Source organism: Paenibacillus yanchengensis, from assembly GCF_042684845.1.
In the GTDB taxonomy this organism is placed as follows: domain Bacteria; phylum Bacillota; class Bacilli; order Paenibacillales; family Paenibacillaceae; genus Pristimantibacillus; species Pristimantibacillus yanchengensis.
The window spans coordinates 57,672-161,004 of sequence record NZ_JBHUMH010000007.1; the positions used below are offsets into that span (position 1 = coordinate 57,672).

The following is a 103,333-nucleotide window of genomic DNA, read 5'->3' on the forward strand; positions in this document are numbered from 1 at the left end:
GTTAGGTCACCAGCTGTGCCTGGATCCCACGTGTTAATGCCATCAAGCCCAATACCAGTAGCTCCAGTCGGTCCCGTCACGCCACTCAGTACTTCTTCATAATCAGGTGAAGTCCCAGGCGTTCCGCTAGGCGGTGAATTAACGACCATATACAGTTTTCCATTGTAGGAAATAACTTGCCCATCGGTTAGGTCACCAGCTGAGCCCGGATCCCACGTGTTAATGCCATCAAGCCCAATACCAGTAGCTCCAGTCGGTCCCGTCACGCCACTCAGTACTTCTTCATAATCAGGTGAAGTCCCAGGCGTTCCGCTAGGCGGTGAATTAATCACCACATATAGTTTTCCATTATAGGAAATAACTTGCCCATCGGTTAGCTCACCAGCTGTGCCCGGATCCCACGTATTAATGCCGTCTAAACCAATACCTGTCGCTCCAGTTGGTCCTGCTGGTCCTGTCACTCCACCTAATAGTTCATCATAGTCCGGTGATGTTCCCGGCGTTCCGCTAGGCGGTGCGTTGACAACGATATAAACTTTACCGTTGTAGGAAACGACTGTCCCTTTGGATAAGCTACCTGCTGTACTGGGATCCCACGTAACAATATCATCTAAGCCGACACCAGTAGCACCCATTGCACCAGTACTTCCAGTAGCACCAGTTGCTCCTGCCGGTCCCGTCACTCCACCTAATAATTCATCATAATCTGGCGAACTACCCGGTGTACCGCTAGGTGGAGAATTGACAACGATATAAACTTTACCATTGTAAGAAATAACTTGCCCTTTGGATAGGTCACCTGCCGTACCGGGGTCCCACGTCGATATGCCATCTAGACCAACGCCAGTAGCTCCAGTCGGCCCCGTCACGCCACTTAATACTTCTTCATAATCCGATGAAGTTCCAGGCATTCCGCTAGGAGGCGAATTGACAACAACATATAGCTTGCCATTATAGGAAACGACTTGCCCATCGGCTAGGTCGCCTGCCGTCCCCGGATCCCACGTATTAATGCCATCAAGTCCAATACCAGTCGCTCCAGTAGCGCCAGCAGTTCCAGTACTTCCAGTTGCTCCAGTAGCGCCAGCAGTTCCAGTACTTCCAGTTGCTCCAGTAGCGCCAGCAGTTCCAGTACTTCCAGTCGCTCCAGTAGCGCCAGCAGCTCCAGTACTTCCAGTACTTCCAGTCGCTCCAGTAGCACCAGCAGCTCCAGTACTTCCAGTAGCTCCAGTCGCACCAGCAGCTCCAGTCGGTCCTGTAATTCCACTCAGTACTTGCTGATAATCTGGCGAAGTTCCTGGTGTTCCGCTAGGCGGAGCATTCACAACGACATAAATATTACCGTCATGGGAGATAACTTGCCCCGGCGCAAGAGAGCCTGCGTTTCCTGGATCCCATGTCGATATGCCGTCTAATCCAACTCCCGTAGCCCCTGTAGCTCCCGTAGCTCCTGTAGCCCCGCTACCTGAAGGGGTTGGGTTCTCGATTGAAATGATAGCTGATCCTTGTGAAACATTTATATCTAAAGTGTTAGATTCGAATATAATTTTCTCGCCCATTCCAAGTACAGCAGAACCCGATGTGCCATCTATTGTGACAAGTGGTGTTCCCGGAGGGATCGTGCCTCCGCCTGCAGGTCCTGTCGGTCCAGTTGGACCAGCCGGTCCTGTCATCGTAGAAGCATTCAATGCAGCCTCCATTTTTGATTGTAGAAACATTTGGTTTCTAGTAGCACTATCAATTGTACCTTTAACACTTTGATTTACAGCTAACAAATCTTGAATGGTTGCAGCTGGTCCTGTTAGACCCGGAAGTGTACCCAGAACATATTGTAGTTTTTCTCCTTCAGCATTTAAAATGTGACTTAATCCTAATTCCTCCATCGCAATAGAAGAGAGTATTAAATTAATCGCGTCTTCTCTATCCAAAGTAATATTGGGGTTAATATCTGGGATATTAGGTTGAGACATTCTTCAATCTCCTTTCAAACAGTTACTTGATTTTTTGGTCAGGTAGTATTGCCGGACATTACACACTATGCCGAAATTTAAAAAGAGTGAAAATATCATTTGGATAATAAACAATAATATTGCTAAAAACATAATTAATAATTTAAATTATTTAGCTGTAAATTCATAAATGTCGTTAGAAGTATTGTTTCTTGTCAATAAGATGTTGTCCACAAAGTGTATCATTGCTTTTTACTCTATTCCGTTATTACAATAGAAGGTAATGAGAGAGAGTGATAATTGTATCGTTGGAGAAATGGAGATGGAATAAGTGACATTGTACGGGATACTAGTATTAGTGCATGTGTTGTCTGCCATTCTTGGGATGGGACCGGGATTTGTTATGACGTATATTGCGATGAAAGCAACTACGATGACGGAATTAAAGCATGCTTATTATCTTCGACATCGACTACATATTTTTGTGATGATAGGTGGAACATTGCTATTAATTACCGGGCTTGCGATGGGATTTATAAACCGTTACTTGTTCTCTGCCGGCTGGTATGTGACTAGTTTACTTCTTTTTTTGGTGGCACTTGCCTTTGGACCGTTTGTTTTGTCCCCTCGATCACGCCCGATCAAACAACTATTGCATGAACATAACGGAGAACAAATACCTCAGCAATATTTTCCTTTGTCGCAGCGATTGTTTTTCTACGAGCACATAATTAATATTATTTTTCTAATCATTATCGTTTTGATGGTGATGAAGCCATTCTAGCTGTTGGACACAATTAGAGTCTTTAATTATTTGTATACAAAAAGTCGTATAAGTCGTATAGCGCTGAGAGCGCCATGCGACTTTTTTTCGTTGAGATAGTTTAGCTTTACTTATGTAGATACAAGATATTTTGAATTTAAAGGTTCTGTGGATGACAGAGAAATGGATTGCTTGAAATAAGAATTTTGGATATATATAACCGATCCAATACTTGTTATACTGACGATTCATTCAAGCATATCGTCCGTTGATCGTTCATTAGCGAGGAGGAGTTAGTGATGAAATTACACTGATGGAATGGAAAGGCAAGGAATGGAATGATAGAAGAGAAGGAGAAAATGAAATGACGAAAAAAACAACTTCATTACAAGCTAGAGATTTTATAACTCCTAGTGTTGCAGCGCTAATATCCGTCATTGTTAACTATGGAGGTACTTTTATTTTAGTTTTTCAAGCTGCCAAAGTCGCTGGATTAACACCGGAGATGACAGCTTCTTGGATTTGGTCCATATCTATTGGTGTAGGAATTACAGGAATTTGGTTAAGTTATCGCTACAAGGAACCGATTATAACAGCATGGTCTACGCCGGGTGTAGCATTTCTTGTGACAACACTTGCAACAACTCCTTACTCAGAAGCAATTGGTGCGTATATGATATCAGCGCTAGCTTTTATTATTTTAGGTTTATCCGGTATGTTTGAACGACTAGTAAAACTCATTCCCGCCGGTATTGCCTCTGGTTTGCTAGCAGGTATTTTACTACAGTTTGGTATATCTGCTTTTGGTGGGGCTGAAGTTGATCCAATGCTGGTTATTATATTATTTATTAGTTATGTTGTATTAAGAAGGATAACATCTCGTTATGCTATTGTTGGTATATTGATTATTGGAATTCTGTATTTAATTATGACAGGTATAACAGACTTCAGTACTATGCGATTAGCAGTTGCAACGCCAGTATTTGTTTTTCCGGAATTTACCTTGCAAGCTATACTAGGTGTCGCTTTACCTCTTTTTATTATTACGTTGACAGGTCAATATATGCCAGGAATGCTCGTTTTGCGTAATGATGGATTTCAGACAAGTGCTAACCCAATATTAGTGATCACAGGTTTGGGATCTTTGCTGGCAGCACCTTTTGGATCACATGCTTTTAATATAGCAGCTATTACAGCAGCGATTTGTACAGGAAAAGATGCACATGAAGATAAATCGAAACGTTATATCGCTGGTATTGCTTGTGGTGTTTTTTATATAATCGTTGGTATATTTGGAGTTACACTAGCAGCTCTATTTCTAATACTTCCTGCTACTTTCATCGCAACATTAGCCGGATTAGCGTTGTTGGGAACGATAGGAGGTAGTTTAGCTAATGCATTAAGTGAACCAAAGGGACGCGAAACGGCGCTGATAACATTTCTAGCAACTGCTGCAAATGTAACGTTACTCGGTATTGGCGGTGCTTTTTGGGGATTGGTTGCTGGGTTAATTGCTCATCTAGTTATATATGGAAATTTTCGTAAAAAGAAAAGTGCTTTACTAGTTAATATTCGAGGGGAATGAAGCAGCTGTTTGCTAGGAAAAGTAGTCGTTCAAACGATAGGCGGATACAGCAAATCTCTTTTGGATGTAGAAATTAGGCTCATACGTTGTTATACTAACACTATACTTTTTATACAGGAAACTAGAAGGAGAATTGTCCATGTTTAAGATTTTAGTATCGGATCCGATTAGTGATAATGGTTTACAGCAATTTTCTGCTGCTAATGATGTGGAAGTAACGAAATTGACTGGTTTAAACGAAGAGGAATTAATCGCTATTATTCATGAGTATGATGCATTACTCGTTCGCTCCCAAACAAAAGTGACACCGCGCATTATGGAAGCGGGCGTTCGATTAAAGGTGATTGGACGAGCAGGTGTAGGCGTTGATAATATCGATTTGGAGGCAGCGACAAGTTATGGCATTATTGTCATTAATGCTCCAGATGGTAATACGATTACGACGAGTGAGCATACATTTGCGATGATGTTGTCGTTAGCTAGAAATATTCCACAAGCCTATCGCAAAACGATAGCTGGATTATGGGATCGTAAGACGTTTATCGGCGTAGAGCTGAATAATAAAACACTGGCTGTACTTGGACTTGGTCGCATTGGGCTAGAAGTAGCTAAACGTGCGACAGCTTTTGGTATGAAAATAATGGGATATGATCCTTACTTTTCAGAAGAACAAGCAAAGGCAGCAGGAATTCAGTTAGCAACAATTGATGAAATTGTGCAGCAGGCTGATTTTATAACTGTTCATACTCCACTTACGAATGATACTCGTCACCTCATATCGGAACAACAATTTGCCATAATGAAAAAAGGTATGCGTATGATTAACTGTGCCCGTGGCGGGATTATAGATGAGCAGGCGCTGTTAGTTGCATTAGATGAGGGGATTGTAGCTGGAGCTGCATTTGATGTTTTTGAACATGAGCCACCTGAAGCAGATCATCCGTTTTTAAAGCATCCGAACATTATAGTTACACCACATTTGGGAGCGTCCACGTTGGAAGCACAAGAGAATGTTGCCATCGATGTAGCGGAACAAATAATTCATATATTACACAACCAACCATTTAAAAATGCTGTAAATATGCCACCAGTACCAAATGAACTATTAAGCAAAATACAGCCTTATTTTACATTGTCTGAACAACTAGGAAAAGCACTCGCTCAAATGACGGATGGGGCAGTGGAAGAAGTAATCATTGATTGTTCTGGAGAGTTAGCAACGATTAATATTACGCCACTTATTCCTTATGTGTTAAAGGGAGTACTTACTCATCATCTTGGTGCTAATCAAGTGAATATTGTTAATAGTGTTCATTTGGCGAAATTGCGTGATATTACGGTTACCGAGCGTAAAACGTTGCTAACAGAAAAGATTACGAACGAAATTACGATTCATATTAAGACAACAGTGGAAGAAAGATGGGTTACTGGTTCTATTCTACCTAGCGTGGGTGAACGTCTTGTAAAAATAGGACCTTATCCAGTGGAAATTCCATTAGAAGGAGATATTTTGAATATATCTCACCAAGATAAACCAGGCATCATTGGTAGCGTTGGAATGTTACTTGGAGATAATGGCATAAACATTGCTTCGATGCAAGTTGGTCGAAACGAAGTTGGTGGTTCAGCGGTAATGATTGTGAAAATTGATAAAAAAGTAACTGCTCAGGTCATAAAAGATTTAACAACAATTGAAGGAATTAAACGTGTTCGATTAATTTCTTTTGATCAATAAATAGACTATCATGTGCAGAGATGTTCTTCTACAGCAACATCTCTGCAAAACGAAAAAACCCCTCTGCAATCGCTTGTTCTTCTACTTTAGCAAATTCTAATATAATACAGATCCTACTCGACTATTCAATTATACTTTTTTCATTTCGATAATTTAATGGAATAAATAAGAAATTTAAAAAAAATTACACTACATATAGTTAGGAAAACTAGGTATTATAGTTAATAAATGATAAAATATGTATAACTATTACTTATATTGAGTAAATAGTTTTTTTGTTGTTATTTTATGGAAGTTTATAGCTGAATTAAAAGAAAGTTGTAAGTCAAACGTTTGTCCGTATTATAGAAAATTATGTTATGATAAAATTTAATTATAGCTATATATAGTGAAAAAAGGAAAAAAGGTAGATTACTTGTTATGGAGTCTTAGACTTAGAGTTAGGGGCTGTTCTTTATGGTGGAAGATAGTAAAAAACTACGTATTGAAAGAAGCATGCGCAGTGTAAAGATCAGTTTTATTATGTGTATGGTAATGATGTTTTTTTTGTCACATGTAAATGCTCTATCCTATTCAGATAATTATTCTCCAGGGAAAATTTATTATGTGTCTGTGACAGGAAATGATAATAGTAAAGGTACGAAAGAAGATCCGTGGAGATCTATTCAAAAAGCTGCTGATAGCTTAATGCCTGGAGAAACAGTATTAGTTAGAGAAGGAATTTATGAAGAGTTTATTTTGATGCGTAATTCTGGTAATGAAAAGCATGGATCTATTGTATTTCAAGCTTATCCAGGTGAAGAAGTTATTATAGATGGAAGTAAATTAAAGGTTTCTAGTGGAAAAGGTGCTTTATTTCATTTTCGTGGTGCAAATCATGTTATCGTTGATGGTTTTGAAATTAGAGGTTTAACTAGTAATAGTTCAAATGAGTATCCTGCAGGAATTAAGATACAAGGCGGCGGGTCTCACATTCAAATATTAAATAATAATGTACATCATATACAAAACGTATCGTCTAGAGGAAATGCACATGGGATTTTAGTTTATGGAGATAATTTTAAAGCGATTACAGATATTGTGATAAGTGGAAACGATGTACATGATTTAGTCACTGGTTCTAGTGAATCCGTAACAGTAGTAGGAAATGTAGATGGTTTTATTATCGATAATAATAGAATACATGATAATAATAATATAGGCATCGACATTGCTGGATTTTATAATACGTGCTCTAAACCTTGTGAAGATCAAGCACGCAATGGAGTTGTGTCTAGTAATATTGTTTATAATATCGATACCAGAAACAATCCTGTTTATGGGAAAAACAATGGAATTGCAGCAGGGATATACGTAGATGGTGGAAGAAATGTAATTATTGAAAATAATGAAGTTTACAATAATAATTTTGGAATTGAACTTGCAAGTGAAAAATACTCCAAATCGACAAGTGATGTTATAGTCCAAAATAACTATATACATCATAATAAGGGTGCCGGTTTAATTATGGGAGGCTCCGGAACTAATAATGGTGGAGCTTACAATAATAATGTAATTAATAATACTTTCTATATGAATGATAATCTGCAACTAGGTTATGGTGAAGTTACGATTCAGAATCATAATGAGAACAATACTATTGCTAATAATATATTTTATACTTTTCCTAAGAAATCATTTATTAGAAAATCTAACACTACTGGTAAAAATAATGTTATTGATTACAATTTATATTATAGAGTAGATGATGTTAACTCAATAAGTTGGAGATATGATGGAGTTACTTATAAAACTTGGGCTGAATTTCAACGGAGTACTGGCTTCGATCGTAACTCGATATATAATGATCCTCAAATCGAAAAGATTGAAAGCAATGATATTAATGTAGCCAAATTTTCGCCAGCTATTGATCGTGGAACATCTAAAATAGGGATGCTTCCAGAGCATGACTATTATGGTCAACAAAGAATGATAGGTAAACAAGTTGATATAGGAGCTGTTGAGTTTAGTAATCAAAAGCCAATACCAGAACCTATAGCAACGCCAGAACCAACTGCAACACCAGAACCAACACGCGTACCTGAAGTAACGCCAGAACCTACAGTAAAACTGGGGAGTGGCGATGAACAACAAATTACAATTGATGGGCTTATTGATGACTGGCATAACTATGGAACGCTAGCAAGTAGTGAATCGAATGTACGTACTTTGAAAGCTACAATAGAAAAGGATGTATTATATGTCGCTGTGACAGGAAATTTACTACACAAAAAAAGTCAGTTGTATATTCAAGTAGACAATAAAGATACTAAGTTTGCTGTACCATATTGGTCTGAAAAAGGTGCGAATTATTTAATAGAAGACGGTGTACTATATAAATTTAACGGAAAAAAAGCAGATCAGTGGAAGTGGTCTACTATTTCGTCATATAAGAAATTAGGTCAATTTGCTCAAACTACTAACGTAATAGAATATGCTATACCACTTAAAGATATAGGTACAACGAATGAAGAACAAATTAAGATTGGTTATCTGTGGAATGATTCATCCAAGCACAAGCTTCCACTTCACAATAAAATGGTGGAGGTTGATTTGCAACAAGTTATACACCCAACTCCTCCCAGTGAAAATGGTAACCCGGAAAATTCAGGAAATGAAAAAGGGCAGAAAACCATGATAGATGGCAATAAAGCTGACTGGTCAGAAGTGAAAAAAATAGTTGAAGGTCCAGGTAATATAGCTTCGTTTAAAGTGAAAAATGATAATCAATACTTGTATTTATTAATTGAAGGTAGACTATTGAATGAAAAAATGCAAGTATTTATAAATGCTGATCTAGATTCAAATACGGGATTTCAGACAAGTCGTTGGAAAGAAACGGGAATAGATTACTTGGTTGAATATGGGTATTTATACCGATATATTGGTGATGGTAAAACGTGGTCTTATCGTGAGGTGAGTGATTTAAATGCTAATAAGGAAATTGTTCAAATGAGCGAAATTACCGAAATAGCAGTACCATTAAACTTGCTGAATTTACGTAAAGGCGATGAAATAACTATTGGATTAATGTTGAATGATGAAAGAGTTGATAAGGTGCCGCAAGACAGTATGCTCGATTATATTTTAGAATAACGATAAGTAATATATTTCCTATGTAGAAAATGATAAATACCTTGCCGTCAAAACTTAGTTTGCTACTTCTCGATAATGAGAAAAGCTATTATTATACTAAGTTTTGAAGGTGAGGTTTTTTTGTTTATAACTATAAAAATAGATTTATATACAAATGATTATATAAATGTAAAATGATGAATTACTATGGATAAAAATGTCGAAAGATGTTATTATGGAAAAGTTATGTAGAAATTGTACTATTATATCCTATTTTAGAAAGTGGGTAGAAAAATGAAAATACTAGTTACAGGTGGCTATGGTTTTATAGGCTCCTATGTTGCTGAGAGATTTGCTAAAGAAAATCATGAAATATTTATTATAGATAACTTACGTACAGGGAAGAAAAGCAACGTTTTATTTGCTCATACTGGTTATGTAGTGGATGTTGAAGATGAAGCTTGCGAACAAATATTTCAAACGCATCAGTTTGATATTGTAGTTCATTTAGCGGCTCAAGTAAGTGTAGCAGCTTCCATAGTATCTCCAATAGAAGATGCAAATATTAATATTATTGGTTTATTGAATATGCTACAACTGTCTACAAAATATAACGTCAAAAAATTCATCTTTGCATCTTCAGCAGCAGTGTATGGAGAACAGACTACATTACCTATTGTTGAACAGTTCAGTTGTATACCACAATCACCATATGGATTAAGCAAATATACTGGAGAACAATATTGTACTATTTGGAACGATTTTACTTCTGTTTCAACTTTATCGTTTAGATTTTCTAATGTGTATGGACCTAGACAAAATAGTGATGGTGAGGGAGGCGTGGTATCTATTTTTATGGATTGCCTTCAGTCAAATAAACCATTATTAGTGTATGGGGATGGCAATCAAACAAGGGATTTTGTTTTTGTTGAGGATGTTGCATCAGCTATATATGAAGGTGCTATGAGTTCATTGATTGGCATATATAATTTGTCTACGAATAAACAGACAAGTGTAAATGATATTATTGCTGTATTAGATAAACTCAATCCAGTAGATGATGTACGCTATTTGGAAGCACGGGTCGGGGATATAAAAGAGTCTGTACTTGATAATAGAAAATTAGTTTCTGCTTTGAATTGGACACCGGAATATACTATTGACGAAGGTCTCACTAAAACAGCGGAATATTTTCTAACAAGAGTATGAAAGTATTGATATGGAGTGAAGTTCGCTGATGAAAGTATTAATAACAGGTGGTTATGGATTTATTGGATCTCATGTGGCAGAAAGGTTTTATAAAGAAGGTAATGAAGTTTTTATTATAGATAATTTAAGTGCTTCACGTAAAGAGAATGTTGATTTTAAACACAAAAGTTATATGTTATCAATTGAGGATGAAAAGTGTTCCGAAATTTTTCGTTTTAATAAATTTGATATTGTAGTGCATGCAGCAGCTCTAACCAATACACCTTCTGATTTCCCGCATAAATCCATCAAAGAAGTACAATCCAACATTTCCGGTTTAGTTAATATGTTAACATTATCAAAAAAACATCATGTGAAAAAATTTATCTACTTATCTTCTGCTTCTGTATATGGGAATCAGGAGCATATAAGTTTACATGAGCAATTAGATTGCTCACCTGATACATCATATGGGATTAGTAAGTTGTCAGGAGAGATGTACTGTAAAGAGTGGTCAGATATACATGAATTATCAACATTAACGTTACGATTGTCTAATGTTTATGGTCCAAAACAATCTAGTAAACGAGGAGTTATTGGACGGTACTTCCATCAAGCTTTGCGCAATCAAGAGTTAGTCATATACGGTGATGGGGAACAGACTCGTGATTTTATTTATGTGGAAGATGTAGCCTATGCTGTCTATCGTGCTTCTAATAGTAATGAAGAAGGGATATACAACGTATCGACCAATGTAGCAACAAGCATTAACGAACTCGCTGCAATGTTTCAAAGATTAATGCCCGTTTCTTCTTCTATTCAAAATAAACCTAGCAAAGAAGAAGATATAAATCATATAGTACTAGATAACGCAAAGTTCATGAAAGATTTTGACTGGTCACCATTATATTCATTGGAAGAAGGTTTACAAAGAACATTTGTATATTATACGCATCAATTAGCAAAGGAGCAAATTGCTGCTTCGTCATCTGTAGCACCTGTTCGAAGTGCAGAAACAAAAGAAAATTGGCGCATAATACTAAAGAAATCTATGCCTACGCTAGAAAACATACTAGCATTTGTTTTAACGGCATGGTTAACAATAACGTATTTTAACAGCACTTACGGTACTATCGATGTGAAAATTTTCTACATAGTAATCATTGGTCTTATTTATGGGAATAAACAGTCTATCCTTGCGGTAGTACTATCTTCTGGACTGTTAATATACCAAAAAATTCAAGATGGAAGAGAATATGTATCACTAACTTATGATACAGATTTTATATTTCAGGTTGCTATTTATTTATTTATTGGTTTAGTTATTGGCTATTCTGTAGAACGAAGGAATATAATCATTCAACAACATGAAAAAACTATTAATGATTTAACTATTAAATATCACTTTTTGGAAGATGTATATCATGAGATACGTGAAGTAAAAGAGGAGCTACAAGAACGTATTCTTAATTCGAGCGATAGTTATGGAAAGGTCTACGGAGCAACAAAAGAGCTAGAGAGTTTGGAGCCCGAGCAAGTATTAACAGCAGCAGTTAATGTCATCAAAAACATATTAGATGTACCTAAAGTAGCTATCTATACGACTGATAAATCACAAGCTTACTTGCGATTATTAACAAACTATGGCTACCAACCGGATGAAATTATTCGTTCATTAAAGGTTGCTGAATATAGACAATTACAAAATATGCTACAGACAAAAGAACTTTTTATAAATAAAAAGTTTGATCCTATATATCCGCTAATGGCATCAGTTATTGAGAATAATGGGCAAGTCGTAGCGATTATAATGATCGATGGATTACAATTTGAGCAATTATCATTGTATCATCAAAATTTATTCAAAGTAACAACAGATTTGATTTCGACCGAATTAAATAAAGCTTTTCTATACAATAATGCTATGGAAGAAAAAAGATATTGGAATAATACGGAACTACTTAAATACGAGTATTTTGATTCCATTGTTAATTCTAAGAAGCAAGCATTAGAACAGCATGATGTACCATATATGATAGTTAATGCTAAATTGAATGGGATATCTGCTGAAGATGCCTCTTACTTTATTGTGCAAAAACTGAGATTAACTGATTATATGTCGCTGTTCGAAGAGAATGTGATTAGAATATTATTAGCAAACACGGACGAAAAGGCTGCTTTTCGAGTTATTGAACGACTAGTTCATGAAGAAATAACTTATTCCTTGTATAAGGAGGAGTAATATTATGCTTTGGTTATGGATTGTTCTGTACATTTTGGTCTCGTACGCTATTATTATTTTGTGTTTTAAACAGACGTGGCCAGAAAAACTATTAAAAATGGTAGTAGTAACTGCTTTACCAGTAGTCGGATGGCTAATGCCTATATTTTTTCCTCGCCGGCTAATCAATCAATCAGATGAGAAGTTTGCAGACTATGTAGAACGACAACAAGAAGCACATTCCATTCGCAATATGGGAATTCATCAAATTGTTGGAAAAGAAGAAGAGTTAAATGTCGTCTCTATTGAAGAAGCATTAATTGTCAGTGAGCATAAAGCTCGTAGACGAGTGATGATAGATGTACTTAAAAAAGATTCTATGCAGTATTTAGATGTACTACAACAAGCAGTAAGTAATGAGGATACAGAAACTTCGCATTATGCAGTAAGTGCGATTATGGAAGCAAAACGAAAGTTAGTATTATCCTTGCAGCAATTATCTGTTGAGTACGAAGAGAACCCATATAATGAAGAAGTTGTAAAAACGTATGCTGAAATTATTGATGGATATATGCGAAGTGGTTTTCTAGATGATAGAACAATGTTGCAATATAGATATACCTACTTGCAAGTATTGGATCAATATCTATTAATTTCAAACGACTTAGAATGGGCATTTCAAGAAAAAATAAAGATCGAATTAAAATTAGGAAATTATAATGGTGCGGAGAAGAGTGGACAAGCTTATTTACAATCATATCCATATAGTGAAAATGCTTATTTGCATCTTTTAAAAATCTATTATGAAATGAAATCATGGACGAAATTACAACAAACTCTAAATCTGTTGAAACAATCATCGGTAAGTTTATCTAATCAAGCACTCACAGTTGTTAGGTTTTGGTCAGAAGGAGCATAGAATGAAAAATGATGTGAAATTTAGTCGTAGTATTATTATTATTTTGATTGCAGTACTTTTGTTAGCAATAGTTACTCAAATTGCACGATCTCAGTTTGTTTTGAAATTTATGGATAATTCAACAGTGTATGAGCAAAGTGAAAATGTGAAGTTATTAAAACATGAAATGAAAAATAATTTATCGGTGAATATGACTGTCTCTGACAAAACAGCCGACAACACTTATTGTCTAGTATATGATGGTGTGGATGAGTTAAGTGTTGCGATCAAAGATAATACTATGCAAGTTTTGGAGTATATGAAGCAGCCCTATCGAGTAGTCAATATGGATAAAGAAACATTTGTGTTTGAAGAGTGTTCCGCTGTTTTATTGACGGTGTCATTAGAAGAGTTGGAATATGACATCGATAATATGGATGAGTACGTAAGTGAAGGTGGGAGCCTATTTGTTATGCGTTCAAGCCATCCAAGTGATGTAATGGCTCAAATGTATCGCAAACTAGGTTTTGTTCATTTTACACATATGATTGGTGAATTTGGAATTGAGTTAACTTCTAATGTACTAATTGGACTTAACGGATCGAGTTTTACTGATAATTTTATCTACAATGATATTGTAGCTGGTGAATTGGATGATAGTATTCAATTGTTAGCCCAAACGAGTGGTGAGTTACCGTTAATGTGGAAAAAAGAATATGGATTGGGTAGCTTCGTTATATTTAATGGAAGTGCTTTAGATCAAAAAGACTTTAGAGGAATAATATCTGGTGGGATTAGTTTGTTAACTCCAGATTATATGTATCCTATATTTAACACGAAAATATTTTATATTGATGATTTCCCAGCTCCGTTTCGTATGGGAAGGGACGAAGAGATCTATAAGCTATACGGAAAAGATATTCCTTCATTTTTTAGAGATATTTGGTGGCCACAGATGTTAAGTGCTGCTAATAAGTATGATCTTAAATACACTGCGGTTACTATTCAAACGTATCAAGATAATGTAAAGTCACCATTTCCTCGACTTGATGATGAAGAAAAACATAATTTAATATCATTTGGACGAGAAGTTATTAAAAATGAGGGAGAAGTTGGAATACATGGTTATAATCATCAGTCGATGCAAACAAATGCTAGTATAGCTAAACATTTCGACTACAAAGCATGGCCGGGAGCAGATGATATGAAGGCTTCGATAACTGCAATTTTAGAATATTTAGGGGAAGCACTACCTAACTATAAGCCTATGTCATATGTACCTCCTTCTAACGTGCTTGGACCTGAGGGAAGAAAAGCGCTAACGGAAGCATGGCCAGAAATGTCAGTAATCGCATCGTTGTATGGTATTGATCCTGATAATCGAGCATATGTACAAGAGTTTGAAGTTGCAGAAGATGGTGTTGTTGAGATGCCGAGAATTACTTCGGGATATTTCGATACACCTTATAATGTTTGGTTTGAAGCGAATACAGTTAATTCTATCGGTGTATTTTCACATTTCTTGCATCCTGATGATTTATTAGATAAAGATCGAAATCGTGATCGAGTATGGACGGATCTATACAAAGATTTTGAGCAGTTACTGAATCGGGTGGAGACAAATTATCCTTGGCTTAGAAGTATTACTTCTGCAGAGGCGGCTATAGATGTTGCACATTTATTGCAAAGTGAATTGGAGATTCAGTATGAAGGAAATCGTATTAGTGCAAAATCAACTACATTAGCAAAAGAACAGTATTTCATTTTACGAACGGATAAAAAAATTGCCGAAATGAATAATTGTGATGTGCAGCAGATTGATCAGAACACATATTTGGTTACTGCATACGAGCAGAATTTTTCATTTGAGCTAAGTAGGTGAAAATATGAAAATCTGCATTATTGCAGAAGGATCGTACCCCTATGTTACAGGTGGTGTGTCGAGCTGGATTCAAAATATTGCAATACAGATGCCTGAGCACGAGTTTATTATCTATGCAATTGCAGCTCAGAGGAAACAAAAAGGGATATTTAAATATACCTTACCCAGTAATGTAGTTGAAGTAAAAGAAGTTTTTTTGGATGCCTACATGGAAGATTCAAATAAGTGGGGACAACGTTTCAATTTAACTAAAGAGCAAAAAGATAATGTAAAGGCGTTACTGGGCGCTTCTAGTCAAATGGACTGGTTAGCTTTTATACGAATGATACGAAGTAGTCAATTTAATCAAGTTTCTGACTTTTTAACAAGTCGTGATTTTTTTGATATTTTAGAGGAAGTATGTCATGAACGCTATCCATTAGTACCATTTACGGAAATGTTTTGGGCTGTTCGATCGATGATACTTCCATTATTTTTGACGATTAGAGAAGGTATCCCAGAAGCAGATGTGTATCATAGTGTATCTACAGGATATGCTGGTGTAATCGGAGTAGTAGCGAAAGAAATTTATAATAAGCCGTTTTTACTAACTGAGCATGGGATCTATTCTCGTGAACGTGAAGAAGAAATTATTAAAGCAGACTGGGTTAAAGGTTATTTTAAAGATTTGTGGATACAGTATTTTTATCGTATTTCATCATGTGCTTACGAACATTCAAATCAAGTAGTTACATTGTTTAGTCGTAATAAAGAAATTGAAATGGAACTCGGTTGTCCTGCAGAAAAAATTTCCATTATCCCCAATGGAGTTAATATTTCAGACTATGAAAATCTTCCTGAAGATAAGCCAGTAGACGAGTTTTGGATAGGAGCAATAGTAAGAGTTGTCCCGATTAAAGACATAAAAACGATGATTCAAAGTTTCTCTTTAATTAAGGAAATGATTCCTTCAGCAAAATTTTATGTCATGGGCCCCTATGAAGAAGACTTGGATTATTATGAAGAGTGTTTACAGTTAGTAGAGATACTTCATGTGCAAGATGTAATATTTACTGGATCAATACCAATCAAAGATTACATTGGAAGAATGGATGTTCTTATGCTTACTAGTATTAGCGAAGGTCAACCTTTAGCTATATTAGAAGGAATGGCAGCTGGTAAACCGTTTGTGGCGACGAATGTAGGTAGTTGTCGAGAACTCCTAGAAGGATTGGATGATAGAATTGGGAAAGCTGGCATAATTGTTCCAGTTATGCACTATGAGATGTTAGCAAATGCAGTAATTAGTTTGTATAAAAACAGAAAAATGTGTGTTGAGATGGGCAAAAATGCTTATGAACGAGTAAAAACATACTATCGACAAAGGGATGTTATTACCAATTACAGAAAAATATATAGCAAATTAGGAGGTGAGTGAATTGGCGGGAATAGGGTTTGAATTAAGAAAATTATTTCGTGAGCAAGGCTTAGTAAATAATATAAAGGCCTATGCCTATTCGTCTTTAACAACGATAGGACCGATGATTATTAGTATGTTTTTGATCATACTGTTGCAACGAATGATGTCGACAGAAGGAACTACTTATTTGGATTGGGAGTTGTATACAGCTACTGTTTCTTATTCTTTCATCTTTTCTATTATCATTACTAGTGGTTTTACAATGGTATTAACACGATATGTTGCAGATATGATTTATCAAAAGTATTATGATAGATTAATGTCATCTTACTATGGTTCTTTGATTATTTTACTTCCACTATCATCAGTAACAGCTCTATTATTTCTGATCAATGTTTCTGCTGGTATTCATTATAAAGCTGTTGCTTTTTTGTTCTTTGTTCTCTTAACTATTGTATGGGTCCAAGGTGTATATTTGTCTGCATTAAAAGATTATGTGCGGATAGTACGCGGATTTGTTATTGGAACAATTGCAGCTATCGGAATGGGATGGTTTACGTTCTACATTATGGATATGGATATTACAACAGCCGCATTGCTTTCACTGGATGTCGGGTTTTTCCTAATTGTGATATTATCCGCCATTCACTTTGAACAGAGATTTCCACGAGCAAACGTAAAGTATTTTTTTGAGTTTCTCAAGTATTACAGAAAACATACAACTATGTTTTTTACTGGCGTTTTTGTTTATTCAGGAGTTTATTTACATAACTTTGTATATTGGTTAAGTGATAGTTCATCAGTCGTTGCTGATCAGTTTAAAATGATGCCTTTTTATGATTTACCTGTGTTCTTTGCATTTATATCTGTAATGCCAACACTAGTAACCTTTGTTATTTCTGTTGAGACAGCATTTTATACAAAGTTTAAAGTCTATTATATGCAAGTGCTAGAAGGGGGCACTATCGCAGATATAAATGAAGCGAAGTTACAAATGCAACAAACACTAATTAAACAGATTAGTAAACTGATGGAAATTCAAATATTGTGTACTATTTTGGCTGTTGCTTTAGGAATAAAATTTTTGCCGAATATAGGTTTTTCAATGAGGCAATTAGATTTATTTATCATATTAGCTTTAGCATACTTTTTGTTTATCGTCTATTTTGTTATCACTCATATTCTAATGTACTTTGATGATCAAAAAGGTGTGTTTGGCATCGGTCTAACTTATTTTATTTTGAACATTGTGTTTACCTTTATTATGATGCGATTGGAGTTTGATGGAGTGGGTATGTTTATTGCATCTTTTATAACATTATTACTTGCGTTATATCGATTAAAGTATGTACTAAAAAATATTGATTACTTTACTTTTTGTTCACAGCCAATTAACAGTATAAGCATTGACTCGAAAATAAAGGTTAAAAAGACTAGTAAAAAAATAGTTGGTTTAACTTCATTAATAATTTTAGTATTTTTGTTAAGTGCTTGTAGCAATTTGAATGATGAACAGGCTAATGAAGAAGGGGCAACGGTAAAAAATAGAGCAACTATGCCCGAAACTTTTGATACTCGTTTGGTAGAAGATAAACGAATATATGAAAGAGATGATGATAGTGAATTAAAAACACTATACATCACGGTTCTACCTCCAGAAGATGCGGCTGATAAAACGGATTGGTATACATTGAACCGACAAACTGATCCGCTTAATGCTGTAACTCTACCAGCAATTGTTCAGGAAGGTTTGAGTGATGGTAAGGGACCTAAATCTGGAATGTTTGGTTATGACGATGATTTAGCCAATGCTACTATTGAAATACGTGGTAATTCTACTTGGTTTGAATCTCAGAAGTCATATGGTATTAGATTAAAACCAGATGCGGGCACATATTTAGATCAACGTAAACTTAATTTAAACAAGCATGTGGCTGATTTGTCTCGGATGCGAAATAAACTAAGCTTTGATCTAATGGAAACAATTCCTAATATGTCTAGTTTGCGCACCCAGTATATACATGTATACGTGAAAGATTTATCAAATAATAACAGTGATACTAGTTATCAGGATCTAGGGTTATTTACTCACATTGAGCAACCGAATAAGAAGTTTTTGAAAGCTCACTTGTTAGATCCCAATGGTCATGTTTATAAAGCTATTAACTTTGAATATTTTTTAAGTGATGAAATAAAAAACTATAACGATCCAGCATATGATGAAGCAATGTTTGAACAGATTTTAGAGATTAAAGGAAATAAAGATCACAGTAAATTGATTCGTATGCTAGAAGATGTAAATAATCTTGGTATACCTATTGAAGAAACAATTGCGAAACATTTTGATGAAGAAAATTTTTTAACTTGGACAGCCTTAAATATTTTAATAGATAACGTTGATACAATGTCACAGAACTTTTATCTGTATTCTCCACTTAACTCTGAAATATGGTATCTACTTCCGTGGGATTATGATTATTCTTTCCATAGAGCACGAAATCGGCATCCATTTCAACATGGGATTAGTACTTACTGGGGAAATGTTATACACTCTCGTTACTTTAGAAGTGAGAAGAATGTGGAAAAACTTCTGAAAAAAGTCGAAGAGTTGGAGGATTATGTGAATCAAGAAACCATAGCAAAACAAATTGATAAATACCGTGATATTGTTGAGCCATTTTTACACCGTATGCCGGATAAAAACTATTTGCCTAAACATGTATCCGAATTTGATGCGGAACTAAATAAGATGATTGAAACACCAAAGCTAAGTAAGGAACTATTAATGAAAGATATAGAGAGACCGAAGCCTTTTTATGTTAATGATGTTGAAGTAGAAGATGGAAAGCTCAAATTTTCGTGGGGGATTTCATTTGATATTCAAGATGATAAACTTCGTTATCAATTAACTATTGCAAAGGATGCTGCAATGAATAATGTCCTTTTTAGTGAGAATGATTTAGCAAAGGCATACCATACTTCCGAAATGTTGCCCAAAGGTATTTATTATATGAAAGTAACTGTGAAAGATGAAAAAGGGAACGAGCAATATGCATTTGATTATATCGAAGATAAAGAAAATACATTGTACTATTTCGGTACTAAGCAATTTGAGGTGAAGTAAAATGGAATTTCGAGGTCGTAAACTACGGACGGAACAAAAATTTTACTTGCATTTACATGATTATCTGACCTTGAAAAATAAAGTTACAATGGCATTAGCGATGGATCGTCATTCGATTAATTCTGATGGCTACAATATTCGAAGTCTTTATTTTGATGACCCTAAACGAAGTGCATTGGATGAAAAAAACGATGGAGTATTTAAACGAGATAAGTATCGAATTCGGATATATAACGGTGAAGATAAAACGATTAAATTGGAAAGAAAAAGTAAGTTTGGTGATTTTGTATGTAAAGAGTCGGCACCACTAACTAGACAACAATATGAGTGGATTAGGTTAGGGGAATACGGCTTTCTATATAATAGTAAAGAAAATTTATTACGCGAGTTTCATGTAGCGTTAGTGAGTTATATGTTCAGACCAATAGTCATAGTTGATTACTGGAGGGAAGCATATATCTATGAATTTGGGAATGTAAGGATAACTTTCGATAAAAAATTGTCAGCTGGTATTAACACGATTAATTTATTTGATCCCAATCTTGTATTAGAAGAAACAATACCAACAGAACAGACGATAATGGAAGTCAAGTACGATTCATTTTTACCCGATCATGTAAGAAAAATTGTTCAGCCTAAAAGTCAAATACGATCATCCATTTCAAAATACGTCATTTGTCGAGAACGATCTATTCTTCATTATAAGGAATAATATACAGTGGAGGAATTACAATGAGTTTTCAAGATATTATTAAATCAAGTGTCTTAAGACTAGAAACATTTAAATCTATATCTTTAGTAGACACAGTGCTCGGGCTATTATTCTCATTTTTAATCGGTATGTTCATTTATTGGATTTATAAAAAATCATTTCGAGGCGTTGTCTATAGTTACAATTATAACGTGTCATTTGTCTTAATGTCGATGATAACAGCACTTGTTATTATGACAATTAGCACTAATATTGTATTGTCATTGGGTATGGTTGGTGCGCTTAGTATTGTTCGTTTTAGGACAGCTGTGAAAGATCCATTAGATATAGTCTATATGTTCTGGGCGTTGTCAGCAGGTATTGCCTGCGGTGCTAAGGCATATCCACTAGCACTCGGTGGTTCTCTAATTATTGGGCTAGTAATATTATGGCTTTCCAAAAGAAAAATTCGAGAACAATCTTACTTGTTAATTGTGAGACATACAGAAGAAGCCATCAATGAATTGAGAGTAGAATTAAATAAATTAGCATCTAAATTAAAATCGAAAACAGTTCGTAAAGGATTTACAGAATTGACGGTTGAAATTTCTTTAGTTGATGATAATACATCATTTGTACAACGCATTAGTGAAATTGAAGGAGTTAATGATGTTTCGCTTGTGAATTACAATGGTGATTATGCTCAATAACTAGAGTAATCGGCGAGAATTAGAAGGTGAGTAAATGAAAAGCTCGAAAAAAATTGTGTTAATGTCACTATTTATTGTTATCGTTGTACTTGCTATATTAGGTTTTAATGGTGTCTTTGAAAAAGAACGACCTAACCCAACAACTAATAATCTAGAACATAACGAACAACCATCCAAAAATAAATTAATTATCAAGGAAGAATTACCAAGCGACGAATCTCCAAAGGGAAACTCTACAATTCCTCATGCTGTTGTTACAACATTTAAAGGTGATCCTAGTACAAGCAGGTCCTTTACTTGGCATACATTTCAACGGCAAGATCGAGCTGTTATTCAATTAATTGAGGGCGAGAATTTAGCAGATTTTCGAAATCAGACAAATATTAGTACGTTTGAAGGTGAAGTTTCAGAATTAACATTGGAAAATAATATTACGAAGGCTGTTTATAAAGTGCAAGCAACTAGTTTACAACCTAACACTATGTACACATATCGTGTCGGTGATGGTGAAGAAGAAAATTGGAGTGAGTTCCATACATTCATAACGGCAGCAGCAGATGTTGATTCCTTCACTTTCATTAATGTTACTGATTCACAAGGAATAACGGAGTATGATTTTGATCAATGGCAGCAAACATTACAAGTCGCTTTTGAATCGTTTCCGGAATCAGCGTTCATTGTGCATAATGGGGACTTAACGGAACATCCTGAAGAGGATACTTCTTGGAATTACTTGTTGGAAAAGGCTAAACCATGGATTACAACCTATCCGATAATGCCGGTCACTGGAAATCATGAATTGGTAAAAAAATCAGCGGATGCTTTTATTTCACATTTTAATCTTCCGATAAATGGTGCGGCTGGGGTTGTAGAAGGCACAAACTATTCCTTTGACTATGGTCCTGTTCACTTTGTTATGTTGAACACAGAGTCAAAAATTAAAGATCAAGCAGAGTGGTTACAAGATAATTTGGCAGCTAATGAACAGCCATGGACTATAGTAGCCATTCATCGACCTGCATTTGGAGGAAATCAAGATAAAAAAGTTGTTAAACATCTTGTTCCAATTTTTGATCAGTTTAATGTTGATCTTGTATTACAAGGACATAACCATGAATATTCTAGGTCATATCCATTAAAAGGGAATGAGGTTGTTGGAAACAATGAAAGAGGAACCGTATACGTAACTACCAACTCATCAGGGACAAAGTTTAACGAAAAAAAAGCGAGTCAGTTTTATCATCAAGTCCATTTTCAAAATTATAAACCTATGTTTGCAGCGCTTCAAATTAATCAAAACAAATTGATATATGAAGCTTATTCTATAGACGGTAAAAAGTTAGATGAATTTACATTAGAACGCAATAATAATCCTTATTCTGAGAAATAAACTATTATTTAATTTGTTTCATAAAACAAATCATGTGCAGAGATGTTCTTCTACAGCAACATCTCTGCAAAACGAAAAATCCCCTCTGCAATCGCTTGTTCTTCTACTTTAGCAAATCCTAAAACCCATCCTTTTCGATTGCTATCCAAGCAATAGTTGCTTAATGGATAAACTCGAATGCCATGATCTAGTGCCTGTTTCGTTATATTAGTCTCATCAAATGACGGATCAGTTTCTAACAACATGTGCAATCCCGTTTCGACCCCGCTTAAGGTGAATTTTCCCTGCAATCCGGAGGCAATAATTGCTTTCGTCATCGCTTCATGTCTTCGGCGATATATATTGCGCACCCGTCTCATATGCCGCATAAAGTGACCATGATCCATAAAGTGAGCAAGTGTAATTTGTTCCATAATTGGAAGATGGCGATACGTTAATTGCTGCAATTTAGCAAGTTGTCGTACTGCATCCTTTGATCCAATAATGGCGGATATACGGATAGCTGGCGCGATCATTTTGGAAAAACTCATCATATACAATGTGTTTTGAGGATTTTGGCTAAAAAGTGTTGGGAGTGGGGCACCACGATAGCGAAATTCACTATCGTAATCGTCCTCGACAATCCAAAAACGCTCTTTTGCAGCTAGATGTAACAATTGTTGCCTACGTGGTTCAGACATAATGACCCCAACGGCACATTGATGGGAAGGTGTAACAAACACCAGTTTGGACTTGGGATGAATGTCATGAACATCAAGCCCATATTCATCCACTTTAACAGGATGGACATGCATTTTTCGATATTTCATTGCCATCCAAGCAGCAGGAAACCCCGGATCTTCTACAGAAACAACATCTCCTTCGTTCAAAAGCGCTTGTGCAATTAAATCAAGTCCATGCTGTGCCCCGGATGTTAATAATATTTGATCAACATGAACATGAACACCTCGTTCCAAAGACAAATAACGTTGAATTTGTTCACGTAGTGGTAAAAATCCGTAAGCATCGCCATATGCCCAATCGCTAACGTTCATTCTTTTTGAAGCTTGTAAAAAGGAATTTCGCCAAAGTTTCTGAAATTGTTCGTCTACATATGGCTCATGAGGAGTGAAATTAATTTCTAGCAATTGTTTTTTTGTTTCACCGAACCAATCCTGCAACTGATCAGTCGTATTATCTAACAAAGGTAATGGAGGGGGAAGCAAGTTTTCTGCTACTATCTCCTCAGTCGGACGTTCAATAAATGTCCACTCACTCACTCTCGTACCACCACGCCTAGAAGTAACCGTATACCCTCGACTATGTAATTCTTCATAAACCGTTTGTATAGTAGAGCGTGAAACGCCAATTAAAAGGGCAAGCTCTCTAGTTGGCAGGAGCAGCTCCCCGGGGGGCCAGTTTCCAGTTGTAATATTATGAATGGCTTGATCAAGCAATTGCTGCCAAATCGGACGTTTATCTTCACGATTAAATGTTAACATATGTTGTGCTCCTACATTTATTATTGTAATGTTTGATAGAGAAACAAGAAATTCATTCTATTGTAGTTATACTAGCATGATTAGTTATTGTAGCACAATAATAGCAGCCAGACTTCGATGTCACGAAGTACATATACAATAACACTGATAAATCATCCCAAATATCTGTTTTTTAGGTTACCGGTTATGAAGAGGGTAGCTATAATGAGTGAACAGTAAGCCAAGTAGTAAATAATAGCGCAGTAATTATACGATGGAGGAGATTGATTTGGGGAAATTTGCAAAGGTTTTCAGTATTTTAGTTAAGGAATAAATTCCATAAGTGATGGATTATCAGTAGTAAAGTAGGATAATCCATCACAACATATTAACTGTAAGTAAGAAAAGTAGCGCAGTATTCACACTCTTTGTATTCTTCTTTATATAGTACAGTGCTTGCTCCGCAATTGGGACAACTGAAACTTTTCGGGCTAACCTTCTTTTTACTTGCTGGAGGGGAAGTGGCCACTTGTTGCTTTGGTTCTTGCTCTTGCTGCTGTGGTGGAATTACTTCTCTTTGGTCTGTTAGTACAATTCTTCCTGTTTGTTCAACGATATGTAGATTTTGTAGTTGTCCACATGCCATTAAATAGTAAAAATCATTTTTAATAAACTCTGGTCTCAGATTCATGACACTTGCAATGGCATGAAGGGAATCTAATCTATTGACATATAGTAACGTTTTATAATGCTCACTCCGGACGAAAATTTGGTCAATTTTTTTTCTTGATTTAATTTGAAAAAAGCCTGCAATGATAAGACAAAATATGAAAACGGGAGTAAAAGCTGTTGTATCCGTATTATCAGACGAAGGAGCAAATTTCAAAAGAACAAAAAATGCAGCCAAGATCAGAAAGAGATTTCTAAAAATCGCATAGTCTTTCGAGCGCAAATAGGAATAATCTTTATGCCCTATAAAGCGAATAATTAATAAAATTAGTCCAGCAGGAAAGAAGACAATCATCAAAAATAAAATTAATCCAGCATGAAAAATTGGTTTTCTTAGTGTATTCATCAGGTACTCTCCTTAGACATTTGAAAATGTAGTGTTACATTCAGTTTAGCAAATTACTATTTCCAATACCATCCTTTTTGCAATTTTACTTTCCATTTGTAGATAATTATTTCACCATTTCCAGCCGTTAAAATGATAATATTGGACATTATGGCAGGATACATGTGTATAAGTCAGGATATAGCACTAAAAGTACTCTCCGTCAGTTCTCCTCCATGAATACCCCTGTATACCGCACGATCTGCTAGGATTAGAGCTTTGCTATTAGAAACACTTGTGCGTATAGTTAAGGATGTAACTAAAACAGGAGGGTACTTATGCTCAAATTTGAAAACGTAAGCAAAGTGTATAACAATGGATTTCAAGCGGTAAAGTCGGTAAATCTTGAAATTCTGAAAGGGGAATTTGTCGTTTTAATTGGGCCGAGTGGATCAGGGAAAACGACCACAATGAAAATGATCAATCGGCTGGCTCCTCATACGAGTGGCACCATATTTGTGGACGGTAAAGATATTCGTTCCTTAAATTTGGTAGAGCTACGCAGAAATATAGGCTATGTGATTCAGCAGGCTGGATTATTTCCCCACTACACGATAGAGAAAAATATTGCCGTAGTTCCCAAATTGAAAGGCTGGAACGCAAGTAAGGTGAAACAGCGTGTGCATGAGTTGCTCAAGCTAGTTGGTCTTGATCCAGAAGTGTATGCTAATCGATATCCGAAACAATTATCAGGTGGTCAGCAGCAAAGAGTCGGCGTTGCCAGAGCATTGGCAGCGGATCCGGACATTATATTAATGGATGAGCCGTTTGGTGCGCTTGATCCAATTACTAGAGAACAATTACAAGCAGAATTAATTAAGTTGCAACGGAAGCTTAAAAAGACAATCGTATTTGTAACGCATGATATGGACGAAGCGTTAAAGTTGGGCGATCGGATCGCCATTATGAAAGATGGAGAGTTGCTTCAATTTGATACGCCAGAAAAATTGTTACACGAACCAGCACATGGTTTTGTAGAAGAATTTATAGGAAAACATCGGATGATTCAAAACCCCGAATTAATGCCAATAACAGATGTATTAACAGATAAAACCTACACATCACATCCTGAACGCTCACCCGAAAGAGCTCTCGCTTATATGCGTAAACATAAAATTAATTCCTTAGTTATTGTTGATGAAAACGAAGCATTCATCGGTATGATATCTGCTTACGATCTAATTGCTAAAATTGGAAAAGTAAGTACGATCGAAGAAATAGTATTGTCTGATCATGTTTATTTGCGCGAGGATGCAACAGCAAAAGATGCTATTGCTACAATGCCAGAAGCATCATTAGGTATTATTCCGGTTCTTGATTCCGAAGATAAAGTGCTTGGCTTAGTGACACGCGGAACGTTACTTACAGCATTGTCTAGCCAGTGGGTGGAAACGGAGGAAAAAGCTTAATGAAAGATCTATCATTGTGGAAACAGTTAACAGAGCAATTTAAAATGCGGTGGGAAGATTTGTTATCATCGACATTTACTCATATAGAACTTGTTTTAATATCGATGGTACTAGCTATTGTTGTAGCTGTCCCATTAGGTATATTAATCACTAGAGTTCGATCTTTAGCAACGCCCGTTATAAGTGGTGCTGGTATATTGCAAACGATACCTAGTTTAGCCATGTTAGGATTTATGATCCCATTATTTGGAATAGGAACTAAAACAGCGGTAGCAGCTTTGTTTTTATATTCGTTACTACCAATTATTCGTAATACGTACACAGGAATAAAAGATGTTGATCCAGCAGTTACCGAAGCTGCACGTGGGCTTGGTATGACAAGTTGGCAAATATTATTTAAAGTGGAACTACCATTATCCGCATCTGTCATCATGGCGGGTGTTCGTACGGCAGCCGTTATTAACGTTGGTACTGCAACACTAGCAGCATTTATCGGTGGTGGCGGACTGGGGGAATTTATATTTTTAGGAATAACACGGAATATTGATGCGCTTATATTGCTTGGGGCGATACCAGCAGCATTGTTAGCTATTATTCTTGAATTTTCTTTAGCTAAATTAGAGCGGGTTACTACACCAAAAGGTTTAAAATAAATGTTCAGAGGGAGTTTTATCAATGTTTACGAGGTCTGGAAAGTTTGTAATGGTTACTATTTTACTACTAATGACGTTGACACTAGCAGCATGCTCAGCCAAAGGTGATACGATTACGTTGGGCTCAAGAAATAATACAGAGAGTATTATTTTATCGCATATTATGGGGCAACTCATCGAGGATAAAACGGATCTAAAAGTGAAAATGAAAGAAAACTTGGGCGGTTCTAACATATTGTGGTCTGGTTTATTGCAAGGTGAAATTGATTTAATTCCAGATTATACAGGAACGATTGTAGCGAATTATTATCAACAAGAACCTGGAACGGCAGAAGAAACGTTAGAGAAGACGAAACAATTAATAGCGAATGATGGACTAACGGCATTTAATGCTTTTGGCTTTAATAATACGTATACGTTGTCTATTGATGAGAAATTTGCAGAAGAAAATAATATTGTTACTTTTAGTGATTTTGCAGCAATTTCGGATGAATATACATTGGGTTGTGTATTTGAATTTATTGATCGACCAGATGGATTGCCAGGATTTCAAAAAGAGTATGGCATTAAATTTAAAGAAGTAAAAGGGATGGATCATGGGATGATGTATCGTTCTTATGGTGAAAAAGAGATAAATGTTATTAACTCTTACACGACAGATGGGCAGTTGCAAGTGTACGATGTTCGTGTATTAGAAGATGATAAGTCGTTCTTTCCACCCTATCATGCAGTACCTGTCATTCGTCAAGATACATTAGCAAAATATCCGGAGTTATCGGAAGTATTGGCTGTATTAGAAAATAAAATTGATGAAGAAGCGATGCAAATAATGAATGGTAAAGTAGATAATGATGGTCTACGTGCGAAAACGGTAGCGAAAGAGTTTTTAGAGCAAGCAGGGCTACTTAACTAACGATAGTATATAAATGAGAGCTGTCCATACATTCGGCGAAAGCTGGTGATATGGACAGCTTTTTGTTATTGATGTATAATTATGTAAATTATAGTCAGGTTGGGTTAAAAGTTTGTGGAGGGGGATAACATGGATAAAAAAAGAAAGGTAGCTATTATTTCTACCATTGTGCTTTTAGGAGCGTTAACTGTATCGATTTCTATCTACGCCAATGATTTTCTTGTATCTAAAACATCGGAAAAACCAAATGCAGTAACTGCTATAGATCAACAGCATTCAGAAGTATTAGCTCAAGTAGGTGACGTGGCTATTACGAAGCACGATGTTTTAAAATTTAAAGCGTATCAACAGCTTCAAATAGCGTCTCAGGCGAGTAACAGCGATGTAAATGAATCATTAAGTGAGGAGTTTCTTTTAGAATATTTAATTAAAGAGGAATTGTTTTTACAGTTAGCAACGGAGAGAAGTGTCGATGCAACGATAGAGGAAGGGATAAAGCTTGCAGCAGAAAACAAGCAAATATTGCAATCTCAACCGCAACAAATAATGGATATCCACAATAAGCTAATAGAAGCTATGGAAGTTACGGAAGAACAGTACTGGAATGAGATTGCTCCTAGTGAATATAGAAAGATAATATCTATTCAAAATTTAACGCAACTATTGGTTGAAGATGGAACGATTCAATATGATTGGCAAAATAGCGACAGTTTGGGCGGAGCTTTGAACGACTTTAAAAATAGTTTATACGAAAAGTATCAGTCACATTAGCTGTCAAAAATCACCTTATATATAATGAAGGAATATTACACAAAACTTCTCTGTTGTTGTACAACAACAGAGAAGTTTTGTGTTTAGTATAGTTTGAAATGATGTCGTTATGTCGTCTTGGTCACTAACTGTTCCACTATAATACTATTAATAGCGTTTATATAAGCGTAGGCACTTGCTTTTAAAATATCTGTATCAGACGCTTTGGCAATGTACATATTACCGTTGTATTCTACTTGGATCTTCACTTTTCCGAGTGCTTCTTTTCCACGTGACACGCTGCGAATATCATATTGTTTCAATTGAATATCCAGTTTGCAAACTTCGGTCATGGCAGAGTACAATGCATCGATAGGACCTGAGCCGACGGCGCTGCCAGTAAAAATGTCTTCCCCTCGTTGTAGTTTTACGTTAGCAGATGGGAATTCAGAGTTGATAATAACTTGTAGGTCGATAAGTTTAAAAAACTGATCGCTGTAGCTATTAAATTGCTCATTATGTTTACTGCGTTGTTTGTAGAAGTTTTCTACAATGACATACAAGTCATGGTCGTATACTTCTTTTTTTGTATCAGCCAGTGTAAGGAATTCAGCAAAGATAACTTCAAATTCTTCATCCGTAAATTGATTCATTCCTAGTTTGGCAAACATCGTTTTCACGGCGTGTCTACCAGAGCGGGCAGTAAGTACTAGCTCCATATCATCTAGCCCAATATCGGCAGGATTAATAATTTCGTACGTTTCCCGTGCTTTTATTAATCCATCTTGGTGAATACCGGAAGAGTGGGCAAAGGCATTTTCGCCAGTAATAGCTTTGTTGACCTGTACATCAAGTCCCATAAATCCACTTACCATACGGGAAGTATTCATTATTTCGGTAGTAACAATATCTGTATGCGCGCCGTATACTTCTGGTCGTGTTTTGAGCGCCATAACTACTTCCTCCAGTGCAGCATTACCCGCTCGTTCGCCAATACCATTAACGGTACATTCCACTTTGTCAGCACCATTTTTAATAGCCGCCAATGTATTAGCAGTAGCCATGCCGAGGTCATTGTGACAATGAACACTTAGCAATACTTGATCATTCAAGTTTTTCAAGCGGTCGTTAATTTTATAGATCATAGATCCAAATTGTTCTGGTTCAGCGAATCCGACGGTATCCGGTACATTAATCATCGTTGCTCCAGCTTTAACCATCGCTTCAATCGTAGACCACAAATATTCGAAGTCTGCTCGTGAAGCATCTTCTGTGGAGTACTGTACTTCAGGTAGTAGCGTTTTCGCATAGCGAACAGCTTCCACACCAAGGTCGAGTACTTGTTGTTTTGATTTGCCAAACTTTTTCTCAACATGAACGTTAGATGTTCCTAGCACGATATGAATTAAAGGGTTTTGAGCATGTCGCACACTTTCATAAACTGCATCAATATCACCTTTTACTGCGCGAGCTAGTGCTGTAATCATGATGTTACTGTTTTGACCGATTTGTTTGGCAATTTCTTGTACCGCATTAAAATCACCAGCAGAAGAAGAAGGGAAACCAGCTTCGATAATATCGACCTGTAGTTTCTTTAGTTGCTTAGCAACCTCTAATTTTTCATATAGATTAAGTTTAGCCCCTGGAACTTGCTCACCATCTCTTAATGTTGTATCAAACACCCATATTTTTCTTGACATCGTAAACACTCCTTCAAGGTTAGTAGTAAATATAAAACAAAAAAGCCCCGTCTCTACATAGCTATATTGCTACATAGAGACGAGGCGTTGCTCGCGGTACCACTCTAATTGGTTTAGTAAAATAAAAATAAACCCACTCTAATTCGATGGCTATCACCATCTATCCATATAACGGTAGAATACCGACATCCCCTACAAATACTTCGTTCAGGGAGTAGCTCTTGGACGAGTTCAAAGGCAATAACTATCGGTTTGCACCAACCACCGACTCTCTAAAAGTTTAAAAACCTTCTACTATTTCCAATCATTGCTTACTTCATATTTAATTAAGAGCAATACTATATTACTTAAATTGAATTGTCAAGTGTTAATTTTTTGATATGTTATTGTATCGTGATAATGTCACTATGGGACAGGAGAATATTACATTGACTAGAGCCAAATTCCAAACTAGCTTCCTTATGGAAAGGAATGCCGGGTTGTACTTCGCCTACGCACATAGTGTTAATGATTATTTCATGTCGTAACTAGGTAATATGCAAAATCAATGAATGGAACAGTAAGCTTGTACGTTTTATCGTACAAAGTGGCATTCCGATCAGCGAAAATGCGAATGTTTGTACGTTTTATCGTACAAAACCCTTACGCTCAACTTACTTTCGGGGTCACTTTATATGATTTTTCGTATAAACTTGATCTCCTCCAGTACTTATTTGAATGTTTGTACGTTTTTTAGTATAAAATCCTACTATCCCCCCGCTAATCCAATTTTAGTTTCAGGAGGAGAAGTGTTCAATGTAAATAATCCATAACTTTTTACTGTCGTTCCTTCCGCCATACGGTTGGTGTACGTCCTTTTATCCGTCGAAAAACAGTAGCAAAGTGTTGGCTTGTCACAAAACCTAAATCGTGTGCAATTGTAGTTATGGAATCATCAGTTTCGATTAAACGTTTACATGCTTGTTCTATTCGTAGATGTTCTATATAGACTTTAGGCGTTAGTCCAGTTATTTCTTTAAACAGTTTATAAAATTGAGTTATTCCCAAATTAGCCTCGTCTGCTAGTTGTTTGATTAACGGTTGTTGTTCTAAGCGATCAATAATAAACGCAGCATTTGAAAATTCAAAACGTTGCAACGGATGCTCCATATTCACTGGTATAGATTTCTGTTTCATATTATTCCCCTTGTTTCTATTTTTTCAGTGCAAACATGTAGACGTAACCGTTCTCAATTAACTATACATTAAATCTAGAGTAATTTATATCATATGTTGGAGGCGAAAATAATGGAGAAAAATATTGCTAAACTAACGACAGCCGATTTGCAATTTTATGAGGAGAAAGGTTACTGGATTAGTCCAAAACTGTTAGATGATGAGCAAATTGCTCGATTGCGCCATGCACATGAGCGAGTGTGGGCTGGTGATTATGATGGAGATGGCTATGCGATGTATGGTCATATATCAGTGCCTAGCGATCCACATCAAATTCGTAAGCTGGATAATGCATGGTGGATCAATGATGAAGTGCGAGATGTCGTTACCGATCCAATCATTGGGGAGATGGCAGCTTATTTAATGCAAACCAATGAAGTTCGTTTATGGCATGATCAATTGATTTATAAGCCGAGTGCTGGTAGTACGAATACACAAGCAGGTAACGTTGGATGGCATCAAGATTATGGTTATTGGCAAGCGTCTAGTAATCCGAATATGATCACCGTATGGATTGCACTACAAGATACAGATTTGAAGAATGGTGGAATGATGAGCGTAAATGGTTCACATAAATGGGGACTTATTCCTGATAGTGATACGTTTTTCGACCAAGATATGAATAAGTTGAAAGAGAAATATACAGCGGATAGTCGAGAGTGGGTAGAAGAACCATGTATATTGCCAGCAGGTCATGCTAGTTTTCATCATTCGTTAACATTTCATGGATCAGGGCAAAACGTAACGAACGAACCACGTTTATCGGTTGTTGCACACTTAATGCCTTACGATACATTCTATCGTCCTGGTGTACAATTTCATCACAACGTTACATTGCTTGGAGCTCGTCCAGAAGCTGGTCAACGTTTTGCTAACGATAATTTTCCGATATTATATTCCAAATAAATGGATAGCAAGTGTCAGAAGACGTAAGTTTGTGTACGAAATAAGTATACAAACTTACGTCTTCTTTGCATGCGAATTACTATCGGTGATAAAATAAACTAATTAAAGATATATTTTTTCAATAATCTGTTTCACACCTAAGCAAAAAGGATTCCCTTGGGAGATGATGCAGATGTTCATGGATAAAAAAATAGCCGATGAGTATGATAGATACTGAAAAGTTTATTGCGGAGTGAAAGGAAATGGAGCATTATGACAGAAGCGAAACGGTTGACAGAGAAAGAAAAAATGTTGCAAGGGATGATTTATGATGCGAATAATGATCAACAGCTTATGGAGGAAAGATTAGCTGCCAAAACGTTGTGTTATCAATATAATCATTTAGCACCGGCAGAAACGGTTGAGCGAAAAGCTTTAATTCAACAGTTGTTTAAACAGACAGGGGAGAGTTTTTGGATAGAGCCTTCTTTTTACTGCGATTATGGCTATAACATTACGATAGGCGAAAATTTTTATGCTAATCACAATCTTGTTGTTTTAGACGGCGGTGCAGTAACGTTCGGTGACAATGTATTTATAGCGCCAAACTGTGGTTTTTATACGGCTGGTCATCCGCTAGATGTTATGCAACGTAATGCTGGGTTAGAGTATGGTTATCCGATTACTGTTGGTAATAATGTCTGGATCGGTGGTAACGTATGTGTAATGCCTGGTGTTACGATTGGAGATAATACAGTAATTGGTGCAGGGAGTGTTGTCACAAAAGATATTCCTGCTGGTGTAGTAGCAGTTGGGAATCCATGTCGCGTCTTACGAGAAATTACAGAGCAAGATAAAGTACAATATAGTACAACTTAAAGCTTAGTTAATTAGCTGCAGCTAGTCATTGATTTGTTGAATGATTGGTTAGCAGTTTTTTTGTATGCCCATTTCTAAATATAAGTGCAAAACACCTACATAAATGATGCATTAGCCTATTCATATTATGAAATAAAAACATATAGTAAACATGCGTTTTAGTTTTTTGGTATTAGCAATGACCAAGAAATAAAAGAAAGGAGATGTATTTTAGTAAGCGCTTGCAATTTGTTAGGAAAAGTAACTTAGCAGGTAACCATTTTTTATTTTTTGGGAGGGGGCAAATGAAAATTTCAATCCAACATGTTCGAGTTATTCTGTTTGTTACGTTGCTACTAGTAGTGGCGGCATGCTCTAAGCAGACGGATGGGCAACTGGTGAAAGAGCTACCTGCAAAAACAAATAAACAAGAAGAAGTAATAGTAGAGGAGGCTAGTCCATCGTCATTTTCTGAACCAGAGGGTGAGTTGACATGGTTTGGATTGATGCCAGATAGCCAATTCGAAGAACGTTTTGGTCAAGTGTTGAGAGAGCAGTTTCCTAAATTAAAAATTAACTATTTGAGTGAAACAAACGGCTTGAGTATTGAACAGGTGCTTGCTTCCGGAACGGAAGTAGATATGTTTTTTGCAACAGCTGGAGGTTTGCATACTGCATTCGCTCCAAGTAATTTATCTATGGATATGACAGCATTAATAGAAAAGCATCAAGTTCCTATTGACGCGATAGAACCTGCCTATTTGGAACAAGTGACGATTGAAGAAAAAATTCATATGCTCCCTGTAAGTGAAAGTAAATTTGTTATGTATTACAACAAAGATTTGTTTGATCGCTTTGGAGTAAATTATCCTCGTGATGGGATGACATGGGACGAAACATTACAATTAGCTAAACAGCTCACTCGTAACGAAGGTGGAAAGCAGTATATTGGTCTTTGGATGTCACCAAAACATTATATGCGAGTTGCACAAAATTCAGCAAGCTTTGTTGATCCTGTAACGAATAAGGCAACGGTTAATAATGAACAATGGAAGTTTGTTTTTGATCAAATCTTTTATAACTTTTCCCGTGATCCTGGGATGCAAGAACGTGCTCGACAAAGCTGGCTTGGACATGGCGACTTCAATAAAGATTTTGTAATAGCGATGTACGTGTACAGTTCAGGTTGGATGAATACTCACGAAAGTTCGTTGGCAATGAATTGGGATATTGCATCGGTTCCAGTGTTTCCAGAGCATCCTGATCTAAATACACAGCCATATGCGAACTATGTGGGTATTACTGCGACATCCAAACAGAAGGATACTGCTATGCAAATTGTAAAATATATTGTTTCTGAACCATATCAAACGTTGATGTCAAAGCGAGGAATGATTACTCCGTTATTAACGCAGTCGGTTCGAGATGCCGCATTTGCAGATTATCCGTTTGCAGATAAAAATATTCAAGCGCTTTATTTTGGAAAACCAGCAGCGGGTAGAGTTATGACCCAGTTTGACGAAATTGTAATTGAAGATGCTCTAGCTAATGATGTCATTATGGAAATAGTGAAAGGGCAAATGGACGTGAATACAGCATTACGCCGTGCCGAAGAAACAGCCAACAAACTAATTCAAGAGCAACTTTCCCAGCAATAAAAAAATGAGGGGGTTCTATTAATGAGAAAATCTTTTGTTGTCATGCTATTTTTTTCCTTGTTGTTGCTATTAGCAGCATGTAGCGATAGTAGCTCCGATAATAACAATAACGTGTCATCTTCTAATTCTATACAGTCGTCTAACACTAATCAGCAGCAAGAAGTAGATCAAGCGGAGGAAAAACAACAGGAGCAAGTAGTACTTCCCGAACCAGAAGGTGAATTAACATGGTTTGGCTTTGCGGGGGAACAACATTTTGAGGACTTTTTTGCCCAGTATTTACGAGAGAAATTTCCAAAACTAAAAATAAACTATATTGCGCAAACGAATGAGCAACGAATTGAACAAGTGTTAGCTTCTGGAACGGCTGTTGATTTATATTTTTCATCGGCAGGAGAATTGTTTGAGGATTTCATCCCAGCTAATATGGCACAAGATTTGACTCCGTACATTAAGCAATATGGCATTAATCTGGATACTATAGATGATGCTTATTTGGAGCAAGTATCGATAGATGAAAAGTTATATTTGCTGCCCGTAAGTGAAAATAAATTTGTTATGTACTATAATAAAGACATTTTTGATCGGTTTGGCGTAGATTACCCACGAGATGGAATGACTTGGGGCGAAGCACTTGAATTATCCAAAAAAATTACTCGAAATGAAGGTGGCAAACAGTATGTAGGACTATGGTTATCACCGAAACATTATATGCGTGCTGCCCAGAATTCTGCTACTTTTATCGATCGTGATACAAACAAAGCTACTGTAAATAATGACGATTGGAAACTTATTTTCGAGAAAATATTTTCTGATTTTACGCGTGATCCAGGTGTCCAACAAAAAGCTCGTGATCGCTGGTTAGCGCATAATGATTTCAATAAAGACTTTGTAGTTGGAATGTATGTGTATACGTCTGGCTGGTTGAATACTCATGAAGAATCATTGGCGATGAATTGGGATATTGCTGCTATTCCGCAATTGGAGGAGTACCCTGGTTTAACGGCACAGCCGAATGCTACTTATGTTGGCATCTCTGCCAATTCTGCGAAACAAGAAATCGCTATGCAAGTGGTTAGTTATTTATTATCTGAAGAGTATCAAATAGAAGTATCGAAACGTGGTGCGATCACACCACTTTCCACACCGGCGGTTCGTGATGCAGCTTTTGCTGACTTCCCATTTACCGATAAAAACATTCCAGCTCTATTTTATGGGCAGCTTGCCCCTGGACGTGCCATTACAGAATATGATGAAATAGTTATAGAAGAAGCGTTTGCTAAAGATATTATCGTCGAAATTGTACGAGGTAACATGGACGTGAATTCCGCTTTGCGTTATGCAGAAGATAAAGCAAATAAATTAATTGAAGAACGATTGGCTAGCGAATAAATAAGGAATAGAGCACCAAAGATTGTTCCGATAATGTTCATTCTCTACTTGTCTGCCCTCTCTAAAACTGTGCTAAAATTAACACTAGTGAATTTATATTTACAATGATAAAAATCATAGCATCAGAGAGGGTGGAATATAGTAGATGTTGCAGAAACCTATTACTTTATTAAGAATAACCGGATTTTTTGATGGAATGTCCTTATTAATATTACTTGCTATTGCGATGCCTTTGAAGTACGCCGGTGGGGTGGATATTGCGGTAACTATTGCTGGAAGTATACATGGTGTCATTTTTATGGCTTATGTACTGGCTATTGCGTATGCGGCACTTCGGGTAAAATGGAATATAAAATGGTCACTTGCCGGTTTAGTAGTAGCGGTTATTCCGTTCGGTAATTTTGTATATGATCGCAAATTAAAAGTAGCAGAAGCTACTTATGGAATGAAATAGAAATGATATAGCCATGTTAGGCAATACTATGTAACAGTGAAAGGGGCGAATATAATGAGTGAAAAGCAAGCAACAGTGGTGCATCTGGTTGGGATAACCGGTTTAGTAGCGATGAATATGTCTATGGTGAAGATGCGAATGCCTTTATTCAACAAGTAGCTCATTACATTGCGCCACAATCGAAAGTAGCTGCTTATGCAGAAGGGGAAGGACGTAATGCAGTCTACGTTGCGCAGCAAGGACACCATGTCGTCGCTTATGATTATGCGCCATCTGGATTACGAAAAACAGCAGCACTGGCAGACAAAAAAGGTGTTTCTGTGGGGACGGTGCAAGTGGACTTAGTGACGGATGAACTTCCCGAAGCGCAATATGATGCAGCACTGATGGTATTTGGTCATTTCGCTAAACAACATCAATATCATGTACTGAATAAAATAGTTGCTTCTATTAAACCTGGCGGGTTTCTACTGTTAGAAGTATATGAAGAAGCACAAATCAATTTTGAGACAGGCGGACCCCGAAATATAGATTGGCTGTATAATGCAGAGCAGGTAATGCAATGGAGCAAACAGCATACTACATTGAAACATTTTTTTGTAGGCGAGGTCGACCGGACAGAAGGAATGCTGCACACTGGAAAATGTTCCGTTATTCAAATTGTGTTGGAGAAGTAATTGTACGCATTACGGGAACGATTAACTGTGTGCGTTGACTAAAGGTAGTGTTTCATGAAAATGAACATTGCTTTTTTTATGGCGACTTTTTATGTCTTATAACCTTCGTGAAGTGATTAAAGAAATCTTTCTCAAAGTTACCATATTGCACTTGACAGTAGTAAAAAAAGGCAATATAATCTCTGTAAATGAAAGCGCTATACTTGCTAAGGGCTTTTATTATTCCAATGTTATGAAACGGGTTTCATGAAAAGGGTTACAAGCTAAATTCTTTTATAGTTATTATGGGAGGTGTTCTAACGGCTGTTTGCTTTTCGTTTGTATTGTAAGTAAGAATAGGATTGATATTTCATTCATTACGGAGGGGTATAATTATGAATCGTATGAAAGTAATGTTTTTGCTTCTATTCTGTTTAACTATTGTTGTCGCAGGATGTTCTGGCAATGGTAATGGCGGTAACAGCAATCCAACTAATACGAATAACGGAGAACAGCAAGAAGAACCACCTAAGACGAATAATACTCCAAATAATGTGGAGAAAACTTCTGTAAGCTTTACTTATTGGGGCAGTGATTTTGATAAAGAAAGAATGGAAAAAATTTATGCAGAATTTTCGCAAGTACATCCAGAGATTGAAGTGAAACTAATACAAATACCTAACGACGGCTACGATCAAAAAATGCTTGTGTCTATGGCATCAGCTCAGCCGTACGACATCATTCAATTGGAAGAATCATTTTATAGTTATGCAGCCAAAGGAACGTTGGAAGATTTAACTCCTTTTATGGAACGTGATAATATCGCCAAAGAAGATTATTATGAAGCAGCTATCGAAGCTTACTCTTACGATGACAAAGTGATGGGGATGCCGATGCGTATTGGCTCTATGATTATGTTATATAACAAAAATTTATTTGATAAAAATAATGTAGCCTATCCCGATGATAGTTGGACATGGGATGATTTTTTGGAAGGAGCTATTTAGTAAAACGTTCGGTAGTTGAAACATACCAACTACCGAACGTTTTTTAATCTATTGCGAGCAGTTTGAAATTATTGAATGGTTAAGGGGTAGGTATAGCATCAGCGACAAGCTCCCAGTGCTGATTGTAACCGCCATTGTCATACCACTGAATTGCTTGTCCTCCATCATGAAGTGATGATTCAAATATATCTAGCAGTTTCCCACTATTTCTTGAAATTAATTTGTAGTATCCATCGGTAGCGACAATGAGCCATTGTTGATTGGACCCATGATTGATCGGCCATTGTATGCCCCAAGCTCCGTCATTGTTCGAATTCCCACTAATTTCTAACAACAGACCGCTTGCTGCATTGACAATTTGATGATAACCACGACCAGAATTTTTTAAGTACCAACGCTGATGAGGTTCACCCGCATCACTGTACTGTTGCACAGATGCTCCTGCCGTAGTTTTATCGGAATGACCGATAGATAGTACTTTGCCACTATTTCGATTAACTATTTTATATTGTGTTTGATCATCAAATGTAGGTGGCGCTTTTGTATAATCAACAAAGTCAACAATAAGTGTCGTAACGGAATTACCAGTTGTATTAATTGTTAATGTATCATTTGTTATAGCAATGTTTTGTATTTTTTCCAAATTTTCAGTAGACGAAGTACGGTATATTTCTGCACTATTTTGCGTAGTAAAGTCAGATAAGTCGTAGTTGTAAGTGTGATTGGAGGAGCCGTGATTCGTTTGGACAATAATTAGTTTATTATTCGTTTCATCAATAAAAGATACAGCATCAGGATGATTGATTTGTATTTGTCGTGCACCTGGACGAATAAACTTAGAAAATTGCCCATAAGCGTAATATTTTTTTGTTACTACATATTCTTCAGCATCTAAACCTTCTACCCCTTGCCCTTCAAAATTGGCACTAATTAATCCCCAGTTATAATCTCTACGAATGTTATCTGCCCAGTCTTCTACCGCTTGCCATAGTACCCAAGCTGTAGGCTGTGCTTCTTTTAATTGCGAATTAATCATATGAGCCATATTTAGCGAAGGAGTCATGCCAGTTGGTTCAAAGCCATTTGGAGAGGAGCCAAATGGGTCAGAGCCGCCGCTGCCATCCACTTCTGCTACCCAATAATCTTTGCCAGCAGAATCACTTTTTGCGCCTAACATTCTCATATCTTCAAAACTACCATAATAGCCGTGGGCGTTAATCTGTGCTACTTTGGATTGGGTCAGTTCATCATATTGATTCCAATGACTTAACGTGGATTCAAATTTCGAATTGTTCATTGCTGCTACTTGTGTCGTTAATCCTTTTTGTTTGAGCGATGTGTCAATGCGATTGATGAGGTCTATTTGTGAGGGTACAGTAAAGTAAGCCCCTTCTTGATTGTTAAAAGCATGCCACCATGTATTAATTGGTTCATTAAAAGGTGCTAGTGTTTTAAAGGTAATACCCCAATTGTCTTGGAAGTATTTGACAACAGTCGTTAAATATTCAGCAAAGTCATCAAAGTATTCTGGTTTGAGATTTTCGGAACCTCCATTGAAATTACCAGTGGAAGTGTTAGAGTAGGTCATCCAGTAAGGAGGCGAATTAGAAAAAGCTTCCACGACGAGATCATTGCCGAGTCTTTGTTTCGCTTGATCCAATACCCATCGTTGATTAGCATCTGCGGTCCAATCCCAAACGCCTTCTTGCGGTTGGTAACCGGGAAGGTCTGAACCAATACGGTGCCAGTCTTGATTAGGGCGGTCACCACCAGATATGTTATAGCGCAATACATTAATACCGATACCATCGACAGGGTCAAATAACAAATCAACAAGTTCGGTTCGTGTAGGTTCCGACCAGCCACCAATGACATTGGCAAACCAAATGAGAGATGTTCCAAAACCTTCGAATGGTTGATATTGTATAGACGGATCGACTTTAACAGAAGTAGCAGCATAAGCAGGCTGTGTAGCAACAGGGAGTGAAGTAATAGATAGTAGTACAAGTACTAGAACAGAAGTGCTTAATCTTCTAATAGCAAATTTACGCATTAGATTCATCTCCTTTAAATATAAGGCATTGACAAAAAAATGTAATGGGTTTCATAGTAAAAATAGAAAAAAATGTAGTAATAGTAGGTTAACTCAATATGAAATCGATTTCATTATAATTTAATTGTAAAACTTGTCCGATTAAATGTCAATACTTTAATTATTTAGGGGAACTATATATGTTTATGTAGAATGTTAACTATTTCCTTCGTTTACATTTGAAATGACTTTTCGTATACACAAGTAGGGGAGATAAATTGGGCAAAGGCAAACTCTAAAATAATAGAAGCGGAGTTATGTCCTCACTGCGTGTAGTAATTGGATTGATTTATTTTGGTATCTATAATATAATCGCTTCATCAGTAATTTACTAAGTTAGTAATTTATTAAATTACTGATGAAGTGACTAATCAATGTCGGTGTACGTAAAATAATTTAAAGGTGAGATGAAAAGTGAAAATACCAACAACATTAAAACATAAACCAGTAATAGTTTCTGAAAATTACGATCAGGTCGATGGAAGATTAGCGGGCAAATCGGATGCTAAAGGATTGTCATTGGGTTTGGCTCAATGGAATGATAGAGGGAATGTTGATATTTCTGCAAAAGTATGGCGCTATACCGGGGAGAAATGGTCCAGACAATCGGAGGAATTGCCACTGCATCGGGTACTTGATTTGTCCATTTTATTGTGTAGATCATTAGCTCATTTTCGCGATGCATATCAGCATGAACATTTATACGATGAAACCAACCCGATTCTTGATCGAGTGGGACTACAAGGTGATGCAATGACGGTAGCTGTTTGTACGGATAATGATCATATTAATGAGGACATTAAACTGTTTCATCAAGCATTAAGCGAAGATGACGAACTGATTGGCGAGCGATTGCGCACACTATCTGGCATTTTGAAAGAGATGGGATATTAACAGAGTAGTATAGAACAATGTGGTTAATTCAGTATGGGAGTAGAGATAACAGAAGTGGAAAAGAGGGATTCGGCATTGGAGAAATCGAAGCGGAAACAATTAGTTGAGCAATTCAATGAAATAAAAGTGTATATGGGCGTTGTACAAATTAAAAATAATAGGAACAACAAAATATTTATAAACAGTTATCCTAATTTGAAAAACAAATGGTTTATGTTACAAATGCAATTAAACTCAGGGCTGTTTGTAGATAGGCAGCTACAACTAGATTGGATCGAACATGGCGCGGAAGCATTTAGCTTTGAAATATTGGAGCAAAAAGATACGGAAAAAGTAGCAGACATACGCTGGGAAACGAAACAAATGTTGAAGCGTTGGTTGGAACAATTGCAACCGTATGATGAGCGAGGATATAATAAACCACTAAAAAATTAATCTAAATTCTAGCGAAGATTAATCACCTTATTTACCCAATAAACGCCTTTTTTAAAATCTAAGGAATATTTTTAACGTTAATCCTGCATTATACGACTATTTGGAGCTCCTTTTCCATACTTAAGATTTAAAATCTTCGTTAGAAATTATTTTACCCGGATAATCATCATTTAGCGATAGCAATCTTCGTTAGAATGGAGGTCAGTGGAAGTAAAGCAAGCAAGTGGTGTTGTTAAAGTATATAATTTTAATTCTATCCGGGACATACCCTTTTTGAACATTATTTTTTTCTCGCTCCAAAAGTCGCAGGAGGAAGGCAAATAGTATCGTGTTTTGTTATAAATCGGCATTATCCACGTCAGTTAGACGATATTTTCGCCCCAGTCGGCATAAATTGTTTTTTTCATTACAATCTTCCTCCGAAAAAGTAAAAAGACGAGCATATCCCCCAGTTGGGAGATGAAGCTCGTCCATATAGTTATAGCGCAATTATGCAGAGTAAATATCAAAGTTGTGCAATGTTTCGCCTTTTTCTGCCGATTCGAATATTGCTTCAATTAAATTCAAGACGCGTAATACTTCATCGTTTTTAACGATAGGTTCTGCTTCGCCATGAATAACTGCTGCAAAGTTATCAAAGAAACTACTCGCATTTTGCAGTGGCTCAGGCAGCTCTTTGGTGATCGTAGCTTTTTCCGAAGGAGGAGCCATCGTTTTAGTTAATCCTGCACCAGCGCGGATTGGAGTTGGCTCGATTTTTTCTACATCATTGTTGCGGCAAACGGATTTGCCTTTCAACGACCAGTCTTCGATAATAGCTGTACCTTCAGTACCTTTGACATACCAACGTGGCAATGTAATGAAGTTCGTTGTTCCTACTTCGATTAAAGCCGAAACACCATTTTCAAATTCAAGCGTTGCTTCAAATCCGTCATCTACTTCATTACCCATAATAAAGCTCAAACGTCCAGTAAGGCTCGTAATTTTACTATCTACCATGTATAGAACTTGATCGAGTAGGTGAACTCCCCAGTCAAGTAACATGCCGCCACCAAATTCTTTCATATGACGCCAGTCACCAGGGATACCATTTGCTCCATGAACACGCGATTCTAGTCGGAATAGATCACCGATGGTGCGCTCATTGTACATCCGCTTAATAATTAAGAAATCTTCATCCCAACGACGATTTTGGTGAACCATTAGTGTTTTTCCAGCAGCTTTTGCTTCTGACACCATGACTTCAAAATCTGCTACGGATAATGTTACTGGTTTTTCACAAATAACATGTTTGCCAGCACGGAAGGCGTTAACTGCTATTTCTTTGTGTATATCATTAGGTGTTGCGATAATTATAGTGCCAACAGCTGGATCGTTTAATACTTGTTCAAAACTTTCATAAGCTTTGTAGCCGTCAGCGACAGAAGCATTTCTGCGTTCTTCTAAGATGTCATACGTTCCTATAATCTCCAGTGATTGATTGTCTTTGACAAGTTTAGCGTGATAGCTTCCCATACCACCGTAACCTACAATGACAATACCATGTTTTTTTGATTCTACAGTCATTGGTTATACTCTCCTTCAACTTATCTATTTGTAATTGTCTATCCATATAGAATGGATAGTATTAAACATATCGCTACCACTGTATTATAACATCAACATCTAAAATAGGCTGTATGTTATGCGACATTTTTGATGTAAAATGAAGTAACAACATCGCTATGATAATATGATATTTTGAAATAATAAGCAAATACATCTATCACTGCAAAATTAAAAATTATGGAGAAAATATTCCATTATAAAAATTGTGAAAGAAAGATGTCTTCTTTTTTAAAAAATAGGAATAAATTTTCCGAAAAACAGAAAGCGTTTACTTCTATTATGTTATAATATGCCTGAAACCCGATAAATACAAAAAACACATGGGGTACAGGAGGTTTTTTAGGATGAGTGAGATAGACAAACAAGCAGAAACTGTAGCTGAGACAGAAATAGTGGAACAAGGTGTGCACAACTTTAGTGGTGCACATGATTGGGTTAAACCGAAAGATCCGCTGTTATTGGAGCGGTTGGAATGGTTTCAAGATCAAAAACTAGCATTGATGATGCACTGGGGACCATATTCACAAATAGGAATAGTAGAGTCTTGGGCATTAAGTGATGATGACAGTGATTGGTCAAGGCATGATGTTCATTGGACAGAAGATATGGAGCAATTCAAGAGAGAGTACTTTGATCTGAACAAGACATTCAATCCGATTCGTTTTGAACCGGAAGTATGGGCTGATCTAGCAGCAGAAAATGGCTTTAAATATTTTATTTTTACAACAAAACATCACGATGGATTTTGTATGTGGGATACGGCAACGACAGATTACAAAATAACGCATAAAGATACACCATTCCATCAACATAAATATGCTGACGTAACGAAACATTTATTTGATGCATTTCGTGATAAAGGACTTGCTATCGCTGCCTATTTCTCCAAAGCAGATTGGCATACGCCATATTATTGGGCAAAAGGTATGGAAAGAGGCAATCATATGTGGCGTGGGCCATCTTATGATCCGAAAGAATATCCATGGTTGTGGGAGCAGTTTATAGATTTTACACATGATCAAATGATGGAATTGTTAACGAAGTACGGTCGGATTGATATGCTATGGTTAGATGCGGGTTGGGTAAGAGATGGGGGTAAAGTTCCACAAGATATACGTTTAGGCGAATTAGTGGAGCGTGCTCGTAAAGAGCAACCTTGGTTACTATCTGTCGATCGCACAGTAGGTGGTCCGTACGAAAACTATGTTACACCAGAGCAGACAATTCCAGATGAAGCGATGGATATTCCTTGGGAAAGCTGTATTACAATTGGTCGTTCATTTGCGTTCCATTATGATGAAGATTTTAAATCGCTACGTGAACTTGTTACTATATTAGTAGAAGTTGTAGCGAAGGGTGGAAATTTGGCACTTAATATTGCTCCACAGCCAGATGGTCGTTTGCCACGCAAAGCGGTAGAGCGGATAAAAGAGTTTGGCAGTTGGTTGAATACGTATGGAGAAGCTATCTATGGTACAAGAATTTGTGCGCCGTACTTTACGAATCAATATGCATTCACCAAAAAAGGAAGTACCGTATACAGCTTCTACTTATATGAAGAAGAGCAACAAGTAGCGAGCGAATTACATCTACCTTATACTGGTGATGTAACGACGGTCGAACTTGTTGGTCAAGCGGGAGAACTACAATGGGAACGTACAGCAGAAGGAATAAAAGTGACGATACCCGAACAAGAACTCTCAGAAACGCCTATTGCTCACGTATTCCGTATGCAGACGATATAAAAGATCATTTTATCCATGCTAGTTGCTAAATAAATAGAAACGGACTGACCGATCAGTCCCTAACATTAAAGTTGGATGAAAAAAGGTAGTGTTTGGTGCTGCACCTTTTTCCATCCAACTTTTTTTATGCATATTCACAAATTTATAAGCTATTTCATACAAACCTTCCATTCTAATCGTCTGCCGATGAGCTTTTATACGTTTTATCGTACAAACCTTTCTTTCCAAACGTCAATCCAAGCCCTTTCATACGAAATATCTTACAAAGCTTGCAATCCAATCGTCTACGGATGTCCATTTATACGATATTTCATATAAACTATCTCCTGTTGCGTCGTGTCACCTGCACAATCTATTGTAGGGTAGTTTAACAAGCATCGCAAAACTATCGTGCAGCTCCGTAATGGATTGCTCTTAACACTTGCCTTTGGACATATAAAGGTTTTTCTTTTGTTGCTATACTGGAAGCGACGAAGTGCAGAACTGATGGAGATGATAATAACGAGTGGGCGATGGACAATCGTAACTATAGCAGAGTGAGAGGAGAAATGAGCTTGAACAATTTAGTGGAAGAAAATTTGAACACAGTTAGAAAGCAAATAGAGTTGGCGTGTCTGGCAGCGAATCGGAAACCGGAAGAAGTTGAGCTGCTGTTGGCAACTAAAACAGTGCCACTAGAAAAACTACAAACAGCGATGCAAGCTGGAGCTATTTTGTTCGGTGAAAATAAAGCACAAGAATTGCGGGGCAAGTTTCCATTAATGGAGCAGTATAATAAAGTGGAATGGCAGTTTATCGGACACTTGCAGACGAACAAAGTGAAAGATGTCATTAAATATGTCACACTTATTCACTCCGTTGATCGTTTGAAGCTTGGACAAGTACTACACAACCAATTGGTGAAAGAAAATAGAACGATGAACATCCTTGTACAAGTGAATACTTCCTATGAAGAGAGTAAGTTTGGCGTTGCGCCCGAGCAAGCGATTGAGCTAGTTGAACAACTAGCGCAGTATGAAACACTTCGTATTAAAGGGTTAATGACGATTGGGAAATTAGGTGCTACAAATGAAGAAACGCGCCATTGTTTTCGATTACTGAAGTCGTTACAATCGGAAATAAAGGAACGCAATATTGCAAATGTAGAGATGAAGGAATTGTCTATGGGGATGTCTGGAGATTTTGTAGCAGCGATCCAAGAAGGAGCGACCATTGTTCGAGTAGGAACGAGTGTATTTGGCGAAAGATATTTGCCTGACAGTTACTATTGGGATGAAAGTAAGGGCGATTAAGTTCTCCACTATGTCGGAATCATAAATAGTTTAGCCAAAAAAAGATAAGCTGCTAGTTCCATCTCTTGTTAGATGGTACTAGCAGCTTAATTGCTAGGTATAGTAAACTAAAGCAAATTAAATACCAGGGATCGACCACGAAAGTTCAACGATAGTACCTTCTTCTGTAGTAGATAATACGTCAATAGTGCCATTAAGCGCTTCTGTTAGTTCTTTGGAGATCGCCATTCCTAATCCCGAACCAACTGTTGTTTCATTCGTATTCGTGCCACGGAAATAGCGCTCGAATAATCGCAGTTTTGTCTGTTCATCAAGCCCAGATCCGTTGTCCGTAAAGGATAGTAACAACTTTTGTTCGGACACTTGTTGCTCTAGTTGTAGGGTGATGGTTAGTTTTGTTTCCGCTGGATTATGGGTATAAGCGTTACTTGCTAGATTGATTATAATTCGTTCTAGCCAAGGTTTATATAGGGTGACGTATATAGGCTGCTCGGGAAATAATAATTGTAATTGCTCCTTATTTTTATCCACAAACGTTTGTTGTAGTGTTGTAGTTAGCCATTGCAGCAGATCATAAGGTTCACTTGTTGGCATTGGCATCGAAATACCAGCTTTTTGTCGGTAAAGAAGCGTTAAATCGTTAATTAATCTATCCATATGTGCTGATTTATCTAGCATTAGCTGGGCAAACTGCTTTGTTTCGACAGTGCTCCAATCGTATTGAGGTGTGGCGATCATGTGAGCATAGCCTTTTATTGTAGAAAGTGGTGTTTTCAAATCATGCGTAATGCCGGCAATCCATTCCTCCCTTAATCGTTTGTTTTCTAATCGCATGGACGCATCGCTTCGTAACGTTTTGGTCAAATGTTCCATGGATTGCAGCATGTCAGCAAAAATCCGAAATCGCTGTTTATATCGACCATTTTTTAATTTGCTGTATGATCGCCCTTTACGGTCTATTGGTTCTTCGTAAACACCTTTACTTAATTGATTAAGCCAAGTGAGCATATGCAACATGGGCATACCAAAGCGATGGGCGTACCAAAGTGATATTGCGATAAAAATAATTAATAAACTAACGAGCATGACGATAGCGATTGTTGTAAATAAACGAATTTCTGCTGAAAACATAGCTGGCTCATCCAAATGGCTACCTTTCATATTAGGGAAAGCGACCAGTATAGTGTTACCGGAAGCAGTGGAATACTGTGTCTCAAAATAATAGGGATGACTTTTGCTAAATATATTTCGCAATGCTAAATCTTGAAAGGAATAGTTTGTTTTTATTTCAGCGGGTTTGTTCCAACTCGTCAACTCTTCCCCAGCATCGTTCAATATCTGGATAAAGCCTTGTTCTTGTTCTACCAATTGCTCCGCTTTTGAAGGAATGGTATATTGGTTATCTTTTAAAGTAACCGGTTGATCCTCTAAGTAACTCCAAATTTTTCTTGTAGCACTTTTGAAGCCATACAGTATCGTATACTGCTCCCCTTTATATTCTTGAATCCAGACCATTAGTTCATAAGGAAACGGTTTGTTACTTTGCCAATAGTCGATAAGTTCTCCCGGTGCGTATTGTTTTGGAACATCATTTGGTGTGTGATAGGATTGCTGTACCCTGCCAGTTTCATCTAACGTTTGAAGCCAACCATTATTATGATCGACTTGCGCCAAAAGCTCCTCCGAAAATTCGATGTAACCATTATGAAAGGTTGACCGTTCCACCAACTTGTCCAGTCCTGCATTGGCAAAACTGTTGGATATATCAATGTAATATAGTTGTTGCATCATCCAAAATAAACAGCCAATTAAAATGATCAGCGCAGCAACAGCAGCGGTCAGTAGTTGAAGTACAAAACGCCAGGCTAGTTTTTTTCTCATATATGATTCCTATTTATTGGTGGAATGGCAGGGGGAGTCTGGTGTTTGTTTGGCTGGACAGGTTTTATTAACTTGTAACCAAGTCCACGTACATTAATTAAGTACATAGGTTTTGTTGGATCGGGTTCAATTCGTTCACGAATGCGATGAATATGTACCATCACTGTATTATCGTCATGCAACGCTTCTTCTCCCCATACTTGTTCATATAATTCATTTTTTGTAAAAATCCGATGTGGACGTTCACAGAAAAATAATAGTAGTTGAAATACTAAAGCAGGGCAAGCGATGACTTGATTAGCAACGATCAATTCGCCAGCTTCTTTGTGTACAGAAAAATGTCCATAATCGTAAATAGTCGGCTGCTGGACTGGCGTATAATCGCCTTCTAATTTGTTATTTCCCGCAAAGTAGCGACGAAGCTGTGAGCGAATCCGAGCAACTACTTCCAAAGGATTGAACGGTTTGACTATATAGTCATCACCACCTACAGCAAAACCAGTTAGTTTGTCAAAATCAGAAGTTCGAGCAGACAAAAATAAGATTGGTGCATCAGTAAGTTGGCGAAGAAATGGCGTAATGTCGAGTCCGCTTCGTCCAGGGAGCATAATATCAAGCACGATCAAATCGTATGTTTGTTGTTGGCATTTGCTCAGCGCTTCTTCCGCTGTATTAGCAGTAGCGATAGATTGGAAACCTTCTTTTTGTAGTACTGTTCGTAACATATCAATAATAGCTTGCTCATCATCAACTAATAATATAGAGGCTATTTGCATTTATTTACTCCTTATCATTGCATCATACTATTTATAGTTTATCATGAGTTTCTTTTTTATTAGTAAAGTTTAAACTTAACAGTAGCTTAATTTTTTTGAATGCGTTAATCCTAAAGTTAAGGTTCCGTTAAAGCAGGCGTAAACTGGCTGTAAAAAAATTGCGATATACTGAAATAACCATATAGCTAGTAGCTTATAATCAAGCGTTATGGTGGTACAGCAGGTTTAAATAAAAGGAAGAAAGGAAGCTATGCAAATGAACTGGAGAGAAGTAAAATATGGAGGAGCGGTCTCTTTTATCATCGTCATGCTCGTCATAATAATGTTAGCAGGGTGTAGCACAGGGAATAATAAACAAGCAGGTTCCGACAAGCCATCTACCAAGAAAGAGGAAGTGACAGAGATAAATATTACGTTCGATCAAATAGCAAATGCGATGTTGGAAAAGAAATTTTCGGCTATTTATGCTCAATTTACTAGTGAGTTTAAACAACAATTAACGGAGGAGCAGTTTGTTCAAGCGATGGAGCCGTTTGTGGCGGAAGTTGCTACGTTCGAACTAGTATCTTCGATGGCACTTAATGGTAGTCAGATTGGGGTATGGACGATTCCTGGCAGTACAGAAGCATTACAGGTGGTAATGAATAGTAAGGATGAAATTGCCGGTTTACTTATTCAGCCACTACAAACGTATCCCGATCAGGATAAGCAATTATCGAAAACCGTGTTTAGTGCGCCGTTTACAACTGATTTAACTGTTTATTGGGGCGGTAATAATGAATTAATTAATTATCATTATGCACATGAAAGTCAGCGTTATGCGTATGATTTAGTTAAAGTGAAAGAAGGGTACTCTTATACAGGCGATGTCAGTCTTAATGAAAGTTATTATGCATTTGGAGACGAGATTGTCGCTCCCGCCGATGGAACAGTAGTACGTGTAGTGGATGGTATTGTCGATAATGTACCGGTTGGAGTGTTGAATGAAAAAGAACCAGCTGGAAACGTAGTTGTTATAGAACATATGCCCGGAGAATACAGTTACTTGGCTCATTTAAAGCAGAAATCTATTGTCGTAAAGGAAGGGCAGCAAGTAAAACGTGGAGAGATCATCGGTCATCTTGGTAATTCTGGTAATTCAAGTGAGCCGCATTTACATTTTCATGTGGCGGATGGACATGATCTTTTTCAATCCAAATCGATACCAGTTACTTTAGAGAATAATCTGCAACCGCCGGTGCAAGGAGCGATCTGGACAGGATATCACAGCAAATAAGTAGACATTATAGGTGAAGGGAAAGGGGCATAAACGGTGGACAAACTGGAAAGAACAGAACGAAATTGTGACAACGGACATCGGTATTATAAAAGTAGCGATTGTCCAACTTGTCTAATTTGTGAACGAGAGCAACAGCCGAACACAGGTTTTTTAGCTGAAATGTCAGCTCCAGCAAGAAGAGCATTACAAACAGAAGGAATTACAACATTAGAAGAATTAGCACGCTATAGTGAAAAAGAATTATTGAAATTACATGGATTCGGACCAGCTTCATTACCAAAATTACGAATAGCATTAAGCGAAGCGGGGCTGTCTTTTCGGTTATAACAAAAAATAAACGATGTTCAAAACCTTTGCGATGTCATCAATTTGTTCAACCAATTGACGACATCGCAAAGGTTTTTGCGTTAAACAAGAAAAAAATAGTTATTATGACTAATAATTTAAGAGTGTGTGATAAAGGTCATAGTCAAAAAGTTGTTAAAATGGTATATGTTTATAAGGTGATTGTACAGAATGGTACATAAAATATGATGCTATAGAACCAAGACTAAGATATCATAAATGTTTCAAAACCCTGTAGTATAATACAGTTGATAAAAAGTTAGTACCCCAGTAATAGCTAGTAAATATACTGAAACAAGTGAGAAAGGATGAAAGTTATATTCATGTTGGAGAGAAAAAATTTATTGATGTTATGGTTGTCTGGCTCTGCAGTAGTTTTAAGTATGATAGTGTTATTGTTAACGAAGCTATTTGATCCTTTTGAATCTCATGGCGGTGGATCTGGTTTTGAGATTACAACGAGTATTATATGGCAGCAAAATTTACTACTTTTGATGCCGATAGTTTTGTTAGTTATTACAATAATTGCTCATTTAAGTAGAAAAAATAGTGAAGTAGTCCCATTGCTTAATATTTTGACATTGACCTTCTCTAGTATGGCTATTGTTAGTAACGGAGGCGGAGGGGTAGAGTTTCACTTTTCTATATTTATGGTACTAGCAGCAGCAGCATATTACGAACGGATTAACCTAATACTTGTTATGACGGTAATATTTGCCATACAACATTTATTAGGCTATTTTGTGTTTCCAGAAGTGGTGTTCGGTACTACGGAATATACATTTACGATGTTATTAGTACATGCTGTATTTCTGATATTAACTTCAAGTGCAACAATGTTACAAATTCGCTCTAAATTGAAAATGACTGCTGAATTAGAAGCTGAACGTGACAAAAAACAAACGGATTTGAACCTGTTAATGAATCAAGTGCAGTTGTTATCAGAAAACATTAATACTATTTCGGAAAGTATCGCAGTGAAATCAACAGAGAATGTGCGACATAATGAAACGATGCGTCAAGCTTATGAAGAAGTATCCGCTGGTTTAGGCGATCAATCCAATTCGGTCGAGCAAGTGGAAGCAAAAGTGCAGCAGACGAGTCATTCCATTATGCAAGCATTGGAGTCTTCCGATATGATGACAAGTAATGCGCAAAAGACGGAATTAGTTTTAACAGAAAGTAGAGAAAAAGTTCATTTGCTATTAACAGAAAACGAGCAAATTATGCAAGTTGTCTCAGAGATTTATACGACTATGACGACGCTCAAAGCAACAGCCCAGCAAGCCCAGTCGTTAGGATCGATTATACAACAAGTAGCAGATCGAACAAACTTATTAGCTTTGAACGCTTCCATTGAAGCTGCACGAGCTGGGGAATATGGTAGAGGATTCGCGGTTGTGGCAGGTGAAATTCGTAAGCTTGCTAATCAAAGTCGTCAAGCGGCGGATGAAATTCAAACGATGATGAATCGAATTGATGATGAAATCCAACATAGTTATGAGCAAGTTGATGTGGGACAAGTAGCAATAAAACATTCACATAGTAACGTTGTTGTCTTTGCTCAAAATTTTGAACAAGTAAATACGATGATTGAACAGCTTCTTCATTATATGTTAGAAATCAATAAAACACTTGGAGCAATTAGAGAAGATGCTGGCGGTGTTTCGTCAGAAATGAATCAAATCTCGGCAGTCATCGAACAGGGGATGGCTTCTATGCAGCAGTTATCTGTGATGAGTAGAGAACAATTAACAGCGGCTACAGATATTGATAGAGAAATGACTAAGCTAGGTAAATTAAGTATGTCGTTAAAAGGACAGTTTTTGTAAAAACTAACCTTCGGGTGTTTTTGTTTCAATTCTAAATATAATGTAAAAAACGGCAAATGCAATTGCTGTATTGTGCGATAACATCTATAATTCTTAGTGGGAATCAATAAAAAAGAATGATGTTGGAGGACAACAACAATGATGATGAAAATAGGTCAGCGGACGACATGTACTGTATTACTGTTTGCCATCTTACTTACTACAATGTTTCATGCACTTCCTTCTACGGCACTAGCTGCGGAAGCCAATGAGAAAGCGACAGCCGCTCGAATAGAAGTTACTTCGAAGCAAGTACAGCAAGGAAAAGCTACTACTGTAGATATAACATTACACAACCCGCAATCATTGAAATCGATCGAGTTCGAAGTTAACTACAACAAAAATGCTTTTAAGCTTTCTAACGACGAAGTACAAATTGGAAGTGGACTAAAAGATTGGTTAGCTGAATTTAATGTAGATCAAAGCACAGGAAAAGTAAAACTGGCAGCTGTTAATTTAGCTGGCTTCACTACGAACAACGCCGTTACTTTGTTGCGATTGACTTTTCAGGCAACCGGAGAGCAGGGACGTTATCCGCTACAATTGGCGAATGTGACGGGCTATGTAGATATGAATGAATCGCTGCCGATTGCTAGTAAATCTGGTGAACTAACCATTAGTTCATCTGAACCAATCATTACTTACCCACCGTATCCGGGACCATCTGTAACACCGACAGGTCCTGTTATTGAAGATGGGGTGCTAATACTAGTACCTGAAGTATCGGATGCAGGTAAAGCACACCTCAAAGTGGATCAGCAGCTTTTACAGCAATTTTTAAGTGACAAAGAAGTGAAAGCAGCTAATCAGATTTCTATTAAAGCAGCAGAGCAAGCTGGTGTGCAAGAAATGACACTGACATTAGAAGAAGATATAACAGCTCAACTAGCAGCGACTAACAAAAATATAGTCGTAACAACGCAATTAGGGAGCTTAGATATACCGACAGCAGTATTGCAACAGTATGCGAAGCAAAAGCTCTCCTTTGTTTGGTTGAAAAAAGAAGGTACGAATGAATTACCAATTCGCGAGCTTATGATAACGGCTAATGATCAACCAGTGACGAGCTTAGCACAGCCGTTATATTATCATATTCCTATCCTAGCTGATCAAAAAATATTGTCATCATTAATTGTGTACAAAGGAACAGAAGCTACGAAACAAATCGTGCCAATGGCGATTTCTACAGCAGAAGAAATAATGATTAGAGTTACAGAGTCAGCCTTATATAGTGTAGCTGTTAATGAGCAAAATTTTGCGGATATTACGAATCACTGGGGAAAAACTGCGATTGACTTTGTAGCATCAAGAGAATTGTTTGAAGGTATGTCAGAAGAGAAGTTTGCACCAGAAGTTGCTATGACAAGAGGAATGTTAGTAACTGTATTGGGACGTTTGCAAGGTATTGAGTTGGCAGAGCTTGATGTAAAAGTACCATTTAATGATGTAGCTTCTCACAAATACTATGCACCATATGTAGCATGGGCGTATAACAATAAATTAGTACAGGGATTAAATCAACAGACATTTGCTCCAGAAGAATTCATTTCACGTGAGCAATTAGCAGTAATATTGTTTAATTACATGAAATTTATCAAGTTGCAACCGAAAAATAACGATAGTGTAGTAGCTTTTGCAGATCAACAACAAATAGCAAGCTGGGCACAAGAAGCAGTACTACAAATGAAAGCTAGTGATATTGTCAAAGGCAAGTCAGGTAACAAGTTTGATGGCAAAGGGCAAGCAACACGTGCGGAAGTGGCACAGATGATTGCTAACTTCATTCATTACGCTGTAAAACAATAAAAGCAACATAGTAAAAAAGTGGACATGATGATCATGTTCGCTTTTTTTTGTGACTCATTATGTTATGATATGGTTAGGAAATTAGTTTGGAAAGACGCAACTTAAGCAGGAGGGAATTTACCTAATGACAACTATTTATAACTTCGATAAAGTGATTGACCGTAGAGGTACTGGCAGTGTGAAATGGGATCAAACGAAAGAAATGTTTGGCCATGAAGATATATTACCAATGTGGGTAGCAGATATGGATTTTACGGCTCCACCTGCAGCGATAACTGCTATGCAAGAACGAGCAGCACATGGCGTTTTTGGCTATACATTCCGGACAGATAGTTATCTTGAATCCATTGTCCAATGGCAGCAAAAAAGAAATGAATGGCAGATTGAAAAAGATGCTATTGTTGGTTCTCCCGGAGTAGTAACAGCTTTAAGTATTGCTGTAGAATTGTTAACAGCGCCTGGCGATGGCATTATGATTCATGTACCTGTATATCACCCGTTCTTTCGAATTGTACATAATCATAAACGAACGTTAGTGGGAAATCGTTTGGTAGAGACAGAAACAGGACGTTATGAACTTGATTTGCAAGCGATGGAAAAACAAATAATAGACGAACAAGTGAAAATGCTCATTTTGTGTCATCCACATAATCCAGTAGGAAGAGTATGGACAAAAGAAGAATTACTCGCTATTGGGAATATTTGTATGAAACATAACGTATTTGTTGTATCGGATGAAATTCATGGCGATATTGTTTTTGCTGGGCATAAACATATTCCGTTCGCTTCATTGTCTGAGCAATTTGCGGCTCGTTCTATCACTTGTACTGCACCGAGTAAAACATTTAATATAGCAGGATTACATTCCTCGATTACGATTATTCAAGATGAAGAGCTGCGCAAACAATTTATTGAACGTTTGAGTACGTACGCTATTTATATGGAAAATTGTTTTGCCCAAGTAGCAGTGGAAGCATGTTATCGTCATGGGGAAGATTGGTTAGAGCAACTTTTAGTTTATTTGCAGCAAAATGTAGATACATTGCAACAATTTATTGCTGACAAATTGCCAGAAGTAAAGATGTTTCGACCAGAAGGAACTTATTTAGGTTGGCTTGATTGTCGTGCCATTAGTAATGATCCTGAAGTGCTGAAAGATATGATGTTTAATAAAGCGAAAGTAGCTTTTAACGAAGGATCGATGTTTGGACAAGATGGAGCGGGTTTTTTACGTGTTAATTTTGGTACCCCTCGCGCACTAATGCTGGAAGGCATGGAGCGATTTGCTCAAGCAGTACGTCAAAGTAAATAATTAATTGCTTTTGTTCCGTACAGGCATAAAACTAAATGATATTAAAGGCGGTTCATACGTATGTCTCAAGGCAGTTCTCGTTCAAATGCGATAGTTGAACAGGATGATCGTTACAATAGCTACATTCATTCTGAGCAGAAACAGCGGAAATTGTACAAAAAAACACTCATCGTTATTATTTTATCGCAAATTTTTGGTGGAGCAGGATTGTCGGCAGGGGTAACAGTTGGTGCGCTACTGGCGAAAGAAATGTTAGGTCGTGATAGTTTTGCTGGCGTACCTTCTGCACTTATTACGTTAGGCTCTGCTGTAGCTGCTTTAATGGTAGGTATATTATCGCAGCGTCTAGGACGTAGAACTGGACTTGCAACAGGTTTCTTCATTGGTGGAATAGGAGCAATTGGAGTAGTTATTGCCGCCGTCATGAGTAGCTTACCATTATTGTTTGTTTCCTTATTTTTGTATGGTTCTGGAACAGCGACTAACTTACAAGCAAGATATGCAGGAACAGACTTAGCACGACCGACGGAACGAGCCAAAGCAGTCAGTATGGCAATGGTCTTCACGACGATTGGGGCAGTTGCTGGACCGAACTTGGTAGATCCGATGAGTAACTTTGCCAAATCAGTCGGCTTACCACCTTTGTCAGGTCCGTTTATTCTTGGTGGTGTAGCCTTTTTGCTGGCAGCAATCGTCTTGTTTATTATGTTGCGACCTGATCCATTTATCGTTTCGCAAGTAATTGCACGTCATCAAGCGACAGTTATGTCATCGCCTAATCTTGCGACAACGAAAGAACAACAACAGAAAACGACTCCTGTTAATCAACAATTAGAGATGGCTAGGGGCAATAAACGAGGGATTTATATCGGTGCTACCGTTATGGTTATTACACAAATTGTAATGGTAGCGATTATGACGATGACCCCGATTCATATGACTGCTCATGGACATGGTTTAGGAGACGTGGGGCTAGTCATTGGAATTCACGTTGCAGCTATGTACTTGCCATCTCTAATAACAGGGATTTTAGTAGATAAGTGGGGACGTACTCGTATGTCCTATTTAGCAGGTACGACTTTGCTTGCCTCTGGATTGTTAGCTGCATTTGCGCCTGGTGATTCGCTATTTATACTTATTCTAGCGCTTGCGCTACTGGGGCTTGGTTGGAACTTTGGATTAATTAGCGGTACAGCACAGATTGTTGATGCTACACCAGCGCACAGTCGAGCGAAAACACAAGGTGCTGTTGATGTGTTCATCGCTATTGCTGGCGCTTCTGGCGGCGCATTGTCTGGAGCAATCGTTGCTGGTTCTAGTTATATGACATTGTCGCTCATTGGAGCAGCTCTTTCTTTAGTACTAATACCGATTATGATTTGGGATAGACGAAGTAACAAACAACGATATGCTTTGCATTCATCAGCTTTAGCCGACCAAAAATCGGTAGATAGTTAAGTTAGATGGTAATAATATAGTTGAAGTAGTTTTAGCGTAAATAAAAACGTAAAATTAGAATAGATTACCATAAAAAAAGATGTTGTTTTTTTAAACCTTTTTTGCGATCATATAGGTACTAATCTACTCTAGCAATAAGTAAAATTCGATAACAGTATAGACCCATGTTGCTTAACATGGGTCTATTTCACCTACAGATTTTACCATGCATGATGAAATCAAGAAGGAGTGAGAAGCGATGCACATTCTTATTGTAGATGATGAGCCGATTATTAGAAAAGGGCTCATAAAACTTATTGAAAAATTCGATGCTTCTATAACAGCAAGTGCTGCTAGCAACGGTGTAGAGGCGTTGCAAAAAATAGAAAAAGTTGTTCCAGAGTTGATATTAACAGACATTCGCATGCCGAAAATGGATGGCTTAGAGTTGTGCAAAATCATTTCTGAGCGAAGAATAGCTACTAACATTATTGTTATTTCTGGGTTTGATGAATTTACATATGCACAACAATGTATAGCATATGGAGTTAAACAATATCTATTGAAACCGCTTACGGAAGATGAGTTGTATCCTGTACTACAACGGATATTTAGATATCATTCCAACAAACCGTTATCCTTATCGGCATATGAACACTGGTTATTGGAAACGGAGGAGGCTGTTCAAACGGCAGATTACTCGCGTGTAACAAAACTGCTAGAACAATGGAAAGTGGATTACGTCGAGAAACAAAGGAATGTTCAACAAGTGCAGCAACTGGCAATAGACGGATTATCTATGCTTCAAAAAAGAATAAATAAACAGCAAATTTATTTAGTACAATATCAATTTAGTAGTCAATCTCAGTCCCTCGACAATATTATTGCTAATTTTGAAAGAGAGCTATATGGATTTATTGATCAACTGTTAGCTTGGCGAGGGGATTATCGCAATATTATGTTAGACGAAGCATTGCAATACATTGATAATCATATTACAGAAAACATTTCGTTACCTGATGTTGCAGCGAAAATAGGTTTGACTGCTCCTTATTTTAGTTGGTATTTCAAAAAAATGATGAACGAAAACTTTGTACAATATAGAATCAGAAAAAAAATTGAACTAGCAATACAAATGTTGGAAGATCCACAGTATAAAGTGATTAATATAGCTTTAGAAGCTGGTTTTCCTAATTACAATTATTTTTCCAAAGTATTCAAAAAATCTGTCGGTTGTTCTCCATCCGAGTATCGTTCTAGGATAGGAATACTATGAGACGTAGGAGTTTAACTAAAAAAATATTTGTTTATTTTGCTTTTTTAATAGCAGTAACTCTCGTTGTATCTAGTACAGCAATTTATATTAAATCATCTCAACAACTAGATAAGAGACACGAGGAGTTACTAGGACAAATTGTTAAAAATGCTGTCAACCATACGGATATGTACTTGAAAAAATTCGAAAGAACAACATTATCTTTTATGACATCACCTCTGCTGAAACAATTTTTAGAATGGGATACAAGTAGTAATACTTACCAATACTCGAACTTAGTTAAGGAATTGAAAACTAATTTACTTCGTCCTATTATGTTTAGCAATCCAGAAGTGAAGGTAATGTATGTTGTTGACTATGATGGAAAAGTAGTTTCCGACCAAAGTGTTGTAGGTTCATATGACAATATAATATGGAATAATTTAGCTTATTTAGAACAAAATGCACATCGCGATGGTAAATTAACAGTGCTAGATTACGGTATTATGAGTAATTCATTATCTTTAGCACGAAAAGTAGCTGTTCGGCAAACATCCGGTGACTACAAAGCAATTATTGGTTTAGAGCTTGATGTAAATGAACTGCAATCTTTATGGAAAGGAATTCAGCTTGGTGAGCAAGGATATTTTATGATATTTAATAATCGCGGGAGGATTATTTACCATCCTGATAATAGGAAAATTGGAAAACAACTAGACGGTGAATTATATACTGCACTTATAACGAGCAAAACGCCAATTACCTATGAACAAAACAAGAAAAAACAAGTATATTATACGGAACATTCAACAGTATCCGGTTGGACGGTTGCGGCATCGATGCCATTAAAAGAAATGCGAAAGCCAGTCACAAGTATACAAAAAACAACATTAGTAGTAGGTGGATTTTCCCTGTTAATAGCTTTATTTATTGCATATCGATTTGGTCGCTCGATTGTAAAACCGATTACACTATTAGAAGGGGCGATGAGTAGGACGGAACAAGGAGTATGGACAAAGGTTCCCTTACTCGGTGCAGGTGATGAGCGAGATAGAATAATTAGAAGATATAACATTATGGTGATGCGATTGGAAGAATTGGTCGAGCGTGTATATAAATCTGAATTAGAAAATCGAGAACTATTGTTAAAACGAAAAACAGCTGAATTTCAAGCGTTACAGCTACAAATTAATCCTCATTTTTTGTATAACACATTAGAAACAGTCGTCAGCTATGCGATTATTCAGGACTCCAAAGAAATTAGAGAAATTATTAAATCTCTGTCTTATATGCTTCGTTATGCGTTGCGTACTGATCTGGAAAAAATCACCGTGGCCAACGAACTAAAGCATGTCCTTCATTATATGACGATTATGAATTATCGTTTTGAACAACCTATGGAAATAGAAGTAGAGGTACCGACAGATCATTTGTTGATGAAAATGGTGACGCTAACGTTACAACCACTAGTGGAAAATGCATTTCAGCATGCATTTCCTGACGGATTGGAAGAACATCATTCCATTAAAATTATAACTAATATTGAAGGTGATTTATTCGTTGTAAAAGTCGTAGATAATGGTGTTGGTATTGAAATAACTAAGCTATGCAAAATCAAACAAATGCTTCTAGATGGGATTAAAACAGAAAACTTGCTAGAGGAACAAGCTGCTTTTAAAGAGTCTACTAGCATTGGTTTGCTCAATGTCCATAATAGAATTCAAATAGTATTCGGAATGCAATATGGGCTTGACTTGGAAAGCAAGGTTGGGGAAGGTACCATAGTATCCTTATATATGCCTAGTGGGATAGGTAGCAATAAAAATATTTCTATCTAAAAAAGTGACCATATGTGTATGAAAAAACACCATGTATGCGGTTGCAAAATGAATTAAGCTAAATATATGAATGGATTACTAAGTGGCTCGTTATGGACATTGATTGGATTTGTCAAAGGGTGATGCTTACTGAAACGGAATCGTTGTTGGAATACCGGATAATGTTTGAAGGGAGGTATATGATGAGAAACATACTTATTATTGTCTCTGACCAGCTTTCATGGAAGGCTCTTCCTGTCTATGGTGGGATTGCAAAAACCCCAAATATTGACAGGATTTCTAAAGGGGCTGTGGCCTTCGACCAATGTTATACCCCAGTTCCATTGTGTATGCCTGCACGGGCTTCTTTCTGGAGTGGTGTTTATCCTCACGAGACAGGTGTTTTGTCCAATATTGGAGGGCATGCTATTCCTGCTGGTCTCCCAACAATAGGAGAGGTGTTCAAACAAGCGGGGTATGATACGGTTCATTTTGGAAAAACTCATGATGCTGGTGCATTAAAGGGCTTTTTGTGTGAAGAAGAAGGCTCATTAGAGGTTGAAGGTACACAGGCATGGCCCGTATCTAAGGATACCAAGCGGGATCGTTTTACAACGGAAAAGTCTGTGGCATATCTTGAAGAGATCAGAGATTCTGAGAAGCCGTTCTTTATGATTGTAGATTTTGTAAATCCGCATGACATATGTTCTTGGACTGGTGAAAACAAGGGAATACATGATGATGTGAACCCGGGTTGTCCGCTGCCGCCTCTGCCACCAAATTTTGAGTTTGATGATATTGAGAACAGGCCAGATGCAGTCAAATATATTTGTTGTTCAAACACCCGTCAGGCTCAGGCATCGGAGTGGAGCAGCGAAAGTTTTAGGCATTACTTGGCAGCGTATTATCACTATATTCATCGGGTAGATGCAGAAATCGGTTTGGTTCTGGATGCACTTGAGATAACAGGTAAGTATGAGGATACGCTTATTCTCTTCATGTCAGATCATGGCGATAGCATGGCTTGTCATGGCAAGGTGACAAAGGCTGTTGATTTTTATGAAGAAACCAACCGTGTGCCGTTTATTTTTAATTTTCCGGAGTATCGCAATCAGCCTTCACGTCAGGAACATGTGCTGACAAGCCTGTTGGATTTGTTTCCGACCCTTTGTTCCTATGTAGGAATTGAACATCCAACTATGCTGCGCGGCGAAAATCTGATGCCCCTGATTATGGAGAAAGAGATGCTGGATCGTGAATACATTATTGGTCAGTGGTATTCAGAACGGAATTTTTCTATCAGTCCTGGAAGAATGGTTCGGACAAAAGACTATAAATATACGTATTACATTCATGACGGTGAGGAATTGTTTGATCTTGTAAAGGATCCTTATGAAACGAAAAATGTAGCAGGACATGCCTCATATGCTGAACAGATGGAACGACATCGCAGACTTCTGAAAGACCATATTGAAAAGACAAAGGATAATTTTATGGACTTATACTGGCAGGAATTGAATGACGATTTGCGGTGGAGAAGTCATGAAATTGGCTATGGAAAGCATCGGGGGCCGTCTGTTGGTGAGGTTGGAAAGGGATTAGTTAGGGGTTAGGAGACTCGGGGCTTATACACCAAGATAATCCAAGAAAGTGGGGTATCGATGGTAGATCATTATGTGATCTGGGATGCGAGTGACGAAGCGATATTTCCTCATGGTACGGGTCACTGGCCTGCTAACAAAAACATTGATGTTGGCTTGATCTACGGTGATTATTATTTCGTAGAGGCTTTGGCCAAATTACTTGGACAGACGGAGTTGTTTGGTAGATAAGCAAGGTTGGGTCTTATGAGATAGAACAAACACTTGAGCCTATTACTTTTTTTGGGAGGAAAAGCATGAACAATCAAACGTCAATATACGCTGATTGTAACGGTGAAAAACCTGTTACAGTCATCATTGTAGGTGCTGGTCATCGTAGCTTAATATATTCATCTTATGCCGAGAAACATCCCGAACAAATGAAAATAGTCGGAGTCGTTGATCCAGATGGTGAGCGTAGAGCTTTGACCAAGGAGAGATTTGATTTACAAGAAGAGAACTGTTTTTCTGATATTGAGGAGCTTATTTGTCAGCCAAAGATAGCGGATGCTGTCATTAATGGTACAATGGATCACTTACACGTAGCTACTTCGATTCCGTTGCTTAGAGCTGGATACGATATTATGCTGGAGAAACCGATTGGCATTAGTAGGGATGAAGTTTTTGAGTTGTACGAAGAGGCGGAGCGTCTCGGCAGAAAAATCATGATTTGTCACGTACTCCGTTATGCACCGTTTTACGAATCGATTCGCAAGGCAGTAGCAGATGGTGTAATTGGTGATATTATTAGTTTGACGACAGCTGAGAACGTCACTTATCACCACATGGCGATGGCTTATGTTAGAGGGAAGTGGGGACGGAAAGATACAGGTGGTTCCTCCATGCTTATGGCTAAAAGCTGTCATGATTTGGATGTAATAGCTTGGATGAAGGGAGATGTCCCACCAGTAAAAGTAAGTAGTTTCGGGAACTTACTCCACTTTCGCCCTGAGAAAGCACCTGATGGAGCAGGCACACGTTGTTTAGTCGATTGTCCAATTGAACAATCCTGTTCATATTCTGCTCGTAAGCATTATATTGAACAGCGTCTATGGGAAGGGTACGTTACCTATAATACTCATTTAGGAGTTAAGTTGAGTGATGAGGAAATGGCAGAATCACTCAAAACGGATAGTCCATATGGTCGTTGTGTCTGGAAAAGTGACAACGATGTTGTGGATCATCAAACCGTAATTGTTGAGTTTGAAGATGGTAGTACAGGAACCCATGTGATGACAGGGGGTACTTCTAAACGTGGTCGATCAATTCATATCATCGGCACAAAAGGCGAAATTCAAGGAGAGATGGAACAAGGTTCTTACTTTATAAGACATCCTGATGCACGTAAAGGTCATCTCTATTCTGAGCAGCAGATTGATGTTGGGGTGAAGAAGGATATGCATGGCGGAGGAGATTTGCTTCTAGTTGCTGATTTTATAAAATTTTTAAAGGGTGTGTCGCCGTCGATTTCTTCTACTTCATTAGAAAAGTCGCTGCATGGACATTTAATCGGTTTTGCCGCTGATGAGTCGCGTCTAGAACAAAAAGTCGTTGAGATTAGGCAATTGCATAAGAGAGAGTTGAACAATGTATAGACAACCGAATGTCTCTCCGAAGTATCAGGAACGAATTACTAAACTAAGTGGCAGTAAGGATTAAAAGTCCAAACTGTAATTAAAAAACAAATTTATCACTCATAACGTTCATCACAAAAGGTTGCTGATTTTATTAATCGGCAACCTATAAGAATAAAAAATTATGACTGGTCTGCATACGCCAATACATGGCTGTATTGAGAATGGTATCGACCGAAAAAGTGGTCATATGACTTTTCCAGATCAATTATCTAAAAAAGTGACCATATGTGTATGAAAAAACACCATGTATGCGGTTACAAAATGGATTATGATAAGCCTACACTATAGTGAACAATAGACAGAAAGGAGGAAGTGGATTGCAGCCACAAATTTCATCAGCAATTCAAGTAAACAAAAAAAAGTACTTTCTCATGAATTTACGAAGTAGATGGCAATTATATGTACTCGTTCTTTTACCTCTAGTTTACTTAATTGTATTCAAATATGTACCAATGTATGGAGCAGTTATTGCTTTTAAAAATTTTGTTCCAACGAAAGGTATATTGGGTAGTGATTGGGTTGGACTAAAGTATTTCATTCAGTTTTTTAATTCCTATGAGTTCTGGAGAGTGATGCGTAATACGATAGTTATTAGTTTATATCAATTAATTGCAGGCTTTCCACTACCAATAGTTCTTGCACTGTGTTTGAATTATGTGAAAGTAGGTGCAATTAAAAAGTCAGTACAAATGATTACCTATGCACCACACTTTATTTCTACTGTAGTTATGGTTGGGATTATTTTTCAACTACTTGATCCAAGAACGGGAATTTTGAACGTTATTTTAACATCTTTAGGTTTTGAATCAATTAATTTAATGGCAATGCCTCAATGGTTTTCTAGCGTATTTGTCTGGTCTGGAATATGGCAAAACATAGGTTTTTCTTGCATTATCTATCTTGCTTCTTTAACATCAATAGATCCAGCTTTACATGAAGCAGCTGTAATGGATGGTGCAAGTAAAATAAAGCGAATGTGGCATATTGATGTACCAGGCATACTGCCAGTAGCTACGATAATACTGATTATGAATACAGGCAGTATACTAGATACTGGATTTGAGAAAATATTATTAATGCAAAATGGGTTGAATTTGTCCGTATCTGAAGTAATTGACACATATGTTTATAAAGTTGGTTTAGCCTCTACGGTGGTCAATTATTCTTATTCTACCGCTATCGGTTTATTCAAATCAGTTATTGGGATGATATTATTACTTACTGTGAATCGGATTTCCAAAAAACTAGGACAAGACGGCTTATGGTAGATAGAAAGGAGACGAAGGAAGATGCAGAATACAGCCATTAAAGAATCGAGCGGCGATCGCATATTTAACGGGATTAATTACGTTGTTCTCATCATATTTACACTAACGGTACTTTATCCACTAGTCTTTATTGTCAGTGCTTCTTTTAGTTCTCCAGAAGCTGTTTCGGCAGGGAAAGTATGGCTATATCCAATTAACTTTTCATTAGAGGGATATGCAGCTGTATTTAAACATAAAATGATCGCCACTGGTTTTTTGAATTCGATTTATTATACAGTAGTCGGTACAATTATCAATTTAATATTAACGTTCATGGTTGCTTACCCTTTATCACGGAAAGATTTTCAAGCGAAAAATGTAATTATGGCTTTGTTCGTATTTACAACGTTGTTTTCTGGAGGGTTAATACCGAGTTTTTTATTAGTAAAAGAGTTAGGCATGCTTGATACACGCTGGGCACTTATCATCCCAGGTGCGGTAACTGTATGGAATATGATCGTTTCGAGAACTTTTTTTAAAGTGACTTTTCCAGACGAACTATTGGAAGCGGCTCAAATAGATGGTTGTTCAGACTTCAAGTTTATTTGGAAAATCGTACTACCGTTATCCGGTCCAATTATCGCGGTTATGTCATTATTTTACGCGGTTGCTCATTGGAACACTTATTTTAATGCATTAATTTACTTGAAGGATCAACATCTATACCCATTGCAGCTTGTACTTAGAGAAATATTAATTCAAAATCAAGTTGATCCGGCTATGCTTACCGATGTTAGTGAATTAGCTTCGCGTGCAGCATTAACAGATTTGTTAAAGTATTCACTAATTGTTGTATCCACTATTCCTATTATGATTGTGTACCCATTTGTGCAGAAGCACTTTGTCAAAGGGATGATGATAGGTTCGTTAAAAGGATAGTTATTAACTAAGGAAGGTGTGAATGAATATATGTTATTTCAAAATAGAAAAGTAAAACTAGTTAGTTTGTTATTTATCTGTGTTGCTTTATTACTATCTGCTTGTGGCAGTAGCTCAGAGCCAAAAACGACAGATACTGGTGAAAAAACAAAAACAAATAGTGAAAGTTCGACTGATATTAAAATGAATCCAGCTGGTGAATTACCAATTACGGATGAAAAAGTAACGCTGCAAGTTTTAATGCTGGGGGAACCACTTGTGGAGAATTTTGCAACAAATGCTTTTACAAAGTGGTTAGAAGAACAAACGAATGTGAAAATTGAGTGGGAAATAGTTCCGAAAAATGCTGCAATAGAAAAGTTGAATGTTACATTAGCAGGAGGAGATTATCCCGATGTTATTATGGGTTTTCCAATAAATACGGTACAGCAATCCTTATATGGTAAAGACGGTGTGTTCCTTGCACTTAATGACTTAATTGAAGAATATGGTGTGGAAACGAAAAAAATGTTTGAAAATTCACCTAATGTAAAAGGATTAATAACAGCACCTGATGGTAACATTTATGCACTTCCTCAAGTAAATGAATGTTACCATTGTATGATGTCTAGTAGAATGTGGATTAATCAAGATTGGCTAGAAGCTCTTAAATTGGATATGCCAACAACTACGGAAGAATATTATGAAGTTTTGAAAGCGTTTAAAGAGAAAGATCCTAATGGTAATAAAATTGCTGATGAAATTCCACTAGCAGGTTATACCGAGCAAGGTAATGTAAGTTTTGCAAGCTTTATTATGTCATCTTTTGTTAAAAGAGGTAATGAAGATTTAATTATAGACAATGGAGAAATAAAAGCATCGTTTGTGCAACCGGGTTGGAAAGAAGGAACTTTGTATATGAAAAGATTATATGATGAAGGATTAATAGCATCGGAAAGTTTTACCCAAGATCGTAATAGCTTAAAACGGATGGCAAGTTCTGGCGAACAGAACATTGTTGGCTCATTTCCTCAAAACTGGATTGCTGAAGTAGTAGATGTGAACACCGAGAAGGGAATGGCTTATGCGCATACTGTACCTCCTTTGAAAGGTCCAGGAGGAGTGCAGTCTACACCATATAATCCGTTTTCGATGAAACAAGGTCAGTTTGTTATTACAGATAAAGCAAAATATCCAGAAATCGCTTTTCGATTAGCTGATTTCATGTATTCAGAAGAAGCAAGTATACGAAGTAATGTTGGAGTATTTGAAACGGATTGGGAAGCTGCAGCACCAGGAGACAAAGGAATTGATGGTCGAGAAGGAGTATGGAAAAAAGTAGCGAAACCAGGAGGTGTTCAGCCAGTTCAAAACAACCGTTGGGTAAATACCGGACCATCCTATCGCTCAAAAGATTTTCGATTTGGAGAAGTGGAACTGAATGCTAATGGTGGCGAACAAATTTTGTATAATGAAACGAGTACAAAATATGAACCTTATCGTTTAGATGTTGATGAAGTAGTACCTCCAATGTTTTTTACCCAAGAGCAATCAGAAGAACTAGCTAATTTGTTAACAACGATATCTGATTATAAAAATCAATTTTTAGCAAGAGCGATCACAGGAGATATTGATGTTGAGAAGGAATGGGACAATTATTTATTAACATTAGAATCTATGAAATTAGAGCGATTTTTACAAATACACCAAGAAGCCTACGAAAGTTATATTAAAAACAAGTAGGTCGAATTAGTTACTTCATAGTATGAATAATACAGGCGAGGAGCATATTTGATGACAACTACAAATAAAAAGAATGAAGCAGAAACAATAATTAAAAAAGGTACGCATAATTACACGCGGGAAGAACTGTATGTAAAGCCACAAGAAGAGTTGTTACAGCAACGATTAGAATGGTTTTCAGATCAAAAACTAGGACTAATGATACATTGGGGACCGTATACACAAATAGGAACAATTTCCTGGGCAATGAGCGATGAAGATTCACATTGGTCGAGAGAGTTTCTGGGAGAGGATTGGCAAGGTACGGGAGAGGAGTTTCGAGAAATATATTTTGCATTAAATAAAACGTTCAATCCTGTTTTCTTTGATCCGGCAAAGTGGGCTGATCTAGCTTTAGACAATGGATTCAAATATTTGAATTTCACAACAAAACATCATGATGGGTTTTCTATGTGGGATACAAAAGCGAGTGACTATAAAATTACTGGAGCAGACACTCCTTTTCATACTAATAAAAATGCGGATGTTACAAAACGATTATTTGAAGAGTTCCGCGCTAGAGGTCTAGGTATTGCGGCTTACTTTTCCAAAGCGGATTGGCATGTACCTTCTTATTGGGCGCCGAATATGGAGCGAGGCACATATACAGCACGTGGACCATCTTATAACCCACTTGAGCATCCCGAATTATGGGAGCAATTTGTACAGTTTACTCATCAACAAATGATGGAATTAGTAGCGGATAACGGTGAAATAGATATGTTATGGTTAGATGGTGGTTGGGTACGAGCTGCTCATAACCAAGATATAAGATTAGGTGAATTTGTAGAAAAGGCTCGAAAAGTTAATCCGAGCTTGTTAGTAGTAGATCGGACAGCAGGGGGGAAATATGAAAATATTTTAACACCTGAACAGCGAATACCGGCAGATGTGATACATGTCCCATGGGAAAGTAATATAACGTTAGGTTCAAAGTTTAGCTATCGTTACGATGATGTGTATAAGTCTTATAGGGAACTAGTTATTATGTTAATTGATGTTGTTGCCAAAGGAGGTAATCTTGCCCTCAACGTTGCCCCTAGAGCAGATGGTAGATTACCACAACCTTCCGTTAATCAAATAAAAGCGATAGGCGCTTGGCTCAAAATACATGGAGAAGCGATCTATGCTACGCGGCCTTGTGCACCTTATTTTGACGGAGATGTCTACTTTACACGCAAAGAGAACATCGTTTATGGATTCAAAGTATATCGCAATGGAGATGAGCAACTACAAGAAAAAATTGTGTTACCATACGAGGGTAGAATAGTGGCTGTTGATCTATTAGGTGGCGAATCTAACTTACCATTTGAAGTAACTGATGCAGGTGTTGTAGTTACACTACCTTCAGTAGAACTAGATAAAGAAGTGCCTTATGCTCATGTATTTAGATTGACATTGTCATAAAAATAATTAAGTTAGCCTTACACATAGAGAGAATATAGATATATATCTAGTATTCTCTCTAGTTTTTCTGAAAAAATTTACTAAGGAGAGGATTTTGAAAAATGTTCAAGTATAGAGTGTTTTTTGCAATAATTTCTCTAACACTAATTTGTAGTGTAGTATTAAGTTTTTCGAAAAATGTAAGCGCTACAACGGAAGAGTTGCCAGAGTCTTTTGAAAATTCGACTATTCCTATAGGGTGGTCGTCTACTGGGGAAGGGACGCTTAGCATTTCTGATCAGCGTTCTAAAAGCGGAAAACAAGCATTAAAATGGGCAGTTGGAAATGGAAGTAAACTTCAAGTTACTCATTTACCTAATAGGGAGTTAGCCACAGGCGTTAACGGGGGAATAAAATTATGGTTATATAGTGAAAAAGCAACACCAGATCAGTATTTGACGTTTCAATTTGGGACTCCAGAAGAAATAAATGCAAATAATCCCAGATATAAATTTGAAGTTAATATGAATTTTCTTGGTTGGAGAGCTGTATGGATGAGACTAAATAATGAAGCCAATAATTTGCAAAATACAGCTGAATTAACGCCAACTTTATTAGAAATAGTACCTTCAGATGGCATAAAAGATAACAATATATTTATTGATTTATTTCATCTCACTAGTAATGTACATTTTGCTTATTCTGCTGACTATCAGCTTCCTTACATCAATAATGACACTCATAACGAAACTTATCGGGCATCCTTAAAAAAGCCTAGTCTACCTGTAGAGATGGAAATTACTGCTGCACAGAAACAATCGTTTGCTACGACAATGAAACGATTAGATAATTATATCTACGGTGATGATATAAACTTTGATAGTTTGCAAGAAGGTCCTGTTAAAGTTAGATATGAAGCATTATTAAAAAGAATAGCAGAGCGTATAAGCGAATATGATTCGTTTAAAATTTATCGAAGTGAAGACGGTACGATGCGAGGCCCGGGTTTATTTGTAGGTGAAGAAGTAAATGTGACAGGGCAAGCATTGTATGGAAACACACTAGATAATTTCGAGAAAATTTGGACCGCGCTAGTCCACGATTATAAATTGAATGGTAACGAGGAAAGTAAGCAAAAGTTTTTTGAACTCATTGATTATTTCCATGATCAAGGTTGGGCTGAAGGAAGTGGAATGGGTACTCAGCGTAGTATAAAGTTACGTATGTCTGGTTATGTATATGCTATTTATCTTATGCGTGATGAGTTGAAAGAAGCGGGATTACTTGAAAGGGAAATGGCAACTTTACGTTGGTATAGCAAGCTGGGGGATTCATTTGATTTTCGACCGATGGATTTTGAAAGTTTGGATAAAGTTAATACGGATGAAATGAGAACGCTTGTTTTGTATAATTTAATGTACATTTTGATGATGGAAGATACACCAGAGAAAGTACGCTATATGAAAGGATTTGGCGAGTTTGTCACTAAAGCACTTGCTGTTTATTCTGGGTATAGTGAAGTGCTTAAGCCGGGTTATACAGGGTACCATCATGAAACAATGTATATGAATGCATATGCACCGGATGCTATTTTTGTAGGTTCTTTAATTCGCTATGTTACACACGGAACAAGTTTCCAATTAGATAGTAAAACAGCAGATAATATTAAACAATTTTTGTTAGTGCAAAGTTCGTTTGGAAACAAATATGATATGTCTCATAGTGTATCTGGACGATTCATACAACCAATCTCTACTTTACAAAAACAATATATATCGTATGCACTAAATGGATTAGTTGGAGATAATGAATTAAAAAGTATATTTTTGAATTTATGGGATCCGGAAGATCCGACTATAGCAGCGAATTTTTCTAAAAGTGTGGAGAATTCGATTTTTTATTCTGCTACTATTGGCGAATTGCAAATCTCAGAAAGAGCAGCAAAACAATTTGCTGATGAAGGATTAGAAGCAAAGAATCCTCAAACTGGATTTCAAAACTTTAATTATGGTTCTGTTGCGTTATATCGCCAAAATGATTGGCTAGTAACTACAAAAGGATTTAATCAATATAATTGGGACTACGAGCAAGATGCAACTAACAATGTATTCGGACGTTACATTAGTAATGGAAATACGGAAATTATGTTGCAGGGTGGTTACAAAGCAAGTGGTTTAGATGTAACTAACGGTTGGGATTTTAACCGTTGGCCAGGAACGACAACTAAGTATTTTCCAATTAGAGAATTGGAAAACTCCAAACATCGTAATTATTCAGATGAAACTTTTGCTGGCGGGGTAAGCAGCGAAGGAGAGTTCGGAGTATATAGCATGAAAATGCATGATATAACATACGATCCTACGTTTCGTGCCAATAAAAGTTGGTTTTATTTTGGGGATCAAATAATTGCACTAGGATCTAATATAACAAATAACGATGCAAAGCATCCAACCGAAACAACGTTATTTCAATCAAACATGAATAATGAGATCTTACCGTTTTATAACAATTCTATTCAACCGATAACTGAATATCCTTATAATAATCAACCTTCTGAGACTAATATTTGGTTGCTTGACCCATTTGGCAATGGATATATTATTCCTAATACACGAAATGTAAATATTAGACGATCAGATCAATTATCTTATTCAAAAGTGGCTAATAAAGAGACTAATTCATTTGATTATAAAGAAACAGTAGGTAAATACACAACAGCTTGGATAGATCATGGTTTAGCTCCTACAAACGGTGAATATGAGTATGTGATTCTTCCACAGAAAACTCCTCAGGAAGTAGAAGCAGTAGCCCAAAAGTTAGAATACGAGGTGTTGCAAAAAGATAACGCAGCACATATTGTTAAATATGATAATTATCAATCCATTGGATACGCTATCTTCAATCCACCTAAATCGTTTGATTATGGCGTATTGCATAGTGTGGATACACCTGTACTAATGATTGAGAAACTTAAATCAGCAGATCGTGTCGTATTAAGTTTGTCTGACCCCGATCTGAGGTTAGTCAAGACCGGAAAAATGGGTTCGCTAGAAAGAACAAAAACAGAAAGTGAAAGTAAAACAATTACTGTTAAACTTAACGGGCTTTGGTCAATTAATAGTAACCTATCAGTTGGAGTAGAGCTAAAAGATTATAATTATGAAACTCAAACGACGACTTTAACTATCGTAGTTGATAATGGAAAAAACTATAATGTGTATTTAGAAAAAAGAAAATTAGAATTTCAAGATGGTTTTGAAAATTCCAATTTAAGTAATTGGTTGAACACTGAAAATGCTGAAGTTCAAGTTACAAAAAGTAATAGATATATTACAGTTTCCAACAATGATAAAATTAGAGCTAAAGATGGGGATAACTGGGCAGATTATACGTTGGAAGCAGATGTACTTATTAAAAATCGACAAGTCGGACTGGTTTTTCGAGGACAAAGCACTTTAAACCAATATTACTTACTAGATATAAGAAATTACGACAATAAAATTAATTTATTTAAAATGTCTGGCGGAAGTCAAGTTATTAAAAGCGTACCATATAGTGTAGAACTAAATCGATTATATAAACTCAAAATTGATGTCATTGGCAACCAGTTTTCTGTTTTTATTGATGGGGTTGAAGTAATGAAAGGAGAGGATACGAGTAATAATCCCTATACAACAGGAACGGTCGGCATAAGAACGCCAGGTAATCAGGCTAGAGCATCTATTGATAATGTTAAAGTGACAGATAGACAATCAGAGGAAATATTTTTTAGTGATGATATGGAGCAAGGCTTGGATTTGTGGACTAACATAGATAACGTTATAGTTGAATCGGAAGGTCCAGACTTGTTTGAATTAAATCTAGCAAATAATACTTCTATGAGAGCAAATGTTGGTTCAGATTGGAAAGATTACGCTTTAGAACTAGACCTTACTTTATTGCAGAGCGAAACTGGTGTTGTGTTCAGAAGTCAAGAAGATGTAGGTTACTACATGTTGGCGATTAGTGAAGAAAGTTTAAAGTTTTATAAAGTAAATGAAGTTATGGAACTATTGGAAGAAACTGATTTTAAAGCTGAATTAAATAAAAAATACAAAATTCGTATTATTATAAAAGGAACAAAATTCACTGCTTATATAGACGGTACACCTATATTGGAAGCGCAAGATAATAGCTACTTAAAAGGGACAATTGGTTTCAATGTTTCGGCACATTCTCAAGCCTTATTTGACAACGTTATGGTAGAAAAGATAGAGGATTATACGGATGCTACTCTGGAAGATTTAAAAATAAATAGCGTTACTATTAAAGATTTTGCAAAAGAAAAATATTATTACTCTCTTAATGTTCCTTATACAACTGATTTGATTGAAGTATCTTATACTGCTACTGATTCAGAAGCTACTGTAGAAGTGAGCGGGAGCAAACAGCTTATAGTTGGTAACAACATAATATATGTAAAAGTTACGACGAAAAATGGGAAAACAGAAACTTATATTATTGATGTCCATCGAGCTGATGGAAGCAAATTTCCACCAAGTTATGTACCCGATATAGAAGATATAGAAACTAATCCATTAGATGTTTATAGATTGCCTGATCAATTATTGGATAATGCAAGCAGTAATATTGAGGTTAGATTAGATGGTACGGAACGCTCTATTCTAATTACTAAGAAACAGGTTGAGAAATTTAATGGACGGTCATTGATAATTCAAACAGAAACTTCTCAGTGGGAAATGTCTTCTGATACGATTGAATCGATAATAAATGTTACTCCCAAACCAGATGATGCTTCAATTATAATATCTTTGCAAGAAAAGTGGTTTAATCCTCAGAGCATGGAAAAAAAGGTGGAGCAGAGACACGATTTAAATGGCGGTCAGTATAATAATACTGGGCAGCAACTAATATTATCTATCGCAATAATTGACAAAGAAGGAGAAGTAAATAATATTAAAAAAACTTTGAAACCGTTTAAAATTAGCTTTGATATTCTAGAAGATATGAATCCGCATCTATTAGGTGTTTATTATGTAAGCTCTAATGGTGAAATAGAGTATAGAGGAGGGAAAATAAATACAAAGGGAAGAAGAATAGTGGCAGAGGTAGATGCTCTAGGGGAATATACTGTTTATTCGTTTAACGCAAATTTTTCCGATATAAGCAGTAATCATTGGGCTTTTACTAGTATACAACAGTTAACTGCTAAACATATTGTTAAGGGAACTACAGCAACTACATTTTCGCCTAACAATAAAATAACAAGAGCAGAATTTGCTGCGCTTCTTGTACGAGTACTAAGTTTAACTGCTGATAATAAAACGTCTACATTTGTAGATGTAGCGCCTAGTTCTTGGTACTATGATGAAATAGCTGCAGCACAACAAGCTGGCATTATACAAGGTACGCAAGGACATTTTGAACCAAGTAGAAATATTAGCCGCGAAGAAATGGCTATAATGCTTATGAAAGCTTACAATTTGTTAGATAGAGAAACCGAAAATAGTACACCTGTAGAAATTTCTGATAAGCAAATGGTTAGTAGTTGGGCTATTGAGTACGTGCAAAGTGCGCTTGAAGTAGGTTTATTGAAAGGAAGGGATGCAAGAGTATTTGCTCCTACAGAAAAAACATCGCGTGCAGAAGCTGTTCAAGCGATTTATAATTTTTTGAAAATGCTAGAGTAATCAAAAAATTGTCTTAACATTTACAAGCAGATTTGAGTATTGAAGCGATTAAATCTGCTTGTAAATATCATTTATACATAAAATCATTATATATTCATTGTGTTGTGAAATGGTTGACAAAAAATAATAAGCATGTCATTGTGGAAGTACTCATTTTAATATTTTTTCGTTTTAGTTTTCATGTAATGTTATCGATAACTCTGGTAGTATATAATTATTAATTAAATGGAGTGGTAATGATGACCGATCAATTAAGTACTAGCGAGAAGCTTATTGAAGAATGGCGTGGCAATATGGTTGAATGTGAATATTGGGGACATGTATGTGTCATATCGGATACAGGGCAGGTGCAATATGCGGTGGGCGATCCACACTATCGTACTTATTTGCGTTCTTCAGCCAAACCAATTCAAGCGATTCCTTCTTTTGTACATGGCGTTGGCGACAAATTCGGATGGACGGGCAAGGAACAAGCGATTACTACAGCGTCCCACCGATCAGAAGCATTTCATGTAGATGTATTGCAATCGATGTTAGATAAACTTGGTATTAATGAAAGCGATTTAATCTGTCATAGTACTTACCCGCTTAACGTCGCAGCTAGAGACGTTTTAGTGAAGGAGGGTAAACCAGAAAGACGGTTATATCACAATTGTTCAGGTAAGCATTTGGGCATGTTGGGGTTATGTTTAGACAAAGGCTACCCGCTACAAGGATACGATCAGATAGATCATCCGGCACAACAAGAAGTGCTCGCGACACTCGCCATGATGGCAGAATATCCGCAAGAAGATATTGGTATTGCTATTGACGGTTGCGGTTTACCTGTATTTGCATTACCACTTTCACATCTAGCTAAAGCATATTTGAAAATGGCTTGTCCAGATGTAATAGAAGACAGTAACACTCGTGCAGCTGTAGAGAAGATGACTAAGTTAATGAACGAGCATTATGAGATGGTCGCTGGTACGAATATGATTTGCTCCGCTTTGTTAAGGGATGACAATCTGGTAGCCAAAGGTGGAGCTAAGGGAGTATATGCTATCGGATTACGCCATGAGCGAATGGCGATTGCCTTGAAAGTGATGGACGGTTCAGAAGAAAAGTGGCCAATGATCGTAGCTTCTATATTGGAACAAATCGGTTATGAGGGAACAGACACAATAGAGCGATTATATCAATTATGCCCGAAACAATTTATGAATGGGAATGATACTATCGTAGGGGAAAATCGACCAGTGTTTACGTTGGAAGCTAGCGTGTAACATAGTAGGATGTATAGGAATACGAAAACAGCATTAGGCGGAAACCGTAATGATTTCGTCCTAGTGCTGTTTTTTAATTACCTGCATCTCATATCATACAAGCGAAACGACAAGCAAGAAGTATATCGTTATTTGATCCGAAATGTTCGTATAGCATATTTTTTCACTAAAATAGGAGCGATGATGCTATATATAAATGCCAAACCTAAACAGATGGAAGCGAACGAAAAAGAATCAAGCCTTATAACTAAAAATATGCCCCCAAGCCCAGAAACAAAAAAAGAGAACACTTGATATAGCGGATTACGCACATTTTTGTCTGTAGAATAAGGTTGGAATATATAGTACATAAATAAATCATGAATAGAGAAAAACAATGCCAATGACAAAATAGAAACGACTAAATGCAGTGCCCCACTAGATAAAAAATCCACATTGAGTAGTGTAAAATAGGTAGTAAGCACAAATGAAAATAATAGAGCGATCAATAGATTTTGCTGGATAATAAATCGTAAACGAATCCGAAAATGTTCCGGCGCTGCTTTACGATAAAAAGAATAGCGCAGTAAACTAATATCGCAATTATAAAAGTAAGCTCGACAAGTTTTTTCGGACATAAATAAAAAGTACAACAGTAAAAATAAATAAGAGAAATGACGTCCGTTAAACAAATCATTGCTTGCTAATTGTTGTGGAATGATAAAGGTTAAACCGATGATTACCATACCGAATATAACAATTCCAGCTAATTTTTTTTGGAGCGGTTGTCGTAAAAATTTGTGATGACGAAGATGAAATATTTTGTTTAAATATTCAAACCCGCTAAGTTGCTCCAATTTCCGTTTTGTTTTTGGATTAGTCATCTGTAGTTGTAAGTCGTCTGCTTGTAAGGTTACACCACTTTGCTGTTGATCGGTTACCATCTTACCCAAGTCGAGCAAAGGATCATCGTAGTTAGTTGCAGCGTCCGTCACAAGTCGATAATTTTTATAGCGGACCAGCGTTAGACAGGCCCAGCCTCCTAATAACCCCATCATCGATAGAACAATGGAAAATATCGTAGACGTAACAAAGGTAGGTACAATACCAACAATAAGTACGCCGTAAGCTAGCAAACAGCTTATGCCGATAATTGCCCAAACAATTCCTACTTTTTTTATAAGAATTAATTGCATTTTTTTGTATAGTTGTAAGTGTACCCATTCGCTGAATATTCGCCACAAAGTAGCGGTAATTAATAGGAAAAACACATGCCAAACGGTTGCTCCAAGCGGTAACGTAAACCATAACATGACAGGAACTGCAAATATAAAAAATGTAAGGTAACGAGTGAGTAAAGTAGCTTTCATATAGTCGCTCGGATTCATTCGAAATAATTTAATCGCGACATATTTTTTTCGTTTAGGCTCTAATATGGTGGCGCTGCTAACGGCTCCTGTAACAAATGTGAACACAAAGAAAATAAAATAAAAATAAACTAGTTTTTCGTTGTTCGTTAGCTCTGCTCCTAGCAATTGAATGGGTAAGAAGATAGCTAGTCCATAATAAAATAGTTGTATAACTAACTGCCAAATAAGAGATAACGGTATAGCAATGATAGAGAGCCAACGTTTTATTCGAAATTGTGCATACAGTTTAGAAGTTATTAATTTGTTAAGGATCGGTATTTTTTGAGCATAAAAAATAATCATATTGACTATTGTTGCCATTTGAATAGATCGAATAGAGAATACAGTTTTGAGCATCGATACCATCCTTTAAGAAAAGAGTAATAAATATGGTGTTACTATGGGGTGCTGTCGTTGTTTGACTATGTACCCTTAGTTCTGTAATAATTGGATAATTTGTTGTTCGAAATCTGGTTCGTGCAGTAAAGTAGCAGAAACAGTAGATAGATTTCCTTGATGTAGTAGTACGAGTTCGTCACATAAATCAGTAGCTAGTTGCAAAATATGAGTGGAAAAAATAATAATATGATCATGTTTCATATTTCGTAATAGATTTTTCATTTCTAATGCTACGATAACGTCAAATGAGGTTAACGGTTCATCTAACAATATAATTGGTGGCTTCGTTATTAAAAACAATAACATTTGCAGCTTATTTTTCATCCCATGTGAGTAACTTTTAATTAATTTATGTTGGTCTTCTGTCGATAGCGTCATCATAGCAAAGTAGTCTGCGATAGAATGCTCTGGTTGTGCTTGGCGATTCGTTTCTAGAAAAAACTTAATAAATTCATATCCTGTTAAAAATTCTGGCAAAATGGGTAGCGAATAGACGAAGCCGACATCATGGTTAGTAACGGGACGAGTAGTTTCGCCGTCAACTAATAGTGCTTGCCCGCTCGACACCGGTATTTCTTCACTTAAACAGTTGAAAAGTGTTGTCTTTCCTGCACCGTTTCTACCTAATAAACCATAAATCTTTCCTTGTTCAAAAGTAAACGAAACATCTTCGAATATTTTTTTTTGATCGAATTGTTTTGAAATGTGTTGTAATTGTAACTGTAATGGCATAAGTGCACCTCCTATATTGCCTAGTATAGTCATGATCTAGATTAATCCGCAACAATGAAAATATATTTATATGAAATATTCACCAAATTGTAGGTGATAGTTGCGTTGACGATAGATCTTCTAATCTCCATAATATAGGTAGATACTTCAATAGCAAATATAGAACGGAGATAGCATATGATCTATGCAAGTTTAGAAGAGTGTGTTCTTGATTTGGAAAAGCATGGACAGTTAATACGTGTACAGGAAGAAGTGGACCCTCATTTGGAAATGGCGGCTATTCAGTTGAAAGTTTATGCTGCTGGCGGACCAGCTATTTTATTTGAAAATGTGAAAGGTTCCAAGTATAGAGCAGTGTGTAATTTGTTTGGTACCCTAGAGCGAAGTAAATTTATATTTCGAGATACGATTGAAAAAACACAAGAAGTTATTGCCCTGCGAAATGATCCGATGCAAGCATTGCGCAAGCCTCATCGATATGTAGGGACAGCGGTAGCTGCTACTCGGGCATTGCCAGTGAAGAAGCAAGGATTGCCTGCTGAGTTCGAAGAGATAACTATATCCGATATGCCAGCGATTAAAAGTTGGAAAGATGATGGGGGAGCCTTCATTACATTACCGCAAGTCTATTCGGAAGATGTCGATAAGCCCGGACCAATGAATGCGAATCTTGGTATGTACCGAGTACAGCTAGACGGGAACGACTACATCCAAAATAAAGAAGTCGGTATGCATTACCAAATACATCGTGGTATTGGTATTCATCAAACGAAAGCGAATAAGTTAGGTGAACCATTAAAAGTTAGTGTATTTGTTGGCGGTCCGCCTTCGCATACGCTATCTGCTGTTATGCCTTTACCAGAGGGAATGAGTGAGTTAACGTTTGCTGGATTGTTAGCAGGTCGTAACTTTCGCTATAGTTATGTGGACGGTTATTGCATTAGCCATGATGCCGATTTTGTTATAACGGGAGAATTGCACCCAGACGATTTAAAGCCAGAAGGACCGTTTGGTGATCATTTGGGTTACTATAGTTTAGTTCATCCGTTTCCAGTCATGCGCGTGCATAAAGTATATGCGAAGAAAAATGCGATTTATCCATTTACAGTAGTCGGCAGGCCGCCACAAGAAGATACATCTTTTGGGCAGTTAATTCATGAGCTAACAGGTAGTGCTGTCCGTCAAGATATACCGGGTGTAAAAGAAGTACATGCTATCGATGCAGCGGGTGTTCATCCGCTTTTGTTAGCGATTGGTAGTGAACGATATACTCCGTTTCAAACGGTAGACAGACCAGCGGAATTGTTGACGATTGCTCATCGTATTTTAGGAACTGGTCAGTTGAGTTTAGCAAAATATTTGTTTATCGTTGCCACAGGTGCAGCTGAGCAGCAATCATTGAGTGCTTATCATATCGAACAATTCTTTACTTATTTGTTAGCGCGCATTGATTTACGAAGAGATATTCATTTTCATACGAATACAACGATTGATACGCTTGATTATACAGGTGAAGGAATGAATCAGGGAAGTAAAGTTGTGTTTGCAGCCGTCGGAGAGCCAATTAGAACGCTATGTGAAGCTGTACCTGGTTCAGTAGAAAAGCTGTTAGCCCAAACTTCATTTAGCAAGCCAAGATTTGTTATGCCAGGAGTTATTTCGATAGAGGGTCCAGTAGTAACTGATGCACTTGCAGGTGAACAACAGATGGAGCAATTAAGTGACTTGTTAGCGCAAGCGAATCTAGCAGATTGTCCACTCATTGTTGTGGCGGATAATAGCCCTTTTATTAGTGCAGATCTATCTAATTTTCTTTGGGCAACATTTACTCGCAGTAATCCATCACATGATATATATGGTGTTAATAGTAGTACAAAGTATAAGCATTGGGGATGTGACACTGTTATTATTGATGCTCGGCGTAAGCCGCATCATGCACCGCCATTACTTGCAGATGATCAAGTGGAACAAAATATACAACGATTTTTTGCCAAAGGTGGCAGTTTAGCTTCGTTATCGATTATAGAGGAATAACAACCTACTTTGCGATTGTTTAGCTTGTCATGTTTGCACACAGATGTGATATTAGTTATGCTATTAAAAGAAAATAGACATTTATATGTTATTAATTAAACAAAGTGGGTTTGGTTGCAATGAAGATGGATCGTAGTATAATGCATGCACTGAATAAGCGAAATGTGATTAGCATTATTCGGGAAAGTGGACAAATTAATAAAGCCGAAATTGCTCGTACTATCGGTTTGAGCATTCCAACGGTAATGAAAATTACAGATGAACTGATAGACAGAGAAATTGTGCGTGATAGTGGTAAAGGATTGAGTAGCGGTGGGAAACCACCGCAAATGTTAGAATTTGCTGCGGATAATTATTTTATTATCGGTGTAGATATCGGTACTACTAACATTAATTGTATTATGATGGATCTTGCCGCTCGAATTATTTATCAACAAGTTGTACCGACAGGTGTGACGGATGGATTTACTGTCATTATTAACCGGATAATCAAAGTCATAGATCGTGTTATTGCATCAGCAACAGCTGAACAGCAGCAACGTATACTAGGTATTGGGCTTGGCATGCCAGGGCTGATTGATCCGGCTACGGGTAAAGTGTTATTTTCTCCTGATTTTAAATGGGAAATGATAGACTTGTTGCCTCCAGTGCAAGCGGCGTTTCGCTATCCTGTATTGATTGATAATGTTACACGGGTGATGGCTATAGGACAACGATATTTCGGGTTTAGTCAACATGATGTAGATAGTTTTATTTGTGTGAATTTAGGGCATGGCATTGGTTCCGCTCTGTTTCTCGATGGTCGATTATATAGTGGTAGCTCGGGTAGTTCTGGCGAGTTGGGTCATATGACGATTGTGCAAGATGGTCCACTGTGCGTTTGTGGTAAGCATGGTTGTTTAGAAGCGTTAGCATCTGGCAATGCCATTTTGAATCAAGCAAAACAACAGTTTCAGATGGAGCATGTAACCGAAGCCAAAGATGTGTTTGTTGCTTGGGAAGCGGGAGATGAGCGAGCGAAGACGATTATCACTACTGCTGCACAGCACATCGGAACGGCACTGGCGCTAATGATTAACTTGCTTGATCCGCAAATCATTATTTTAGAAGGTGGATTATCTCGTGCAGGGGAAACGTTTTTGCAATTAATTATTAAAACAGCGGAGCAACAGCAAATGAAGTATGCGGGTAGAGCAACGAAAATTGTTGTATCTACATTAGCGGAAAATTCAGCTGCGATCGGAGCTGCTACCATTATATTAGATCGTTTTATTCAATTTGGTGGCGATAAAGATTCGTTAACAGATGTGTATGGTGAATAGAATAGGGGAAGGGGGAGAGGATTGACAACTTCGTCGACTCCCCATATACTTACTTAGTAAAGTTAAGTAAGTATATGACAATGAAAATAATGTCAGGAGGATGGATAATGAAATATCGTAAACTTGGTCAAACAGGATTGGATGTATCTGCACTTAGTTTTGGAGCATCGTCACTTGGTTCTGTGTTTAAGGAAGTAGACGAAGGTCAAGCGGTTAGAACTGTTCATACAGCTGTAGATGCAGGTATTAATTTAATCGACGTATCTCCTTATTACGGGCTAACGAAAGCGGAAACAGTACTAGGTAAAGCACTACTTGAAATTCCACGCGACAAATATTACTTATCTTCCAAAGCAGGACGTTACGGAGCCGATGAATTTGATTTTGCCCCAGCCAGATTAGTCAAAAGTGTTGATGAAAGTCTACAAAGATTGCATGTTGATTACTTGGACTTTTTATTTTTGCACGATATTGAATTCCGCCCACTAGATGCGATAGTAGAAGAGAGTATTCCTGCGTTAGAGCGCTTGAAACAACAAGGGAAAATTAGGTTTGCAGGAATTTCAGGCTTTCCAATGGCAACTTTCGAGAAAGTGCTACAGCAAGTTGATGTCGATGCAATTTTATCCTACTGCCATTATTCTTTAAATGATAATCGTTTGTTAGAATTGTTACCATTGCTGGAAGAAAAACAAGTGGCGTTAATTAATGCCTCTCCACTTTCGATGGGACTGCTTAGTACACAAGGTCCGCCAACATGGCATCCTGCTGGTGCAGAGATTGTTGAAGCTTCGAAACGAGCTGCTGATTTCTGTCATGCCAACGGACTTAATTTGTCTAAATTAGCAGTGCAGTATAGTCTTCATAATGAAAAAATACCTACCACACTAGTGAGTACAACAAAACCAGAAAACATCTTACAAAATATTGCTTGGATGAATGAAGCGATTGATTTGGATGCGCTTTACGAAGTTCAAAAAATATTACAGCCTATTCATAATCAAACATGGATTTCTGGTTTGCCAGAAAATAATTAGTCTAAAAATGAGGAGGATTATGACGATGAGCACTACTGTAAGTACGATGAAAGCAATAGTTTGTCAGTCGCCCGACCATTTTGAATTAGTAGATAAAGAAAGACCGGTGGCAAAAGCAGGAGAGGCTTTGCTCCAAGTGAAAAAGATTGGTATTTGTGGAACGGATCTGCATGCCTATCGTGGTCGACAGCCTTATTTCGTATACCCACGTATACTTGGACATGAGTTATCCGCAGAAATTGTAGCAATCGGAGATACAGTTGCCCCGTTTCAGATAGGGGATAAAGTTACTGTCGTTCCTTATATGAATTGTGGTACTTGCCATGCATGTGAGCAGGGAAAAACGAATTGCTGTGAACGTTTAGAAGTGCTTGGAGTTCATCGAGATGGTGGAATGCAGCAATATATTACTGTTCCATACGCTCACTTAGTAAACACCAATGATATCAGTTTGGATGCAGCAGCAACGATTGAATGTTTAGCGATTGGAGCTCATGCTGTTCGTAGAGCAGAGGTGAAGAAAGGACAATATGCTTTAGTTGCAGGTGCAGGTCCCATCGGGCTTGGTGTGATGAAGTTTTTGAAATTACAGGGCGTACATGTTATTGCACTAGACATGAATGAAGAACGGCTAGCTTTTTGTAAACAGTGGGGCGCAGCAGATGACACGTTGCATGTTGCGGATCAACCACTTGAGAAGTTGCAAGAAATAACGAATGGTGCGCTTGCGCAAGTTGTGTTTGATGCTACTGGTAATACAGCGGCGATGGAAGCAGCATTTCATTACGCTTCATTTGGCGGAAAAGTAGTTTATGTTAGTTTGGTAAAAGGTAATATTTCGTTTAGTGATCCAGATTTTCATAAGAAAGAAATGACATTAATGGGTAGTCGTAATGCAACGATGCAAGACTTTGAGCATGTCCTTGCGGCTATTCGAGAGGGACATGTGGATACGGATGCATTTATTACTCATGGTAGTACTTTCGAGACGATGATCGAACATTTTGAAGATTGGCTTAAACCAGAAACAGGCGTAATTAAAGCAATGGTTACCGTATAAACACAAAACGTATGTACTTCATCATTTACTCGAATATGAAAGGATGGTATTAGTAATGAGAATTGATTCCCATCATCATTTTATTGATTATAGTGAAGCAGAATATCCATGGATTGACGATAACCATGCTGCTATAAGACGTTCTTTCTTTCCAGAGGAATTAAAGTCTGTATTAGATACTCATAATATGGATGGATCAGTTGTTGTACAAGCACGTGAATCTCTGCAAGAGACGAAGTGGTTAATTCAGTTAGCGGATCAAAATGATTGGATTAAAGGTGTTGTTGGTTGGGTAGATCTATGTGCGGATGATATTGAGCAACAATTGCAAGAGCTTGTCCAGTTAAGTCCTAAATTTAAAGGCGTGAGACATGTACTGCAAGGAGAGTCTGACGATCGTTTTATGTTACGTGAAGACTTCAGGCGTGGTATATCTAAACTAGCTCCGCTCGGTCTTACGTATGATATTTTAATTTTCGAAAAACATTTGCCATATGCGATAGAACTGGTAAAACAATTTCCGACTACTGCTTTTGTAATTGATCATATAGCTAAGCCAGTCATCAAGGAGCAATCCTTTGCAAAATGGAACGAGGACATCCGTAAAATTGCAGAATATCCGAACGTCTGTTGTAAAGTATCGGGAATGGTAACGGAAGCGCACTGGGGACAGTGGAAAGCAGCAGATTTCGCGCCTTATTTGGAAGCAGTATATGCAGCTTTTGGTGCCGATCGCTTAATGTTCGGTTCCGATTGGCCGGTTTGTACATTAAGTGGCACTTATTCTGAAGTATATCAATTAGTAGACACGTTTATTGCGCAATTGCCAGCAGAGGATCAAAGCAAAATTATGGGCGAAACATGTGTGAAGTTTTATGGGCTTTAAGTCTAATGCTCCGCTTACAGGTGGAATTTTAAGAACAGCTTTTTGTTTTGAAGCGCATGGCTAACGTATCCCATTGGCTCAGTGGAAAGTTAAAGATGCGATACGGTACTGAGCCAGAGGGATACGTCATAAAAGGAGATGTGGTACTGAGCCAGAGGGATACGTCATGAAAGGAGATGCGATACAGAGCATGATACTAGGTTAGCGGATAACTATGGTTGGACTTTGCAAGGTGTAACGAAGAAATATAGCGTTAATTTGCTGAAATCAGGCAATTTTAAAACCTAAGGAAGATATTTCACGTTATTTGCTTGAAAACAGTTGTTTTCTAGTCCACTTTGCCTAAATAAGTATAAATATCTTCGTTACATTTTATAAAGTGCTGAAATATGTGATATAACGTGAAAAATCTTCGTAAGCAAACGCAGCACCTTGCAGCGTGAGGCTTGATTAATTGCTCCACAACAATTTGGGCACAACAGCTTTCCGTGATCATTTTATTTGTTTACTCCAAGTTGCCCACAGTTAATAGACAGACAGCCTCTATTTAGCTGATAATTACTTTGAAAAAGCAGGTTATTATTCTATGCTATAACATAGACAGAACAAGCTGATTGTACTATGATGAAAGGGGTACCAAACGGGCCTGATAAGTTGAATAAATAGCTGGAGGGATAGGAATCATGACTGATAAAAAAATAAAGATAGCGGTTATTGGAGCGGGATCGATTGCAACGTCGCAACATATTCCAAACTACAAAAAGCTAGAAAATGTAGAAATTAAGTATGTTGTTGATATTATTCCAGAACGTGCCGAGCAAGCAGCTGAAAAATTTGGTATTCCTTTTATGGCAACAGATTACAAAACGATTTTAAATGACCCAGAACTGGAAGCGGTTTCTGTTTGTACGCCAAACTATGCTCATGCTCCGATTACGATTGATTTTTTGAATGCAGGAAAGCATGTACTTTGTGAAAAACCAGCAGCACTTAATTTAACAGAAGCAAAACAAATGCAGGAAGCGGCTGTTCGTAACAATAAAATGCTTAACATTGGTGTAGTGAACCGTTATAATACAGCAGTTAATCATATAAAAAATATGATTAATGCAGGAGAATTGGGCGATATTTATCATGTATATTGTTCCTTCCGGGCACATCGTTCTATTCCAGGGTTGGGTGGAGCTTTTACGACGAAAGAGAAATCCGGTGGTGGGGTTTTAGTTGATTGGGGAGTCCACTTTTTAGATATTATTTTCTATTGCTTAGGTGATACGAAGATTAACAGTGTATCTGGTGCAGTTTATAATGAGATGGCAAAAGATATGCAATCCTATGCTTATACAAGTATGTGGGCAGGACCACCAGATTATAGTGGTATAAATGATGTTGAAGATTTTGTAACAGGTTTAGTACGTACTACTGGTCCAACAATTAACCTTAATGGAGCTTGGGCGCAAAATATCGGTGAATCAGCAATGTTTATCGAGTTTTTGGGAGATAAAGCAGGTATTAAATTAAACTATGGTGGCGACTTTACCGTATACTCTTCCAAAGGAGAAGTATTGACAGAGACTTTACCAAGCTATGCAACAACGGATATGTTTTTTGAAGAAATGAAAGATTTTATTCGTTCTGCGCAAACTGGTGAAAAATCACGCTCTCATATTGATCAGGTTATTATCACAACAGAAGCAATGGATGCTCTTTATGAATCAGCAGATAAAGCAAGCGAAATCAAACTATAAGTTCATTATGTAGTGATGGAAACAAGTGCCTCTTATTTTGGTGGAGAGGTGCTTGTTTTTTTGGTTAAAATATCTTTTTTAAAATCATTGAGCGGAGAATAAATTCTTGGATAAGTATCGTATAATAGATTTTGCTTCTTTTGCATCCATTGTGCTGTATTGGTTTAAATGTATTGTAAATATGCGCAAGTTGTATTGCTTGTTTATTCTTTCTTTTCTATACTTTGAATGAAAATATCATTTTAGCAAAGTTGAGGAGAGCGAATAATGAAAAAATTTAAAACGTTATTATTGCTTACACTATCGATGTTGTTAATGTTACCAAGTATGGTTGCGGCAGCAGAAGTAACAAATGAATCGAATGAAACAAAAGGTTTGCTTTTTACACCTGTTTATGAAAGTTATATGCAGTTAGAAAAAATGCTTGATAATATTCCTAATACGGTAGAAATGACAGTAAAGCTTAATAAAGATCCAGGAGTAAGGCAAGTTCTGTTTGGAAATTTTGGCAATAATGCTACTACTTCTTTTTCCATCGAAATTACAGCGGACAATCAGTTGCGTTATTACGAAACAAATAATGGACCTGCCATTGATTTGAAAACGAGTGGAAAGCAAATAACGACTGGGGAATGGACGAAGCTTGCCATTACAAGAGACGTTGCTGCTAAAACAGTAAAAATGTGGCAAGATGGCACGATGATAGCGGAATTTACAAACCGTAATATTTCTCCACAAGTAGAAATGAAAAACTTACACAGAATCGGTACGGACACAAGGTCGTCGATGTATATGGGCGGGGAATTGCAGGAACTACGCTTGTGGAACGAGACATTAACAGAAGAACAACTGCATACGCCGATTGATGGTAGAGAAGCGAGTTTGAAGCATGCGTGGACATTTTCTCCAGACGCTCTAAAAACGACGAATGTTATTGCAGATATAAAGGGACAAAATCAGCTGACAGCACAGAACTTTCCGGTGGATGCATCTAATTTATTTCCTGAAGACTACGTTAGTGCTTTTACGGGGAGTGGAACTAACTTTGCCGATGGTCAGCTCGAAATAGCTGCAAAAGAACGAATTGCTGACGCACCTCGTACAGTAGAAGCTTGGGTGAAAGTTGGTAAAAATCCACAGGATTTTGCACAAGCGGGAACGATTGTTGGAAATTATTTTGATAACTACTATCATGATATATCTCGTTTTAATTTTGAAATAAATGCTCTAGGAAACCCACGTATCTATTGGAAATCAGGGCTAGGGTCTGCACTAGAATATACAGCTAATAATGTTAACGTGAAAATTGGTGACTGGGTGCATGTGGCGATTACATTGGATGCTACAAACAATAAAGCGACAACATATATTAATGGAGAGCAAGTACACGAAAGCAATACCAATGTTGCTATCCCAACGGATAGAACAGCGCGTGAGATGAAAATTGGTTCTGATTATCGTGGTTACAAAAATACGAATACTCCTACTCGTAATTTTAATGGAGAACTAGCGGATGTGCGAATCTGGTCGGAAGTACGTTCAGCTGACCAAATTAAAGCGAATTTTGATCAATATGTCAATGGTGATGAGCAATCTTTAATGGTCAATTGGAAATTGGATCAACAACAAGATGGTGTTTACGCTGATCACTCTACTCAACAAAATGATGCATTAATTTACGATGATGAAGATACGAACTGGCTTGCACCACAATTTGCGGAAGGTGATTATTCCATCGTGGTCATTCCAGATACGCAAAATATTGTAGAGTATAAGCCTACAGAGTTTAAACAAAGTATGCAGTGGATAAAAGATAACAAAGAAAAACACAATATTCAATTCGCTATTCAAGTTGGAGATTTGGTAAACAATCCTAACAGTGATGTACAGTGGAAAACAGCGCAAGAAGGTATGACTATATTAGATGGCACACTTCCTTACGTATTTTTACCAGGGAATCATGATATGAGCTGGAGTGGACTAAATCGTAATACAACAAAGTATAATAAATATTTCCCTTATGAGAAGTATTCTAAACAAGCAGGTTTTGGTGGAGCATATGTTGAGGGGAAAATGGACAATACGTATCATACATTTAAAGTCGAGGATGTTGAGTATTTAGTAGTAGCTATGGAATTTGCACCAAATGATGATGTGTTAAAATGGGCAAACGATGTTATTAAAGCTCATCCAGATAAACGAGTCATTATTACGACTCACTCTTATATGTATCATACTGGAGAGCAAATTTCGACGAAGCATATGGATTATCCTTCTAGATATTTGGCAGATGGTAATAATGGCGATGATGTCTGGAACGAGCTAGCGAGTTTGCATGAAAATGTAGTACTAGTTGTGTCTGGTCATATTGGTTATCCTGATCTGGCTAAGCGAGAAGATGTAGGAGTTCATGGTAATAAAGTGAAGCAAGTGCTTGTTGATGCACAGTTTATGCAGCACGATCTGGGTATGATGATGTTAATGACATTCAAAAAAGGTAGCAATGATGTAGATGTCAATTGGTACTCCGTAACAAAAGATAAATTGCATCGAGCAAAAAATCAATATACAGCGGAGATGAACATTTACCCTGATACAACAACTCCAACGACAGAGCCGGTATTACAAGTCGAGGATAAATCGGTAGTAGCGGGGAAAGAAGTAGAAGTTCCTTTGACTATTACTGGTGGTCAGCAACTGAAGGGGCTTGAAGGTGTCCTGCAATACGATGAGCAGTTGTTAACATTTGAAAAATTTGAATTGAAACAATTTAATGAGAAAAGTGTGATCAATAGTAGCACTGCTGGGAAAATTAGTTTTGCTGGTCTAACGAATCAGACGATTGCTCCAGAAAAATCGGTTATTGGTACGGTAACGTTTAAGGCTAAAGCGGATATTCCAGAAGATGTTATTTCAACAGCATTGACACTTACGAAAGTGAAAGGTGTACAAGACTTAAATGATGGCAATAGTGTAGAACTAAATGTTGTAGTGAAGGATGGAAAGATTACATTTATAACCGGTTTAGTTGGCGATATAGATAGTAATGGGCTGATCAATATAGTGGATGCTCGCTTGTTATTGAAGATGCTTGTTTCCGATAATCCAGAACAACTACAAAACAAACAAAAGATAGCTGATGTGAATAACGATCAAAAAGTTGATACGGCTGATGTGCTTGCTCTATTACAAATGATTGCTGATCGTTTAGTAACGACAGACTAACTAAAAACTAATGAAACTGATACAGAGAGTGAAGTTAATCTATCGAGATTAACTTCACTCTCTTGTTAATTATCCGCTATGTAGTCCGTAGACCAGTACTCAGACTCGACTTAAGTCCAGTGCAAAAACCGCCGTAAGTCCGTTTTGAAAAACATGAAAAAAATCTATACTTAGTACATAAGCAAAGACAAGCGAACTGTTACACATAATAATAGATGAAACCCAGTTCGATGGAGAGAGGAGACGAAGAAACAAATGAACGGAAAAAGTTCGATTGGAATTATGTTGATCGCAATTGGAGGGTTGGCAGTACTTCATTTGCTCGGTATTAAATTTAGCTTTATTATTGGCTTACTGTTGCCATTCATACTTATTGGTCTAGGAGTGCTAAGTCTCTCCTACAAAAGAAAAGTACTTGGCAGTATACTTATTGGAATAGGTGCAATTATGTTGTTAGGTAAATTGAGTGTTATCTTTATATGGATACTTGCTATCGGCTTAGTAGCTGGTGGTGTTGCTCTAATAAAAAATAACAGCAGACAATTTTAATAGGAGGATGTCGATATGAGCATTGTAAGACGAGTGAGAGATATAACAGTAGCTACACTAAACGATCGTTTGGAAAAAGCAGAAGACCCGATTAAATTAATTGATCAATTTTTGTGGTCTACACGAGATGAAATTATACAAGCAGAAAAGTTATACCAGCAATATGCAGCTCATCATAATCATTTGAAAGCTCAGTGGCTGCAAGCAGATCAACAAAAGCAACGCCGGGAACAACAAGCCCTTACAGCTCTGAAAGCAGGAGAAGAACAACTAGCTCGTATAGCGTTGGAAGAAAAAACAATTGTAGAAGAACGAGCGCAGCAATACAAAGGTTTATATGAGCAAAGTAGAGAGCAAATGTTAGACCTAGAAGAACAACTACGTCAATTGCGTACCGAATATCAAATGGTTTATGATAAGCGAGAATATTACGTGGCACGAATGGAGTCACTTCGATTACAACAACGATTTAATCATCGCTATGGTGCTCAAGTGAATCAGCCGCAGCCAGGAAGCATGTTCCGTCGAATGGAAGATCAAATTACCGATATGGAGTATGAAGCTAGAAGTTTACGTGAATTACGTCAAGGATCGCAAGCATCTTACTCGGACAGCAGCCCTGGCAAAAGCGAGAGAATGAACTCGATCATTGAGCGAGAAATGGCGGAATTAAAGCGTAAACTGGAGAAGGAAGGTTGATCGCATTGAAAAAACTATACCGTTCAAGAAGGGATAGCAAGTTAACTGGGTTGTGCGGTGGACTAAGCGAATATATGAATGTAGATGCTACTCTAATCCGAATATTGTTAATTGTTGCCTCTATATTTTCAAGTGGGATAGTCGTATTTATCTACATCGTCGCTGCTATGGTCGTGCCGAAAGAGCCTCATGATAATAGTCAGTATGGTCATGGCAATTATTATAACGGTTCACAGTATGGTCCCCCTCCAGGAGGAGGTCATGGTCAGCAATATTACGGACCGAACCATAATAATCAAAGACATGGTCCTACATGGAATGATCCACCGAGACAATATAATCAACAGAATGAGCAACAATTTGATAGTATGATGGATGATTTAGAGAAAAAAGCACTTAGACGTGAGATCGAGGAATTAAAATCCAAATTAGAAGAGTCCAAGAAGGGAGATAATAATAATGGGAATTTTTAAACGAGTAAAAGATATGACAAAAGCGTCGGTAAATGAGGTATTAGACAAAATTGAGGATCCAATTGCAATGTTGAATCAATACTTGCGTGATATGGAAATAGAAATTCATCAAGCAGAAGTGACTGTTGCCAAACAAATGGCAAATGAACGTCGGATGAAACATCGACTAGATGAAGCGGTTCGTGGAGTTGCAGAGCGTGAGTCGAAAGCAGAAGCAGCGATAAGAGCTGGTCAAGAAGAATTAGCAAGACAACTATTGGAAGAAAAACTGTACTTCGATCAAAAAGCGACAGAATATATGGATTTGCATACACAAACGAAAGTGCAAGCAGATGAGTTAATGCAACAATTGCATCAAATGAAAGAAGAGTTTTACAAAATGCGTAACAAACGCAATGAGCTTTCATCTCGTGCTCAAATAGCTAAGGCTCAAAAACAAATGGCACAGCTTACAAGTAACCACAGCATTGATAGTGGCAATGCATCACGCGGTTTCCACCGCATGGAAGAAAAAATTATGCAAATGGAAGCTGAAGCAGATGTATTCCGTACACCATACTCCTTCCAATCTACCTCTACAACGAATGTAGTAAGTAGTGCTGAACTGGAAAGACAAATGAAAGTAGATGCGCAGCTAGAAGCTTTGAAATCAAAAGTGAATGGTCCTACAACTTCACCTGTGTCACCTAATGCTGAGGCTGATGAAGCTACAGACGAAACAAACAACTAACAGAATAGAAGGATAGTATGCAGTAGCAGGTGGCAAATGTCATCTGCTACTTCCTATGTGTTATAGTTATTACATATAATTTGGTATATTTTGTTATGTTGATATAGCGATCAGAAACATGACCATAGAGAGGGCGAAATCTAATGGCATCCAAGCAACAAACGAACAATACGGGGCAGGATAACCATGCGAAGATAGAACATAAACGAAAATATAAAGAAACGATACTATGGTTATTAATCATTGTTGGATTAGCACTTATTGTGTTACAAGCAACCGGTATTATAAAAGTAGCTACGTTACAAGGGAAATGGCCAATCTTTAGTTTAATAGCAGCCGGTGTAGGGCTTGCAGGTGCGACGATCTTTAGTTATTTTCGCAATTTACGTTTAAAAGCAGCGCTGAAAAAGTTAATGGATCAACAGAAAAGACGTTCGACGAACGTGACGTTGCCTGGGCCGGATGAAGATTCTGGACTGGACTTGGAAGAGCAAGCGGCGGAAACTTTGTGGAAAGAACAAGTGAAATTTACTGCAGTAATCGAAGAGAGACAACGTTTGGCACGTGAACTACATGATGCAGTTAGCCAACAATTGTTTGCTATATCGATGACAGCTACAGCAGTAAGTCGTACAATAGAAAAAGATTGGGAAAGAGCGAAACGACAAGTACAATTAATTGAAGAAATGGCTGCGGTAGCTCAGTCAGAGATGCGAGCGTTATTACTACATTTGCGACCAGTGCATTTGGATGGGAAAAATTTGGGTCAAGCGTTACACCTATTGGTGGAGGAGTTAAAACAAAAAATTCCGATGAACATTATACTTGAGGTAGATGAAAATTTATCGTTATTAGTGGAAGTAGAAGATCATTTGTTTCGAATTGCGCAAGAAGCGTTGTCCAATACACTGCGTCATTCTAAAGCAGATCAAATGATCATCAAATTGTTAGGTTATGATAATAAAGTACATTTGACGATACAAGACAATGGGATAGGCTTTGATGTTGATACGAAAAAGCAAACTTCATATGGGTTATTGACGATGGAAGAAAGAATAAACGAACTTGGTGGGACACTTGTTATTATGTCAGAACCTAATGAAGGAACGACGATTTATTTATCTGTGCCATTGGTTAGTGTTGGGCAAGTAGAATAGGAAGGCGGTCAAAGGGGAGATGGATAATAGTATGCCGAGTAATGAAGCTATAAAGGTTTTACTAGTCGATGATCATGAAATGGTTAGAATAGGGCTTGCCGCTGTATTAGATACGGAAGATGGGATTGAAGTTGTTGGTGAAGCGAGTAACGGTGCGGATGGTATCCGTTTAGCTTTGGCGTATCAGCCGGATGTTGTATTGATGGATTTGGTAATGGATGGAATGGATGGCGTAGAAACGACGGCAAAGCTACTGGAGCAAATGCCTGATTGCAAAGTTATCGTACTAACCAGTTATATCGATGATAGTAAGTTATATCCTGTTATCGAAGCGGGCGCAATCAGTTATTTGTTAAAGACTTCAAGAGCAACAGAAATAGCTGATGCCATTCGTGCTGCTGCTAGAGGGCAATCAGTATTGGAATCGCAAGTAGCGGCAAAAATGATGAACCGGATACGTCAGCCGAAAGAAAGCAAACAAGTGCAGTTGCATGATGATTTAACGGAAAGAGAAATGGACGTATTAAAGCGTTTAGCTAAAGGAATGTCCAATCAAGAAATTGCGGATGATTTGTTTATAGGTGTGAAGACGGTCAAGTTTCATATTACGAATATATTTAATAAGCTGCACGTTGATGATCGGACTCAAGCAGCAATATATGCACATAAACAAGGTATTGCAGAATAATTGTCAAGTTCAGACAATGGTGTCGGCTATTCATTCATATTGTATGAGGCTTTCTGTAAAGATCATTTCATGTAGAAGAGACACTGTTTTTTGTCACGAAAGAGCTAGTCGAATTACCATTCATTACGTAGGAAAAAGAGAAGTTTTCACTGTTTATTAGAAGTTTTCACTAATGACTAGTCAGAAAATTTAATATCGGGCATAATGAAGCTCCAAAGCTGTGAGGAGGGAATTATGCTCATGTCATCTGTACAAATTTATTGTAAATCTAGCAGTAGTGAAGAACTATTAAAGCAAGGAAACAAACGAACGCAGATAAAACAAACGAAACAAGTGAATCAAACTAATCGTACATCAACGTCTGGCTCACATAAGCCGCGCAGAAAAGTAAAGCTGCGCTTTTTGGTTTTGCTACTAGTTTTACTTATGTCAACAGCTTGGTTGCAAGGGGAACAGGTAAGCTCCACAGAAAGTGTGACGCAATTGCTGCAATATGATGTGGAGCAGTTGTGGAGTATGAAACAAGATTGGCAAAGCTCCGCTACAAACGAACGAGAAGTATGGGAAATACGTTGGCAGTTTTACTCACCAAATTTGCAAGCGAAAGATATATTAGTAGAAAAGTTGTTCGTAGATAGTCCATACAGAAAAGTTGCTAAACGAATGACAAACAATGGACGAACAATTACGGCTCAAGTGCGAGATCTTGGTCAAATTTCTATTCATCAAATGACAGATGAACAGGTGGATATAGATGCTATTGCGTCAGAAGAACGCCATCATAATATGGCTGTTATTTGGTCAACGAATGAATGGCAGGAAGATGAAGCGATAACGAAACAACAAGTAGTTAAAGCAGTGAAGAAAATTACCCAGTTAATTACAGACATTTCGACAGAGACGAAGTATAGTATTAAGGTGCAATTAGCAACAGCTGTAGATCAATCATTGGCACAATTAACGAGAGAAGCTCAAGCGATAGAAGTAGTAGGCAATGACAACTACGATGATGAGCAATTAGCGAGTGGGCTTTACTATACACCGTTAATTAAAAATTACTTATTTATGTCGGATGGTAGTAAAGCAAATATACAGTTTGCACTCTTTTCTGATCCAGCCTTACGACATGCCAGACTTACGATTGGTGTGCCAGCAATTAGCGGTGAGTTTTAAACCAAATGCACTATTTTTCTTTGTTGATTAATGGCGTAAAGCGGTAGGATATGCTAAACTACATATCATGTGGTTACGATTAAAATTTATAAGAGAGAATGAGGCATATGACCTACCATAATGCAATAAATCCTTCTGTTCAAGCAGAAGGGGCAGTTTATTTTTTGTTTGGTGCAACAGGAGATTTAGCGAGGCGGAAGCTGTTTCCAGCTCTGTTTAGTTTATATAAGGAAGGCAAGTTGTCTGAAAACTTTGCAGTTATTGGATTAGCACGTCGTCCGCGCACAAATGAGCAGTTTCGTAATGATTTATATCAATCGATAAGTGAATTTTGTCGCTATAAAGTGGATGATGAACAACTGTTTCAATCGTTTAGCAAACACTTTGAATATATGTCACTTGATATAAATAATTTAGATGGTTTTAAAGAGTTGAATCGTTTGGCAGAAAGTTTGGAGAGTCGTTTTGATATTACTGGTAATCGTCTGTTTTATTTGGCGTTAGCACCATCGTTATTCGGCTCTGTATCTTTGAACTTGCGTGACGGTGGTTTACTCCATACCGATGGTTGGCATAGACTCGTTATCGAGAAGCCGTTTGGATATGATTTGCAATCTGCGCAAGCATTAAATGAGCAATTGAATGAAGTGTTTAAAGAAGAGGAAATATATCGAATAGATCATTATCTTGGCAAAGAAATGGTGCAAAACATTCAAGTGATTCGCTTTGCTAATGCTTTGTTTGAGCCGCTGTGGAATAAAGATCATATAGCTAACGTACAAATTACGTTATCTGAGACGGTTGGAGTAGAAGATCGTGGTGGATACTATGATAAATCAGGTGCGCTTAGAGATATGGGACAAAATCATATGTTACAAATGTTAACGATGATTGCTATGGAGCCGCCAAGCCGCTTGCATGGAGAAGCCATTCGAGATGAGAAAGTAAAAGTACTTCGTTCGTTGCGGAGCTATGAGAATAGTGAAGAGGTGCGGAAGCATGTGACGCGAGGTCAGTACACCGCAGGTCAAGTGGAGCAAACGAGTTTGCCTGGTTATCGGGAAGAGCCTTCCGTCAATCCTGATTCTATTACAGAAACATATTTTGCAGCAAAAGTATTTGTCGATAATTTCCGTTGGGCAGGAGTACCTTTTTATATTCGAACTGGAAAGCGGATGCCGGTAAAAACGACGGAAGTAGTGGTGGAATTTAAGTCGATGCCACAAAATGTGCTATTTGCTAAAAAGCAAGATTTGGCACCTAATTTGTTAGTCATCCGAGTGAATCCAATTGAAGGTATTTATATTAAAGTGAATGCCAAAACACCTGGATCGGATAGTGCTATTCAGCCAGTGGCAATGGAGTTTTGTCAAAGTTGTCAAATTGGTCTTAATACACCAGAAGCCTATGAGCGATTAATTTATGATGCGGCTCGAGGCGATGCTACTTATTTTACAAGATGGGATGAAGTAGCTCAAGCATGGAAGTTTGTTGATCGGATTGCTTCAGCATGGCAAGAAAGCTCTCATGATTTGATGCATTATCCGGCAGGTTCTTGGGGGCCAGAGCGTGCGGAGCAATTGCTTAAAGATGATGGTTTTCATTGGTGGCCTGTTAATGGGCAAGAGGAAGATAATGTCATATGGGTAACGAACAGCGGCCAATAATGCCGCTGTTTCATTCTGTTAATAGGAAAGGAAAGCATATATGAGTTCAACGTTAATAAAAGAATTAAAGCAAGAAGTAAACAAAAGACGGACATTTGCGATTATTGCACACCCCGATGCTGGTAAAACAACGTTAACGGAAAAGTTGTTATTGTTCGGTGGTGCAATTAGATTGGCAGGTTCAGTTAAAGCACGTAAAGCTAATCGTCATGCGACATCTGATTGGATGGAAATAGAAAAGCAACGGGGTATCTCGGTTACTTCTTCCGTCATGCAATTTGATTATGCTGGTCATCGTGTTAATATTTTGGATACACCAGGTCACCAAGATTTTAGTGAGGATACGTACCGTACTTTAACGGCAGCTGATAGTGCAGTAATGTTAATTGACGTGGCCAAAGGGGTCGAGGTACAAACGATTAAACTGTTTCAAGTTTGTCGTCAACGGGGCATTCCGATTTTCACTTTTATTAATAAGTTGGATCGGGAAGGAAAAAATCCATTTGAGTTGATGGAAGAGCTGGAGCAAGTGCTAGGCATTCGGTCAGTGCCGATGAACTGGCCAATTGGAATGGGACACGATTTGTGTGGTGTATATGATCGGATGAAATCACAAGTAGAGCTATTTCAAGGTGATGATCATTCCAAAATAGTAGTGAAAAAAGTTGCTGATTATAATGATCCAGCGATTAGAGAGATGGCAGGAGATCATCTGACGGATCAGTTGGTGGAAGACTTGGAACTGCTTGATGTTGCTGGTGATCCATTTGATCTAGATAAAGTACTTGCTGGTGAGTTAACGCCGATCTTTTTTGGAAGTGCAGTAAACAATTTTGGTGTACAAACATTTTTGGATAACTTTTTGCAGTTAGCACCGAAGCCATCTGCTCGCAATAGTACACAAGGAATAATTGATCCATTAGAAAACGAAAAGTTTAGTGGTTATGTATTTAAAATTCAAGCGAATATGAATCCGGCTCATCGTGATCGAATTGCGTTTTTGCGTATTTGTTCTGGCAAGTTTGAGCGTGGCATGTCTGTGAAGCATGTGCGCAATGGAAAAGATATAAAGCTGTCGCAACCACAGCAATTTTTGGCGCAAGATCGTGATATTGTAGACGTTGCTTATCCAGGCGATATTATTGGATTATTTGATCCAGGTATTTTTAGAATTGGCGATTCTTTATCGCAAACAGCAGATCTTGTCTATAATGAGTTGCCTACTTTTTCTCCAGAAATATTTAGTAAAGTGTCGATCAAAAATGCATTGAAATATAAACAATTTCAAAAAGGAATCGATCAATTAACAGAAGAAGGAACGATTCAAGTCTTTACGACAACGTCCGGTTTTGATGAGTTAATATTAGGAGTAGTAGGTCAGTTACAGTTTGAAGTATTTGAATATCGGATGCGTGCTGAGTACGGTGTCGAAACGATGATGCAACGAATGCCATATCAGTTTGCTCGCTGGATTACAGGAGATAAGATTGATCCTGCCAAGTTTCGGATTAATACGACGTTAGTAAAAGATAAAAAAGGTAATTTTGTCGTCTTGTTTGAGAACGAGTATGCAATGCGTACGGCGATGGAGAAGTTTCCTGATTATCAATTTCTTGAAACGGCACCATAATAAATGGTTAGTCGGTAAGCGTTAAGTAAATGTGTATATTTACTTGACGCTTATTATTTTTCGTGCCATAATGTACGCGTGTACATAAACCGAGGGGAGGGTGTTTGCGATTAGTCGGAAGGAAGTGGCCAGACTCGCGGGTGTCTCCGAGGCGACAGTATCTAGAGTGTTAAATAACGTAGGTCCAATTAAGCCAGAGACAAGAGACAAAGTACTTCAGGCAGCAAGTGAGGTTGGTTATGTTCCAAGTGCGCTTGCGCAACAGTTTGCTCGTAAGAAAAGTGATAACGTTGGGGTTATTTTACCGTTTGTACCGAAAGTGCAGTTGTTTTCTACATTTTATTTTTCGCAAATATTAAGTGGAATTGGTGAAGCGGCACAAAAGCACGGTTATAATTTGTTATTAATTTTTCGTGATCCAGCGGGCAATCGTAACTACAGTCATTTGTTTCGTGCTCAGAAAATAGATGCTTGCATTATGTTAGGATCAAGCGATAGTGAAGAAGAAAGAATAGCGCTAGCAGAACTCGAACGAGAGAAATTTCCTTTCTGTTTAGTGAATCAACAATATAGCGAGGAAAATTACAATACGGTAGATGCTGATCATGTTACTGGAAGTTATGAAGCGGTGAAGCATCTGATTACAGGTGGTCATCAACGCATAGCTTTTATCAATGGTCCGATTCAGTTTTCGAATAGTAATGATCGTTTTCGTGGGTATCGGCAAGCATTAATTGATGCTAAGTTGCCTGTGGATAATGAGCTTGTTTTTAGTGGCAACTATAGCCGAACTAGCGGTTTGCAGCTTGCTCCAGAGTTAGCGAGACGGATAAAGGATAATCAAATATCAGCAATCTTTGCTGCTAATGATCGGATGGCTATCGGGGTAATGAATGGATTAGTACCATTCGGTTTAGTTGCAGGTAGAGATTATGGGCTGGTCGGATATGATAATTCTGATGGGGCGAAAATTGTAACACCTAGCCTATCGACGGTGACTGTGCCGTTTTATGAGATGGGGCAGCAGGCGATGGAAATATTAGTAGCTGATTTGAATAAGAAGACTGCGCAGCAGCAACGGATGACAGCGAACAAAGTGTTGCTACCGGTAGCATTTATTAAACGAGAAACATCATAAACTAGTGATTAGAATAACGTTACAAATTTACAATTTTTTAGAGAAGGGAAAGATCAATGGTGACTAAAATTAGAATTGGTATGGTTGGATATAAGTTTATGGGCAAGGCTCACAGTAATGCTTATCGTGCGTTACCGATGTTTTTTCCTGATGTTGTTAAACCAGAGATGGCGGTCATTTGTGGACGGAACGAAGAAGCTGTAAGGAAGGCGCAGGTGCAGTTTGGTTGGCAGGAAGTAGAAACGGACTGGCGTAAATTAGTGGAACGTAGTGATGTTGATGTTATTGATATTAATGCGCCGAGTGATGCGCATAAAGAAATAGCACTGGCGGCAGCGGCTAACAAAAAGCATATTTTTTGTGAGAAACCGTTGGCGCTGTCTCTGCAAGATGCACGTGAGATGTTAACGGCAGCAGAGCAAGCAGGTATTAAGCATATGATCGGATTTAATTATCGGTTTGCACCTGCTATTCAACTTGCCAAAAAGTTAATATCAGACGGTAGACTTGGAGAGATATACCATTTTCGCGGCTGGTTTCTGCAAGATTGGATTATGGACCCGAATTTTCCACTAGTGTGGCGGTTGCAAAAAGAAATTGCTGGTTCTGGTTCGCACGGTGATTTGGGCGCACATATTATTGATACTGCTCGATTTTTAGTTGGTGAAATTGCCGAAGTTATTGGGATGAGTGAAACGTTTGTCAAGCAACGTCCAATAGCAGCAGAGATGACAGGATTGAGTGGGCAGGCTGGTAACAGTGATGGACCTATGGGAGAAGTGAACGTAGATGATGCAACGTTATTTATGGCTCGGTTTGCAAATGGTGCGTTAGGTAGCTTTGAAGCTACTCGTTTTGCAGGTGGACACCGGTGTACGAATAGTTTCGAAATCAACGGTAGCAAAGGGAGCATCAAGTTCGATTTTGAACGAATGAATGAATTAGAAGTGTATTTTGCTGATGATGCAGCTGATGTACAAGGATTTAGAAGAGTGCTGGCGACAGATCCTGCTCACGCTTACATGGATGCTTGGTGGCCCGCTGGACATACGATTGGATATGAACATACATTTACCCATGAAATGGTTGAGTTTATGTAAGCTATTTCTGAAGATCGCCAACCAGTACCTAATTTTGTAGATGGCGTAAAGTGTCAAGAAGTGTTAGAAGCGGTTGATAAATCGATTGCCGAACGACGTTGGGTTAGTATTAGCGAGTTGGCGGATGAAAAAGGAGAGAGACTAAGATGAAAAAAGCGCTTATTGTCTGGGGTGGCTGGGACGGGCATCAGCCGGAGCAGGTCGCTGCTATTTTTGAACAACAATTAACGGAAGCTGGCTTTTCGGTAGAAGTATCTAATACGCTAGAAGCGTTTGCAGATGCTGAAAAGTTGAAAAGTCTAGATTTGATTGTTCCGCAATGGACAATGGGAAAAATTGAACAGTTAGTAGATAATGTATCGGCAGCAGTACAAAGTGGAGTAGGGCTTGCGGGTACGCATGGAGGGTTGTGCGATGCTTTTCGTGAAAATGTCGATTGGCAATTTATGACTGGTGGGCAATGGGTCGCTCATCCAGGAAATGACGGGGTAGAGTATACGGTTAACATCACGAATAATTCTTCCCCACTTACAGCAGATATTCCTGATTTTAAAGTAGTTTCTGAACAATATTATCTGCACGTTGACCCAGCTGTAGAAGTGTTGGCAACTACCCGCTTTCCGATTACAGATGGACCACATGCCTTTAATAAAGCAGTCGATATGCCAGTCATTTGGACAAAGCGCTGGGGATTAGGGAGAGTATATTATAATTCGTTAGGTCATCAAGCTGACATTATTGATATGGCTATTGTTAGACAATTAATGCTTCGAGGATTTCTCTGGTGTGCGGAAGGTAAATCAGTAGCGAAACAAGTAGCAGCAACGAATCCCCAAGCATCTATTTATACAGGTATGGCAGATAATCAATTTTAATAAAACAGGTTAACCAACAGGGGGAGAATAGGATGAGCAAAGTTAAAGCTGGAATAGTTGGTACAGGAAATATTAGTGGGATTTATTTTGAAAACGGCAGCAAATTCGATTCGTTAGAAGTAGTAGCTTGTGCCGATTTGGATGTTGCACGTGCGCGAGCGAAGGCAGAACAATATAACATACGTGGTTGTAGTGTTGAAGAAATGATGCAAGATTCAGAAATTGAACTGATTATTAATTTAACTATACCTAAAGCGCATGCAGCGGTTAATATGCAAGCATTAGTTGCTGGCAAACATGTTTATGTAGAAAAACCATTTGCAGTAACGAGAGAAGAAGCGAAACAAGTATTGGAACTAGCAAAGGAAAAAGGGTTATATGTTGGCGGTGCTCCGGATACTTTTTTAGGTGGTGGAATACAAACGTGTATTAAATTAATCGAAGATGGATGGATTGGACAGCCGATTGGAGCAACCGCTTTCATGCTTGGTGGTGGTCACGAGTCATGGCATCCAACACCAGAGTTTTATTATGAAGCAGGCGGTGGACCGATGTTCGACATGGGGCCATATTACTTAACAGCATTGATTGCAATGCTAGGACCGATTAAGCAAATTACTGGTACGACAGCGATATCCTATCCCCAAAGAATGATTACAAGTCAGCCCAAATACGGTCAACAAATTGAAGTGGATGTACCTACACATATTGCAGGAATTATGCAGTTCTCCTCTGGAGCGATTGGAACGATATTGACTAGTTTCGATGTAAAAGGTGGTACGTCATTGCCAAATATAGAAGTGTACGGCAGTCAAGGCACAATGCTAGTGCCCGATCCCAATGGATTTGGTGGTAATATTCGTGTGCATCGAGCCGGATCAAGTGAATTTAAAGAAGTACCTCATCTGTTCGGTAATACCGAAAACGCGCGTGGCATTGGTGTCAACGATATGGCTAAAGCAATTTTAAACCAAGGGCAACATCGCGCAAACGGTGAGCTTGCTTACCATGTATTAGAAGCGATGCATGGTTTCCATGATGCTTCAGACTTAGGAAAACACTATCAAATGACGAGTACTTGCGAAAGACCAAAGCGATTGGATCAAAAGTGATCTTAGACTTGATCAGACTTTTCTAGATTAGAAAATAAAGTTTTGAACATAAGTTTGGAAATGATCAGTTCTTTAAAGGGCTGGTTTGTTTTCAAACTTTTTATTAAATAACTGTGACTGAGATAGTGTGTTAAAAAACTTGAAAATTATGCCATCCGGACGCTCCAACTGCTTCTTTTCACTCCTTTATGACGTATCCCATTCGCTCAGCATTCCTGTAGAGCGTTAAATTTGGACTTTGTAAATAAGGAAGCATCCCTGTAGGATAGAGATAGGCCGGACGAAGGCACTATTCTATCTTAGGAGATGCTCTACTATGAAGTTTAAA

Annotated in this window: 75 protein-coding genes, 1 pseudogene and 1 other annotated feature (1 of these 77 running past the window's edge); of the genes and pseudogenes, 65 read left to right on the top strand and 11 right to left on the bottom strand. The window is 37.5% G+C overall.

Annotation, left to right across the window (positions count from 1 at the left end; all coding sequences use genetic code 11):
* Nucleotides 1-1,970: the 5' portion of a hypothetical protein gene (locus ACFSTH_RS01560; RefSeq protein WP_377775612.1), read on the bottom strand. It extends 847 nt beyond the left edge of the window; 1,970 of the gene's 2,817 nt are visible here — the first part of the coding sequence; the start codon lies at nucleotides 1,968-1,970; its stop codon lies beyond the left edge, outside the window.
* A gap of 310 nt (nucleotides 1,971-2,280) precedes the next feature.
* Here ACFSTH_RS01560 and ACFSTH_RS01565 point away from each other — a divergent pair, with 310 nt between their 5' ends.
* The 13 genes from ACFSTH_RS01565 (at nucleotide 2,281) to ACFSTH_RS01625 (ending at nucleotide 22,649) form a co-directional block, all read left to right on the top strand.
* Complete coding sequence (locus ACFSTH_RS01565; RefSeq protein ID WP_377775614.1) at nucleotides 2,281-2,733, top strand: DUF2269 family protein; 453 nt, start codon at nucleotides 2,281-2,283, stop codon at nucleotides 2,731-2,733.
* Between the two features lie 343 nt (nucleotides 2,734-3,076).
* Nucleotides 3,077-4,297: a benzoate/H(+) symporter BenE family transporter gene (locus ACFSTH_RS01570; RefSeq protein ID WP_377775616.1), complete on the top strand. Its 1,221-nt coding sequence runs from the start codon at nucleotides 3,077-3,079 to the stop codon at nucleotides 4,295-4,297.
* A gap of 139 nt (nucleotides 4,298-4,436) precedes the next feature.
* Nucleotides 4,437-6,032, top strand: a complete 1,596-nt coding sequence (gene serA / locus ACFSTH_RS01575; protein WP_377775618.1) for a phosphoglycerate dehydrogenase — start codon at nucleotides 4,437-4,439, stop codon at nucleotides 6,030-6,032.
* A 456-nt stretch (nucleotides 6,033-6,488) separates the two neighbouring features.
* Complete coding sequence (locus ACFSTH_RS01580) at nucleotides 6,489-9,167, top strand: right-handed parallel beta-helix repeat-containing protein (RefSeq protein ID WP_377775620.1); 2,679 nt, start codon at nucleotides 6,489-6,491, stop codon at nucleotides 9,165-9,167.
* Nucleotides 9,168-9,440: 273 nt separating this feature from the next.
* Nucleotides 9,441-10,355, top strand: a complete 915-nt coding sequence (locus ACFSTH_RS01585; RefSeq protein ID WP_377775622.1) for an NAD-dependent epimerase/dehydratase family protein — start codon at nucleotides 9,441-9,443, stop codon at nucleotides 10,353-10,355.
* 28 nt (nucleotides 10,356-10,383) lie between these two features.
* Nucleotides 10,384-12,576, top strand: a complete 2,193-nt coding sequence (locus ACFSTH_RS01590) for an NAD-dependent epimerase/dehydratase family protein (protein WP_377775624.1) — start codon at nucleotides 10,384-10,386, stop codon at nucleotides 12,574-12,576.
* Nucleotides 12,577-12,580: 4 nt separating this feature from the next.
* Nucleotides 12,581-13,474: a tetratricopeptide repeat protein gene (locus ACFSTH_RS01595; RefSeq protein ID WP_377775626.1), complete on the top strand. Its 894-nt coding sequence runs from the start codon at nucleotides 12,581-12,583 to the stop codon at nucleotides 13,472-13,474.
* Nucleotide 13,475: 1 nt separating this feature from the next.
* Nucleotides 13,476-15,335 carry a DUF2194 domain-containing protein gene (locus tag ACFSTH_RS01600; protein WP_377775628.1) on the top strand — a complete coding sequence of 620 codons (1,860 nt, stop codon included), beginning with the start codon at nucleotides 13,476-13,478 and terminating at the stop codon, nucleotides 15,333-15,335.
* Between the two features lie 4 nt (nucleotides 15,336-15,339).
* Entirely contained in the window at nucleotides 15,340-16,752 is a 1,413-nt protein-coding gene (gene pelF / locus ACFSTH_RS01605; protein ID WP_377775630.1) for a GT4 family glycosyltransferase PelF, read from the top strand.
* A 1-nt stretch (nucleotide 16,753) separates the two neighbouring features.
* Nucleotides 16,754-19,858, top strand: a complete 3,105-nt coding sequence (pelG, locus tag ACFSTH_RS01610; RefSeq protein WP_377775632.1) for an exopolysaccharide Pel transporter PelG — start codon at nucleotides 16,754-16,756, stop codon at nucleotides 19,856-19,858.
* A gap of 1 nt (nucleotide 19,859) precedes the next feature.
* Nucleotides 19,860-20,570 (top strand): polyphosphate polymerase domain-containing protein, encoded by a 711-nt coding sequence (locus ACFSTH_RS01615; protein ID WP_377775634.1) that lies wholly within the window; start codon nucleotides 19,860-19,862, stop codon nucleotides 20,568-20,570.
* A 20-nt stretch (nucleotides 20,571-20,590) separates the two neighbouring features.
* Nucleotides 20,591-21,259, top strand: coding sequence for a DUF4956 domain-containing protein (locus tag ACFSTH_RS01620; protein WP_377775636.1), 669 nt, complete (start codon nucleotides 20,591-20,593; stop codon nucleotides 21,257-21,259).
* 34 nt (nucleotides 21,260-21,293) lie between these two features.
* Nucleotides 21,294-22,649 carry a metallophosphoesterase gene (locus ACFSTH_RS01625; RefSeq protein WP_377775638.1) on the top strand — a complete coding sequence of 452 codons (1,356 nt, stop codon included), beginning with the start codon at nucleotides 21,294-21,296 and terminating at the stop codon, nucleotides 22,647-22,649.
* A 50-nt stretch (nucleotides 22,650-22,699) separates the two neighbouring features.
* Here ACFSTH_RS01625 and pdxR read toward each other — a convergent pair whose 3' ends face one another.
* Nucleotides 22,700-24,130 carry a MocR-like pyridoxine biosynthesis transcription factor PdxR gene (gene pdxR / locus ACFSTH_RS01630; RefSeq protein ID WP_377775640.1) on the bottom strand — a complete coding sequence of 477 codons (1,431 nt, stop codon included), beginning with the start codon at nucleotides 24,128-24,130 and terminating at the stop codon, nucleotides 22,700-22,702.
* A 367-nt stretch (nucleotides 24,131-24,497) separates the two neighbouring features.
* A complete protein-coding gene (locus ACFSTH_RS01635) occupies nucleotides 24,498-25,184 on the bottom strand; it encodes a hypothetical protein (protein WP_377775642.1) in 687 nt (228 codons plus the stop codon).
* 317 nt (nucleotides 25,185-25,501) lie between these two features.
* On the opposite strand from ACFSTH_RS01635, the gene ACFSTH_RS01640 reads away from it, so the two are divergent.
* From ACFSTH_RS01640 to ACFSTH_RS01655, 4 genes are all read left to right on the top strand, one after another.
* The gene (locus tag ACFSTH_RS01640; RefSeq protein WP_377775644.1) at nucleotides 25,502-26,632 is read left to right on the top strand and encodes a betaine/proline/choline family ABC transporter ATP-binding protein; all 1,131 of its coding nucleotides are present in this window, start codon (nucleotides 25,502-25,504) and stop codon (nucleotides 26,630-26,632) included.
* Nucleotides 26,632-27,285 (top strand): ABC transporter permease, encoded by a 654-nt coding sequence (locus tag ACFSTH_RS01645; RefSeq protein ID WP_377775646.1) that lies wholly within the window; start codon nucleotides 26,632-26,634, stop codon nucleotides 27,283-27,285. The genes ACFSTH_RS01640 and ACFSTH_RS01645 overlap by 1 nt, the downstream gene beginning before the upstream one ends.
* A gap of 22 nt (nucleotides 27,286-27,307) precedes the next feature.
* Nucleotides 27,308-28,198, top strand: a complete 891-nt coding sequence (locus ACFSTH_RS01650; RefSeq protein WP_377775648.1) for a glycine betaine ABC transporter substrate-binding protein — start codon at nucleotides 27,308-27,310, stop codon at nucleotides 28,196-28,198.
* 129 nt (nucleotides 28,199-28,327) lie between these two features.
* Nucleotides 28,328-28,969, top strand: coding sequence for a hypothetical protein (locus ACFSTH_RS01655; protein ID WP_377775650.1), 642 nt, complete (start codon nucleotides 28,328-28,330; stop codon nucleotides 28,967-28,969).
* A 107-nt stretch (nucleotides 28,970-29,076) separates the two neighbouring features.
* Here the strand turns inward: ACFSTH_RS01655 and ACFSTH_RS01660 are convergent, their stop codons facing one another.
* Together ACFSTH_RS01660 and ACFSTH_RS01665 are read right to left on the bottom strand one after the other, a co-directional pair.
* On the bottom strand, nucleotides 29,077-30,648 hold the full coding sequence (locus tag ACFSTH_RS01660) for a 2-isopropylmalate synthase (protein WP_377775652.1): 1,572 nt from the start codon (nucleotides 30,646-30,648) through the stop codon (nucleotides 29,077-29,079).
* A 72-nt stretch (nucleotides 30,649-30,720) separates the two neighbouring features.
* Nucleotides 30,721-30,965 (bottom strand) — a binding site (T-box leader).
* Between the two features lie 499 nt (nucleotides 30,966-31,464).
* Complete coding sequence (locus ACFSTH_RS01665) at nucleotides 31,465-31,824, bottom strand: helix-turn-helix domain-containing protein (RefSeq protein ID WP_377775654.1); 360 nt, start codon at nucleotides 31,822-31,824, stop codon at nucleotides 31,465-31,467.
* Between the two features lie 111 nt (nucleotides 31,825-31,935).
* Between ACFSTH_RS01665 and ACFSTH_RS01670 the strand changes: the two genes are divergently transcribed.
* From ACFSTH_RS01670 to ACFSTH_RS01700, 7 genes are all read left to right on the top strand, one after another.
* Nucleotides 31,936-32,769, top strand: a complete 834-nt coding sequence (locus tag ACFSTH_RS01670; protein ID WP_377775656.1) for a phytanoyl-CoA dioxygenase family protein — start codon at nucleotides 31,936-31,938, stop codon at nucleotides 32,767-32,769.
* A 270-nt stretch (nucleotides 32,770-33,039) separates the two neighbouring features.
* On the top strand, nucleotides 33,040-33,627 hold the full coding sequence (locus ACFSTH_RS01675; RefSeq protein ID WP_377775761.1) for a sugar O-acetyltransferase: 588 nt from the start codon (nucleotides 33,040-33,042) through the stop codon (nucleotides 33,625-33,627).
* Between the two features lie 284 nt (nucleotides 33,628-33,911).
* Nucleotides 33,912-35,264: an extracellular solute-binding protein gene (locus ACFSTH_RS01680; protein ID WP_377775658.1), complete on the top strand. Its 1,353-nt coding sequence runs from the start codon at nucleotides 33,912-33,914 to the stop codon at nucleotides 35,262-35,264.
* 21 nt (nucleotides 35,265-35,285) lie between these two features.
* Nucleotides 35,286-36,656, top strand: a complete 1,371-nt coding sequence (locus ACFSTH_RS01685) for an ABC transporter substrate-binding protein (protein WP_377775660.1) — start codon at nucleotides 35,286-35,288, stop codon at nucleotides 36,654-36,656.
* 145 nt (nucleotides 36,657-36,801) lie between these two features.
* Nucleotides 36,802-37,110, top strand: a complete 309-nt coding sequence (locus ACFSTH_RS01690) for a DUF3817 domain-containing protein (protein WP_377775661.1) — start codon at nucleotides 36,802-36,804, stop codon at nucleotides 37,108-37,110.
* Nucleotides 37,111-37,256: 146 nt separating this feature from the next.
* Nucleotides 37,257-37,787 carry a class I SAM-dependent methyltransferase gene (locus ACFSTH_RS01695; RefSeq protein ID WP_377775763.1) on the top strand — a complete coding sequence of 177 codons (531 nt, stop codon included), beginning with the start codon at nucleotides 37,257-37,259 and terminating at the stop codon, nucleotides 37,785-37,787.
* 374 nt (nucleotides 37,788-38,161) lie between these two features.
* A complete protein-coding gene (locus ACFSTH_RS01700) occupies nucleotides 38,162-38,773 on the top strand; it encodes an ABC transporter substrate-binding protein (protein WP_377775663.1) in 612 nt (203 codons plus the stop codon).
* A gap of 79 nt (nucleotides 38,774-38,852) precedes the next feature.
* On the opposite strand, the gene ACFSTH_RS01705 is transcribed toward ACFSTH_RS01700, so the two are convergent.
* Nucleotides 38,853-40,826, bottom strand: a complete 1,974-nt coding sequence (locus tag ACFSTH_RS01705; RefSeq protein ID WP_377775665.1) for an RICIN domain-containing protein — start codon at nucleotides 40,824-40,826, stop codon at nucleotides 38,853-38,855.
* A 453-nt stretch (nucleotides 40,827-41,279) separates the two neighbouring features.
* Between ACFSTH_RS01705 and ACFSTH_RS01710 the strand changes: the two genes are divergently transcribed.
* Nucleotides 41,280-41,759, top strand: a complete 480-nt coding sequence (locus tag ACFSTH_RS01710) for a DUF6530 family protein (protein WP_377775667.1) — start codon at nucleotides 41,280-41,282, stop codon at nucleotides 41,757-41,759.
* A gap of 33 nt (nucleotides 41,760-41,792) precedes the next feature.
* Nucleotides 41,793-42,194, top strand: a complete 402-nt coding sequence (locus ACFSTH_RS01715) for a GIY-YIG nuclease family protein (protein WP_377775669.1) — start codon at nucleotides 41,793-41,795, stop codon at nucleotides 42,192-42,194.
* Between the two features lie 489 nt (nucleotides 42,195-42,683).
* Here the strand turns inward: ACFSTH_RS01715 and ACFSTH_RS01720 are convergent, their stop codons facing one another.
* Nucleotides 42,684-43,760, bottom strand: a complete 1,077-nt coding sequence (locus ACFSTH_RS01720; protein WP_377775671.1) for a Gfo/Idh/MocA family oxidoreductase — start codon at nucleotides 43,758-43,760, stop codon at nucleotides 42,684-42,686.
* 386 nt (nucleotides 43,761-44,146) lie between these two features.
* Here ACFSTH_RS01720 and ACFSTH_RS01725 point away from each other — a divergent pair, with 386 nt between their 5' ends.
* Together ACFSTH_RS01725 and ACFSTH_RS01730 are read left to right on the top strand one after the other, a co-directional pair.
* Nucleotides 44,147-45,547, top strand: a complete 1,401-nt coding sequence (locus ACFSTH_RS01725) for an alpha-L-fucosidase (RefSeq protein ID WP_377775673.1) — start codon at nucleotides 44,147-44,149, stop codon at nucleotides 45,545-45,547.
* 554 nt (nucleotides 45,548-46,101) lie between these two features.
* Nucleotides 46,102-46,839 (top strand): YggS family pyridoxal phosphate-dependent enzyme, encoded by a 738-nt coding sequence (locus tag ACFSTH_RS01730; RefSeq protein ID WP_377775675.1) that lies wholly within the window; start codon nucleotides 46,102-46,104, stop codon nucleotides 46,837-46,839.
* A 117-nt stretch (nucleotides 46,840-46,956) separates the two neighbouring features.
* Here ACFSTH_RS01730 and ACFSTH_RS01735 read toward each other — a convergent pair whose 3' ends face one another.
* A complete protein-coding gene (locus ACFSTH_RS01735; RefSeq protein ID WP_377775677.1) occupies nucleotides 46,957-48,720 on the bottom strand; it encodes a sensor histidine kinase in 1,764 nt (587 codons plus the stop codon).
* Nucleotides 48,717-49,496 carry a response regulator transcription factor gene (locus tag ACFSTH_RS01740; RefSeq protein ID WP_377775679.1) on the bottom strand — a complete coding sequence of 260 codons (780 nt, stop codon included), beginning with the start codon at nucleotides 49,494-49,496 and terminating at the stop codon, nucleotides 48,717-48,719. Before ACFSTH_RS01740 ends, ACFSTH_RS01735 begins: the two co-directional genes overlap by 4 nt.
* A gap of 256 nt (nucleotides 49,497-49,752) precedes the next feature.
* Between ACFSTH_RS01740 and ACFSTH_RS01745 the strand changes: the two genes are divergently transcribed.
* The 17 genes from ACFSTH_RS01745 to ACFSTH_RS01825 all read left to right on the top strand — a co-directional run bounded on the left by ACFSTH_RS01745 (nucleotide 49,753) and on the right by ACFSTH_RS01825 (nucleotide 76,183).
* Nucleotides 49,753-50,772: a peptidoglycan DD-metalloendopeptidase family protein gene (locus ACFSTH_RS01745; protein ID WP_377775681.1), complete on the top strand. Its 1,020-nt coding sequence runs from the start codon at nucleotides 49,753-49,755 to the stop codon at nucleotides 50,770-50,772.
* Nucleotides 50,773-50,817: 45 nt separating this feature from the next.
* A complete protein-coding gene (locus tag ACFSTH_RS01750; RefSeq protein WP_377775765.1) occupies nucleotides 50,818-51,102 on the top strand; it encodes an RNA polymerase alpha subunit C-terminal domain-containing protein in 285 nt (94 codons plus the stop codon).
* A 341-nt stretch (nucleotides 51,103-51,443) separates the two neighbouring features.
* Entirely contained in the window at nucleotides 51,444-52,952 is a 1,509-nt protein-coding gene (locus tag ACFSTH_RS01755; RefSeq protein ID WP_377775683.1) for a methyl-accepting chemotaxis protein, read from the top strand.
* Nucleotides 52,953-53,090: 138 nt separating this feature from the next.
* Nucleotides 53,091-54,797, top strand: coding sequence for an S-layer homology domain-containing protein (locus ACFSTH_RS01760; protein ID WP_377775685.1), 1,707 nt, complete (start codon nucleotides 53,091-53,093; stop codon nucleotides 54,795-54,797).
* Between the two features lie 124 nt (nucleotides 54,798-54,921).
* Nucleotides 54,922-56,109 carry a MalY/PatB family protein gene (locus ACFSTH_RS01765; RefSeq protein ID WP_377775687.1) on the top strand — a complete coding sequence of 396 codons (1,188 nt, stop codon included), beginning with the start codon at nucleotides 54,922-54,924 and terminating at the stop codon, nucleotides 56,107-56,109.
* A gap of 60 nt (nucleotides 56,110-56,169) precedes the next feature.
* Nucleotides 56,170-57,567 (top strand): MFS transporter, encoded by a 1,398-nt coding sequence (locus tag ACFSTH_RS01770; RefSeq protein WP_377775689.1) that lies wholly within the window; start codon nucleotides 56,170-56,172, stop codon nucleotides 57,565-57,567.
* 238 nt (nucleotides 57,568-57,805) lie between these two features.
* On the top strand, nucleotides 57,806-58,822 hold the full coding sequence (locus ACFSTH_RS01775) for a response regulator transcription factor (protein ID WP_377775691.1): 1,017 nt from the start codon (nucleotides 57,806-57,808) through the stop codon (nucleotides 58,820-58,822).
* Complete coding sequence (locus tag ACFSTH_RS01780) at nucleotides 58,819-60,639, top strand: sensor histidine kinase (RefSeq protein ID WP_377775693.1); 1,821 nt, start codon at nucleotides 58,819-58,821, stop codon at nucleotides 60,637-60,639. Before ACFSTH_RS01775 ends, ACFSTH_RS01780 begins: the two co-directional genes overlap by 4 nt.
* Nucleotides 60,640-60,731: 92 nt before the next feature.
* The gene (locus tag ACFSTH_RS01785) at nucleotides 60,732-62,231 is read left to right on the top strand and encodes a sulfatase family protein (RefSeq protein WP_377775695.1); all 1,500 of its coding nucleotides are present in this window, start codon (nucleotides 60,732-60,734) and stop codon (nucleotides 62,229-62,231) included.
* A 48-nt stretch (nucleotides 62,232-62,279) separates the two neighbouring features.
* Nucleotides 62,280-62,450: a hypothetical protein gene (locus ACFSTH_RS01790; RefSeq protein ID WP_377775697.1), complete on the top strand. Its 171-nt coding sequence runs from the start codon at nucleotides 62,280-62,282 to the stop codon at nucleotides 62,448-62,450.
* A 65-nt stretch (nucleotides 62,451-62,515) separates the two neighbouring features.
* Nucleotides 62,516-63,853, top strand: a complete 1,338-nt coding sequence (locus ACFSTH_RS01795) for a Gfo/Idh/MocA family protein (RefSeq protein ID WP_377775699.1) — start codon at nucleotides 62,516-62,518, stop codon at nucleotides 63,851-63,853.
* A gap of 413 nt (nucleotides 63,854-64,266) precedes the next feature.
* Entirely contained in the window at nucleotides 64,267-65,163 is an 897-nt protein-coding gene (locus ACFSTH_RS01800; protein ID WP_377775767.1) for an ABC transporter permease, read from the top strand.
* Nucleotides 65,164-65,184: 21 nt separating this feature from the next.
* Complete coding sequence (locus ACFSTH_RS01805; protein WP_377775701.1) at nucleotides 65,185-66,081, top strand: carbohydrate ABC transporter permease; 897 nt, start codon at nucleotides 65,185-65,187, stop codon at nucleotides 66,079-66,081.
* Between the two features lie 30 nt (nucleotides 66,082-66,111).
* Complete coding sequence (locus tag ACFSTH_RS01810; RefSeq protein WP_377775703.1) at nucleotides 66,112-67,803, top strand: extracellular solute-binding protein; 1,692 nt, start codon at nucleotides 66,112-66,114, stop codon at nucleotides 67,801-67,803.
* Between the two features lie 51 nt (nucleotides 67,804-67,854).
* Nucleotides 67,855-69,249, top strand: a complete 1,395-nt coding sequence (locus tag ACFSTH_RS01815; RefSeq protein ID WP_377775705.1) for an alpha-L-fucosidase — start codon at nucleotides 67,855-67,857, stop codon at nucleotides 69,247-69,249.
* A 101-nt stretch (nucleotides 69,250-69,350) separates the two neighbouring features.
* A complete protein-coding gene (locus ACFSTH_RS01820) occupies nucleotides 69,351-74,918 on the top strand; it encodes a chondroitinase family polysaccharide lyase (RefSeq protein ID WP_377775707.1) in 5,568 nt (1,855 codons plus the stop codon).
* A 236-nt stretch (nucleotides 74,919-75,154) separates the two neighbouring features.
* A complete protein-coding gene (locus tag ACFSTH_RS01825) occupies nucleotides 75,155-76,183 on the top strand; it encodes an asparaginase (protein ID WP_377775709.1) in 1,029 nt (342 codons plus the stop codon).
* A gap of 128 nt (nucleotides 76,184-76,311) precedes the next feature.
* Here the strand turns inward: ACFSTH_RS01825 and ACFSTH_RS01830 are convergent, their stop codons facing one another.
* Together ACFSTH_RS01830 and ACFSTH_RS01835 are read right to left on the bottom strand one after the other, a co-directional pair.
* Nucleotides 76,312-77,928 (bottom strand): hypothetical protein, encoded by a 1,617-nt coding sequence (locus ACFSTH_RS01830; RefSeq protein ID WP_377775711.1) that lies wholly within the window; start codon nucleotides 77,926-77,928, stop codon nucleotides 76,312-76,314.
* A 75-nt stretch (nucleotides 77,929-78,003) separates the two neighbouring features.
* Nucleotides 78,004-78,702 carry an ABC transporter ATP-binding protein gene (locus tag ACFSTH_RS01835; protein WP_377775713.1) on the bottom strand — a complete coding sequence of 233 codons (699 nt, stop codon included), beginning with the start codon at nucleotides 78,700-78,702 and terminating at the stop codon, nucleotides 78,004-78,006.
* A gap of 177 nt (nucleotides 78,703-78,879) precedes the next feature.
* Here ACFSTH_RS01835 and ACFSTH_RS01840 point away from each other — a divergent pair, with 177 nt between their 5' ends.
* From ACFSTH_RS01840 to ACFSTH_RS01935, 20 genes and pseudogenes are all read left to right on the top strand, one after another.
* Nucleotides 78,880-80,736: a UbiD family decarboxylase gene (locus tag ACFSTH_RS01840; protein WP_377775715.1), complete on the top strand. Its 1,857-nt coding sequence runs from the start codon at nucleotides 78,880-78,882 to the stop codon at nucleotides 80,734-80,736.
* 125 nt (nucleotides 80,737-80,861) lie between these two features.
* Nucleotides 80,862-82,058 carry an ROK family transcriptional regulator gene (locus tag ACFSTH_RS01845; protein WP_377775717.1) on the top strand — a complete coding sequence of 399 codons (1,197 nt, stop codon included), beginning with the start codon at nucleotides 80,862-80,864 and terminating at the stop codon, nucleotides 82,056-82,058.
* Between the two features lie 107 nt (nucleotides 82,059-82,165).
* A complete protein-coding gene (locus ACFSTH_RS01850) occupies nucleotides 82,166-83,095 on the top strand; it encodes an aldo/keto reductase (protein WP_377775719.1) in 930 nt (309 codons plus the stop codon).
* A 25-nt stretch (nucleotides 83,096-83,120) separates the two neighbouring features.
* Entirely contained in the window at nucleotides 83,121-84,155 is a 1,035-nt protein-coding gene (locus ACFSTH_RS01855; RefSeq protein WP_377775721.1) for a zinc-binding alcohol dehydrogenase family protein, read from the top strand.
* Between the two features lie 55 nt (nucleotides 84,156-84,210).
* Nucleotides 84,211-85,041, top strand: a complete 831-nt coding sequence (locus ACFSTH_RS01860; protein WP_377775723.1) for an amidohydrolase family protein — start codon at nucleotides 84,211-84,213, stop codon at nucleotides 85,039-85,041.
* A 683-nt stretch (nucleotides 85,042-85,724) separates the two neighbouring features.
* A complete protein-coding gene (locus tag ACFSTH_RS01865) occupies nucleotides 85,725-86,789 on the top strand; it encodes a Gfo/Idh/MocA family protein (protein WP_377775725.1) in 1,065 nt (354 codons plus the stop codon).
* Nucleotides 86,790-87,056: 267 nt separating this feature from the next.
* Entirely contained in the window at nucleotides 87,057-90,014 is a 2,958-nt protein-coding gene (locus ACFSTH_RS01870) for a LamG-like jellyroll fold domain-containing protein (RefSeq protein WP_377775727.1), read from the top strand.
* Nucleotides 90,015-90,269: 255 nt separating this feature from the next.
* A complete protein-coding gene (locus tag ACFSTH_RS01875) occupies nucleotides 90,270-90,563 on the top strand; it encodes a LiaF transmembrane domain-containing protein (RefSeq protein WP_377775729.1) in 294 nt (97 codons plus the stop codon).
* Between the two features lie 15 nt (nucleotides 90,564-90,578).
* Complete coding sequence (locus tag ACFSTH_RS01880) at nucleotides 90,579-91,262, top strand: PspA/IM30 family protein (protein ID WP_377775731.1); 684 nt, start codon at nucleotides 90,579-90,581, stop codon at nucleotides 91,260-91,262.
* The gene (locus ACFSTH_RS01885; protein ID WP_377775733.1) at nucleotides 91,259-91,735 is read left to right on the top strand and encodes a PspC domain-containing protein; all 477 of its coding nucleotides are present in this window, start codon (nucleotides 91,259-91,261) and stop codon (nucleotides 91,733-91,735) included. Before ACFSTH_RS01880 ends, ACFSTH_RS01885 begins: the two co-directional genes overlap by 4 nt.
* Nucleotides 91,722-92,465 (top strand): PspA/IM30 family protein, encoded by a 744-nt coding sequence (locus ACFSTH_RS01890; RefSeq protein WP_377775735.1) that lies wholly within the window; start codon nucleotides 91,722-91,724, stop codon nucleotides 92,463-92,465. Before ACFSTH_RS01885 ends, ACFSTH_RS01890 begins: the two co-directional genes overlap by 14 nt.
* 143 nt (nucleotides 92,466-92,608) lie before the next feature.
* Nucleotides 92,609-93,622: a sensor histidine kinase gene (locus ACFSTH_RS01895; RefSeq protein ID WP_377775737.1), complete on the top strand. Its 1,014-nt coding sequence runs from the start codon at nucleotides 92,609-92,611 to the stop codon at nucleotides 93,620-93,622.
* A 19-nt stretch (nucleotides 93,623-93,641) separates the two neighbouring features.
* Nucleotides 93,642-94,310, top strand: a complete 669-nt coding sequence (locus ACFSTH_RS01900) for a response regulator (RefSeq protein WP_377775739.1) — start codon at nucleotides 93,642-93,644, stop codon at nucleotides 94,308-94,310.
* Nucleotides 94,311-94,550: 240 nt separating this feature from the next.
* On the top strand, nucleotides 94,551-95,483 hold the full coding sequence (locus tag ACFSTH_RS01905; protein WP_377775741.1) for a YwmB family TATA-box binding protein: 933 nt from the start codon (nucleotides 94,551-94,553) through the stop codon (nucleotides 95,481-95,483).
* A gap of 107 nt (nucleotides 95,484-95,590) precedes the next feature.
* Complete coding sequence (zwf, locus tag ACFSTH_RS01910) at nucleotides 95,591-97,150, top strand: glucose-6-phosphate dehydrogenase (protein WP_377775743.1); 1,560 nt, start codon at nucleotides 95,591-95,593, stop codon at nucleotides 97,148-97,150.
* A 40-nt stretch (nucleotides 97,151-97,190) separates the two neighbouring features.
* Complete coding sequence (locus tag ACFSTH_RS01915; protein ID WP_377775745.1) at nucleotides 97,191-98,780, top strand: peptide chain release factor 3; 1,590 nt, start codon at nucleotides 97,191-97,193, stop codon at nucleotides 98,778-98,780.
* 100 nt (nucleotides 98,781-98,880) lie between these two features.
* On the top strand, nucleotides 98,881-99,918 hold the full coding sequence (locus tag ACFSTH_RS01920) for a LacI family DNA-binding transcriptional regulator (protein ID WP_377775747.1): 1,038 nt from the start codon (nucleotides 98,881-98,883) through the stop codon (nucleotides 99,916-99,918).
* A gap of 56 nt (nucleotides 99,919-99,974) precedes the next feature.
* Nucleotides 99,975-101,168: pseudogene (locus tag ACFSTH_RS01925) on the top strand (Gfo/Idh/MocA family protein).
* Nucleotides 101,165-101,893: a ThuA domain-containing protein gene (locus ACFSTH_RS01930; protein WP_377775749.1), complete on the top strand. Its 729-nt coding sequence runs from the start codon at nucleotides 101,165-101,167 to the stop codon at nucleotides 101,891-101,893. Before ACFSTH_RS01925 ends, ACFSTH_RS01930 begins: the two are co-directional and overlap by 4 nt.
* A gap of 32 nt (nucleotides 101,894-101,925) precedes the next feature.
* Nucleotides 101,926-103,005, top strand: coding sequence for a Gfo/Idh/MocA family protein (locus ACFSTH_RS01935; RefSeq protein ID WP_377775751.1), 1,080 nt, complete (start codon nucleotides 101,926-101,928; stop codon nucleotides 103,003-103,005).
* Nucleotides 103,006-103,333 lie beyond the last annotated feature (328 nt).

Bases quoted from the DNA above. Each gene is read 5' to 3' on its own strand.
- ACFSTH_RS01570 (WP_377775616.1), top strand. From the start codon at position 3,077: ATGACGAAAAAAACAACTTCATTACAAGCTAGAGATTTTATAACTCCT.
- serA (WP_377775618.1), top strand. From the start codon at position 4,437: ATGTTTAAGATTTTAGTATCGGATCCGATTAGTGATAATGGTTTACAG.
- ACFSTH_RS01580 (WP_377775620.1), top strand. From the start codon at position 6,489: ATGGTGGAAGATAGTAAAAAACTACGTATTGAAAGAAGCATGCGCAGT.
- ACFSTH_RS01585 (WP_377775622.1), top strand. From the start codon at position 9,441: ATGAAAATACTAGTTACAGGTGGCTATGGTTTTATAGGCTCCTATGTT.
- ACFSTH_RS01590 (WP_377775624.1), top strand. From the start codon at position 10,384: ATGAAAGTATTAATAACAGGTGGTTATGGATTTATTGGATCTCATGTG.
- ACFSTH_RS01595 (WP_377775626.1), top strand. From the start codon at position 12,581: ATGCTTTGGTTATGGATTGTTCTGTACATTTTGGTCTCGTACGCTATT.
- ACFSTH_RS01600 (WP_377775628.1), top strand. From the start codon at position 13,476: ATGAAAAATGATGTGAAATTTAGTCGTAGTATTATTATTATTTTGATT.
- pelF (WP_377775630.1), top strand. From the start codon at position 15,340: ATGAAAATCTGCATTATTGCAGAAGGATCGTACCCCTATGTTACAGGT.
- ACFSTH_RS01615 (WP_377775634.1), top strand. From the start codon at position 19,860: ATGGAATTTCGAGGTCGTAAACTACGGACGGAACAAAAATTTTACTTG.
- ACFSTH_RS01620 (WP_377775636.1), top strand. From the start codon at position 20,591: ATGAGTTTTCAAGATATTATTAAATCAAGTGTCTTAAGACTAGAAACA.
- ACFSTH_RS01625 (WP_377775638.1), top strand. From the start codon at position 21,294: ATGAAAAGCTCGAAAAAAATTGTGTTAATGTCACTATTTATTGTTATC.
- pdxR (WP_377775640.1), bottom strand. From the start codon at position 24,130: ATGTTAACATTTAATCGTGAAGATAAACGTCCGATTTGGCAGCAATTG.
- ACFSTH_RS01635 (WP_377775642.1), bottom strand. From the start codon at position 25,184: ATGAATACACTAAGAAAACCAATTTTTCATGCTGGATTAATTTTATTT.
- ACFSTH_RS01640 (WP_377775644.1), top strand. From the start codon at position 25,502: ATGCTCAAATTTGAAAACGTAAGCAAAGTGTATAACAATGGATTTCAA.
- ACFSTH_RS01645 (WP_377775646.1), top strand. From the start codon at position 26,632: ATGAAAGATCTATCATTGTGGAAACAGTTAACAGAGCAATTTAAAATG.
- ACFSTH_RS01650 (WP_377775648.1), top strand. From the start codon at position 27,308: ATGTTTACGAGGTCTGGAAAGTTTGTAATGGTTACTATTTTACTACTA.
- ACFSTH_RS01655 (WP_377775650.1), top strand. From the start codon at position 28,328: ATGGATAAAAAAAGAAAGGTAGCTATTATTTCTACCATTGTGCTTTTA.
- ACFSTH_RS01660 (WP_377775652.1), bottom strand. From the start codon at position 30,648: ATGTCAAGAAAAATATGGGTGTTTGATACAACATTAAGAGATGGTGAG.
- ACFSTH_RS01665 (WP_377775654.1), bottom strand. From the start codon at position 31,824: ATGAAACAGAAATCTATACCAGTGAATATGGAGCATCCGTTGCAACGT.
- ACFSTH_RS01670 (WP_377775656.1), top strand. From the start codon at position 31,936: ATGGAGAAAAATATTGCTAAACTAACGACAGCCGATTTGCAATTTTAT.
- ACFSTH_RS01680 (WP_377775658.1), top strand. From the start codon at position 33,912: ATGAAAATTTCAATCCAACATGTTCGAGTTATTCTGTTTGTTACGTTG.
- ACFSTH_RS01685 (WP_377775660.1), top strand. From the start codon at position 35,286: ATGAGAAAATCTTTTGTTGTCATGCTATTTTTTTCCTTGTTGTTGCTA.
- ACFSTH_RS01690 (WP_377775661.1), top strand. From the start codon at position 36,802: ATGTTGCAGAAACCTATTACTTTATTAAGAATAACCGGATTTTTTGAT.
- ACFSTH_RS01700 (WP_377775663.1), top strand. From the start codon at position 38,162: ATGAATCGTATGAAAGTAATGTTTTTGCTTCTATTCTGTTTAACTATT.
- ACFSTH_RS01705 (WP_377775665.1), bottom strand. From the start codon at position 40,826: ATGCGTAAATTTGCTATTAGAAGATTAAGCACTTCTGTTCTAGTACTT.
- ACFSTH_RS01715 (WP_377775669.1), top strand. From the start codon at position 41,793: ATGGGAGTAGAGATAACAGAAGTGGAAAAGAGGGATTCGGCATTGGAG.
- ACFSTH_RS01720 (WP_377775671.1), bottom strand. From the start codon at position 43,760: ATGACTGTAGAATCAAAAAAACATGGTATTGTCATTGTAGGTTACGGT.
- ACFSTH_RS01725 (WP_377775673.1), top strand. From the start codon at position 44,147: ATGAGTGAGATAGACAAACAAGCAGAAACTGTAGCTGAGACAGAAATA.
- ACFSTH_RS01735 (WP_377775677.1), bottom strand. From the start codon at position 48,720: ATGAGAAAAAAACTAGCCTGGCGTTTTGTACTTCAACTACTGACCGCT.
- ACFSTH_RS01740 (WP_377775679.1), bottom strand. From the start codon at position 49,496: ATGCAAATAGCCTCTATATTATTAGTTGATGATGAGCAAGCTATTATT.
- ACFSTH_RS01745 (WP_377775681.1), top strand. From the start codon at position 49,753: ATGAACTGGAGAGAAGTAAAATATGGAGGAGCGGTCTCTTTTATCATC.
- ACFSTH_RS01755 (WP_377775683.1), top strand. From the start codon at position 51,444: ATGTTGGAGAGAAAAAATTTATTGATGTTATGGTTGTCTGGCTCTGCA.
- ACFSTH_RS01760 (WP_377775685.1), top strand. From the start codon at position 53,091: ATGATGATGAAAATAGGTCAGCGGACGACATGTACTGTATTACTGTTT.
- ACFSTH_RS01765 (WP_377775687.1), top strand. From the start codon at position 54,922: ATGACAACTATTTATAACTTCGATAAAGTGATTGACCGTAGAGGTACT.
- ACFSTH_RS01770 (WP_377775689.1), top strand. From the start codon at position 56,170: ATGTCTCAAGGCAGTTCTCGTTCAAATGCGATAGTTGAACAGGATGAT.
- ACFSTH_RS01775 (WP_377775691.1), top strand. From the start codon at position 57,806: ATGCACATTCTTATTGTAGATGATGAGCCGATTATTAGAAAAGGGCTC.
- ACFSTH_RS01780 (WP_377775693.1), top strand. From the start codon at position 58,819: ATGAGACGTAGGAGTTTAACTAAAAAAATATTTGTTTATTTTGCTTTT.
- ACFSTH_RS01785 (WP_377775695.1), top strand. From the start codon at position 60,732: ATGGACATTGATTGGATTTGTCAAAGGGTGATGCTTACTGAAACGGAA.
- ACFSTH_RS01790 (WP_377775697.1), top strand. From the start codon at position 62,280: ATGGTAGATCATTATGTGATCTGGGATGCGAGTGACGAAGCGATATTT.
- ACFSTH_RS01795 (WP_377775699.1), top strand. From the start codon at position 62,516: ATGAACAATCAAACGTCAATATACGCTGATTGTAACGGTGAAAAACCT.
- ACFSTH_RS01800 (WP_377775767.1), top strand. From the start codon at position 64,267: ATGAATTTACGAAGTAGATGGCAATTATATGTACTCGTTCTTTTACCT.
- ACFSTH_RS01805 (WP_377775701.1), top strand. From the start codon at position 65,185: ATGCAGAATACAGCCATTAAAGAATCGAGCGGCGATCGCATATTTAAC.
- ACFSTH_RS01810 (WP_377775703.1), top strand. From the start codon at position 66,112: ATGTTATTTCAAAATAGAAAAGTAAAACTAGTTAGTTTGTTATTTATC.
- ACFSTH_RS01815 (WP_377775705.1), top strand. From the start codon at position 67,855: ATGACAACTACAAATAAAAAGAATGAAGCAGAAACAATAATTAAAAAA.
- ACFSTH_RS01820 (WP_377775707.1), top strand. From the start codon at position 69,351: ATGTTCAAGTATAGAGTGTTTTTTGCAATAATTTCTCTAACACTAATT.
- ACFSTH_RS01825 (WP_377775709.1), top strand. From the start codon at position 75,155: ATGATGACCGATCAATTAAGTACTAGCGAGAAGCTTATTGAAGAATGG.
- ACFSTH_RS01830 (WP_377775711.1), bottom strand. From the start codon at position 77,928: ATGCTCAAAACTGTATTCTCTATTCGATCTATTCAAATGGCAACAATA.
- ACFSTH_RS01835 (WP_377775713.1), bottom strand. From the start codon at position 78,702: ATGCCATTACAGTTACAATTACAACACATTTCAAAACAATTCGATCAA.
- ACFSTH_RS01840 (WP_377775715.1), top strand. From the start codon at position 78,880: ATGATCTATGCAAGTTTAGAAGAGTGTGTTCTTGATTTGGAAAAGCAT.
- ACFSTH_RS01845 (WP_377775717.1), top strand. From the start codon at position 80,862: ATGGATCGTAGTATAATGCATGCACTGAATAAGCGAAATGTGATTAGC.
- ACFSTH_RS01850 (WP_377775719.1), top strand. From the start codon at position 82,166: ATGAAATATCGTAAACTTGGTCAAACAGGATTGGATGTATCTGCACTT.
- ACFSTH_RS01855 (WP_377775721.1), top strand. From the start codon at position 83,121: ATGAGCACTACTGTAAGTACGATGAAAGCAATAGTTTGTCAGTCGCCC.
- ACFSTH_RS01860 (WP_377775723.1), top strand. From the start codon at position 84,211: ATGAGAATTGATTCCCATCATCATTTTATTGATTATAGTGAAGCAGAA.
- ACFSTH_RS01865 (WP_377775725.1), top strand. From the start codon at position 85,725: ATGACTGATAAAAAAATAAAGATAGCGGTTATTGGAGCGGGATCGATT.
- ACFSTH_RS01870 (WP_377775727.1), top strand. From the start codon at position 87,057: ATGAAAAAATTTAAAACGTTATTATTGCTTACACTATCGATGTTGTTA.
- ACFSTH_RS01875 (WP_377775729.1), top strand. From the start codon at position 90,270: ATGAACGGAAAAAGTTCGATTGGAATTATGTTGATCGCAATTGGAGGG.
- ACFSTH_RS01880 (WP_377775731.1), top strand. From the start codon at position 90,579: ATGAGCATTGTAAGACGAGTGAGAGATATAACAGTAGCTACACTAAAC.
- ACFSTH_RS01890 (WP_377775735.1), top strand. From the start codon at position 91,722: ATGGGAATTTTTAAACGAGTAAAAGATATGACAAAAGCGTCGGTAAAT.
- ACFSTH_RS01895 (WP_377775737.1), top strand. From the start codon at position 92,609: ATGGCATCCAAGCAACAAACGAACAATACGGGGCAGGATAACCATGCG.
- ACFSTH_RS01900 (WP_377775739.1), top strand. From the start codon at position 93,642: ATGGATAATAGTATGCCGAGTAATGAAGCTATAAAGGTTTTACTAGTC.
- ACFSTH_RS01905 (WP_377775741.1), top strand. From the start codon at position 94,551: ATGTCATCTGTACAAATTTATTGTAAATCTAGCAGTAGTGAAGAACTA.
- zwf (WP_377775743.1), top strand. From the start codon at position 95,591: ATGACCTACCATAATGCAATAAATCCTTCTGTTCAAGCAGAAGGGGCA.
- ACFSTH_RS01915 (WP_377775745.1), top strand. From the start codon at position 97,191: ATGAGTTCAACGTTAATAAAAGAATTAAAGCAAGAAGTAAACAAAAGA.
- ACFSTH_RS01930 (WP_377775749.1), top strand. From the start codon at position 101,165: ATGAAAAAAGCGCTTATTGTCTGGGGTGGCTGGGACGGGCATCAGCCG.
- ACFSTH_RS01935 (WP_377775751.1), top strand. From the start codon at position 101,926: ATGAGCAAAGTTAAAGCTGGAATAGTTGGTACAGGAAATATTAGTGGG.